Annotated in this window: 67 protein-coding genes (2 of these 67 running past the window's edge); 33 read left to right on the top strand and 34 right to left on the bottom strand. The window is 43.8% G+C overall.

What is annotated here, in order from left to right:
• On the bottom strand, positions 1-1,017 hold the 5' portion of the coding sequence (locus IPM47_12585) for a glycosyltransferase family 2 protein (protein QQS27717.1). The gene continues 171 nt to the left of window position 1, outside the view; the window shows 1,017 of its 1,188 coding nt (coding positions 1-1,017); its start codon is at positions 1,015-1,017; the stop codon falls past the left edge of the window.
• 382 nt (positions 1,018-1,399) lie between these two features.
• On the opposite strand from IPM47_12585, the gene IPM47_12580 reads away from it, so the two are divergent.
• From IPM47_12580 to IPM47_12555, 6 genes are all read left to right on the top strand, one after another.
• The gene (locus IPM47_12580) at positions 1,400-3,634 is read left to right on the top strand and encodes a hypothetical protein (GenBank protein QQS27716.1); all 2,235 of its coding nucleotides are present in this window, start codon (positions 1,400-1,402) and stop codon (positions 3,632-3,634) included.
• Between the two features lie 50 nt (positions 3,635-3,684).
• Positions 3,685-5,094: a flippase gene (locus IPM47_12575; protein QQS27715.1), complete on the top strand. Its 1,410-nt coding sequence runs from the start codon at positions 3,685-3,687 to the stop codon at positions 5,092-5,094.
• Complete coding sequence (locus IPM47_12570) at positions 5,091-6,362, top strand: glycosyltransferase (protein ID QQS27714.1); 1,272 nt, start codon at positions 5,091-5,093, stop codon at positions 6,360-6,362. Before IPM47_12575 ends, IPM47_12570 begins: the two co-directional genes overlap by 4 nt.
• Complete coding sequence (locus IPM47_12565; GenBank protein QQS27713.1) at positions 6,337-7,008, top strand: acyltransferase; 672 nt, start codon at positions 6,337-6,339, stop codon at positions 7,006-7,008. The genes IPM47_12570 and IPM47_12565 overlap by 26 nt, the downstream gene beginning before the upstream one ends.
• 218 nt (positions 7,009-7,226) lie before the next feature.
• Positions 7,227-8,738: an O-antigen ligase family protein gene (locus IPM47_12560; protein ID QQS27712.1), complete on the top strand. Its 1,512-nt coding sequence runs from the start codon at positions 7,227-7,229 to the stop codon at positions 8,736-8,738.
• A 122-nt stretch (positions 8,739-8,860) separates the two neighbouring features.
• Positions 8,861-9,748 carry a glycosyltransferase family 2 protein gene (locus IPM47_12555; GenBank protein QQS27711.1) on the top strand — a complete coding sequence of 296 codons (888 nt, stop codon included), beginning with the start codon at positions 8,861-8,863 and terminating at the stop codon, positions 9,746-9,748.
• A gap of 54 nt (positions 9,749-9,802) precedes the next feature.
• On the opposite strand, the gene IPM47_12550 is transcribed toward IPM47_12555, so the two are convergent.
• Positions 9,803-9,988, bottom strand: coding sequence for a hypothetical protein (locus IPM47_12550; GenBank protein QQS27710.1), 186 nt, complete (start codon positions 9,986-9,988; stop codon positions 9,803-9,805).
• A 30-nt stretch (positions 9,989-10,018) separates the two neighbouring features.
• Between IPM47_12550 and IPM47_12545 the strand changes: the two genes are divergently transcribed.
• The 3 genes from IPM47_12545 (at position 10,019) to feoB (ending at position 13,177) form a co-directional block, all read left to right on the top strand.
• Positions 10,019-10,699, top strand: a complete 681-nt coding sequence (locus IPM47_12545) for a TolC family protein (protein ID QQS27709.1) — start codon at positions 10,019-10,021, stop codon at positions 10,697-10,699.
• Positions 10,700-10,829: 130 nt separating this feature from the next.
• Entirely contained in the window at positions 10,830-11,069 is a 240-nt protein-coding gene (locus IPM47_12540; protein QQS27708.1) for a ferrous iron transport protein A, read from the top strand.
• Positions 11,070-11,071: 2 nt separating this feature from the next.
• A complete protein-coding gene (gene feoB, locus IPM47_12535; GenBank protein ID QQS27707.1) occupies positions 11,072-13,177 on the top strand; it encodes a ferrous iron transport protein B in 2,106 nt (701 codons plus the stop codon).
• On the opposite strand, the gene IPM47_12530 is transcribed toward feoB, so the two are convergent.
• Complete coding sequence (locus IPM47_12530) at positions 13,171-14,454, bottom strand: 3-deoxy-D-manno-octulosonic acid transferase (GenBank protein ID QQS27706.1); 1,284 nt, start codon at positions 14,452-14,454, stop codon at positions 13,171-13,173. The genes feoB and IPM47_12530 overlap by 7 nt on opposite strands.
• A 211-nt stretch (positions 14,455-14,665) precedes the next feature.
• On the opposite strand from IPM47_12530, the gene IPM47_12525 reads away from it, so the two are divergent.
• The 5 genes from IPM47_12525 to IPM47_12505 all read left to right on the top strand — a co-directional run bounded on the left by IPM47_12525 (position 14,666) and on the right by IPM47_12505 (position 20,290).
• The gene (locus IPM47_12525; protein QQS27705.1) at positions 14,666-17,134 is read left to right on the top strand and encodes an immune inhibitor A; all 2,469 of its coding nucleotides are present in this window, start codon (positions 14,666-14,668) and stop codon (positions 17,132-17,134) included.
• A gap of 59 nt (positions 17,135-17,193) precedes the next feature.
• Positions 17,194-17,973 carry an outer membrane lipoprotein-sorting protein gene (locus tag IPM47_12520; protein ID QQS27704.1) on the top strand — a complete coding sequence of 260 codons (780 nt, stop codon included), beginning with the start codon at positions 17,194-17,196 and terminating at the stop codon, positions 17,971-17,973.
• A gap of 113 nt (positions 17,974-18,086) precedes the next feature.
• Positions 18,087-19,187: a hypothetical protein gene (locus tag IPM47_12515; protein ID QQS27703.1), complete on the top strand. Its 1,101-nt coding sequence runs from the start codon at positions 18,087-18,089 to the stop codon at positions 19,185-19,187.
• Positions 19,188-19,251: 64 nt separating this feature from the next.
• A complete protein-coding gene (locus IPM47_12510) occupies positions 19,252-19,596 on the top strand; it encodes a hypothetical protein (GenBank protein QQS27702.1) in 345 nt (114 codons plus the stop codon).
• Positions 19,597-19,981: 385 nt separating this feature from the next.
• A complete protein-coding gene (locus tag IPM47_12505) occupies positions 19,982-20,290 on the top strand; it encodes an isoamylase early set domain-containing protein (GenBank protein QQS27701.1) in 309 nt (102 codons plus the stop codon).
• A 59-nt stretch (positions 20,291-20,349) separates the two neighbouring features.
• On the opposite strand, the gene IPM47_12500 is transcribed toward IPM47_12505, so the two are convergent.
• Complete coding sequence (locus tag IPM47_12500; protein ID QQS27700.1) at positions 20,350-20,529, bottom strand: hypothetical protein; 180 nt, start codon at positions 20,527-20,529, stop codon at positions 20,350-20,352.
• Between IPM47_12500 and IPM47_12495 the strand changes: the two genes are divergently transcribed.
• On the top strand, positions 20,528-21,619 hold the full coding sequence (locus tag IPM47_12495) for a glycosyltransferase family 4 protein (protein QQS27699.1): 1,092 nt from the start codon (positions 20,528-20,530) through the stop codon (positions 21,617-21,619). The genes IPM47_12500 and IPM47_12495 overlap by 2 nt on opposite strands.
• A gap of 9 nt (positions 21,620-21,628) precedes the next feature.
• On the opposite strand, the gene IPM47_12490 is transcribed toward IPM47_12495, so the two are convergent.
• Together IPM47_12490 and IPM47_12485 are read right to left on the bottom strand one after the other, a co-directional pair.
• Positions 21,629-22,261, bottom strand: coding sequence for a hypothetical protein (locus IPM47_12490; GenBank protein QQS27698.1), 633 nt, complete (start codon positions 22,259-22,261; stop codon positions 21,629-21,631).
• 102 nt (positions 22,262-22,363) lie between these two features.
• Complete coding sequence (locus IPM47_12485; GenBank protein QQS27697.1) at positions 22,364-24,085, bottom strand: T9SS type A sorting domain-containing protein; 1,722 nt, start codon at positions 24,083-24,085, stop codon at positions 22,364-22,366.
• A 446-nt stretch (positions 24,086-24,531) separates the two neighbouring features.
• On the opposite strand from IPM47_12485, the gene IPM47_12480 reads away from it, so the two are divergent.
• The 5 genes from IPM47_12480 to IPM47_12460 all read left to right on the top strand — a co-directional run bounded on the left by IPM47_12480 (position 24,532) and on the right by IPM47_12460 (position 30,312).
• Positions 24,532-26,517 carry a T9SS type A sorting domain-containing protein gene (locus tag IPM47_12480; protein QQS27696.1) on the top strand — a complete coding sequence of 662 codons (1,986 nt, stop codon included), beginning with the start codon at positions 24,532-24,534 and terminating at the stop codon, positions 26,515-26,517.
• Positions 26,518-26,526: 9 nt separating this feature from the next.
• On the top strand, positions 26,527-26,901 hold the full coding sequence (locus tag IPM47_12475; protein QQS27695.1) for a hypothetical protein: 375 nt from the start codon (positions 26,527-26,529) through the stop codon (positions 26,899-26,901).
• A gap of 30 nt (positions 26,902-26,931) precedes the next feature.
• Positions 26,932-27,510 (top strand): septum formation protein Maf, encoded by a 579-nt coding sequence (gene maf / locus IPM47_12470; GenBank protein QQS27694.1) that lies wholly within the window; start codon positions 26,932-26,934, stop codon positions 27,508-27,510.
• Positions 27,511-27,630: 120 nt separating this feature from the next.
• Positions 27,631-28,770: a carbohydrate esterase gene (locus IPM47_12465; protein QQS27693.1), complete on the top strand. Its 1,140-nt coding sequence runs from the start codon at positions 27,631-27,633 to the stop codon at positions 28,768-28,770.
• A 39-nt stretch (positions 28,771-28,809) separates the two neighbouring features.
• Positions 28,810-30,312: a leucyl aminopeptidase gene (locus IPM47_12460; protein ID QQS27692.1), complete on the top strand. Its 1,503-nt coding sequence runs from the start codon at positions 28,810-28,812 to the stop codon at positions 30,310-30,312.
• A gap of 51 nt (positions 30,313-30,363) precedes the next feature.
• Here IPM47_12460 and IPM47_12455 read toward each other — a convergent pair whose 3' ends face one another.
• The 3 genes from IPM47_12455 to IPM47_12445 all read right to left on the bottom strand — a co-directional run bounded on the left by IPM47_12455 (position 30,364) and on the right by IPM47_12445 (position 33,678).
• The gene (locus IPM47_12455; GenBank protein ID QQS27691.1) at positions 30,364-31,665 is read right to left on the bottom strand and encodes a serine hydroxymethyltransferase; all 1,302 of its coding nucleotides are present in this window, start codon (positions 31,663-31,665) and stop codon (positions 30,364-30,366) included.
• Positions 31,666-32,121: 456 nt separating this feature from the next.
• On the bottom strand, positions 32,122-32,874 hold the full coding sequence (locus IPM47_12450) for a MotA/TolQ/ExbB proton channel family protein (GenBank protein ID QQS27690.1): 753 nt from the start codon (positions 32,872-32,874) through the stop codon (positions 32,122-32,124).
• A 51-nt stretch (positions 32,875-32,925) separates the two neighbouring features.
• Positions 32,926-33,678, bottom strand: a complete 753-nt coding sequence (locus tag IPM47_12445) for an FHA domain-containing protein (GenBank protein QQS27689.1) — start codon at positions 33,676-33,678, stop codon at positions 32,926-32,928.
• Between the two features lie 734 nt (positions 33,679-34,412).
• Between IPM47_12445 and IPM47_12440 the strand changes: the two genes are divergently transcribed.
• Entirely contained in the window at positions 34,413-35,114 is a 702-nt protein-coding gene (locus IPM47_12440; GenBank protein ID QQS27688.1) for a hypothetical protein, read from the top strand.
• Positions 35,115-35,136: 22 nt separating this feature from the next.
• On the opposite strand, the gene IPM47_12435 is transcribed toward IPM47_12440, so the two are convergent.
• Positions 35,137-38,868: a GHKL domain-containing protein gene (locus IPM47_12435; GenBank protein ID QQS27687.1), complete on the bottom strand. Its 3,732-nt coding sequence runs from the start codon at positions 38,866-38,868 to the stop codon at positions 35,137-35,139.
• A 376-nt stretch (positions 38,869-39,244) separates the two neighbouring features.
• On the opposite strand from IPM47_12435, the gene IPM47_12430 reads away from it, so the two are divergent.
• Positions 39,245-40,156, top strand: coding sequence for a hypothetical protein (locus IPM47_12430; GenBank protein ID QQS27686.1), 912 nt, complete (start codon positions 39,245-39,247; stop codon positions 40,154-40,156).
• A 650-nt stretch (positions 40,157-40,806) separates the two neighbouring features.
• Here IPM47_12430 and IPM47_12425 read toward each other — a convergent pair.
• The 10 genes from IPM47_12425 to IPM47_12380 all read right to left on the bottom strand — a co-directional run bounded on the left by IPM47_12425 (position 40,807) and on the right by IPM47_12380 (position 52,764).
• Positions 40,807-41,466 carry a GNAT family N-acetyltransferase gene (locus IPM47_12425; GenBank protein QQS27685.1) on the bottom strand — a complete coding sequence of 220 codons (660 nt, stop codon included), beginning with the start codon at positions 41,464-41,466 and terminating at the stop codon, positions 40,807-40,809.
• Complete coding sequence (locus IPM47_12420; protein QQS27684.1) at positions 41,463-42,404, bottom strand: glycosyltransferase family 2 protein; 942 nt, start codon at positions 42,402-42,404, stop codon at positions 41,463-41,465. Before IPM47_12420 ends, IPM47_12425 begins: the two co-directional genes overlap by 4 nt.
• 157 nt (positions 42,405-42,561) lie before the next feature.
• On the bottom strand, positions 42,562-43,308 hold the full coding sequence (locus tag IPM47_12415) for an SDR family oxidoreductase (GenBank protein QQS27683.1): 747 nt from the start codon (positions 43,306-43,308) through the stop codon (positions 42,562-42,564).
• A gap of 15 nt (positions 43,309-43,323) precedes the next feature.
• Positions 43,324-44,358 (bottom strand): ketoacyl-ACP synthase III, encoded by a 1,035-nt coding sequence (locus IPM47_12410; protein ID QQS31464.1) that lies wholly within the window; start codon positions 44,356-44,358, stop codon positions 43,324-43,326.
• A gap of 48 nt (positions 44,359-44,406) precedes the next feature.
• Positions 44,407-44,652, bottom strand: a complete 246-nt coding sequence (locus IPM47_12405; protein QQS27682.1) for an acyl carrier protein — start codon at positions 44,650-44,652, stop codon at positions 44,407-44,409.
• A gap of 160 nt (positions 44,653-44,812) precedes the next feature.
• Complete coding sequence (locus tag IPM47_12400) at positions 44,813-46,804, bottom strand: glycosyltransferase (protein ID QQS27681.1); 1,992 nt, start codon at positions 46,802-46,804, stop codon at positions 44,813-44,815.
• Between the two features lie 41 nt (positions 46,805-46,845).
• On the bottom strand, positions 46,846-48,795 hold the full coding sequence (locus IPM47_12395) for a hypothetical protein (GenBank protein ID QQS27680.1): 1,950 nt from the start codon (positions 48,793-48,795) through the stop codon (positions 46,846-46,848).
• 12 nt (positions 48,796-48,807) lie between these two features.
• Positions 48,808-49,905 (bottom strand): UDP-glucose/GDP-mannose dehydrogenase family protein, encoded by a 1,098-nt coding sequence (locus IPM47_12390; GenBank protein ID QQS27679.1) that lies wholly within the window; start codon positions 49,903-49,905, stop codon positions 48,808-48,810.
• Between the two features lie 24 nt (positions 49,906-49,929).
• Positions 49,930-52,065, bottom strand: coding sequence for an RNA-binding transcriptional accessory protein (locus tag IPM47_12385; protein ID QQS27678.1), 2,136 nt, complete (start codon positions 52,063-52,065; stop codon positions 49,930-49,932).
• A gap of 378 nt (positions 52,066-52,443) precedes the next feature.
• Positions 52,444-52,764 (bottom strand): hypothetical protein, encoded by a 321-nt coding sequence (locus tag IPM47_12380; protein ID QQS27677.1) that lies wholly within the window; start codon positions 52,762-52,764, stop codon positions 52,444-52,446.
• Between the two features lie 643 nt (positions 52,765-53,407).
• Between IPM47_12380 and IPM47_12375 the strand changes: the two genes are divergently transcribed.
• Entirely contained in the window at positions 53,408-53,926 is a 519-nt protein-coding gene (locus tag IPM47_12375) for a hypothetical protein (protein ID QQS27676.1), read from the top strand.
• A 3,654-nt stretch (positions 53,927-57,580) separates the two neighbouring features.
• On the opposite strand, the gene IPM47_12370 is transcribed toward IPM47_12375, so the two are convergent.
• Entirely contained in the window at positions 57,581-58,060 is a 480-nt protein-coding gene (locus IPM47_12370; protein ID QQS27675.1) for a hypothetical protein, read from the bottom strand.
• Between the two features lie 387 nt (positions 58,061-58,447).
• Between IPM47_12370 and IPM47_12365 the strand changes: the two genes are divergently transcribed.
• The 5 genes from IPM47_12365 (at position 58,448) to mutS (ending at position 65,174) form a co-directional block, all read left to right on the top strand.
• Complete coding sequence (locus tag IPM47_12365) at positions 58,448-59,332, top strand: lipid A biosynthesis acyltransferase (protein ID QQS27674.1); 885 nt, start codon at positions 58,448-58,450, stop codon at positions 59,330-59,332.
• 201 nt (positions 59,333-59,533) lie between these two features.
• The gene (locus IPM47_12360; GenBank protein QQS31463.1) at positions 59,534-60,661 is read left to right on the top strand and encodes an NAD(P) transhydrogenase subunit alpha; all 1,128 of its coding nucleotides are present in this window, start codon (positions 59,534-59,536) and stop codon (positions 60,659-60,661) included.
• 73 nt (positions 60,662-60,734) lie between these two features.
• A complete protein-coding gene (locus IPM47_12355; protein QQS27673.1) occupies positions 60,735-61,049 on the top strand; it encodes an NAD(P) transhydrogenase subunit alpha in 315 nt (104 codons plus the stop codon).
• A 27-nt stretch (positions 61,050-61,076) separates the two neighbouring features.
• Positions 61,077-62,489: an NAD(P)(+) transhydrogenase (Re/Si-specific) subunit beta gene (locus tag IPM47_12350; protein ID QQS27672.1), complete on the top strand. Its 1,413-nt coding sequence runs from the start codon at positions 61,077-61,079 to the stop codon at positions 62,487-62,489.
• Positions 62,490-62,570: 81 nt separating this feature from the next.
• Positions 62,571-65,174, top strand: a complete 2,604-nt coding sequence (gene mutS, locus IPM47_12345) for a DNA mismatch repair protein MutS (protein QQS27671.1) — start codon at positions 62,571-62,573, stop codon at positions 65,172-65,174.
• A 29-nt stretch (positions 65,175-65,203) separates the two neighbouring features.
• Here the strand turns inward: mutS and IPM47_12340 are convergent, their stop codons facing one another.
• Positions 65,204-65,944 (bottom strand): ribonuclease H-like domain-containing protein, encoded by a 741-nt coding sequence (locus tag IPM47_12340; protein ID QQS31462.1) that lies wholly within the window; start codon positions 65,942-65,944, stop codon positions 65,204-65,206.
• A 96-nt stretch (positions 65,945-66,040) separates the two neighbouring features.
• On the opposite strand from IPM47_12340, the gene IPM47_12335 reads away from it, so the two are divergent.
• Positions 66,041-66,706 (top strand): heme exporter protein CcmB, encoded by a 666-nt coding sequence (locus tag IPM47_12335; GenBank protein QQS27670.1) that lies wholly within the window; start codon positions 66,041-66,043, stop codon positions 66,704-66,706.
• A gap of 29 nt (positions 66,707-66,735) precedes the next feature.
• Positions 66,736-67,416: a cytochrome c biogenesis protein CcsA gene (gene ccsA / locus IPM47_12330; protein ID QQS27669.1), complete on the top strand. Its 681-nt coding sequence runs from the start codon at positions 66,736-66,738 to the stop codon at positions 67,414-67,416.
• Here ccsA and IPM47_12325 read toward each other — a convergent pair whose 3' ends face one another.
• Positions 67,417-68,784, bottom strand: a complete 1,368-nt coding sequence (locus tag IPM47_12325; GenBank protein QQS27668.1) for an O-antigen ligase family protein — start codon at positions 68,782-68,784, stop codon at positions 67,417-67,419.
• 112 nt (positions 68,785-68,896) lie between these two features.
• The gene (locus IPM47_12320) at positions 68,897-69,868 is read right to left on the bottom strand and encodes an alpha/beta fold hydrolase (GenBank protein ID QQS27667.1); all 972 of its coding nucleotides are present in this window, start codon (positions 69,866-69,868) and stop codon (positions 68,897-68,899) included.
• A gap of 412 nt (positions 69,869-70,280) precedes the next feature.
• Between IPM47_12320 and IPM47_12315 the strand changes: the two genes are divergently transcribed.
• The 3 genes from IPM47_12315 to IPM47_12305 all read left to right on the top strand — a co-directional run bounded on the left by IPM47_12315 (position 70,281) and on the right by IPM47_12305 (position 73,950).
• Positions 70,281-70,820, top strand: coding sequence for a DUF1573 domain-containing protein (locus IPM47_12315; GenBank protein QQS31461.1), 540 nt, complete (start codon positions 70,281-70,283; stop codon positions 70,818-70,820).
• Between the two features lie 182 nt (positions 70,821-71,002).
• Positions 71,003-71,620, top strand: coding sequence for a threonylcarbamoyl-AMP synthase (locus tag IPM47_12310; protein QQS27666.1), 618 nt, complete (start codon positions 71,003-71,005; stop codon positions 71,618-71,620).
• Between the two features lie 35 nt (positions 71,621-71,655).
• Positions 71,656-73,950: a TonB-dependent receptor gene (locus tag IPM47_12305; protein ID QQS27665.1), complete on the top strand. Its 2,295-nt coding sequence runs from the start codon at positions 71,656-71,658 to the stop codon at positions 73,948-73,950.
• 84 nt (positions 73,951-74,034) lie between these two features.
• Here IPM47_12305 and IPM47_12300 read toward each other — a convergent pair whose 3' ends face one another.
• The 10 genes from IPM47_12300 to IPM47_12255 form a co-directional block, all read right to left on the bottom strand.
• Positions 74,035-74,841 carry a hypothetical protein gene (locus IPM47_12300; GenBank protein QQS27664.1) on the bottom strand — a complete coding sequence of 269 codons (807 nt, stop codon included), beginning with the start codon at positions 74,839-74,841 and terminating at the stop codon, positions 74,035-74,037.
• Between the two features lie 1,424 nt (positions 74,842-76,265).
• On the bottom strand, positions 76,266-85,163 hold the full coding sequence (locus IPM47_12295) for a gliding motility-associated C-terminal domain-containing protein (protein ID QQS27663.1): 8,898 nt from the start codon (positions 85,161-85,163) through the stop codon (positions 76,266-76,268).
• Positions 85,164-85,189: 26 nt separating this feature from the next.
• The gene (locus tag IPM47_12290; GenBank protein ID QQS27662.1) at positions 85,190-88,693 is read right to left on the bottom strand and encodes a SprB repeat-containing protein; all 3,504 of its coding nucleotides are present in this window, start codon (positions 88,691-88,693) and stop codon (positions 85,190-85,192) included.
• A complete protein-coding gene (locus tag IPM47_12285; GenBank protein ID QQS27661.1) occupies positions 88,666-104,013 on the bottom strand; it encodes a SprB repeat-containing protein in 15,348 nt (5,115 codons plus the stop codon). The genes IPM47_12290 and IPM47_12285 overlap by 28 nt, the downstream gene beginning before the upstream one ends.
• A complete protein-coding gene (locus IPM47_12280) occupies positions 103,931-111,760 on the bottom strand; it encodes a SprB repeat-containing protein (GenBank protein ID QQS27660.1) in 7,830 nt (2,609 codons plus the stop codon). Before IPM47_12280 ends, IPM47_12285 begins: the two co-directional genes overlap by 83 nt.
• Before the next feature lie 43 nt (positions 111,761-111,803).
• Entirely contained in the window at positions 111,804-112,217 is a 414-nt protein-coding gene (locus IPM47_12275) for a SprB repeat-containing protein (GenBank protein QQS27659.1), read from the bottom strand.
• A gap of 31 nt (positions 112,218-112,248) precedes the next feature.
• Positions 112,249-112,551, bottom strand: a complete 303-nt coding sequence (locus IPM47_12270; GenBank protein ID QQS27658.1) for a SprB repeat-containing protein — start codon at positions 112,549-112,551, stop codon at positions 112,249-112,251.
• On the bottom strand, positions 112,475-113,716 hold the full coding sequence (locus IPM47_12265; GenBank protein ID QQS27657.1) for a SprB repeat-containing protein: 1,242 nt from the start codon (positions 113,714-113,716) through the stop codon (positions 112,475-112,477). Before IPM47_12265 ends, IPM47_12270 begins: the two co-directional genes overlap by 77 nt.
• A gap of 127 nt (positions 113,717-113,843) precedes the next feature.
• Positions 113,844-114,899, bottom strand: coding sequence for a SprB repeat-containing protein (locus IPM47_12260; GenBank protein ID QQS27656.1), 1,056 nt, complete (start codon positions 114,897-114,899; stop codon positions 113,844-113,846).
• Positions 114,833-115,343, bottom strand: the final stretch of a protein-coding gene (locus tag IPM47_12255; protein ID QQS27655.1) for a SprB repeat-containing protein. The gene runs 9,755 nt beyond the window's last position; only the last 511 of its 10,266 coding nucleotides appear in the window; its start codon lies beyond the right edge, outside the window; it ends in the stop codon at positions 114,833-114,835. Before IPM47_12255 ends, IPM47_12260 begins: the two co-directional genes overlap by 67 nt.

The following is a 115,343-nucleotide window of genomic DNA, read 5'->3' as shown; positions in this document are numbered from 1 at the left end:
GAATACCATCTGCAACACAAGCACAACAGACCACCAACCATTATTTTGGATAGTTAAAAAAAGGTTAGACAGCAAAAGTAAGGGTAAAGCAAATGGCGCAAGTGTCCACCGTAAAACTCTATGTGAGATAAATTGAAAGCTGAGAATTCCGTATTTTAATGGATTAAACAAAGCCTTTAACCTGTAGATGGCTTGCAATCCACCGGCAGCAATTCTGACTTTGCGTTTTAACTCTTCAGAAACAGAAGCCGATGGAGCTTCAGTTGCAAAAGCTTCAGGTTCATAGACGACTCTATACCCTTTTTGGGCAATTCTTAGAGTTTTATAAAAATCTTCGATAATAGTATCAGTAGGAACCATTTCAAACAATTCCGTTCGAATTGCAAATAATTCTCCTGCAGCTCCGACAACAGAATAAAGTTCTGAATCCCATTTTTTGAGCATTGATTCATACTTCCAGTAAAAACCTTCGCCTGCAGAACTTGCATCATCGTTTTGTTTCACTCTAATTCTTTTTTCTCCTGCCACAGCACCAATTTTAGGATCTGCAAAATGCCGAACGATGTTTGAAACCGCTTCTCGATTTAACAAAGTATTTGCATCGGTATATATCACAACCGGCGTTTTAACAAAAGGCATCACCCGGTTAATGGCCGCAATTTTTCCTTTGCGTTCAGGAATATGGAACAACTGAATAGCAGCATACTGCACAACTAAACCTGTTGTGTTGTCAGTTGAACCATCAGATACAATAAAAACAGACATTAAATCAGAAGGGTAGTCCTGAGCTAAAGTATTTTGAATTTTGTCTTCAATAAAATCTGCCTCATTATATGCTGCAATTAAAACTGTTACAGGAGTTGTTACGGCTTGAAAATCTTGTGCATGGTTTGTAGTGAGGTTATTAACCGAGAAAATGCGTTTCAATTTAATTAAAATATATAGCAATATGCCGTATCCTATATAAGTATAGAACAAAATAAGCAGGCATAAAAAAAACAGGAACTGTTCAAACATAGGTTAAAAATATATAGGCAAGATTGAAACTAAAACCAAAATTTTACGTAACTTTTTTTCAAGACAAAAATAGCCTGATTCAAAGGGTTCAAGCATTTAAAATTTGCGCAAGATAACAATTTATCTTAGTTGAAATTAGTCATTGTTTTTTGACAAAGCTATGACAAAACAGCAAATTCGCAGGTAATTGCTCTATATTTGCAACAGAAACAAGCACCCTTATTAAACTCAAACAACAAAAGGAAAAGACAAAGAGGTAAAGGTAATCAGCAATATCAAATGAGGCAATTTATTTTTCTCATGCCGATTACCTCCTCTTTATTTTCCAATGTTTTTCTGCCGTAAGGCTAAACCCGTATTACTCAAACAACCGCTCAAAAAAATGGATTTGCTACTTTTATGGGGCAAACTATACAAAAACAAATGGCTAATTTTATTCATAGCAGTTTTTTCTGCTGCAACAGCCTTTTGGTTTGCCGAACAACAGCCTTTAAGCTATAAATCTGCTGCTATTATATCTACCGGGGTTATTAATAATCCAAATGAAGTCAGCAGTAGTGCCGCCTACATTCAACCATACCGTGTTGATAACACACTGAGTGCCATCATAGAAATGATGAAATCCAGAGTTAGTTTATCTATGCTTTCGAAAGAATTGTATTTGCATGATTTTGAACAAAATCAAAATTCATTCCGAATACTTCCGGTCGAATCAGGAAAATACACTGAAAATGAACGACGACAAATTGCCGATTGGATTCGCAGTAATGAAAACCAAAATCAGATAGATTTGCCCGGAAGAATGGGGGAAATTTATAATGAGCTTTTAAAGGCTTTAGGTTATGATCAGAGCTCAATACTGAAACATCTGAAAATAGAAAGAGTAGGCAGTACAGATTATATACGGGTTGAGTTTACCTCTAATCATCCTGCCTTATCGGCATTTACGGTAAATACCTTGTCTGAAAGATTTACCGAAAACTATAATGCTTCCACTAATGCTCAGACTAAAAATTCGTTGCAATACTATACCCAGTTAGCTGAAGATAAAAAAAGACAGTTGACCGGCAAGGTAGAAAGTCTTCGACAATATAAATTGAACAATAATGTGGTAGATTATACTGTTCAGGCCAAAACGACAATCGAACAAATCAGGGATTTGGAACTTCAGCGTGAAGAAATCAGCCAAAAAATACCTTCTTATGAACAAGCTATCAGAAACTACAACCGTTATTTGAATCAAAACGATCATACGCTTGGCCAGTTAAGGGAATATAACCGGGAAGTTGCAAAAACCAAAGAAAAAATTAATACCTTAACACAACAATATGTAAACGGTGGGTCAAAAGACAAAGAGCTTAAAAACCAAATTGATGCGCTCAATATTCAATTAGAGGTTCATATCAAAAATTCGGCTTTGGGACAGCAAAGCATACAAAACAGCACTTCAAAAAAGGAAATCGAAGCTCAAAAGATAGAAGCAGAAACAGAACTTGAAATTGCGAAAGCAAGCCTGGTGTCTGTAAATCAGGAAATACAACGCCTTAAAAGCAGTACAACAGGGTTGGTTTCCGGAGAAGCCGCAATTGCAAATCTTGAACAAGATATTAACTCCTATTCAACCGAATACTTAGAAATTCTGAACCGATTAAATTCGACAGAATTTGCAGTACAATCTTTGACCAATCCCTTAAACATTATTGAAAAAGGGATTTTACCAGAGAAAGCGGAAGCCTCTAAGACCGGAATGATTACTGCATTGGCCGGGGTTTCTGGTTTTATGTTAGCAACAGCTTTTATATTTTTTCTGGCATTTATTGACAATTCTTACACAGCTCCGAACCGGTTTACTCAATTTACGGGATTACCCGTATTAGAAACTGTAAATTATGTCAACGGATCTATGTTGCCGGGCTTAAGTTCGTGGTTTAACAAAAAAAATAAAGAATTTTTTAGCGAGGCGATCCGAAAACTTCGCTTTTCAGTGGAAGAATCCGGAGCTAAAAGAATATTGTTTACCAGCCTATATCCAAAAGAAGGGAAAACGTATCTGGCAATTGCATTAGCTCATGCTTTGATGAGAAACAGCAAGCAAGTATTGCTGATTGATACAAATTTTAAAAACAATACCATTAGTAAAATTCTAAACAACAACAGTCAATCAGATATAGCAAAAGGTTTTCCTTTGGCACTTGAAATGTCTGAATTAAAAAAACTTGTTGATTTATACCGGCTGAACAGAAGTTTTTCCACTCCGAAAGCTATGTTTTCTCAGGAAACCGGAGATCAAGGAGGAGTTGTAGTCATGGCTTCTTATCCTCAAAATAACTCCCCTTCTGAAGTTTTCAGCCAAACCGATTTTAACGCCTTTTTAGAAAAGGCTTCGTTGTTGTTTGATTTTATCATTATGGAAGGGGCTGCCATCAACAAATTTGCAGATACCAAAGAGATGGTACGATATACGGATAAGATGATTGCTGTTTTCAGTGCTTCATCTTCCTATAAATCGAATGATTCAAATGCGCTAAATTATTTTAAAAACCTGTCCACTAATGAAGGGGGGAATAAATTTTTAGGCGCAGTATTAAATAAGGTAAAACTTTCTAACCTGAACTGAGAATTTTGTTTCTCTATATTTTTTGAGTTTCAAATTACAATTCAATCGTTTTGAAATCAACTTCGTCATATTGGTTCCGGGCAGGGTTTTATACCATTTTCGAGCAGCTTTCTGTTGTTTTGTTCGGATTTGGCAGTGTATTGATTCTGCTCAGAGTTCTGTCAAAAGAAGATTTTGGAGTCTGGGCATTGTTCTTAACGATTGCCGCATTTATTGAAGTTGCCAGAAATGGTCTGATACAAAACGCATTTATTAAATTTATCACCTCACTTAACCCCGAGTCTCCGGATTTTAAAGACCAATATGCCCGTATCAATACTGCTTCTTTGTTTTTAAATATAATTATTACACTGATTAGTATTTCCCTTTTATGCGTTTTTGCTGGTGCATTGTCATTATTATGGCGTTCTCCTCAATTACAATACATGTTGTATTTCTATGCGATAAGTACTACTGCTTTGATACCTTTTTCGCAATTTACTTTTTTGCAACAAGCTAATTTAGAATTTAAAGGGGTTTTCTGGTCAAATTTTGTGAGGCAAGGGATGTTTTTTACCTTAGTTTTGGCAACATTTATTTTACACAAAACTACTTTATTTAACATTACTCTCTTCCATGCTATAGCAGCAATTGTGGGAGCATTTACAGCTTATATTTACTCCCGCAAATATATTGTACTGAGTAATAAGATAGATTTTAATTGGGTCAGGAAACTTTTTAATTACGGCAGGTTTGTTTTTGGAACCAATATGGGGGCAATGCTTCACAAAAGTATTGACAAGTTTATGCTCGGTTCTATATTGTCAACCGGAGCAGTTGCAATGTATGATTTAGCTACCCGAATCAACAACCTGATGGAAATACCGGTTTCGGCCACTGCCTCCGTGGTTTTTCCTCAAAGCTCGCGTAGCAACAACGGAAATTCCGGAAATGTAAGTGTGAAAGAACTGTATGAAAAATCAGTAGCTGCTGTTTTAACCTTATTGCTGCCTTGCATTGCATTTGTGTTTCTATTCCCGGAATGGATTATTTGGGTGATAGCCGGAAGTAAGTATGTTGATGCTGCGCCATTAATGAAAATTACCGCATTATACGGTTTGTTTCTTCCTTTTGCCCGTCAATTTGGGACAATATTCGATTCGATTGGCAAACCACGCCTAAATTTTTATTTTGTAGTTTTCGGAGCCGGATTAAATCTGGTTTTTAACTATTTCTTTATCCATCGTTTCGGCACTATGGGGGCTGCATACGGCACTTTGACTGTATTTGTAGTTACTTTTATTTTGAACCAACTCATTTTGTACAAAGAGCTCAAAATTAATATTCTTGACATCGCCAGATATATTGGACGGTTTTATATTCAAATTCCGGGCATTACCGGAAATCTGTTAAGCAAAGCTTTAACCCATATTCAAAGAAAAACGGCATCTACTCCTGAACCTAATACTACCAAGCCATGAAAAATGCCGCTTTTGATATTTTCATTTTGACTATGTGCCGATGGGACGATGTGTATTCTTCGACTATCTTTTCGTTGGCCAAAGAGTTGAGCAAAACGCATCGTGTCTTTTATATTGACCATCCTTTTACCTTGAAAGATTTTATCTCCAAATATAGAACGCCACGTATTCAAACCAGAAAACAGGCCTTGTTGAAGAGAACACATATTTACCGAAAAATCGAAGGGCTGCCAGAGAATTTCACAGTAGTAACTCCTGGGCTTACATTATCCATCAACGCATTGCCGGAGGGCAAACTCTACAATTTTCTTTCAACAATCAACGACCGGATTGTAAAGCAATGTATCCGGCAAACAATCCTTGATTATGGGGTGAAAGACTTTGTATTCATCAATTCTTTTGATCCTTATTACTGTCGCAGTTTGCCTACAACGATACAACCGGTTTTACATGTCTATCAATCTACCGATGATATCAGTCAGGAAAAATATATTGCCCGACATGGAATAAGATTAGAACAAGAAGCCTTACAAAAAGCCGGTCTGAATATAGCAACCAGCAGAGAGCTGACCAGAAAGTTAAGCGAACAAGGTCTTAAAATTCATTACTTGCCTAATGCTGCAAATTTTGATTTATTTCACCTTTCTGTTTCTAATAAATATGAAGTGCCGACAGAAATAAAGGAGGTATGGGATACTCAAACATACAGGCATATTGTCGGGTATATTGGAGACATCAGCAGTTTACGCATTGATTTTGGCTTGATTGAATATCTTGCCAAAGCTATGCCTGAGAAGTTGTTTGTTTTTATTGGTAAAAAACAATGTACTGATGAAGAGCTACAACCTTTACCCAATCTATTGTTTATTCCACCTAAACCCATTGAGCAACTGCCCGCTTATTTGCAGTATTTTGATTGCTGTATTATTCCATTCTTATGCAATACATTGACAAGAAGCATTTACCCTTTAAAATTGAACGAATATTTATCAGCCGGTAAGCCGGTTGTAAGTACCCCTTTTTCAGAAGATATCAGAATGTTTGGACAGATTGCTCATCTGACCAACTCTCCGGTTGAGTTTGCTTTAGCTATACAAGACGAAATCAGTGAAAATAATGAAACCAAAGCGATTGCAAGGATAGAAGTTGCAAAAATGAATAGCTGGACGGTCAGGGCAAAAGAACTTTTGCGCCTAATCGGAAAACACCTACCCTTTTCCCAACCCAATTCAACGAGTTACAATGAAGCATTTGAAACAATTCATTAAGTCTAATGCCAAACTGAAAGCATTTGTACATTGGGCAATTATGCCGGCAAATCAGGCACGCCCGCGATGGTGGGTATCTTTTTTGGTCAATCCTTTTTTGCATCCGAAAGGGAAAAACTCAAAAATTTGCAACTCTGCCCGGTTAGATGTATTCCCCTTCAACACCTTTACGCTTGGAAATGATTCGACCATCGAGGATTTCTCCACTATAAATAACGGAATGGGAGCAGTTAATATAGGTCATAGAACCCGTATAGGTTTATCGTGTGTCGTTATCGGGCCGGTAAACATCGGAAATGATGTCATGCTGGCTCAAAACATTGTTCTTTCCGGGTTAAATCACAGCTATCAGGATATTCATAAGCCTATTAGTCAGCAGCCTTGCACGACTGCCCAGATAGTCGTGGAAGACGAAGTTTGGATTGGTGCAAATGCTGTAATTACGGCAGGGGTTACAATCGGAAAACATGCAGTAGTTGCTGCGGGAAGCGTTGTTACCAAAAATGTTCCTCCCTATAGTGTGGTTGCAGGCAATCCGGCTAAAGTAATCAAACAATATCAGCTATCAAGTCAGCAGTGGGAAAATATATCTTTAGCAAACAGTGCTGATAATTACCAACGAACGATTAAACCCATATATCAATAATTTTAAAAACCAGACCGCTTTATGAACAAACAACATTCACTAACACCCTTACAACAATTAATAGAATTCGTACTGATTGCAATTTTTTTCATTGTTTGTTTCGGACTATTTTTCAAAATAGTCTTTTTTTAAAAATTGAGCGGTTTACAAGTGGTGAACGGACTTAGTGCCGTTCCCACTATTTTAAGAACTCTCTTTTAATTGAAATTAGATGTCGGATGAACAATCAGATTTTTAACATACTAAGCCAGACCGGCCAACCACATTCGCTTCCTTTGTTCAGCAAAGTGTTGTCCAACACTACTAAATGGTTGTTGGCGGTTGTTCTTTTAGTATTTTCTTTTGGCGTTGCTTATCTGACTGCAACCTCTGAAATTACTTATGGAGCAGTTTTGTTGGCTTTAATCGTAGGAATCCCGGCTTTGTTGATTTGTTTGTTTAGCCCATTGTTCGGAATCAATGTTTTGCTTGTTGTGTCATTTTGTGTGATGGGGGTAAAAAAATACTTGCCGGGCGAACCGCCTCTTGGTATCTTGCTGGATGTGTTTACCTTTTTTCTGTTTTTTGGAATTTTTATCCGACAATCTTTTGAGAGAAACATATCGGTACTGAAGCATCCTGTTACGGTTTTAATCTTGATATGGATAGCCTATAATTTGCTTGAGGTTTTAAATCCCAATTCGCAATCACAGATGGCATGGTTTTATACGGTTAGAGGGATGGCAGGTCTAACCTTGCTTTACTTTGTGGTGTTATATGCTTTTAACAACCTGAAAAGCATTGGCGTATTCGTTCATCTGCTCATATTCCTCACCCTGCTTGCTGCAATTTATGGGATTTATCAGGAGTTTAACGGATTTAATTCTATCGAATGGGCATGGATTAATGCAGATGAAACAAGATACGAATTGATTTATCAATGGGGCAGGTTCCGGAAATTTTCATTTCTCTCTGACCCAACAACTTTTGGTATTCTGACCGCATATATCGGTGTTTTTTGCTTTTGCTTGTCCACATCAAGTCAGATAGGGTTGTTGAAACGAATCTATCTGTTGTTGTCTTTTTCCATTATGGTTTTAGCAATGGTTTATTCCGGTACACGGGCAGCTTTTGTTTTAATTCCCATTGGATTGGCATTGTTTGCATTTATTACATTTAAGCCACGGATCATTATAATCTCAACTGTTTTGTTTTTTGCCGGTGCCATTGTTGTCGTAAAATCTCCGGGGAATGCTACTCTTTACAGGGTACGTTCAGCGTTTACTCCTGCAAAAGACGAATCTATGCAGTTACGCCTGCAAAATCAAAAGAATGTTCAGCCATTTATAAGGAGCAATCCGATGGGCGGAGGTTTGGGCAGTACCGGTGAATGGGGGAAAAGGTTTTCTCCAAATTCCGAGCTGTCAAAGTTTCCACCTGATAGCGGGCTTATTCGAATAGCTGTTGAACAAGGCTGGATAGGACTGCTGCTTTTTACCATTTTTACATTCAGTGTGCTGGTACTTGGAATCAGAACTTATATACGTAGCCGTGACCCGGCAGTAAAATCTTATTCTTTGGCTTTTTTGATGATAGTTGCACTGCTGACAGTTGCGAATTATCCGCAGGAAGCGATTGTTTTGCTTCCTAACAGCATCATCTATTATATTTCTGTTGCTGCTTTGGTAAGGCTTCGTCAGATTGACCTCGAACTTGTTGGCAATACCGAACTTCAAACCAAATCTTTTTAGATAATCCGATTAAAAAAAAGGAAACCTTTGACCCTTTTAATTGCTTTGAAACTATTTAAATACAAGACCTAAGTTAATGTGCCTACAATGAAAATTTTTACTCCCTTATTAAACTCAACTTTATGTTTCAAAGATTTATACTGCCCCGATGGGTCGTTTTGCACGACCGGCAGGGAATCAGCAGACAACAACTGATTGATACTAAAATCAGCCTCATTCCTTTGGAGTTAAAGTCAGTGATTGACGGGCTTAAGCAGTTTAAGCAGGAAAACCCCTTGGTTTCAATTATTATACCTGCCTATAACGAAGAAGCCGATTTGTTGAAAACGCTTTCTTCGCTTTCAAAGTTAAAACCAAAATATCCCACAGAACTGATCGTGGCCAATAACAACTCGACAGATGGCACACAGGACATTCTCGATTTTTGCGGGGTAAGCAGTGTTTTTGAAAAACGTCAGGGGATTAGCTATGCAAGGCAAGCCGGCTTGGAAGCTGCAAAAGGGAAATATATCCTCAGTGCAGATGCAGACAGCATTTATCCCGACAACTGGGGTAATCGCTTTGTTGACACACTCATTAAAAATAAGGACATTGCCTGTGTTTACGGACGCTATTCTTTTATTCCTCATAACCGTAGCCAACTGACCCGGATTGGGCTTGCTATCCACGAAATTCTGGCCGAAGCCGCATTTTCTTTACGCAGAAAAGAGAATGAGTGTGTAAATGTGATGGGATTTAATTTTGCATACCGGCGTGAAGACGGCTTAAAAGTAGGCGGATTTAAACATGACCTTAACCGAAAGGTTACCCAAAGAAGCGAAGACGGCTGGATGGCGCTTGAACTGAGCAGTCTTGGAAAAGTTAAACTGGTAAAAACAAACAAACGGGTTTGGACCAGTGACAGAAGATTGTTGACTGATGGCAGTCTGCTTTCTGCATTTACCAAACGAATTGTCAGATATGCCCGCAATTATTTTCAACCTCCTATTTTAGCTGAAAGCAGTAAATAAGGCGCTATAAAATGAGCTGTTATTATCCACAAATTATCTGTCGCAACGCCTTTTCTATTGTGAATATAGTTCAGTCAGATGAAACGTGGTAATGTTAGGCATTAAAATTGATACACTTTTAACCATCAACGGTTCAGGCTTGGTTTGCCTGATGATGGAGCTATATAAATTTTGTCCGAAAAACTGATCATACTCATGCAGTTGCATATTCAAAGCATAGTTTTCAAAATTATCTTTCAAATCCTGTTGGGGTTTGTTTTTACAAACCCGATGTTTGCTCAAAAAACAGACTTCGACAAAATTGTTCCTCCTTTGGAAGTCAGGGCAAAAGAATATGTAGAGGTGCTTATTCAATTGGCATGGATGAATAATCCTCAGTATGACGGGTTACAGTTAGAAGAAAAAATCTCGGAGGAAGAAATAAAGCTTGCCAAACTGCAATGGACGAAAGACCTCAATGCCTCTTTTAATCTCAATGAAGCCAATATCAAAAACTGGGGCAGTAATGACGGTACTGATAATATTTTTTTCCCCCGTTACAATCTTTCAGCTACACTCAATCTCGGCTCGTTTATTAACCGGAAGGCCAATGTTAACATTGCCCGTTATAAATCTGAAATTGCAGCTAAAGAAATCAATCAGGCAAAACTCCTCCTGCGTGGGGAAGTAACCCGCCGTTATGAAGAATATCTGCTGACGCTGGAGATAATAAAAATTCGCGCACAGGCAGTTGAAGAGTTGTATTCTTCCTATTTGCTCGCCAAAAGCAATATGGAGTTAGGTAAAGGAGAACTGAAAGAGTTAAACGAAGCCACTGAAGCCTATCTGAAAGCCCGTGAAAACAAACTTATGGCTGAAACCAATCTTAAAATTGCCAAAATCAATATTGAAGAACTAATCGGGCTAAAGCTGGAAGAAGTCTTTGAAGAAAAATACCAAAAGAAAAATTAAACCGGCTTTACAATTATTCCTTCCCTTTGTTGTCATTTTGATAGAAAATAGTTTACCGTTTTCTAAAAACAGAATTACCTTTGCGACTGTTATTTAGAATGAATATAAATAAACTTATTGCCTTCGTAAAATGACCGTTCAAACCGCAGATAAATTACCTTTAAATAAGCCGGCTCGAATCGCTTCGCTCTCACCAACTGCTTTGAGTGTTAAACTGATGCAAATGGGATGTTTACCGGGTAAAAACATCACCGTTCTCCGAAAAGCAATTGGCAATAATCCGGTTTACATCCGCATAGAGTCCTTAAATCTTGCATTGAGGTCGGAAGAAGCTGCCCAGATTTTTGTGGACACTGAAACCGGCCAATAAAGATGCACCTCCCGAAAAAACTTTTTTTAGCAGGCAATCCCAATTCCGGTAAAACCTCGGTTTTTAACACCCTGACCGGACTTTACCAAAAAGTCGGGAATTTTACCGGAGTTACGGTAGATAAAAAAACAGGAGTAACTACCTTGCCTAATGGCAACACCCTTGAGGTGATGGACTTGCCCGGCACTTACAGCCTTCATCCCACTTCGGCCGAAGAGAAAATAGTGTTACAGACTTTGTTGCACCCCGATGTTTTGGCCGATAAACCCAATATTCTATATATCGCAGATGCTGCCAATTTAGAACGGCATTTATTGCTGTTGACTCAGTTGATTTGTTTGCAGTTTCCGGTTATTCTGGGAATTACGATGACAGATTTGCAAGCCAAAGATTCGCAGCAAATCAACTATGAGTTGCTTAGTAAGTCCTTAAACATTCCGGTTTTTGTGGTCAATGGCCGTACCGGAGAGGGATTAAATGATATTAAGCAATATTTAGCAACTCAAAACCCTTCCGTTGCACCTGTTTTTATGAAAGAAGTTGCCGGAGTGCCTGACGGATTGTTGGTCGCAGTTAAAAAAATACTTGGGGTTGACAATAACTATGTGGCCGCTTTGCATCTGGAACATGTCGAAGTACTGCCGTTTTTAACCTCCGCACAGGTGGATGATTTGAAAGCTATTGGCAGAAAATACGGTTTTGAAAGTCTTCATGCTCAGATTGCCGACACAATGCAGCGGTTTGAAAAGATAATGCCCGTTATCCGCCAAACAGTTTTCGCTCCTGAAAAGGAACGCAGCAATCTGACTTCGGGGTTTGACCGTTGGCTGACCCATCCTGTTGGCGGATTGTTCTTTTTTGTTTTGGTGCTGTTTGGAATTTTTCAGGCTATTTTTAGTGTTGCGGCTTATCCTATGGAATGGATTGAGTGGGTATTTTCACAAACCTCCGTGCAACTGCAAAAATATTTACCCGATTCGATGCTGACATCCCTGCTGACAGACGGTATATTGTCCGGACTGAGTGGAATTGTAATTTTTGTGCCTCAAATCGCCATTTTGTTTTTGTTAATCGGGATTTTGGAGGAAACCGGCTATATGTCGAGGGCAGTTTACCTGTCCGATAGCCTGATGAGCCGGTTTGGAATGAACGGGCGCAGCCTTGTTTCGTTATTTTCGGGCATGGCTTGTGCGGTTCCTGCTGTGATGGCGGCAAGAACCATCTCTAATCCGAAAGAAAGACTGCTGACCATCCTGGTAACTCCATTGGTGAGTTGTTCTGCGCGGATTCCGGTATTTACCATCCTGATTGCCTTGTTGATACCGGTAGAAGCATCGGTGGGGATTTTGAATGCTCAGGGTTTGATGATGATGGCGCTTTACTTAACCGGAATTTTTGCTGCATTATTGGTGGCTTACGTTCTGAAAAGGTTTGTGAAAAGCAGTGAGCCGAGCTTTCTTGCCCTGGAACTGCCGCCTTACAAGATGCCGCACTGGAAAAATCTGTTTATCAATGCGGTGCAGAAGGTTAAAATTTTTGTGGTCGAGGCGGGTAAAATCATCCTGATTATTTCTTTGCTGTTGTGGGTGTCGGCAAATTTTGGTCCGGGCAACAAGATGGAAGATGCGGAAAACCAGGTGATCACGAAATACCAGCAAGCTGCCGGCGACAACAGCGATTTGGATGCGCAGATAGCAGAGGCCAGGCTTGAAAACTCCTATATCGGACATGTCGGCAAATGGATAGAGCCTGTCATTGAACCTATCGGGTTTGATTGGAAAATAGGCATTGCCCTGCTCACTTCCTTTGCTGCGCGTGAGGTTTTTGTCGGTACTATGGCAACTATTTACAGTGTTGGCGGAAATGATGAAACGACTCTGCGGCAAAAAATGAGTGCGGAAATCAACCCTAAAACTAACCTGCCGATGTTTAACACTGCCACTACCCTATCTTTGTTGGTGTTTTACATATTTGCCATGCAATGTATGAGCACCCTGGCAGTGGTGAAACGGGAAACCAACTCGTGGAAATGGGCTTTGGTGCAACTCGTTTATATGACCGTGCTTGCATATACTGCTTCGTGGGCGGTTTTCCGGATTTTTCAATAGTCCGTCTTGTTGAGCAGTCTTATCAATTCCTGATAAACCAAAGCCGTGCCTCCAATATTTTCTTTTATATAACGGTTGCATACTGCCGTTACATGCTGATAGGCTTTTGTGCCCGGATATCCCTTTAATATGTTATCGGCCAATGTTTCAGGATTATCGGCCGCAAATGCGCCCCCAAGCTGCACCAAAGTTACGGCTTCGTTGAACTTTGAAAAGCGGGGTCCAAAAAATACGGGCACTCCATAGACCACTGCTTCGAGGATATTGTGAATTCCCGCACCAAAACCTCCCCCTATATAAGCTAATTGCCCATAACGATAGACAGTGGCCAATATGCCCATATTGTCTAAAATTAGCACCCTGAACTGTTTTGGATTGTTCAGGAAAGCTTGGTTTTCCAAAGCCTGAGAATATCGGATTGGATTCAAATTCTGAAAACAAGCTTCTAACGATTCTATCCGGCTGTTGTCTGTTTCGTGGGGTGCAATAATCAGGGACAGGTTGTCTGGCAGCAGTTTCATGGCTTTTGCAAGAAGGGTTTCGTCTTTCGGCCAGGTGCTGCCGCACACCATGATTGTTTGCCCTGTTCCGGCAAAAAGTTCGGGGATGTACAGACTCTTTTTTTCCTGCGCAATTGACCAAACGCGGTCGAAACGGGAATCCGGCGCTACTTTGGTTTGATGGATGCCAAATTGGTTTAACAAAAGGCGGGAGCTTTCGTTTTGCACAAAAATCATTTTGAAAAAAGTCAAAGCCTGACGATATCCCATTCCATACCATCGAAAATAGAACTGTTGCGGCCGGAAGACTGCTGAAATCAACAAAGCGGGAATTTGCTGTTTTTTCAACTCATTCAGATAATTCCACCAAATTTCGTACTTGACAAAAACAGCGATGTCGGGTTGAATCAGATTTATAAATCTGCGTGCGTTTTCGGTCGTATCGGCCGGAAGGTAGAAAACCCGGTCTGCCAACGGAAAATTTTTCCTTACCTCATATCCGGAAGGGGAAAAAAAGGTCAGGATGATTTGAACGCCATCCATGTTTTGTTTCGCCATTTCTATCATGGGTCTCCCCTGTTCAAACTCGCCCAAAGAAGCACAATGTATCCAAATCCTTTTGCCTTTGGTTTTTTCGGGCAAATCTGCGGCAAGCGATTTCCATACTATGCGTTGACCATTTATCCATTTGGCGGCTTTTGGGCTGAAAAACTGCATCAGGAAAGCAGTCAGAACATACAGACGGATAACTGAGCAGTAAAGGAAATTAAAAAGCATGGTTTTAACTTAGCGTCAACATCTTACCCCTCTTTTGGTATCGGGCGTTTTCTGGCTTTTGCCGGTTGATGCCGCAAAGTTAGCGAGTGCCGGAAGTTTCCTTACCATATTTCCTTAAATTAAATGGTTTATCCCAATTAAAAACACCCGCAACGATTGCCGGTTTTAAAAACTGAATTAGTTTAGTAACTTTGTAAAATAATTGTACGCTATGAAATTCAGAGTTATCACGCTTGTTTTCATGTTATTGCTTCAGGCGGGAATGTTTTTGGCTTATGCCCAACAGGAAAAGCATCTCAAAGCAAAAATATATACCAACGACGACGGTATCCATGAACTTGCTGCTTTGGGATTACCGGTTGACCATGCCGAATATAAACGCAATACCTATATTATTGGTGATTTTTCGGAAACCGAACTGAGCATTGCCGAAGCTGCGGGGTATGTTTTTGAGGTGTTGTGCGATGACGTGTCTGATTTCTATGTGAAGCGGAATCAAATAGCAGCAAACACCGATGCTGAAAAAGAGGTGCAGGCAACGGTTAGTTGTGTGGCAAATATCGGAAGCTATCCTGAGCCGGCTAATTTTTCTCTGGGCAGTATGGGCGGTTTTTTTACCTATCAGGAAATGCTGGACGAGTTGGATAATATGCACGAATTGTTTGGCGGCCTTGTTTCTGAAAAACAGCCCATCGAAGGATATACGACAGAAGATGGCAATGTGGTCTATCGCATTGTTTTTTCAGACAATCCCGATATTGAAGAAGCCGGAGAACCTCAGATTTTATACACTGCCCTTCACCATGCACGCGAGCCGGCTTCGCTTTCCCAGCTCATCTATTTCATGTACTACCTTTTAGAAAACTATGATACAGACCCCAGCATTGCCTTTCTGCTCCAGAATACTGAAATCCACTTTATTCCATGCCTGAACCCGGACGGGTATTTGTGGAACGAATTTACCAATCCCAATGGCGGAGGTATGTGGCGCAAAAACAGACGGGACAACGACGACTCAACTTTCGGGGTAGATCTGAACCGGAATTACGGGTTTTTATGGGGATATGACAATTACGGTTCGTCGGGCAACACCAACAACAGTACCTACCGCGGACCTGCTCCGTTTTCTGAGCCTGAAACTTCGGCAATGAAGGCGTATTGCGAAGCACATAATTTTCAGATTTGCCTGAATTACCACGCCTCCGGCAATTTGCTGATTTACCCCTGGGGATATGTCGCATCCTACGAAACTCCCGATTCCTCGCTGTTCCGGGAGTTTGCCAGGCAAATGACGAAAGAAAACAATTATGTCTGGGGTACGGGCGATCAAACGGTAGGGTATCTTACCAATGGCGTTTCGGACGACTGGCTGTATGGAGAACAAACTACCAAAAACAAAATATTTTCTTTTACCCCAGAAGTCGGCCGCCGATTTGACGATGGTTTTTGGCCGACTACCCAACGGATCATCCCTATTTGTCAGAGCAATATGTGGCAAAATCTGACAGCCCTACGTCTGCTGCACAATTACGCCACCCTGACCGAAACCTCCTCCCCGTTTATCAATTCAGACATTGCTACCATCAGTTTCAGCCTTAAAAGAATAGGGTTGCAGGACGACGGAACCTTTACCGTATCGGTGCTGCCCCTGACTACCAATATCGCAGAAATCGGCGCATCGTTAACTTTCTCCGGTTTGGCACTTGAAGAAACCATCGAATCCCAAATAGAATTTACCATTTCAGATACCATTAAACAAGGGGACGCTATTTCGTTTAAACTCCTCCTTTACAACGGGCAGGGGCTGACTATTGAAGAAACCGTTACCAAATTTTACGGACAACCCGTTGTTGCTTATCAGAACGACTGCTCTGACATCAACTTATGGGAAACTGCCGAAGATACAATCTGGCAGATCACCACCGCCGATTTTGTTTCTGAAAACAGCAGCATCACCGATTCTCCAAACGGCAACTATCCCGCAGGAGCATATACCGGCATTACTCAAAAAGATACGATTGACCTGACCGATTGTGTATTTGCCAAACTTAATTTCTGGGCTAAATGGAATATCGAGACTTATTATGATTACGTTCAGATTCAGGCCATCAATGTCGAAAACGGCAATATTTCCCCCTTATGCGGTAAATATTCGCGCATCGGCTCTCCCTATCAGCAGGAAGGTGCGCCGATTTATGAAGGGATGCAAAACAGTTGGGTCCTGGAAGAAATTGACCTATCTGCTTTTATCGGACAGCATTTGCAGTTTCGTTTTTTTCTGGCTTCCGATGATAACCTGGAATTAGACGGATTTTATTTTGACGACCTCACTGTCGAAAAACTCAGCTACCTGCCCGAAGACACCACCACCACGTCCCTTCCACCCTTTAGTTTAACCGAAAACTCAGCAGGAAAACCGGTCTTACTGCCTTGCGCCCCCAATCCGGCTCAAAATCAAACCCTGATTCAATACATCCTCCCTGAACATGCTTTTGAAAACTATCGTTTCGTGGTGGTGAACAGTCTGGGACAACCCGTATTTTCCAAAAACCTTGCCCCCGTTGCGGGAAAAGGAAGTTTCTGGCTCGACACCCAAAACTTTACCAATGGAATGTACTTTTACAGCCTCGAACATCCGCAATACAAAACCAAAAAATTAAAACTGGCAGTCTTAAAATAAACCGGCATGAACCAAAAATTACCGGCAAACCCCGTAACAGATTTTCAAATTATCCGCCCATGAACAAAAAACCGCTGCTGCTTGCCTTTGCCTTTTTGCTGATCATTCCGGTGATGCTATACAAATCTCATTTGAGAGCCTCTTTACCGGGTGCGGAAGAGATTGTTAAAAAAGCGGTGCGCATGGCTTATGGCGAAAAAAGTATGCAGGCGCAGTTAAGCCTCCATGTTTTTAAAGAAGACAAACAGGAAGCTGAAATTGATTTGAAAATCTGGCAAAACTACCCCGACGAGTTTTTGTTGTTGGTAACCGCTCCGGCGCGCTATCGGGGAAATGCCCTGTTGAGAAAGAAAAAAGAAGTTTGGAGCTGGCAGCCCGATTCGGAAAAACTGACCAAACTTTCGCCCATGGAAATTGCAGAAGTCTGGATGGATACCAATATTTCGATTGCAAATCTGACCAACTATCTGTCTTTTGAAGGCGATGTGGCCGCTTCCTTTAAAAATTTAGTCCGATGGAACGGCACCGATTGCTATGTTATTGAAATTACCCAAAACAGCGAAGCCATGCAAACCCGCAACAATGCGATGTTATGGATTGATTCCAAAAACTACAGTATTCAGAAATCCGAATTTTATGACGAAGACGAATATCTGGTCGCCACCTGTCAAACTCTCCGAACCGAAACTTTGAAAGACCATACCTATCCCGTGGTTTCCGAATGGAAAACCGCCGGACAACCCGCAGATAAAACCACCGTGATGTACAAATCGGTTGTTTTTGATCAAACTCTGCCCGCTCGTTTCTTTTCTGTCGAAAACATGAAAACCATCCGTTAATTTTTATACAAACCAAACATTACCCGGCGGTCTGACACCTATAAACTGCCCTCGGGCTTTTCCTTTTTATCTAAATCCATTTACCCCCATCCCAAACGGACTAAACTTTTCCCATGACCCTCCGATTTTCTGCGCTTTCCCTTTTTTGCCTCGCCTTGCTGATCGTATTGATCTACCCTTCCTGTAACAAAGAAGAAAATGACCCCACAACTCCAAACACTGCGCTAAACAAAATTCCGCTGGCAAAACTCAGCGACTATCGCTTTTTTACCGGCAACATAGCAGAACTAAATCCGAATGAAGGAGTTTTGCCCTATGACCTGAACTCGCCTTTGTTTTCAGATTATGCCGAAAAAGCCCGTTTCGTTTGGTTGCCTGAAGGAACAAGCGCCACCTATCACGAATCCGAAGCGTTTGATTTCCCGGTAGGAGCCATCATTATCAAAACTTTTTACTACGATAACGATAAAACTGACCCTTCCAAAGGGCGGCGCATCATCGAAACCCGTTTGCTGGTAAGACATGCCGACAAATGGCAGCCTTATGATTATATCTGGAACGAAGAACAGACCGAAGCCGGTTACAGCGTGGTGGGCATGTCGGTACCGGTTGAATGGGTCAACGAAAACGGTCAGACACAACAAGCCGAATTTTTAATACCCAACAAAAACGAGTGTAAAGGTTGCCATAGCTATGACGGCAAATTTGTACCTATCGGGCCAAAAGCCCGACATCTGAACAAAGATTTCAATTATCCGGACGGCACAATGAATCAGTTGGAAAAATGGACGGCAAAGGGCTATCTGAACTCGGCACCTTCCAACTTAACCGCCATTCCAAAAGCACCCGTCTGGAACGATCCGCTTTCGGGCAGTTTAGACCTGCGCGCAAGGGCATATTTAGACATCAACTGCGGGCATTGCCACAACTACGACGGGCCGGCCAATACTTCGGGTTTGTCGCTTACCTGGTCAGAAACCAACGACTTTGCGCTGGGAATTTGTAAACCCCCGATTGCTGCCGGACAGGGGTCGGGAGGGTTTTTATATGGCATTGTGCCCGGAAAACCCGAAGAATCGATCCTGATTTACCGCATGAACTCCACCTTATTGGATGTCGCAATGCCCGAACTTGGCCGCTCCGTCATTCACTCCGAAGGGCTGCAACTCATTTCCGACTGGATAGCTTCCATGCCTCCCGTTAGCTGTCAGTAATCCGGTTTTATACCGCCAACACTCCATAAATCCGGGCTTTTTAACACTTTTCAGACAATGGAATATGATTTTCCATGTCTGCAACCTGATTCTTCGCGTGCGAAACATTACCTTTCGCGTGCGAAACATTACCTTTCGCGTGCGAAACATTACCTTTCGCGTGCGAAACATTACCTTTCGCGTGCGAAAAATGATTCTTCGCTTGCGAAACCTGATTCTTCGCGTGCGAAAAATGATTCTTCGCTTGCGAAACCTGATTCTTCGCGTGCGAAAAATGATTCTTCGCTTGCGAAAACTAATTCTTCGCTTGCGAAACCTGATTCTTCGCAAGCGAAACCTGATTCTTCGCAAGCGAAACTTCAAGATTTGCCTTGCGTTCGAGACCTATAAGGTCTGGCAGACCTTATAGGTCTGCCAAACAGACATCTGTCAGCAGGAGAAAAAAAAGTAAAAGTCTTAATTCATGGCAAAAGAGGAATGTCTGACATTTTGTATCCATCAGAACCAGATTTTACCATAGCGGAAACTGAGGTTTCGCGTGTGAAAGATGAGTTTCTATTTGCAGGAAAAATGCCTGCAAAGTTGAGATTTGGGGTAGCATTTAATCAAAAAAGGCTGAAAAAACCGGCACTTTTATTTCCAAAATGTTAAGAAACTGTTAATTTGTTGCCCTGACTTTTGTTTGATAGCGCAAACCTGCTTACCTTTGCGCCTCGAAAAAAAGAGGGTTATCCTCATTCCGGCAGTGGTAATTCGGCTGCCTTAAATTTGTCTCACTAAATTTAGTTATTGTCATGAGTATTGAAAAAAAGTATCTTAAAAGTAAAGAAGTTTGTAAAGTAACCTTTCGCGTTCCTAAAGCCTCTGTTGGTGTTGCCGAAAAAGTTAGCCTCGTAGGAGAATTTAACAACTGGGATAGCAGTATCGAAGTAATGCAGGCTTTGAAAGACGGTTCTTTTAAAACTACGATAGATTTGGATTCTGGTAAAGAATATCAGTTCCGCTATTTGGTGGACGGCAATCTTTGGATTAACGACGAGCTTGCCGACAAATTTGTTCCAAGCGGCGTAGGCGCTGATATGAACTCTGTGATTGTTCTGTAAGTCATTTGTTTTCATAGTTTTTTTAACCTCCTGATGTTTTTCAGGAGGTTTTTTTGTTTTCAGACAATTACATCCTGAACATGCAGGTTTAACCCCTGATTTTCCAATGCTGCAAAATTATGTTTCGCTTCTCCCGGCTTATTTTGCAGGCAGGTAAATGGGCAAAAAAAGGTGGTAACTTTACCAAGCGAACCAAAAACCGGAAATTTTAACCCCCATTGCCAAAGATTACCCCACATGAACATCCTTTTTCTGACTTATCAGGGAGATATTGCCGGCTCTACCAATTCTGTCTTTTACCTCGCAAAAGGGCTTGCCGATATGGGGCATACGGTGGTTGCCGGGCTGCGAAAACAAAGCCTCCTTTACGGGATGTTTGCAAACACCCGGGTAATCACGGAAGAGATGACCTTTGGCAGCAGGTTCGATTGGGTCAATATGCGGCAAATCAGGGAGGTGGTTTTGCGGTATCAAATTCAGGTGATAAACGCACAGTCGGGTAAAGACCGCTACACCTCCATTTTCGCAAAATGGATATTTCGACTCCCTGTCGTGCTGGTGCATACCAGACGGCAAGCACCAAAAAGCATTGGCGGCCGGCTACAAAACCGGTTTTACATCGCCGGAACCGATAAAATTGTGGTCATCAGCCCCCAACTGAAACAAACTTTTGTTCAAAAGGGATTCCCCGCCCATCACCTGAAAGTCATCATGAACGGGATTCCCGAAGAGCGGTTTTTGCAAACCCGACCCGAAAACACAGATGCCCTTCGGCTTAAATTCAGAATCCGGCCAAACGATGTGGTGATAGGCTGCGTTTCGCGCCGAAAAAAACAGGAGCAACTCATCGAAGCCTTACCCATGTTGAAAAACGAACAAATCAAAGTGATGTTTGTCGGCATTGAGCCGGGAAGCCTCGATGCGGTGGTCAAAAAGTTTTCGGTCAAAAATCCGGTATTGTATGCCGGAGTTGTACCAAACGAGGAGGTGATGGACTACTATCCTTTGTTTAACCTCTCCGTTCTGCCCTCCACGATGGATGGGTTTGGTCTGGTGCTGGTCGAGGCAATGGGCATGGGGATTCCGGTTGTCGCCACCCGCGCACAGGGAATTATTGATGTGTTAAACAACGAGCAAAACGGACTTTGGTTTGAAGACGGCGACATTCAAACCCTTGCGGCTCAAATAAACCGCATCTTGACCGATAACCAACTCCGGGAAAAGCTGATTGAAAACGGTAAAAACGCAGCAAAAAACGACTTTTCGCTCCGGCATACCGTGATGGAATACCTCCGGTTGTTTGAAGATTTGGTAAAAAACCGGCACTAAAAAACGGGCTTATTCCGCCGCAGCACCAATAAAAATGCCGCTGACCTGTTGGTTTTTAAGGGTGAACAGTACCCCTCCATACACCGAGCCTACCACGATATAAGCGGTATCGCTGCTTTCGCGGTCAATTTCTTTTTTGTAAGCCTCCATCACCAGATTCATGGGAGTTCCGATTCCAATTTGCCGTTTGGTTTTCAGGTTGCAGGGCTTGTAGGCGGTAATTCCACCCAAAACAAGTTCCGCCGCCGAGTTTCCGCTCATGTCTAATTCTAATCCGCCTTTTTTGTAAGTCCAGGTTTGGTGGGTCATCCCATCAGCTTCCCAAACTTCGGGTTTCGACAAGTTGGTGGGTTTTCCCAAAACAACCTCTACCTGTTTAGGTTCCATTCCGAGTTTCAGCTCGCCAAGTCCTTCGGTTTTTAAAAGCTCAAACCCAAGGGTTGAAAAGTCTTTTTCCACCGCTTCTTCTTCCTTGCCTCCGCCGTCAGGAGGCACAGAATCGCCGGGTTCTGTCATGTTGTTAGAGGCATTAGGATCAACAGAGGCCTGTTCAGAACTTGCAGTGTCGGGAGTTGGGGTGCAATGGCTAAAAAACGAGAAGGCAAAAATGGCAGCAAGGAGGAAAAGTGCAAAAGGTTTCATCGCAATTTGATTGAAAGAAGTTGAATAAAAAAGGGGAAAACAAAAACCCCTACCTGAGTCAGGAACAAAGGTAGGGATTTTAGAAATGCATCGAAACCAAGCCTATCGGACTGCTAACCTGCCTGTTAGCCTGTTGCCCAAATCATCGGTCAGTTGGTAAAGATACAAACCTTTGGCCAAATTGCTCAGGTCGAGCCGGTGGGTTTGGGGGGAGTTGGCCACAAGGTCAATCGGGGCTGTACGCCATACTTCTTTGCCCAGCAAATTAAGTACTGACAAAGTAGCAACCGTACTTTGGGGTGAAATAATCGTCAGTTGCATATCGCCGTCTGTGGGGTTGGGATAGGCCGTCAGTTTAAGATGTTCCACAGTTCCGTTTTGGGAGGGGCTGTCAATTCCGACATTGATTTCATCCGCAAAACAAACCGAGGGTTCAGGCATTTCAATGCCCGTAATATTGTCGAGGTAAAAAATACCGGTGATCATCATTTCATCATTCACCGTATTTCCCCAGGTAATAAAAGGAGTTACATCGTTGTTGGAATAGGTAGCTTCCTGAATCAGCCCCACTGAGTTTACAATGGGTAGGTAATTGCCAAAAACGCGGGTGGGCGGATGCTGATAATCATAACCTATCTCCTCACATTCCGGCACACCGTTGTATTTGTTGGCATCGTAAATATGTTCTCCTTTTGTGCCGTTGGAATTTCGGTGCCAGACGTTGAAACTCAACCCGTGACGGTGGGTATGCGAACTCATTTTCCAGATATAATAGGTAGAGGGCAGTCCGTTGACGTTGGTAATGTCGGCGGTAAAGGTTTCAACGCCGCTGTTATATGGAATAAACAAGGCAGGGTTGATAAGCAGGGTAGTTTTCATTTCCTGAGCCGCAGTTCCAAATGGTTGAGTATAGACATTGATATAAACATCGGTTGCCATCACAGCAACGGGAGAGTAATTGACAACATGCGTGTTGATATCTAAAAAGCTGTCGGTGTACCATTTGAAGGCAGTGCCCTGCGGGAGTTCAATGCTGCTCGACTGTCCAAAAGCAGCCACCATAGAGCGACCGCCACCCATATTGTTTTGCTGAAGTCCGTAGGGCATACTGTTGGCAGAAGAAGTATTGTTGTAGCGGAACAAAATCATGTGGTGGGAACTGCCAATATTTCCGTCTAAACGGTTAATTTCAATATTGTTTGGCAGAAGGGTGGCATATTTGTAGTGATATTCTTCGTCCGGTTGAATAGCACCGTCCCAGGGAGGTAAAAACAAGGGGCCTAAGTGAATTTGAAAACCTTCGGAGGGGTCGGGTTTTGCAGGAGGATTTGCAGGATCGGTTGCCCATATTCCATTACCTCCATAAAAATCTTCGAGCATGGTATGAGAAACCACCTGACCGGAGGTAGGGGAATCAAAAAATATCCATTGTCGAATCAATTCTTTGTCTAAATTGCTGATATTGAGGTTGGCATGAACATTTCCCGGATCTTCATCGGGCAACAGCGTTTCATTCAATGCCAAACCGTTGTTAATAAGTAAAAACATTTTGCTGCGGTATGGATGACCCGGGAAAACCCGTTTGTTTCCGGCCGATTGCGACACCGCATTGGTGGATTGCACGTTGTAAAGGGCAGCCCGAACCTCGGAAGTAGTTCCTTCTAAGCTCAATCCTCCTGCTGCCGATGCAGAAGTATGGCAACCCGAATTATTGCACTGAGTCTGAAAAACAGAAGTTCTTATCCGGTCAAATGTGGCTTGTTGTGCGAAGCAGGCCATGGTGATGGCAAAAGTCAGTATAATTGTGGCAATGTTTTTTTGCATAAAAGGGTGGGTTTTAATGGTCAAATGTAAATATTCATTTGCAATTAATCTACCAAACCTGCGGTTGGATAAGAAAAAAATTTGTATGAGACCATTTTAACCGTAAAAGCGAGGTTCTAATATCTTATGACAAGGTATTTTGCCAATCCCCTGAACAGTCCCGCTATCTTTTGCCCTGAACTACAAGAATTTCAAATAGCGAAAGGTGATTTTTCGCTTGCGGTTTTTTTCTTAAAAAATCCCTCAATTCAGTTTATATTGGCATAAATTAAACAGGCGGTATCATTTTAAATCAAGGGTTAAATCCCAATCCATCTAAGAACCCTTTAAAAGCTAACAACAAATCCGGCATGTCAAATCACATCATCCTGATTTTTTAACACCTACTGCACAGGACATCACCCAAAAAGCCCTTAACTTGCAGCGCAAACAACCATTTTCAGAACATGAACAGCTTTAACCGTTACACTGTAATTGGGCTATGTTTTTGTTTGATAACCGGAATTTTAACCGTTTCGGCACAACATCGCCATTTTTTCGGCCAGGATCTCGATGAAATTATTTGTAAAGAACAAACCCGCCAATCCCACGCCTGCCTGCAAAAACAAACCGCTGCTTCCGACCTGTCAAACGATGTGTTTGACCTACACTATGCGCGGTTGGAATGGGAAGTTGACCCGTCTGTTAACTATATTTCCGGCAATGTAACCTATTATTTCAACCCCATCACCTCAGATTTCGATACGGTTACCCTCGATTTATCCGTGCTGCTCACGGTGGATACCGTTTTTTACCACGGTGAAACCACCGCATTTCTGCAAACCGACCCCGACCTGCTCCATATTATTTTGCCCGAAACAGTATTACCCGGCAATATAGACTCTGTAACCATTATCTATAAAGGGGAGCCGACTCAAACAGGGTTTGGCTCTTTTATCCGCGAAGACCACGAAAGCGCTCCAATCTTATGGACACTTTCCGAACCTTATGGCGCAAGCGACTGGTGGCCCTGCAAAGACAATCTGACCGATAAAATCAGCGAACTCGACATCATCGTTACTACCCCCACAGGTTACAGAACCGCAAGCAACGGAATCCTGATTTCAGAAACAGAAACTGCCACCCATAACATCAGCCACTGGCATCACTCCTACCCGATTGCCACCTATTTAGTAGCCATTGCTGTTACAAACTATGTCAGCTATACAGACCTGATACCTTTAAACGGCACAAACCTGCAAATGCTCAACTATGTATATCCCGAAAGCCTCACAGAAGCCATGTCCCTGACTGCCGAACAAATCAAGGTGATGCAACTCTTCGATTCCCTGTTCATTGACTATCCTTTTATGGAAGAAAAATACGGACATGCACAATTCGACTGGGGCGGAGGCATGGAACATCAAACCATGAGTTTTGTCGGAAGTTTCGGCTTCGAGCTATTGGCGCACGAGATGGCACATCAATGGTTTGGCAATCATATTACCTGCGGAAGTTGGGAAGACATCTGGCTCAACGAAGGTTTTGCCACTTATTTGTCAGGTCTTTGCTATGAACATTTGTTAGACGGCGTATGGTGGCTGCCCTTTAAAACCATTCGCATCAACGCCATCACCAGCCAACCGGACGGCTCGGTATGGTGCAACGACACCACGAATGTCAGCCGTATTTTTAACGGCCGTCTCAGCTATGCCAAAGGGGCTATGATTCTGCATCAACTCCGTTGGATAATTGGTGATGAGGCCTTCTTTACCGCCCTGCGAAATTATCTGAACGACCCGGAACTTGCAGGAGGTTTTGCCCGCACTGCCGATTTGAAGGCGCATTTTGAAAACACATCCGGACAAAATCTCGATTGGTATTTTGACGATTGGTTTTATGGCGAAGGTTTTCCGTCTTTTGAAATCGTCTGGTCGGTTGATGAGAACCCTCTAACCATCGTCTTAGATATCTTTCAAACCCAATCACACCCTTCGGTAGCGACTTTTGAACTCCCTCTGCCGGTTAAAATTTTTTATGGCGGTCAGGATACCCTGCTTGTATTGCAATACAACAGCAATTCCGGACACCAAACCTTTATGGCACCACTGCCTTTTGCTCCCGATTCCATTCAATTCGACCCCGACAAATGGCTGATTACCAATAACAACGAGATAATGTATGTTTCAACACCCGAAATAAATGCCGGAAACAGCAGTTCTCCTCTATCCGTTTATCCCAATCCGGTCAGAAATACTTTAATTTTTGATTCGGGAATTTACAAGATGAAATTCATAGAAATTATTAACCTTGCAGGAAAAACTATGCAGAACTTTGCGGTTGAAAACCTTTCGGCCACTTCTCTAACCTTAGAAACCATACCTCCCGGATTATATGTCGCAAAGGTCTTGACCGATAAAGGGGTATTTATGCAAAAATTTGCCAAACATTAACCTGTTAATATGGACATCAACCTGTTACCTGAAACCCTTGCGTTGGTCGGTAAAGACCTGAACCTGACGGAAGATGAACTTCGGCAAACCCACGAAAATATGGAGCAGTTCCGGATATGGCTCGCCAATCAAATTTCCTATAAAATGGAAACCGACATGGAAGCCCTCCTTCAGGCTATGTATAGACTGGATATTTCCGAAACCAAAGCCATGCAAGCCCTGACCAACCAAACAGAACAACCCCCTGCGCTGGCATTGGCCGATTTGGTCATCGAACGGGAAATCCAAAAAATAAATACCCGGCGTTGGTACAAATCACAGCAATCCAATCAGGACAAACAAAGCGATGATACTGAAGACATTATCGCAGATTCCTGGGACTAATTTTTTTTTAAAAACCCTGTAACTATATATATGCCCCGCTTTTTCTTAGCCTCTCAGTCTCCGAGGCGAAAACAACTGCTAACCGAAGCAGGTCTGTCTTTTGACATCATAACTCCCGAAACAGACGAAACTTATCCCCCAAATCTGATTGCACCTGAAATCGCAATTCACATAGCCTGTCAAAAGGCTGAGGCCGTCCGGCATTTTTTAGAAAACGAAGATGATATAATCATCAGTGCCGATACCATTGTTTCTTTGAACAATGAATTGCTCGGTAAACCTTCTTCGGCCGGGGAAGCCAAACATTTCCTGTCCCTCCTGTCCGGAAAAGAACATCTCGTTATCACCGGAGTCTGTTTACTGAGCCAAAAAAAAATAAAGGTATTCCACTCGCAAACCATCGTTGAGTTTTATCCCCTGACTAAAGACCAAATCCATCATTATGTCGAAAAGTATCAACCCTACGATAAAGCAGGAGGCTACGCCATTCAGGAATGGATAGGTTTGGTGGGCATGAAAAAAATAAACGGCTGCTATTTCAATGTAGTTGGATTGCCTGTCAGTACATTACTGAAAGAATTAACACTTTTTAATCAGGTAGTAATGTAATATTTAACCCCTCAGTTCAACGAACTAACCTGACAAAGCCATTGTTAAGTTACGGCGTTTTTTAACCCTCCTGAAAAATATCTGTATAAACAGTTTTTAAAACCTCAACTCACCGGCCTTTTGCCCAATATTAAGAATCGTATGTTAATAGAGTGGAAAAAAGACACCAAAGAAAACAATAATCAGTCCCTGTCATTCGAGGTAATCACCGCGCACGATGATGACCGACCTGTTTATCTTGCCGGAAACTTCAACAATTGGACAACAGAAGACGAAAACTACCGGTTAGAAAAAATAGAAAAAGGCAAATATCGCTTTGTTTTTCCAAACGACATTTCCCTCCCCGAAACCTTGGAATATAAGTATGTAAAAGGAGGTTGGCACAATGTTGAAACGGATATTTATGGAAATATTCCACCCAACCGGATGACAGAAAAGAAATCGGGGTATGTCTCAGATAAAATTTTCCGGTTTTTGAAAGACGGACAAGCGCATCTGCAAAAGTTCCTGCCTAAACTCATTTTGCTCACTGATGGAAAAGACGTTACCGGAATGAGGCGAAAACGCAAAGTTTGGGCTTTATTGCCTTACAATTACGACCAAACCCAAAAACATTACCCGGTTTTATACCTCCACGATGCCCAAAACCTCTTTGACGATTATGCACCTTTCGGCAACTGGGCAATAGACCGAAAATTAGCTATCCTTGCCGAACAGGGAATGTCTGACCTGATTGTCATTGCCATCGAACATGCCGGTAAAAAAAGAATAGCCGATTTCTCGATTATGCCAGGCACTACCGGAACACAGGAAGGACGCAAATACGTCAAAATGATTGCCTCCAAACTTAAACCCTATGTTGACGCTAAGTTGCGAACCTTGACCGACCGCCAAAACACCGGCATTGGTGGTAGTTCTCTTGGTGGGCTTGTCAGTATCTATGCCGGGTTGACTTTTCCCCAAGTGTTCAGCAAACTCCTGATTTTCTCCCCTTCTCTTTGGATGAACCCACATATTCACTTTGAAGCAATGCACTTTGAAAAAACCTATCAAACCAAAATTTACATGTATGCCGGCGAAACCGAAAGCGTAAATATGGTTCCTAACGTCCTCAGGTTTAAGGAAACCCTCCAACATCAGGGCGTTGCTCACAACAATATTCATTTCAGAATTAACATTGACCCAAAAGGAAAACACAACGAGGCTTACTGGGGAGATGAGTTCCCCAAAGCAATAGAATGGTTGTTTTTTACAAACTGACAGGCTAACGATTACTTCACTTAAATAGCTAAAAGAATTATGAACAACAAAAAAGATGCCTTTCCCGAAAACTTGATTATTCCGTTATTAAAAAATGATTTACTCGGAAAATCCCTCGAAAAAATTGCCCGCCTTGCCGGAGTAGATGCCGCTTTGCTTCAAGCTGAGTTCAAAGCTGAGTTTAAAGAAGTGCTGAGTATATATGCCGTTAACCGGAACAAACCGGAGTTGAAAAAAATCTATCTCCTTGGTTTGGGAGGACTTAATCTTATGCCCGAAGTGCTGGATGCCTTCCGAAGTTTGGGCAAAAGAGCAAACGGCAAAATGTCAAAATCGGTTGGGCTTGAATTGTTGTTATCAAACGCTCCAAGAAGGGCAGAAATAGTTAAAAACCTGTCAGAAGCAGCTATCAATGGACTTTTACTCAGCCAATATAATATAGGTATTTATAAAACCGCTGAATCCGAAACACCGGCAGAAAAAGAGGACTATTCAGTCCGGGTTTTTACAGAAAGTAGATTTAATGACATTGTTGAAAAGGCATTAGACAAAGGCACAAAATTAGCCAAAGCACAATTGTCGGTATTTGATTTGGTCAATGGAGCAAGTAACAGCATTACTCCTAAAAATTTAGGAGAGTGGGCAGAAAATGCCGGAATCCAATATGGGTTTAAAGTAAATGTTTTTGAAAAAGAAGAAATCCAAGAACTCGGATTGTATGCTTTGCTCGGAGTAAATCGGGGCAGCGAATTTCCTCCCACTTTCTTAGTCATGGAATATCTTCCCAAAAATCAAAACTCAACTAACCAAACCCTACCTAAAATTGGGTTAATAGGTAAAGGTGTTACTTATGATACAGGCGGGCTGTCCATCAAAACAGTCAATATGCAATACATGAAAAGCGATATGGCAGGAGCTGCCGCCGTATTGGGTACTTTTCAGGCTGCTGCTACCCTTCAGCTCCCTGTCCATTTGATTGGGGTTATTCCGGCAACTGACAACTGTGTGGATGCGAAATCTATCAAACCGGGAGATGTCATCGGCTCTTATGCCGGCAAATCTATTGAGGTGGATAATACAGATGCAGAAGGCAGACTTATCTTAGCAGATGCCCTCTCTTATATCAACAGAAACCACCAACCGGATGTGATGATAGATTTAGCTACCCTGACAGGCAGTTGTGTTGCAACATTTGGTTACAGGGTTGCCGGGTTATTTTCCAACAACCAAGAATTGGCAAAACAATTGTTTGATGCTGGCCAACAAACCGGTGAATATCTTTGGCAACTGCCAATCTGGGATCTCTATAAAAAAGCCATAGTGTCCGATATTGCAGACATTAAAAACAACAATCAGCCTCCTGTTGCAGGGGCTATTGCCGCTGCTAAGTTTCTGGAATTTTTTATTGAGAACCACAATGCCTGGGCACATTTAGATATTGCAGGTACCGCCTTTGGCGACAATGAATACAGCGGCCAGAAAAGCGCAACTGCTTATGGAGTTCGCCTTTTAGTTGCTTATCTGGAAAAATTAGTAAAGTAATTTCAAGAAAATTGCAGTCCGATAATCTCCGGTTGATTTAAATCAATCCTTTTACCATGCAAACAAGGGGTATTGCTTCATCAGCAAATTTACCTCTTGTTTGACGGCTGCAATCTTTTGGGGATTGTCAGCATTCATAATAACCGTGTCTATCCATTCTGCAATTTGATACATCTGTGATTCTTTCATCCCCCGTGAGGTGATAGCTGAGGTTCCAACCCTGATTCCCGAAGTGATAAAGGGTGAGCGGTCGTCAAATGGAACCATGTTTTTATTGACGGTAATATCGGCCATTCCCAAAGCCTGATCCGCTTTTTTCCCACTAATATTTTTATTGCGAAGGTCTATCAAAATCAGATGATTGTCTGTTCCACCGGAAACGAGGTGGTAGCCTTTTTGGTTAAAAACTAAGGCCAATGCCTGCGCATTTTTTCTGACTTGTTCCATATATTTTCCATACTCCGGAGTCAGAGCTTCGCCATAAGCAACAGCCTTTGCAGCAATGATATGTTCTAAAGGACCGCCCTGAGTGCCCGGAAAAACAGCGCTGTCTAACAATGCACTCAACATTAGCTTTTCGCCTTTCGCATTGGTGATACCAAAAATGTTTTCCATATCCTGACCAATCATAATCATGCCTCCCCGCGGTCCCCTCAAAGTTTTATGAGTAGTGGTGGTTACAATATGGCAATGTGGAAGGGGGTTGTTCAACAAACCTTTTGCTATAAGACCGGCAGGATGTGCAATATCCGCCATTAACATGGCACCAACTTCGTCGGCAATTTCCCTGAACCTTTCATAATCCCAGTCCCTCGAGTATGCAGAGGCTCCGCAAATAATAAGTCTGGGCTTAGATTGTTTTGCGATTGCTTCTGCCCTATCCATATCTACCCTTCCGGTGTCTTCATTTACCCCATAAAATACAGGACGGTAAAGTTTACCGGAGTAATTGACAGGGGAACCGTGTGTAAGATGTCCGCCATGCGAAAGATCAAATCCGAGAATTGTATCCCCCGGTTTCAATATTGCCAACATAACCGCAGCATTAGCCTGTGCCCCTGAATGAGGCTGTACATTTGCCCAGGCAGCTCCGAAAAGTTGTTTGGCGCGGTCTATTGCTAATTGTTCAATCTCGTCAACTACTTCGCAACCACCATAATATCGTTTACCCGGATATCCTTCTGCATATTTATGGGTTAAAACACTACCCATAGCCTGTCGAACTTGTGGGCTGACAAAGTTTTCGGATGCAATAAGTTCTATACCTTTAAGTTGACGATGCTCTTCTTCCTGTATCAGGTTAAAAATAGTTTCGTCAAAATGCTTGTCAGAAACTGCTGATATGCCGTTCATAATCTGTTGATTTTTTAGTAGGCGGCAAAGATACACAAATTAAATGACTAACATGTTGAAAAGCCAGGTTGATACAATAAGCTTATCAATTGGTTTCAAAGATTATTCCCTACTATAAATACGCAAATTGTTAGGCAAATTATCAAAGTTGCAGTTGGTAAAAGGTCAACTTTCAAAATGCTTTTGAAAGGGAGGCTATAACTTTTAAAGAGTCAAACTTTATCTTTGAATTATGTAAAATTACAAACACGATTGCCAAAGGTCTTTTCCATTAGCAAAAAAACCAAACAATAGCAGCATACTTAAGCCTTATAAGTTAAGGAGTTAGATACATAAAATCTTTACCATCAGAACACAATTAGAAGTGAGGAATTGGGAATCTACTGACAGTATTGACTATGCAATTAGAGAAAACCTATATAATGCAGGACAACCGGTCAATTAATAATTGCAAGATCATTCTAAGTGTATGCGGTTGACAAAGTTTTCAATAATATATTCTTCCATGTTGATGTGAAGCATTTCTTCTTTTTCCTGCAGATCATGGAAAATCCACATCATGATGATGCTGAGCAACAACGCAACTAACGTAGTATCGAAAGCGAGGTACATGGAATTGGTGATATTGGCTAACCCTTCAGGAGTATCTGCCTGATGCGCAAAACCTAATGCTTGAGCTATACCAAGAATTGTTCCGATAAATCCTAATGATGGGATTGCCCATGCAATATATCGAACAATGGATTGTTTACTTTCAGCTCGCGAGTAATTCATTTTTACCTGAGAGGAAACCACACTTAACACATCGGAAACAGATTTGTCTGCTCTGAATTTAGTGGCTGCCTTTTTAATAATATCTACAATCAGGTACTTGTTTTCTTTTTCAAAATCAATCATCTTTATTTTCAACTCGTTCACATCATCCGGTGACAAAACCCATTGCTCTTGTTCCGGCAATAAATGTAGTGTCAGGCTTTTGCTTTCGTAATTGATTTTATTTAAAAGAGATACCAATTCAAAAATTCCCCAAAAAAAGGCGATATAAGTGATAAACTGAACAATACCACTTGGCATATCCCCACCAAAAATCTGAAAAATTCGCTGGAAAGTTGGTTGCCCCACCATGTTAAACCCGGCAACAAAAACAGCGGAAAGTAAAATTGCCGAGATAAGTCCTAATAAAAAGTTTTTTAATCGTTGCTGATTCATTGTATTTGTCAGATTGTTGTTTTTGAATGGATAATGGAATGGATGAAAAATTTATTTGCGAATAGCTACCGTATCGGTAAACTCTGAATTTTGTACACTATTTGCAGCCGAATAATGATCGTCTGTTGCATCTGTACTTTTGAAAACTAATTTGGTGGTACCGACTTGAATCGTATCACCGTCATTTAAAAAAACAGATTTGTTTTTAGGCATTCTTTCAGCTATACCATTGATATAAGTGCCATTAGTACTTGGGTGTCCTCCGCGCAAACTTCCGTCATCGGCTAACTGATAATGGAAGCGATGCAGAAAATCTTTAGTAATATAAATAATGGAATGAATCCGGCTGACATATTCATCGTCTTCAATTCTGATGTCCACATGATGCGGTCCATCAGGTCTTCCAATCACATTTTTCCCTTCAAACAATTGATAGGTTACCGGCAGTTTGCCTTCGGTATGTACAACAAGCCAACCTGCAATTATTTTTCCTGACTTTTCGGGATTTTTATTTTGCTTAATAATGACCTGTCCGGTTACACCTTTCTCGATTTTCTCGTCAGGTTTTAGCTTATCTAATATGGTTTTGATGTCCACCTGTTGTTCCTGAATGCGAAAAACATCATTGATAGATCTTTCAGGAGCAGGCTCAACTTGTTTAATATTTTCAATAATAACTTCATCAGGTTGAGGGTCCGGTTGTTCTACATATTGATTGAGTGGATAATTACAAAATTTACAACGATATTTTGGTGCTACGACGGGAGTTACTTTTTTACAATTATAACACTGAATTTTTGCCATTGATTTTTTAAAATTTACTACTTTTTAAAAGAGGGCTAAAGATAGAAAGTTGATTAGAAATTCTGATAGTTTTTAAGCAAAAGAGTGAATAAACCCAATATATTCCGACAAATCATTTCAAAAATTTTGAGTTTTAAAGGTACTACCTTTATCAATACCGGCATTTAAACGCAACATCTTAAAGAATATGTTGCAGGTTGGTAAAATCTGCCAAGCATTAGATTAAAAAATTTGTCTGTAACTATAATAAAACTCAGGTTAACCTTGATAAAGCTGGAAATGAAGTATTAAAGCACTTTCTTGTTCAATGAAATTCAAGCTTTGAAGAGATTTCTACCGATGGCAATCTTCAGGATTTACCAATTTAAAAATGAAGTAGGTTTACAAAGTATTATTCTTTTGTTACTTATTGAAACTTTTTAAGCACTTTTTAAATTACCTTATATATCCCACCATATAGATTTTGCTTATGCCTATGCAACTGAAATTTTACCCCATAATTTGTCTTCCTGCATTTTTGTTTCTTATTTTTACCCGTAGGATGTACTCATGCAGAAATTCGCGATTACTCACAACTTCAACAATCTTTTGAACAGATTGATTCCATTGGAATTGCAGAATATACACAACCAATTGAGCTTCGACAGGAAGTTTTAGGTAAAATAAAATCTTTTTTGGCCGCTTATCCCAAGAGCAGATTTGCAGATTCTCTAAAAGTTTTGCATGAAACCTACATGGAAGAACTGCAACATCTGACTGCTGAACAGCAAGAATTTGTCAAACTGAAAGAACAGGTTGATAAGGCCGAAACAGCTAGTCAGATTGAAGAATGCCACCGTGATTTATCGGCTTTCATAGTTTCATATCCCAATTGTCCGATGAAATCAGAGTTAGACGATATAAATTTGTATTTGAATTATTTGAAAAATATAGCACCAACAAACCCGGACTCAATTTTAAATCTCAAAGAACTGAATACGTTACTCGATCAATGCCATATTTTATTGAAACAACTCCATGGTATATCTTATAAGCCGAAAATTGAACATCGTATCAGGATGCTCGAAAGCAAACTTCACAAGATATGCGATCAAGAAATCAACTCACAAATTGCAAATATGGAACAAGAAATGGAAACTCATGCAACAAATTTGTTGCGATTAAAATGTACTTGCCTTAAGCTTCCTAAAACTGTTAAACGATTTGTTGGATTTAAAACACCGGATCCAATCGAAGTAAATTCAAACAGAAACGACGAACTTTCTGAAATATCCATTACCCATACCTATCAATATTTGGCTCCTTACGGTTTTCTTTGTAGCGAAACAGCCTTATTTGCGATTGAAACCAAAGGAGTGATCAATAAAAATTGTAAAGAAGGAATTAGTTATCAGATTTCGGCTAATATGCCAAATCCTCCAATTTTAAAGGAGTAGTTTTGTGAAGTCGCAATAAAAATTAGCTTTCGGTTTTATCAAAATCATTTTCAGAATCTGGCATTGTCATAAGAAGTTGAAAGTAGAAAGTGGTACCTTTATCGGGTTCCGAATGAAACCATATTTTCCCTCCGGCTTCCTCAATAATTTTTTTAACCATTGCTAATCCAAGTCCCATACCAGTAATTCGTGTGGTAAAGTTTGGTAAAAAGATTTTATCCCTCAATTCTTCGCTTATTCCTTTTCCATTGTCTTGAATTGATATAGTCAGATATTGATTTGATGCAGGCAAAAAGTTAATCGTTATGATGCCTTTCCTTTCATCCGGTATTGACTGAATTGCATTTTTAATTAAGTTATTGAAGACTCGCAGCATTTGGCTTCGATCAGCAAAAACAAAATAAGGAGCTCCGGTTAAATTTGAGTTTATCTCTACCTCGTTGTTATTCTTATAAAGTTCTATTGAATTCAGGGCCACTTCATTGAGATTAAATCTTTGGATATTGGCTTCGGGTAATTTTGCAAAATCAGAAAATTCGGTGGCAATTTGAGATAATGCGTCTATTTGCTCCACTAAGGTTTTGGAAGTCCTTAGCGAATGTTCAGCAATATTTGGTTTTTGATCATTGATTGCCCTTTGAAGTAACTGCAAACTGAGCTTCATGGGAGTCAGACAGTTTTTGATTTCATGTGCAATTTGTTGTGCCATCTCCTGCCATGCTATCTGTCTTTCCTGTGCTGCAAGAAGCCTGACATTTTTCACCAACTCCTGAATGGTTTGATTGTATTGTGAAACCAATTCTCCTACAGCATCATCATGCGGCCAATCCAACATTTCATTTTCTTCTCCTAACTTCACTCCTTTCAATTTATCGCTGATCATTTTTAAGGGATTGGTTATGTTAAGCGCAATAAAATAAGCCAAAATTATCCCTATCAAAAAAAACAAAAAATAAATATTGATGAGGGTTGTCATAAAACCGGTTAATTCGCGATTTAACGCTTTTTGTCTCGCATAATATGGTAAATTCAAAAAAGCAATATTTTCCAAGCCTTCCTCATTTTTAACCGGAATATATCCTGATTGATAGTTAAGTTTTCCAAACTTTTCAGTTTGAATAAATTGATTGCTTTTTTTTACAGCCAACCAATGCCACGCTATCGGGTGCATCAGTTTAGATACATAACCATTATTAAATATCTTTATCAAAGAAGAAGTAATCAATGTTCCGGATTTGTCGTACAGATTAATGTCAATGTCATATATTTTTGATACATCTTTTAAAATCTCAGACATTTCTGATTTATCAAACAGGATAGAATCTTTCATGACAGGGATTGGGCTAAGTGAGTCACTTTCTAAGATATTAAATTTATACTCTGTGTTTTTTTGGTTCTTAATTTTTTCAACTAAGTTTTCAATTGTAGCAAGTGCTTCGTTTAATTTGCGTGTCAGTTGTTCGCTATGTTTTTCATTAGACCGATTATAGAAATTAGATAGCGTAACAATACCTACAATTATGAATGCCAGTATGTTTGTGACTAAAATACTTAAATAAATGCGTTTTTGAAGTGAGGAAAAAAACAAATTTTGAAAATCAGTTCTGCCGTTGTTGATATTGAAAATAGCTTTAAAAATTATAGTTGCAAGCAGCAATACTATGGAAGCTATAAATAAATAGGAAGCCAACGACAAAAAGGAATAGAGCGTGTTAACCGGTTTTGAAACAATCACCATTTTTACCGGTATTTTTGTTATGCTTTCAGTTTCTGAAGAGAACAGGCTTTGATTGGGTGCCCAATATAATAAATGTGAAAAATTGTTTTCTGTAAATGTAGTATCTATACCGCCTTCATATCGCAATAACTTATTTGGTTGATGCATTCTATATATATAACTGCCGCGATAACTTTCCAACTGATTGTTTTGATAAATTGCATAGTTATATTCTTCTGTTCCTTTGGGTTCCGATAAAGTATCATTGGTAAATATCTCCGGATACACACTTTCTTGCCGCCCTGTTTTAGGTTCTAATTCAATAACCAAATATCCAATTGGAGCTGGAAGAGTCATTATTTCATTGGTATCAAAAATTGGCAATTTCAACAAATAGTTGTAGCCGTTTATCTCATTAGGCACCAGATACAAATAACTGTTATTGGTATTGATACTGTTGAATCCTATCTTTTTGTTAAAGGCTTCTAACAAAAACAAATTGTTTTGCCGGTCAATAGGTTTGCCTTCAATATTAAATGCTAACACATTCTGGACTTCATATTTTTGTGAAAATTCGTCTAAATACCTGCTAATTATATAAGTTTTGAACTCATCTTGCTTAGTTAGAGCTTGACCTTTATAATATTTTTGAATTTCAATATCTTCGGTCAAAGTGGTTGCTATATTATCTATATATGCTTCGAACACCATATCTTTCTGTATAGCCTTAACCCTTGCAAATGCTTTTCTTTTTTCAATTTCATGATTTAGAGTATGAATATAAATTAAGGCTGAGGCGAATAAAGTCAGGGCAGCCAGCCAAAATACTGCCTTATCGGTAGCTATTATCGGTGGAAATTCTATAACAATATATGGATATGCCACCATAAAAGCCACAAAGCCTATAAGAACTGGTATCAGTTCAATTTCAAAAGAGAAGAACAGAAGATAGAAGCCTGTAAAAAAAAGGAAAATGCCCAAAATCAGCAGTTGAAATTTGAGCGGAATTTTAAGGTTCAACAGAAAAATACCAATCAGTTGTAAAAAATAAAAAAAAGATACAAAATACAAGACAACACAAAGCATGGCCAGCAACGTAGGCTGCTCAAATTTGAATAAATAGGAAAAATCTAAGGAAATGTCAAAATTCATTATGATTAAATGAAACAAATATGCAGCCATTCTTACTGCAGCAAAAGTTCCAATTAATGCAACTGTAAATTTGAACAGGCGTAGATGCAGAGATTGGTCCTGGGTTTTTGCTTTAATTCGATAATGGTAAAAGAAACTTAAAAACCAGGCTAAAAACAATAAAGTTATGCATAAATCACCCAAAGTTCCTTTAAAAATTGTCTCCCCAACAACAGAGGTGTTGAATACCGGTAAATTTTCGAGTGTTGCAGGCAAATCCAACAAGAAAACCAAAATCCAAACAACGAATACAGATATACCAAAAAAAATATAGCTCAATAAAGGGTCATAACTATTTATCAAAATGATTGCGATTAATTGAATCGCCACTAACAATAATACAATTCCTAAAACTTGAAAGGCAACCGCCCACCAGTTTATAAATTTATTTATTAAAGACTTTTGAAAATTAATATACAAAGATCTGTTCAGACCATTTTTACCTATGACTTCCCAATCTTTGTTTTGATGTTCACTGAATACAATATTTTCAGGGATGTTCAGTGCAGGGTTGTAAGAATTTAAAAGGCTGGGATTTTTCCCGTTGTACGTATATTTTATGGGTAAAAGTGCAATGATAGAAACTCCCTGTAGTTCTGAATGATTTCCGGAATGTTTCCTTATAATCAGTTGGTAATACGCATTTGCAAGTTTTACAAAATTTACACCGTCTGTATATTGTTCGAACCAATATTTTTCCTCCGGAATGATTTCATTGTTGCTCCAAAAAATCAATTGCTCTTTTTTATAAAGCAAAATGCTATAAGGTTTGTCGAAAAGTGCTTTTATGTCGGTTTCAGTATAGTTTCCATCAACCAGGCTCTTTAACAGTGCTTTATCTTCCAAAAGCGTATAAAAATCTTTTTCCCAAAACTCTAAGCGTTCAGAAATTTGGTTTGAAACTAATTCTAAAGTTTTTTGCTTTGTTGTGTTTTTTAGGAAATATACGGATAAAGAAAAAAATAAATGCTGCTGACAACAGCATCACAATTGGTTTAAGTTTTGGGTTTGAAGTTAACGAAAAAAACAAATTTTTAATACTCATATCATTAATTCCGACAAAATCGGATGTTGCCATTTAATTAAACATCGAAAATAATATAAACCGTTTTATCTTGCTCCAAATATTTCTGGCTTTCGTCATAAAAGATAGTTTGTCTTTATATTTTTACAATATTGTGATAATTGATCAGTTTGGCTTGGTTTGAAACACTAAAATTACATGACTACAATAGCACACATCATTAATCCGGTAAAGGTCAAAAGAACCTCTGATTTGTTTTATGCGCAACCAATAACTTTTGAATCTCTTAGAACAGCTAAAGCGTATGTTCAAGGAAAAGTTAAAATTGAGTTGTTTACCGCTCAATTTGAAGAAGATGTTGAAATTATTCCGTCCTATTTTACACAAACACCGATGTTGACCCGATCGGCTCCTGATTTTGCCGAATTTTCAATTTACCGAAAACTGCCTTTAATCAGCGATATTTTACAACGGTTATATGAAGCCACCAATTCAGAATATCTGATTTATACAAATGCCGATATTGGAGTAGTACCTTTTTTTTACGAAACTATTCAGCACTATATCAATCAGGGGCATGATGCCTTTATTATCAACCGAAGACGTATTTCAAGCAGATATCGCATGCCCGAAGAACTACCTGCAATAATTGCAGAAGTTGGACTTCCTCATCCAGGCTTCGATTGTTTTGTTTTTCACCGCAATTTATATCCATATTTAAAACTCGGACATATCTGCGTTGGAGTGCCATTTATTGAAATAAGCTTGTCGCACAACTTGTTTTGTTTTGCACAAAATTTCATTCTTCTTCACGACAAACATCTTACTTTTCATATCGGACGTGAAGTCATCAAAGATTGGGCAGATAAGGAATATGTTAAGTTTAACAAAAAAGAGTTTGCTGAAATTAAAGCTTATTTAATGCCATTGTTCGATATTCGAAAGTTTCCATACGCCGATTTACCCTTCCTTCAACGCTACCTGAGTTGGATTTTCAATCCGGCTATGCAAATAAAAATTTGTACTCTATTAGAATGGAGAGCTTTCAAAAAACGAGTTCGATTTCATTTTAACGAATTTTTCTTTAAGTTTATCAATGATTGGCGTTAATAAATGCACTAATCAGCCCGGTTTTATCTTATACTAAACCAAATATATAGATTACCCAATCTTTTGCTGCCTGATTCATAGCATTTGCTTTTCCGTTTAATTTAAAGGCTTTTTAAAGGAAAATTCAACAATCATTATAGGCATAAGGCGAGAAAAGTGCCGAAAAAACCTGTTTCAAAAGGATTTTTTATTGCAATTTTAACATGTGAAATTGAAATGACAGAAGTTTTAATTGCCATTTCAAGAACTAAAATTGCAATATTGATAAGTTAAATCAACATATCTATCTTTCCAATTTCAATTGTTTTCCTAAAAATTATAATTCGAAAGTTTTTAATTGCAATTTCAGACATTTTAATTGACTTTTGCTTTTTTAAAATTGAAATTATATGGAGCAAAAAAGCAATTTTGTTGAATAAAAAAGCAATTTTAACCTTTAAAATTGAAGCATTTTTTCCTCATTTTACCCACTAAATTTACAAAAACAGAGCATGGTGTGCCAAATCTTTAAGAAGAGTCATGGCTTTCCGAGACTGTTATTTTGATTGACCGGTAGGCATAAATTACCGGAGGGTCTTTTTTTTAAAAAAAGTTTTCTGCGATAATAGGTCAAAACTAAAGGAATGAAAAAATCAACCAAAGGTTTCAGGTTAGCAATCGGTTTCCACAATTAACGAAAAAGGAATTTCTTGTTGAAGGGAGGTTTCGTTTAGCCGTTGAAGGAGATAAATGCCGTGTTGATTTTTTCCGATATTTAGAATAGCCTGATTACCAACCTTTTTTCCCCCAAGTTTTCTAAGGTTCTCTGTATTCAACAGATAGTTTTCTTTCGTCAATTCATAATGAAGAAATAAGTTTTCACCAATACCGGTTTTGGTTAAGGGTTGATACCCAAGCGCTTCATTGTATCGCCTTGCTTTGAAATTTTCCCGATGTACTTTAATGCAGGTCGTGTTTACAGGAAGGAAGTAAAAGACAAAATTCAGCATTGCCAGAACTGCAAAAACCGGCACATGACTTCCGACAGATTGCTCATGCCAAATAAAAATTCCACACTCTGCCGTTTTCGTTTGTATGTTAATTTTTGAGGTACTAATTAGTCCGACTTTTTGCTCATTATGTTCAATGATAAAGAAAAAGTTTTGAATGTTATTGATGTTTAAAAACCATTCAGCCTGCATTTCAGCAGTAATAAAATTCCGGTATTCCATATACCGGTTTATTGCCGGGTTATTTCGCCAATTACGAATCAGTTCAATATCTGTTTCTTGAATTAGGGACAACTTAATGCCATATTGAGTCCAATTCATGGCAAAAGGGTTCTGATAGCGTATTGAGGTTTTTGATTTTGTCCCATATAAATCCTTCTAAGATATTCGCCAATAATGCCCAAACAAAACAGAATAATGCCGGTCGTAAAAAAAATAGCAGTAATCAATGAGGTAAAACCTAACTGGAATCCCCAAACCATGTTTCCATAGATATAATAAAGCCCGACACAAAAGAATGAAAATGCAAATAACAAACCTCCATAAGTCATTAACCTTAGTGGAATTGCAGTATAATTTATTATAAGGTCGAGCGTAAAAAAAATCAGTTTGAACAACGGATAACCGGATGTTCCTTTCTTGCGTTTTTGGTGTTCAACAGGTGTGGCAGCTATCTTTGAAGTGTACCATTGCAGAAGCTCGTCAATATAAATAAAATTATGGGTATGCAGAATAATATTGGCGATCACCTTTCGGCTTATCAGCCTGAAGGATGAGCCCTCATTGTGGGTTCCTGCTCCTAATTTGAAGGTTTTTCGCACAATATAGCTTCCAATTCGCTTGATAATGGCATGTTTTTTAATTGGATAAGAACCATAAACAACATCCGCCTGAGTTTGATGCCGGCATTGAATCAGTTTTTTGATTTCCTCCGGAGGTGTTTGCAAATCGTCGTCAATGGTAATGATGATGTTCCCCTTTGCATATTTACATCCGCATAATGTTGCGTTATGTTGTCCGTAATTTTTAATCAACTGAATAGCGACTATATGCTTTGGAAAGTTTTTTTTCAATTGAATAATTTTTTGCCAACTGTCATCGGTTCCGCAATCTTCCACAAAAATGACTTCAAAACCTGCCTGCAATTCATCAAATACTTGTTTGATACGGGAAAATAATTCCTCCACTGTGATTGCGCCGTTAAATACAGGCACTACCACAGAGTATTCAATTTCAGGCTTTGGTGAAAGTTGGAGCATTTTTTTGTGAATAGAAATCCTGCTTATTAATTAAATGAACCCATCTTCCTAAAAGGGTGCAAAATACCCTTTTTACCCTTTTTCACCCTATCATTATATCTTTTGCCCGTATAAATTTTGAGTTCTACGAAAAAGATGCTGCACTAAAACTCAAAATTTATGAACCTACATTTAAACCGCCATCCATTTGTAATGTGGTGCCGGTCATCCATTCTGAAGCATCCGACAGTAAAAAGGCAATGGCGTTGGCTATATTTACCGGCTTTCCCGTTCCAAGCGGGTATTGATTTGTGTGTTGGTGCATCAATTTGCCGGATAGTTTTTCTTTTGTCTGTTCATACATGGGGGTTTGAACCATCGCGGGTGCTATACAATTTGACCTTATTTTCTGATGAGCTACTTCTAAGGATAAGGTTTTGCTGAATGATTCCAACGCTGCTTTTGAAGCAGCATAAGCTGCACTACCTTTATAGGGAAACTGAGCGGCAATTGAGGTAACAAACACGATGGATGCGCCGGGAAGTATTTTTTTTTGCCGCAATAAATTACTGACCAAAGCCTGAGCAGCCATAAAATTGAGTTGAAACAATTCTAATGTTGTTTCGGTTTGTAAAAACTTGATGGGTGTGGATTTCCATATTCCGGCACAATAAACCAATCCATTTAATGGGGGCAACTGTTCTGTGAGGGCTGATAACTGGTTTAAGTCTGTCAAATCTGCACAAAAGTGCCGGTGTTGGTTCTCGTCCAATTGGGAGAAACATTCTTTTAAGCGGGCTTCGTTTTTTCCGGTGATAATAAGTTTTGCACCTAATCCCGACAGTGTGAGCGCTGTTTGTTTTCCAATTCCCGATGAGGCTCCGGTAATCAAAATGGTTTTTTCGGACAAACTGAACGGGTTCATAATTACCATGTTTTGTTAAAGTTCAATTAGTGGCAGGCAAACCATGGGTGATGTGCGAATAATGGCAGAACCCCACGACAAACCCACTCCAAATCCGGAAAGTAATACATGCAGAGAACGCCCGCTGAGTTGTGATTGCATTTCTGTAACCATCGTTACTGGAATAGTTGCGCTGCTTGTGTTTCCATATTTAAAAAGCGAGGAAGGCACTTTTTCGTCCGGCAATTGTAGTTTTCTTTTGATGCTTTCATTCATCAGCTTGTTTGCCTGATGAAAAACAAAATAATCTATTTCCGAGACCTTGTGATTGGTAAAGTTAAACAGGGCTGAAACATTGGGAGCAACTTCGCGAAGTCCGAAATTAAACACTTCTGTTCCGTTCAATAACATCTGAGGCTTTTTCTCCGGATCTGCATGGTCTAAAACCGACTGATTTCTTGCTCCGCTTTCTTTTACAATTATTGCCTCAAATCCGGTTCCGTCACTTTGGAGGTTAAAAAAAAACGGGATAGAATTTTCATCCCAACTTAAGGCAGTAGCGGATCCGGCATCTGAAAACAAAGGGGCAGTGGTTTTGTCTGTTTCGGAGATGATTTTGCTCAATACGTCTCCGACTAAAAGCAACCCCTTTTTACCTTTCATATTTGACAGCAGGCCGGCAATAGCGGAAAGTCCGTAAACATAGGCGGAACATCCCAGATTGATGTCAAAAGCGAGGCATGAGGTCGGCAGTCCCAACCTTTCTTGTAAAATGACGGCAGTTGCGGGTGTCTGATAATCAGGAGTTTGTGAAACGAAAATCAATAATTCTATGTCTTTTTTGCTCCAGTTTAATGCTTCGATAAGATTGGTTGCTGCTACAAAACACAAATCGGAAGCGCAAATATCAGGGGGAGCAATTCGCCGGAAGGCAATTCCGGTTGTTTTTATCAGCAGGTTTTTTTCACGCTCGGACAATCCCGGGTAATTATTATTGGCAACCTCATTTTTGGGAACACAGGCAGCAAGTCCTGAGACGGTAACGTTAGAAATTGTAAGAAATGCCATAATTTTTAAGTCGAGGCGAAAAAAGAATGAATTGGTTTAGACAGTTTGTATTTATTTGCTGCTCAAGGTAATCCGATCGAGAATTGTGCGGTAAATATCTGATACCGTTACACAATTCTGCAGGTCTTCACCCGAAAACGGAACATCAAATTCCTCGTCTATCAGCGCTATTACCAAAAGGGCGTGCATCGAACTCCATTCTTCCAATTGTTTAAACTCGGTTTCGGGCAGGATTTGGGAGGCATCTGTCAGGTCAAATTGCTCGCTGAACTTTTGCAGAAAATGATTGAGATCCATAGGGTTGTTTTTTATTATTCAGGTGTCAGATTTTCTTTTTTATTTTTCCTGAAATGGTAAATATTGAATTGAAGCAGACTGATTGCCAATTAAAATCTTAGACTTTTTGTGCTGTTTTGTTTAAATAATTTTTGACGCTGACTTCCCGGAAAACCAAGATTTAATAATCACTCAAATAATAGCTGTCTGTATCGGGATGATGCCGAATGACCTTTGGCAAATTATTTAAACTGATGTAAAGGTAGCGCAAATAAGGAATATCGGCAAGGTAAAACGGCTTGAAGAGTTTCCCCAATAATTTCTGTTTGTTGAATGGCTTTGAAACTTTATCCGGATTGGCTGATGATACGTGGTTCTGCTTTGTTTCATTTTCATCCACTATATCCCCTGTTTTTGGAAAAGTGATGTACATAGGTCTAAGGACGGTAAATAAATCTTCCTTTTCAAAAAAGTTGCGACATAAAAACAGGTTAAACGATTCGGTTTCAGGGGCTTGTTTGTATTTTTCCTCCACTGATTTCCATAAAAAGGTTTTCCACACCATAAAACCGGTATTCAGACTGGCGTTAATTTCAGAAATACGGGCATTGTCAAATCGTTCACGGGTCCATCTGTATTTGGGCAGGGAAGTCCGATTGTCCAGAATATCTTCATGAGGATGCCGCGTTGTTAAAATCCAGTTTACATCTCCTAACCGGGAAAATATTTTCGCCAGCATACTTAATGAATAAGGTTGAAATACCCCAACGGGCTGCAGGGCAATTCCGGTAACTAATCCCTTAGAACGGTTAAGAGCTTCTATCATCGAATCTTTAGGTTTTGTTTCCGGTTCGGGCATTGGTATGAACTCATAATGTTCTATATTAAGCAACAAGGGGAGGATGTTTAAATCGAACCAGTTTTGGGTGATGTCCGGGCGGTATGCCGCAAAAATTAACTGGAGATTTGGGTAGTTCTGGACGGTTAAGGAGGTGATTGTGTTGATGAGATTTTCTGTTTGGGTTGAAAGAATAGGAATAATTATGCTGATGGAGGGGAATTGCTGCATTTCTCCAAAAATCTGAGGGGCAATGGAAGAAATGCGGTAGTAGTTTTTAAATGCCGGAAGTCCGGATGACTGAACATCATTCGTTCGTGCGAGCTTTATGGTTTTACCTTCCTGCCTGAAAATCACATTCAACACGTTTGGGAACATGGTTTGTCCGTAGGTGAAGATTGCGGCAGACGCTTGTTTTGAGGTCAGCACGTAAGGGGTTTGGATTTGCTCTTTTTGTTTTGTTCCGTACAAGTCAACGGTATAATTATACCCCTTTAAATGAGGTGCATACTGATTTAGACAATCAGGCTCAATTTCAAAGTGTGCGTCATACATTGCTTTTGAAACAAGGGGGGACACAAACCGGTAAGTCTTTTTTTCCATTTGCAAGGGCACCTGGAACAGCCCTTTAGTCAGGGCATTTGTGCCGGTTTCACCGGGGTTTGTGGTCAAAGACAATCGCGGAAACACGAAGTGCAGACCCGCTTCGATCATGTACGATATAAAATGTTTCTTCCACGAATGTTCAGACCAAGCACTTAAATACTTTGGATATAAGGATTTATTCAGTTCGTGTCCGGGGTTGTTTGATAGCCATTCTTCAAAACCCGCCCATTGTTTTTTTGTCCAAACCTGCCCCCATGAGGATGCTGTCCGGATAAAATAGACATCACTTCCATCGTCTATGGGAGCAAAGGGGTAGTATCCGTTTTCGGTAATCTGATAATTGTAGAGCGAAATTCCAGCTATCGTATCTTCTTTGACGTAGTGCGACAGAGATTGGATGGCGTATTCGTAAAAAAAGGGGGAAACAAGTAGGTCATCTTCTAAAAGGATGATGCTTTCATATTCTGCGGTCAGGCTTCCGCAGCAGAGAATATGATTTTTTAACCCTAACCGGTGCTGATGGGTGATGATGTTTTTAGTTCCATGTTTCCAATTGAAATTTTGGGCAATGGTAAGGACTTCCTGAACCGGTGACGGGTCAATGCTGATGATTAAAGTAACGGGACGATTGGGGTAGTTTGCCTGCGCGACCAAATCCAACAACCGTTGCAGACATTGGGGGCGATTATAGGCCGGTATTACAATGGCAGGTGTAAAAATATCTGGCATTTTATACCCTTTTTGATTAGATATTGTCCGGTAAATGTGGGCTAATGTAAATCTTTTTCAGACAATATCGCAAGTTTGATTTGTTGGATGATGCTGTCTTTAGTTTCCGGCGCTATGGGCGATTGCCTTAAATAGACCACGACAGAATCTGCCTCCTTTAGTTCCAAAACATTGTCTTTCCAGATTGTCCACAGGCGTTGGATGTTTTGATTCATGGCCGAGGTATCTCCGGCCTGATAGTTTTCGTAAATTCTGTCTTCCAAGGGGGTAAAACTTTCCATGCGATGGCCGGCTTGTTCTCCTAATTTGTATAAATCAAAACTTTGGCTGTTGCGGTCGTGGGCTTCGAAATAGACATACCAATGATGGTCTTCGACTATCCGCGAATAGGTGGGGTAGGATGAGAATGGCCAGGAATGGATGCCGGTTAATCCGCAGAAGAAATTGATTATGAAAAACAAGCTGCCTGTTAAGAAGGTAAACCGGAACCCTTTTTGTTTCCAGTTTTGGGTAAAACTAAGGGTTTTTGTTTCCGTGCAAATGAGATTTGAAGGTGTGCGGCCTTTTACCCAACCTTTTACCCGTTGGCCTATTCCCGAAAAATTGATGTATGAAGAATAGGTATGCTGCAAATCCTGAAAGCCGATGTTCATAAAATACAAGGCGGATTGGTGAAAGCTCAAGCCTCCCCAAAAACTGAATAATCTGGTCAAAGGGGTCAGGATTAAGAACGGGTAAAACAGTTCGAACAGAATCAGGAAAATACCGCCGGTATGCGCCAGCAACGGATACCGGTCTATTCTGAAGCCGGGCATCGCATTGTAGTTCTGAAGCCATTCAATCTGTATCTGGTTGATCATGTTGTTTCCCAAAGCCCAATCTAACCCGCAATCGCGCAGCTTGACGATGCCCGCAAAGAAATAGATGATGCCGAAGTGCAACCAAACGAACTTTAAGGGAAGCGAATACAGGGGGCTGATTGTTTGCTCCAACGTTTGTTTTCTGAGATATTTCCTGATGAGGGCATCGAGCGAGAACACATCGGCACAACGACTGAAAGCGAGGATGGCGGGAAACCATACCCAGATTTGCTGGTGAGCTAATTTTCCAAAAAACATAGGGACACCCAACAGGTAAACAGAAAGGGGAATGTTGAGCAGCAAAGCCGGGCGGGTAAATAGTCCGACTGTGATGAACCATGCCAATACCATGCCCGCAATTCCAGTAATATGGTATAGTTCGGGATTGATGGGGACGTTTTGAATAAACCAACCCATCATTGGGAGGCTTACCCGCGATTCTTGCGGCATCGTTGCCCAAAACGGGGTGGTAAATGTTCGATAATGGTAAAACCCGAACAGGTACAATCCTATCAATGCCCTGAAAATGGCAAGGTTAAAGGCTGAAGTGGGGGTTAAGAAAAATTGTTTTGTAAAGGGGAGTATCTGATTTCGTCCGGTATAAATCAGACAATAGGCCAAATAGATCAATGACAGGATTAAAAGATAGCTGATCCAGAACTGCACTGCGTTAAATACAACCTTGTCTGAGATGGCAAACCGCGCGATATAGTATAAGGTCGTTCCGGCAAGGGTTAAGACCATCGTACTGAGGGCGGCTTTGAAAAGGGCTTTGGGGTAAGTGTCCGAGCTGAGTATTCCCGTAAGGGCAACTACCTTTCCGGGTAGGTTTATCGTTCTGATTTTTCGCCAGAAAAAAAACAAAACTACCGTGCCGGACAAAAACAAAACCAGCGCTGTCAATCTGTAATATAGCAGATGGTTTTCGGGGAAAATTGATTTTAAATAGAGGTAGTACGGGAAAAAAATGCGGTTGATGATGTTGAGAAAGTTGTCCCTGAAACGGAACGGGAAATTCATAAAGAACAGGGAGAAGGTAAACAGGATAAATGCGCCTTGAATCAGCCTGCCCGATTCCAATCTTTGCGCGAGTTTTTGACCGATTACCTGTATGTTTTGAATTTGGAACATGGGCGCAGTGATTTATTCATAGATAAACAAATCGCCGTACAGGGCTTTTACCTGTCTGATTACCTCCGGATGATCTTGCACGATGACTTTTCTGCCTTGTTTTGCCAACTCAACCGCTAAAGCTAATTGTTGGGATTCTTCGAGAATGACCGAGCCTTTTTTGTAGCTGACATGGTCAAAAATGATTTCGTCTCCGACCTCGTGATTTTCGAGCATACGCCCAAGCTGAAACTGAAGATGGCGTTTATTGACCTCGTCTGTTGCGCGGCTGATTAAAAGGGGGTAGTTCTGATTTTCTGCAAAAATGTTCAACGCGCGGTTGTCTCTTGGAAAACACGGGCCTCCGTAACCATATCCATAATTGAAATATTTATGCCCAATCCTGCTGTCTGCGCCGATGGCGGCGAGGATTTTACCGGGTTCTGCACCGGCCTGAATGGCTAAATCGCCGATGGCATTGGCAAATGAAATCTTGGTGGTCAAAAAACAATTGGTTGCTAATTTGCAAATTTCCGCACTCAACCGGCTCATTCTGCAAAACACCGGTTTGTTGCGGCAAATTTTTTCATAGACCTTCACAATTTTATCACCTGTCTCCGGGTTGGCTTCGCCAATCAAGACCTGATCCGGGAATTGCTGGTCTCTAATGATGCTGCCTTGTGCGATAAATTCGGGATTGTAGCTCAACGTATAGTTAAACGGTGCGAGTTCTGCGGCAAGCAAGTCGCAATATCCCGGCATGGTGGTACACATAATGACCAGATGCCGTTGTTTTTCGGAAATTCCTTTGCGTTTAAGTTCTTCGGCGACGCGCTCAATCTGTTCGTGATTATAGCTGCCATCTTCGGCGGTTGGGGTGGCAACCACGATAAAGATGAGTTCGGCCGTGCTGTTTAACGCCTCGTCAATGTGAACGGTCGCCTGAAAATTCTGGCTTTGCGAAAGGTATTCGCTGACGTGCGGTTCGGTTGCGACCAATAGCTTTTGGTTTATCTGTTCGACATACTGTTCTGAGATATCCACACCGATGACCCGATAACCCGCCTGTTCGAGGTTAAGGGCAAAACATAGTCCGAGTTTTCCAATTCCGAGAAGGGCGATAGTTTCCATGCGGGATTTAATGGGGTAAAAAAATCAAAGGGCTTGTTTGATGCTAAGCTGAATGCGTTTGCGGGTAAGGTCAATATGCAGCACTTTTACCTTGACAATTTGCTGCACTCTGAGTTCGGTTTTGGGGTCTTTGATGAATTTGTTGGCAATCTCGCTGACATGCACCATGCCGTCCTGATGCACTCCGATGTCAACAAAGGCTCCGAAATTTGTAACATTGGTGATTATCCCGTTCAAAATCATGCCCACTGACAGGTCTTCGATGCTGTTGATGCCTTCGGAAAAACTAACCTGCTCAAATTCGCTCCGGGGATCCCGTCCGGGTTTTGCCAGTTCTTCCATGATGTCGTTCAGGGTGGGCAATCCTACCTGTTCGGTGATGTATATTTTTAAATTTACCTTTTCCCGCAACTCCCGTTTTTTGACCAAATCCAATACCGTACATTGATTGTCCTTTGCCATTTTCTCGACAATGGAAAAACTTTCGGGGTGAACAGCTCCGGCATCCAAAGGATTGACGGCATCGGGTATGCGGATGAATCCCGCTGCCTGTTCGAAGGCTTTCGGACCGATTCCGGGCACTTTTTTCAGGGTTATTTTTTGGGTGAACGCTCCGTTTTGGTTTCGATAGTCAATGATGTTTTGCGCAAGTTTGTTGCCCAACCCTGACACATAGGTCAGCAACTGTTTGCTTGCCGTGTTGATATTTACCCCAACACTATTGACACAACTGATGACCACATCGTCGAGCGATTGTTTCAACAGGTTCTGGTCAACATCGTGCTGATACTGCCCCACCCCGATTGATTTAGGGTCAATCCTGACCAACTCTGCCAACGGGTCCATCAGCCTCCGGGCAATCGAAACTGCCCCCCTGACGGTGATGTCTTTATCCGGAAACTCCTCTCTTGCCACCTCTGATGCCGAATATACAGAAGCCCCGCTTTCGTTGACCATCACTATCTGAATGTCAGGCAGTTGAAGGCTTTGAACAAACGCCTCTGTCTCCCGGCCTCCCGTTCCGTTGCCGATGGCGATGGCTTCAATTTTGTATTTTTCGCAAAGGTCTGTGAGGATACTGACTGTTTCATAGCGTTTTGCAGGGCTTTTTTCAAAAGGAAAAATAGTGGTATCCTGCAACAGCTTCCCTTCTTTGTTGAGGCAGACCACTTTGCAGCCGGTTCTAAAACCCGGGTCAATGCCCAGGATGTTTTTTGCCCCCAAAGGCGGTGCCATCAGCAGATGCCGGAGGTTGTCGGTAAAGACATGAATGGCTTCAACATCGGCTTTGGCTTTGGCTTCGTTCCGAACCTCGGCTTCCAATGAATATTTCATCAGCCTTTTCCACGCATCATGGACTGCCATCCTGACCTGATCGCCGCAAAGATTGCTGCTCACCACAAACGTCTTTTCCAGAATGGCAACGGCACGTTCTGCGTCCGGCTCAATATGCACCCTGAGTAAATCTTCGGCTTCGCCGCGCATCATCGCCAGAAAACGATGGGAGGGAATGTTGCGCAGCGGCTCTGACCAATCGAAATAGTCTTTAAACTTTGCGGCTTCGGTTTCTTTGTCTTTGATGACTTTTGACACCATCAGCCCCGTATTGACAAACAATCGCCTGATGAGCGCACGCGCACCTGCATGTTCGCTGATGACCTCGGCAATGATGTCGCGCGCACCGGCAAGGGCTTCGAGCGGGGTAAAAATTTCCTTGCTTTCGTCCACATAACCGGCTGCTAATTTCACCGGGTCTAAGTTTTTTTGCTCCATAATTGCCTGCGCAAGCGGCTCCAACCCTTTTTCGCGCGCAACAACTGCACGGGTGCGGCGCTTGGGTTTAAACGGCAGGTAAAGGTCTTCCAACGCTGCCATATTGTCGGCTTTGGTGATGGCTTCGCTAAGTTCGGGAGTCAGTTTACCCTGTGCTTCGATGGTTTGTAAAACATATTCGCGGCGTTGTTCTAATTCCCGCAGCTTTTGCAGCCCGTCCCGGATGGCGGCAATCTGAACTTCGTCCAAACTACCGGTCAGCTCCTTTCGATAGCGGGCAATGAAAGGAATGGTAGCCCCTTCGTCTAAAAGAAGAATGACGGCAGCAACCTGTTTAAGGCTCAGGTTCAGTTGTTTTGCAAGTTGTTGAACAATTTTTTCAGTCATCACAAAATCATGGTTTGTACCGTGCAAATATAAGAGAACATGTTTAGCGGTTTTTTTTATTTTTTAACCTGCCATATTTGCACTAAAAGTGAAAAACTAAAAGTGAAAAACTAAAAGTGAAAAACTAAAAGTGAACAACTAAAAGTGAACAACTAAAAGTGAAAAACTAAAAGTGAAAAACTAAAAGTGAAAAACTAAAAGTGATATAAACCTTATTACCTTATTCTTTAGACGATTTAAGGATGTTCAATAAGGTAATCAGGTTCAACAAACCCCTACGAAATTAACCTTGTCAAAATTTAAAAAAGTCCGGTTTGTTTCGGGGAGGAGAGTAAGGGTGAGTTATCAACATACTTTTGCGTAACATCAGTAAAAGGGTTAAACTTGATTTTGAGATGATTGCCTATATTGGCCATGCAACGATTGACAGCGTAGAGGAAGGAGGCTATCTTTTTCGGGATAACTAAATCTGAAATTATTTCTATTTGCCCATCGGGATGTTTTCTCGTTACATATCCGCAAAGGGGCAAAATAATACAAACTGTTGATACTGCAATACTTAATGCAAACGGCTTTGTATTCTTTGCCCTTTTTACCTTCGCTTACGGCGATGCGGTTTTCCAACCATTGTATTTCGGTTTCGGTAAAAATGGTTAGGCTATAGTCCGAATTTCTAAGTATTTCATGAATGTTGCTCATTTGATATTACTTTCTATAAAGGGTGATGCTATTTCAAGAAAAAAGCAAATGTACGGCTATCACCCGTAAAACAATCAGAAAAAGGAAATCTTCGCATAAAGCGACGACCTCAGAAAAATAATCTCCCCTCCAATTCTTCATTTTTAGCCTTATTTTCTTCAAAAATTAACCGGATAGGTTAATGCTTTAACCGGATGGGTTAATGCTTTAACCTGATTGATTAATGCTTTAACCTGATGCCTTAAAGCTTTAACCTGATGCCTTAAAGTTTTAACCTGATGCCTTAAAGTTTTAACCTGATGCCTTAAAGCTTTAACCTGATGCCTTAAAGCTTTAACCCTATACCTTAAAGTTTTAACCTGATGTCTTAAAGCTTTAACCTGATGTCTTAAAGCTTTAACCTTATGCCTTAAAGCTTTAATCTGATGCCTTAAAGCTTTAACCAGATACCTTAAAGCTTTAACCCGATACCTTAAAACTTTAACCAGATGCCTTAAAGCTTTAACCGGATGGCTTAAACTTTTGAGCTTTTTGGTTGTTATTTCAGTGTTTTGAGTTCAAAAACACAGTTTGGGCGATAAAGCAGCAAAAAATAGCGCATGAAATACGTAATTTTAATTCGTTCACATCTAAATCATCGGATATGCCTTATGCCAATTTGAGAATAGCGTTTCCCGAAGCCGACTACCTGCTTGCCAAAAACGATTTTGATCATCTCAAAAGCCGGCTTCCGTTTGTTATCAACCTCACGCCGGCCGAAAAATCGGGATATTTGCGACTTGGCGGAAAAGCGATGATGTTTGTCAGAAAGTCGTTGCAGTTTTATACCGACAATCCTGCCTTGCAAACGGGATATGTTTCGCTGACGGAGTGGAAAAACGATTGGGAAACGATGGAACGCTTAGAGATGCTGTTGTTGCAGGTCAATGTTTTGCAAGAGGCTTTGCAAGACACCGTAACTGCCCTAAAAATGGAAAACATGAGTTCGGCGTTGTCGTTTTACAATATTTTGAAAAATGCTGCCCAACAAAACGTGCCCGGAACCGATAATATCCTTTCACAACTGAAAGAGATGATGCCGGGAGCACATCGAAAAAAAACCAAACCGGCCGAAGCTAAAGCCGAAAATCCCCAATTGAATGCAGATGAAACGGGTTCGTAACTATTTACCTGGCTTGGTTCGGAAGGCGTAAGCGATTAAAAGCTTAATATCTTAGTAACCAACTAATTACACACTCAAAAAAAACCTTATTATCTTATTGCCCGAAGTGCATACATCCCTTTTTTATGCTTTCATTTCTATAAGGTAATAAGGTTTGTGAGTTTACTTTTTATATATTTTACTAAGGTAATAAGGTTATACCACTTCACTATCTAATAGAACCCGCCCCTAACCCGACACCCCCTGCCCCCCTCAAGTGCTAATCTTGTAGAGGTTTTTCTCCCGAAGATTTTTGCACAGAGAAAAATAATATACTCTGTGGTTCTCTGTGCTGCCTCTGCGAACCTCTGTGATTAATAATTGCCGGGAATAAAGCAATAAAGCACCGATACTCCGAAGCATCCTCAATTCCGGCAAAAGCCGGCACACCAACCAAACCCCTGCAAGATTAACTCAAGTGGGATAGGAGGGGAATTTAAAGACGTTCGTCAGTAATTGATGGTGCAAAATCAAATCAGAGCTGGTATTATTATATGAAAAAGGTAATAAGGTTGGGAAATTACTTAATGACAGGTTGTTACTGAGGTAATAAGGTTATACCACTTCACTATCTAATAGAACCCGCCCCTAACCCGACACCCCCCTGCCCCCCCTCAAGTGCTAATCTTGTAGAGGTTTTTCTCCCGAAGATTTTTGCACAGAGAAAAATAATATACTCTGTGGTTCTCTGTGCTGCCTCTGCGAACCTCTGTGATAAATAATTGCCGGGAATAAAGCAATAAAGCACCGGTACTCCGAAGCATCCTCAATTCCGGCAAAGCCGGCACACCAACCAAACCCCTGCAAGATTAACTCAAGTGGGATAGGAGGGGAATTTAAAGACGTTCGTCAGTAATTGATGGTGCAAAATCAAATTAGAGTTGGTATTATTATATGAAAAAGGTAATAAGGTTGGGAAATTACTTGATGAAAGGTTGTTACTGAGGTAATAAGGTTATACCACTTCACTATCTAATAGAACCCGCCCCTAACCCGACACCCCCCTGCTCCCCTCAAGTGCTAATCTTGTAGAGGTTTTTCTCCCGAAGATTTTTGCACAGAGAAAAATAATATACTCTGTGGTTCTCTGTGCTGCCTCTGCGAACCTCTGTGATAAATAATTGCCGGGAATAAAGCAATAAAGCACCGGTACTCCGAAGCATCCTCAATTCCGGCAAAAGCCGGCACACCAACCAAACCCCTGCAAGATTAACTCAAGTGGGATAGGAGGGGAATTTAAAGACGTTCGTCAGTAATTGATGGTGCAAAATCAAATCAGAGTTGGTATTATTATATGAAAAAGGTAATAAGGTTGGGAAATTACTTAATGACAGGTTGTTACTGAGGTAATAAGGTTATACCACTTCACTATCTAATAGAACCCGCCCCTAACCCGACACCCCCCTGCCCCCCCTCAAGTGCTAATCTTGTAGAGGTTTTTCTCCCGAAGATTTTTGCACAGAGAAAAATAATATACTCTGTGGTTCTCTGTGCTGCCTCTGCGAACCTCTGTGATAAATAATTGCCGGGAATAAAGCAATAAAGCACCGGTACTCCGAAGCATCCTCAATTCCGGCAAAAGCCGGCACACCAACCAAACCCCTGCAAGATTAACTCAAGTGGGATAGGAGGGGAATTTAAAGACGTTCGTCAGTAATTGATGGTGCAAAATCAAATCAGAGCTGGTATTATTATATGAAAAAGGTAATAAGGTTGGGAAATTACTTGATGAAAGGTTGTTACTGAGGTAATAAGGTTATACCACTTCACTATCTAAAAGAACCCACCCCTAACCCGACACCCCCCTGCCCCCCCTCAAGTGCTAATCTTGTAGAGGTTTTTCTCCCGAAGATTTTTGCACAGAGAAAAATAATATACTCTGTGGTTCTCTGTGCTGCCTCTGCGAACCTCTGTGATTAATTATTGCCGGGAATAAAGCAATAAAGCACCGGTACTCCGAAGCATCCTCAATTCCGGCAAAAGCCGGCACACCAACCAAACCCCTGCAAGATTAACTCAAGTGGGATAGGAGGGGAATTTAAAGACGTTCGTCAGTAATTGATGGTGCAAAATCAAATTAGAGTTGGTATTATTATATGAAAAAGGTAATAAGGTTGGGAAATTACTTAATGACAGGTTGTTACTGAGGTAATAAGGTTATACCACTTCACTATCTAATAGAACCCGCCCCTAACCCGACACCCCCCTGCCCCCCCTCAAGTGCTAATCTTGTAGAGGTTTTTCTCCCGAAGATTTTTGCACAGAGAAAAATAATATACTCTGTGGTTCTCTGTGCTGCCTCTGCGAACCTCTGTGATTAATAATTGCCGGGAATAAAGCAATAAAGCACCGGTACTCCGAAGCATCCTCAATTCCGGCAAAAGCCGGCACACCAACCAAACCCCTGCAAGATTAACTCAAGTGGGATAGGAGGGGAATTTAAAGACGTTCGTCAGTAATTGATGGTGCAAAATCAAATCAGAGTTGGTATTATTATATGAAAAAGGTAATAAGGTTGGGAAATTACTTAATGACAGGTTGTTACTGAGGTAATAAGGTTATACCACTTCACTATCTAATAGAACCCGCCCCTAACCCGACACCCCCTGCCCCCCTCAAGTGCTAATCTTGTAGAGGTTTTTCTCCCGAAGATTTTTGCACAGAGAAAAATAATATACTCTGTGGTTCTCTGTGCTGCCTCTGCGAACCTCTGTGATAAATAATTGCCGGGAATAAAGCAATAAAGCACCGGTACTCCGAAGCATCCTCAATTCCGGCAAAAGCCGGCACACCAACCAAACCCCTGCAAGATTAACTCAAGTGGGATAGGAGGGGAATTTAAAGACGTTCGTCAGTAATTGATGGTGCAAAATCAAATCAGAGCTGGTATTATTATATGAAAAAGGTAATAAGGTTGGGAAATTACTTGATGAAAGGTTGTTACTGAGGTAATAAGGTTATACCACTTCACTATCTAAAAGAACCCACCCTAACCCGACACCCCCTGCCCCCCCCCTCAAGTGCTAATCTTGTAGAGGTTTTTCTCCCGAAGATTTTTGCACAGAGAAAAATAATATACTCTGTGGTTCTCTGTGCTGCCTCTGCGAACCTCTGTGATTAATTATTGCCGAATAAAGCAATAAAGCACCGGTACTCCGAAGCATCCTCAATTCCGGCAAAAGCCGGCACACCAACCAAACCCCTGCAAGATTAACTCAAGTGGGATAGGAGGGGAATTTAAAGACGTTCGTCAGTAATTGATGGTGCAAAATCAAATTAGAGTTGGTATTATTATATGAAAAAGGTAATAAGGTTGGGAAATTACTTAATGACAGGTTGTTACTGAGGAAATAAGGTTAATCAACCCCTGCAGGATTAGCCTTTAGAGGGTTCGGGGGGTAGGTCATTTTTGTTAGTGAAGCGGTATAAGGTTTCGCGGTCAAATTGATGACCCAACTTTATCACGATTTTGTAAAGGCAGATGATGACGATAGTTCACAGATAGATAACGAACTATTGTTTGACGAAAGGGCAAAAAAAAACCGCCTTATTGGGAAAGGCGGGGTTATTTTTTATGAAAAAAACCGCTATGTTGATGAGCATAACATAGTTTTACTAAGGTTCTTCGACATCATCCTCGGGTCGGGGAGGAAGGTCAAAATAAGTGTTCAGGTCTTCGTAAATAGTGGTGCTTCCGGGAACGTTATGGCGTGCGGCTTCTTTAACGTTATTGTAAAAAATAAGGCAGAACTGCAAAACTTCAGAGCCAACGGCTTTGTTGGTGTCGTCCAGACTTTCGGCAATTCCAAGAAGCTTTTGTGCCCAGTCGAGGGAGAGCAAATAATAGTCATAATCTTTAACTGCGCCGGCATAATTGGCATAAGCAGGGATTAAATGAGGGTTGCTTAAGGCATACATCATCGAACGTTGGGCAAAAGATGCTCTTTGGCTACGCATTTTATACAATTGCTGCCGTTCTTCAGGGGTCAGATTGACAACTTTATCTGTCAAAATAGTTTTGATGGTGGTAATAGCAGCTTCCAGATTGGTTTTTTCGAGTTCTGTAAATTCTACATCAATATTTGAGTATGGCATAGGCGGTAAGCATTTGGGGTGATTGAATAATGTTTAGTTGTACTGTTATCGAGGACAAGTTACAAAAAGAAGTCATTGTTGTTCCTGATTGAGTAATTTTTTTTTTGTTGGGGTAAAAAGCAGTCCATATTTACAACCAGAACCGAAAGCACCAAAGCCTGCCAAATAGAATGACTCCCAATCAATTTGAAACCTATTTTATTAACAGAAACAAGCAGCCCAAGACCAGGCCTTAGTATTTACACAACTAAGAAAAATGAACAAATAACAAATCAATTGCCTCTAACATTTGCTTTATAATTTACTAAAAAGGTCAACCTATTTTAGGAAGGCATAGTTTTCACTTTTAGTTTTTCACTTTTAGCTTTTAACTTACCAAAATCCCCAGTGGCTTATATAGGATACCTGTTGTTCAGGTTTGCAGTTTTTATTATTTCCCGCATCCCCTTCCCACTGCTCTATGGGGTGTCGGACATCTTGCGGTTTTTGATGTTTCATGTGTTCGGCTATCGCAAAAAAATAGTTTTAGCCAATCTGAGGCGGTGTTTTCCGGCAAAAACCGAAATTGAAATTCAGAATATCGCATGGAAATTTTACCGCAATTTTTGCGACATCACCCTCGAAAGCATCAAAACCTTCCATCTTTCTGCCAAAGAAATCAAAAAAAGGGCAAATTTTCTCAGCACCGGCCTTGCCAATGATTTGTATGAGCGAAACCAAAGTTTCATTGCCATTTGCGCCCATTATGCAAACTGGGAATGGTGTGCCGCAGTGGGGTTGTATGCCCGGCAAAAAGCCATCACCATTTTCCGTCCGCTCGCAAACCCATATATCAACGCCTATGGGCTGAAATCACGCGAAACATTCGGGATGAAATTTGTCCCAAACCATCAGACTTCGCTCACCTTTGAACAACACCGGCACCAAACCATTGCCGTTACTTTTTTAGCAGACCAAAACCCGGGCAGCATCAAAAAGGCATATTGGGTAAAGTATTTTGATCAGGACACAGCCTGTCCTTATGGCCCCGAAAAGCATGCGCACAACAACAATTTGCCGGTTTATTACGTCCGCGTCGAGCGAATCAAACGGGGATACTATAATATTGAGTTAATACCTTTGGCCGAAAACCCGAAAGACTATGCCGAAGGTGAAATCACTCAAAAGTATATGAGCCTTTTGGAACAAATTGTCAAAAATAAGCCGGAAGACTGGCTTTGGACCCACCGACGGTGGAAACACAAAAAGCCCGAACCGGACGGGATGGGGTAAAAAAAGTCAACTTTTGACCAAATTTAGCACGAAGTGCCTTTGCCCTAATCGTTTTTTTATATTTTTGCAGCCCAAAACCATCTTATCAACTCCATTTTAAAACAACTCCTCAGATAATTACGCCGCCGGGTCTTTCAGATGCGTAGTTATCAGCCTGCTGTTTTTTTCTTTTTCAATGTTAAAAATTAATCCGCAACCATGATGACCATTGGTATTTTAAAAGAAACCGGAGACGAAAACCGCGTATCCTTGCTGCCCGAAGCAGTCAAACAACTGAAAAATATGCAGGTAGCCCATGTTTTCGTAGAAACAGATGCCGGTGCCGGTGCCTTTGCCTCCAATGAGGATTACCTTGCCGCCGGCGCTGAAATAAAAAACAAGCCCGACATTTTACACCTCGCAGATGTGCTGATAAGAATACAACCCTTCACCGCCGAAGAATTGGCAATCATCAAACCGGATGCCGTCCTCCTCAGCGTGTTTCAGGCCTTAGGAAACCCCGAAATAACCGGACCATTGGTGCAGTCCGGCCTTACCACCTTCAGCATGGACCTCGTACCCCGCACAACACGGGCGCAAAGCATGGATATTTTATCCTCTATGGCTACCGTGGCAGGCTACAAAGCGGTTTTGTTGGCCGCATCCCTTTTGCCCAAGTTTTTCCCCATGTTCATGACCGCTGCCGGCACCATTACCCCCGCCAAAGTACTCATTCTGGGTGCCGGAGTGGCAGGGTTACAGGCCATTTCAACCGCCCGGAGGTTGGGCGCAGTCGTAGAAGCCTTCGATGTCCGTTCGGCAGTTAAAGAAGAAGTACTGAGTTTGGGCGCAAAATTTGTCGAGGTAAAAGGCGCAACCGAAGATACCGGCGCAGGTGGTTATGCCGTCGAGCAAAGCGAAGATTACAAACTTAAACAACAAAACCTCATTCAGGAACACGCCATAAAAAGCGATGTGGTCATTGCCACCGCCCAGATACCCGGCAGGAAAGCACCCCTGCTCATCACCGAAGAAACCATCAGTAAAATGAAACCGGGCTCAGTCATCATAGACCTCGCCGCATCAACCGGCGGTAACTGCGCCCTGACCCAAAACAACGAGACCAAGGTTTGTTACGGCGTTACCATAGTCGGACAATCCAACATTCCCGCAAGTATGCCCGCAGATGCCAGCAAAATGTTTGGTAAAAACGTGCTCAATTTCCTTAAACTCCTCATCACCAAAGAAGGAAACCTCTACCTCAATTTCTCGGACGATATCGTACAGGGCACCTGCCTCACCCATCAGGGTCAGATTTTGCACGAAAGGGTCAGACAATCCGTCAGCTAACACCTCAACCTACGGTTAATAACTTCAAACCTTCTGTAAAAACCGGCTTTATCTTCAAAAAACTTCACGAAACATGAACGAAATACTGCATTTTTTTGGCAATAACATCGAAGCCATCTATGTCCTGGCATTATCCATCCTTTTGGGAATAGAAGTCATCAGCAATGTTCCAACCGTGCTTCATACGCCCCTGATGTCCGGCGCAAATGCCATACACGGTGTCGTAATTATCGGCGCAATCATCGTCATGGGGCACGCCCAGCCCGACAATTACCTGGCGCTCGTGCTCGGCTTTATTGCGGTGGTCATGGGTACGCTCAACGTCGTGGGCGGATTTGTCGTAACCGACCGTATGTTGGAAATGTTTAAAAAGAAAGATAAAAAATAGACCCTAACCCCCAAATTTTTACCAACAATGGAGTTCCAAAACAACCTTTTACATCTCATATATTTCCTCGCTTCCCTGTCTTTCATCTTTGGATTAAAAATGCTGAGCCATCCCAAAACAGCACGAAACGGAAATTTGATAGCCGCTGCGGGAATGACCTTAGCCATTATCGGCACGATTTTCTTGTACCATCACGATGGAAAACCCATCGGTAACCTGATTTGGATAGTTTTAGGCATTATCATCGGAACCATCATCGGGGTCGTCATGGCCAAAAAAGTACAAATGACCTCAATGCCCCAGATGGTCTCTTTCTTCAACGGTATGGGTGGTGCCTGTGCCGCATTGATTTCTATCAACGAGTTTGATAAATACACCACCGTCATCAACGCAGAAACCCTGATGAACGGCGAAGTGCTGATGATTTTACTCGGCATCATGATAGGCTCCATCTCTTTTGCAGGAAGTATGATTGCCTTTGGCAAATTAGAAGGTAAAATAAAAGACTACGTATTGCCCAAACAACAACTGTTTAATACCATCCTCCTGCTCCTGATTTTAGGCTTATGTGGATATGTCATGATGCAAACCGAAGGCAGCCTCTCTGTTTTGTTTTTAATCACCCTGCTTTCCTTATTATATGGAATATTGTTTGTTTTGCCGATAGGCGGAGCAGATATGCCGGTAGTTATCTCCCTGCTCAATTCATTTACCGGCTTGGCAGCAGCATTCGGCGGCTTCCTTTACAGCAATCAGGCCATGCTGACAGGCGGCATCCTCGTAGGCTCGGCAGGTACCATCCTCACAATTCTGATGTGCAATGCTATGAACCGCTCATTGCTCAATGTGCTGGTAGGCGCGTTTGGCGGGCAAAGCAAAGCAATCGGCGGTGAACAAGGGGATGCCGGTGTAATCAAAGAAATTTCGCTCAACGATTGCGCCGTGCTCTGCAATTATGCGCAAAGGGTCATCATCGTACCGGGCTATGGTTTAGCTGTCGCACAGGCACAACATATTACCCACGAATTTGAATCTATTCTGGAAGAACAGGGAGTGGAAGTAAAATATGCCATTCACCCCGTCGCAGGCCGGATGCCCGGGCACATGAACGTCCTCTTGGCCGAATCAGATGTGGATTACGACAAACTCATCGAAATGGAAGAAGCCAACCCGTTGTTTAAAAATACGGACGTAGTGTTGGTAATAGGTGCAAATGATGTGGTAAATCCCGCAGCAAAAGATGACCCGACAAGCCCCATCTATGGAATGCCTATCCTCGACGTGGACGAAGCAAAAACAGTGGTTATCTTAAAAAGAGGAATGAGCGCCGGATATGCAGGAATTGAAAACAGACTGTTTTTTAACGACAATACACGAATGTTGTTCGGAGATGCAAAAAGCAGCATCGAAAAATTGGTTCGGGAATTAAAAAGCATCTGACAAAATCCGGAATACTCCTTTTAAATAGCTTTCCAAAATCTACCGGATAACTATCTTTTCTTTTCAAGTTTTAACCGCACAATGGCAAAGATTACGGAAACCCCGCTGATGCAACAGTTTAACCGCATTAAGGCGAAATATCCCGATGCCATTTTGCTGTTCAGAGTTGGCGATTTCTACGAAACCTTCGGTCAGGATGCCATCGAAACCTCCAAAACCCTCGGCATCACCCTCACCAAACGCCACAATGGCGCAGCCTCCGAAATAGAACTTGCCGGCTTTCCCCATCATGCCTTAGATTCCTATCTTCATAAATTAGTGCGCGCCGGTTTCCGCGTAGCAGTTTGCGACCAGTTAGAAAACCCTTCATTAGCGAAAACAGTTGTCAAACGTGGTGTTACCGAACTGGTAACTCCGGGGCTTACCATCAGCGATAAAATATTAGACCATAACTCCAATAACTATTTAGCTTCCGTTTTTTTTACAAAATCTGAATTAGGAATTGCCTTTACCGATATCTCCACCGGCGAATTTCTCCTCTCACAAGGCAACTCCGATTACATTGACAAACTCCTCCAAAGTTTCCGCCCGGCCGAAACTATTATCCCTAAAAGCCGCCTCAAAGAGTTTGTCGAACTGTTTGGCGATAAACTCTACCTCTACCCCATTGACGATTGGGCGTTCGGCACCGACTATGCGCGGGAAACTTTATTGCGCCATTTCCAGACACAATCACTAAAAGGATTTGGAGTCGAAGAAGCCGAAGAAGGCATCATCGCCGCCGGCGCAATCATTCATTATTTAGCCGACACAGAGCATCCAAACCTTCAGCACATCACGGCAATCTCCCGGATTTGGCAAGACAAATACATGTGGTTGGACAGGTTTACCATCCGCAACCTCGAATTGTTGACTACTCCTTTCGAGTCTGGCAAACCTTTAATCGCAGTTTTGGACAAAACTACCACCCCTATGGGCAGCCGTCTTCTGAAAAAATGGATTGTCCTCCCGCTTCGCGACAAAATAGCAATCAACGAACGGTTGAGTATCGTAGAATTTTTCATAGCGCAAACCGAATTTGCAGATACTATTCGACATAACCTGAAGCAAATCGGCGATCTGGAACGTCTGATTGCCCTTGTACCTATGGGAAGAGTTACCCCCCGTCAGGTCGGGCAAATCAAGAAAGCCCTGCAATCCATAGTTCCCATCAAAGAAATGGGTGCCTCCTGCACGAATGAGTTTCTCAACAAATTGGCAGAACAACTCAATCCCTGCAAACTCATCGTCGAAAAATTGGCAAATTGGTTGGTCGAAGACCCATCAAATGCCACCAATAAAGGCGGAATAATCAACAACGGCATCTCCGAAGAATTGGACGAACTTCGCCATATCCAAAACTCAGGCAAAGATTATCTGCTGGAAATGGAACAAAGGGAAATCGAAAAAACAGGCATCAGCAGTTTAAAAATTGGTTTCAATAATGTATTCGGTTACTTTTTTGAAGTTCGCAACAAATACAAAGAACAGGTTCCGACAGCTTGGATTAGAAAACAAACCCTCACAACCGCCGAAAGGTATATTACCGAAGAACTAAAACGATACGAAGAAAAAATATTAGGAGCAGAAGAAAAAATCATCCAGTTAGAAAGTGATTTGTTTACCGCACTAATCACAGAGTTATCAGATTATATCCGTCCAATTCAGCTCAATGCCAATCTTTTAGCGCGAATGGATTGCCTGTTATCTTTTGCTGCTGTCGCACAAAAACAACATTATTGTAAACCGGTGGTAAATGATTCGTTCACCATCAATATCTTCAGAGGCAGGCATCCGGTCATTGAACAACAATTGCAACTTGGTGAAACCTATATCCCCAACGATATTTACCTGGATAACGATAAACAACAAATCCTGATCATTACCGGACCGAATATGTCGGGGAAATCTGCCCTGCTAAGGCAAACTGCGCTGATAACTCTGATGGCACAAATGGGCAGTTTTGTCCCTGCTGCAAGCGCAGAAATCGGATTGGTGGATAAAATATTTACCAGGGTTGGTGCTTCCGATAATATTTCTTCCGGGGAATCTACTTTTATGGTCGAAATGAATGAAACGGCCAGCATTATGAATAACTTATCGGCACGAAGCCTGATTTTGCTCGATGAGATAGGAAGAGGAACCAGCACTTACGATGGAATTTCAATCGCCTGGGCATTAGCAGAATTTTTACACAATCATCCCAAGGCACAGCCCAAAACCCTGTTTGCCACCCATTATCACGAACTGACCGAACTCGCACAAAAAAATCCAAGGATTAAAAACTTTTCAATTGCGGTGAAAGAAGCCGGAAACAAAGTCATTTTTCTTCGAAAATTAATTGAAGGTCCGGCTGAAAAAAGCTTTGGTATTCATGTAGCACAAATGGCTGGAATGCCTAAAGCCATCATAAACAGGGCAAACGAAATCTTGGCTCAATTAGAACAACAACATGAGCTTCAACAAACAAAAGGCACCCTGAATCAAATAGCCCGTCAGGAACCACTTCAACTTACCCTGTTTGAAATTACTGACCCTAAGTTGAAAAAAATAAAAGAAATGCTCAGCATTTTAGACATCAATACCCTCACTCCCATTGAGGCGATGATGAAACTGCACGAACTTCGCAAGGCAGTTGAAGATTAATAACCGCTAACTTAAAAAATCACGTTCTTTTAACCGTAAACTATATGTTCGGGTTTGATCAATGGTTTCTTATGAAATCTTAACCAAACCTGAGCCAGGGCCACTACATCGTTAAGGCAATAGTTTTTGATTTTTTCAAGACCGGTTTCTTCATTCCAGTAAATATCAGCGACCATGCTCCCGTCCATTTCTGTTTTTGGAGAAGGAATATCCAAAATATGGGTCAATAAGTTTAAGGATGTAAAATTTTTATAGTCCCCGAATTTCCATAATTGCATGGTGTCTATCAAGCGTTGTTCCCAGGGCTTAAAAGTATGTACATTTAGAATATCGGGCAATGAAAGGCTGTTTACAATTGCTCTCCTGCACAAAAAAGGGACATCAAATTCGCGGATATTATGCCCGCAAAGGTAAAAATGTTCAGCACTGAATGATTTAGATAATAAATCGAAAAATGGCTTTAGAATTTCGGCTTCATTATGTCCATAAAATGATTTAAGCCTTAATGTTAACGTTTCATTTTCCTTATTCTCAAACCGGAAAATGCCGATTGAAATACAGATAACTTTTCCAAATTCAGCATATACCCCCGATTTTTTAAAGTAATATTCATCGTCAGACATTTCTTCTTCCTGCAATTGCTTAAAACGGTTGGTCCGGTATTGCCATAACAATTTGGTTTCTTCATCCAAATCATTCCAACTGCCTGCCAAAGGGACAGTCTCGATATCTAAAAACAAAATGGTGAGAGGGTTTATATTTGTCAGCATAAATAAATAGGGAATAATGGATGTAAAATAAGCCAATAGATTTAAAGTATTTTTCTTTTTGAGGAAAAATAAACTTTTGGGCAATAAATTTGCGGGATGAAATTATTGTTCCGTCAAATCCGGTTTTTAATACATAAAGACATTATCCTCGAATGGCGGCAACGATATGCAATTAGTGGCATTTTATTGTATGTGCTATCTGCTGTCATGGTAGTCTATTTATCTTTTATGAAAATAGAGCCGGTTGCCTGGGTGGCTGTATTTTGGATTATTATGTTGTTTGCCTCTGTCAATGCCATTACGAAAAGTTTTGTTCAGGAAGGCTCCGGAAGGTTTCATTATTATTATACCTTAGTCAGTCCGCAGGCTGTCATTCTCTCAAAGCTATTATATAATATAGGATTGCTGGTGTTAATTGCTATTTTAGCACTTGGTGCATATATGTTGTTATTGGGCAATCCTGTACAGAATATTTATTTGTTTACTACTTCCGTCTGTTTAGGTGCAGTAGGATTTGCGGTATGTTTTACCCTGATTTCTGCCATTGCAGCAAAAACAGGAAACCGCAACGCAACCCTGATGCCTGTTTTGAGCTTTCCAATCGTCATTCCAATGCTTGGACTGCTTATCATTTTGTCTAAAAATTCAGTCGAGGGCATTGAAACACCCAATACTTTTCGTGATATTCGCAATCTTATCGCCATTGATGCGGTATTAGCGGTATTGACTTGGGTTTTGTATCCTTATTTATGGCGAGACTAAATATTTTTCTAACAGATACCTGAAACGATATGAATACTTTACTTAACAAAAACTGGTGGAAAGCATTCGCTGTTTTGCTGCTCACATTTACGATTGTCGGTGGACTTTTATTGCCGGCCCCTAAGCTGCCAATTTTGAATGAAACCATCCGAAATCTATATTTTCATGTGCCAATGTGGTTTGGCATGATTTTGCTTTTATTGATGTCATTGATTTATAGCATAAAATATTTGCGCACCTTTCAATTGAAATATGACATAGTTGCATCATCGGGCGTTCAAATAGCACTTTGGTTTGGGGTGTTAGGATTGCTAACCGGAATGATTTGGGCAAAATATACCTGGGGAGAATATTGGAGCAATGACCCCAAACAACTGGCATCGGCAGTCGGCTTGTTGATGTATATGGCTTATTTTGTACTTAGAGGTGCCATTGAAGATGAAGACAAGCGGGCTTTGGTCTCATCAGTTTATAGCATCGTAGCTTTTTTTGTATTCATCGTTCTGATTGGTATCCTTCCCCGATTAGCTAATTCGCTTCATCCCGGCGCAGATGGAAATCCTGCTTTCGGACAATATGATTTGGATCATTGGATGCGGATGGTCTTTTACCCCGCCATTATCGGATGGACATTGTTGGGTGTTTGGATGGTTTCTATATTAGTTCGCATCAAGTTGCTCACTATTAAGAAATCTGGTTTAGAGTTATGATTACCCGGAAAGTGTTATCTGTTTCTTTGTACTCCCTTTATCTGAAATAGGTTGCGCAGAAAGAATACATAAAATCAATACAAAAGCCATATTACCGGCCTGCATGTTGATGGCAGAATCAAAAAGAAATATAACAACATAAAATACGATCAAAGAAACACCAAACACCTTAAGCGGGGTATTGCCAATTTTAAAAATACGCTTCAAAAATGCGATTAGAATAGCAATAAAAACCAATAAACCGGCAATTCCCAACATAGCCCAAATTTGCAAAAACTGATTATGAGCATTAACCGGAACATTCCAGCCTTTTGCATGATAGACTTCTTGCAATTCGTATCTGTAATCGCCGGTTCCGGTGCCAAAAATTGGTTGTTGAACAATAATATCCCAACTGCCCAACCAAGAATAGATCCGTCTTAGTGTTGTAAAATGTTCATAATCATATTCCTGATATACCCCCTTTTGCAACATGGAAAGCTCCCAAAACATTTGATTGTAGCGATCCCAAACAGCTGGAACGTTGCGAAATATAATATAAGGGGTGAGTGCAATTAACAAAAAGAGCAAAGTAGATAAAGTTACTTTACTGACTAATTGAAATCGGGATGGAAGTTTTTGAATAAATTGAAAAACAAAATAACCTGCCCAAATTGCAAGTCCTGCAAAAAGTCCTATCTGTCCTCCTCTGCCGCCAATGACCAAAGAGGCGAATAATAACAAAGCAATCAAAAAGCAACTAAATATCCGGGATTGTAGCTGTGAAGCTATGAACCAACAACAAGTCAATACAGATAAGGATATGAAATTTCCGATAGACAATCTGTCTATAAAAGGCGTGTAAAAACCGAACTTTTCAAATTGAATACCCTGTTTGAGTTTGTTTAATCCAAAACGATGGAGATTAGGTCCTATTTGCTCAAAAATTTCGTCAGGTAGTAAATAGAGAGATATGATAACAAGTCCGGCAAATGCTGTACCCCAAACAAACCATTTCAAATACAAAGTTCCATACCATTTCACCAAATCGTAGGCCATATACAGGATGAAAGGAATTAACAAAAAAGCGTTTTGTTTGTAAGCAACTTCTATACCGGTAGAAAAATGAGTTGAATAAAACAGTCCTATAACAAAACAAGCAAAAAATGTCCAAAATAGCCTCATCAGTTTATTGGGGAACTGCTTCGATTGATGAGTTATGCCGGAAAACATCAAAAAAAACAACGAAAAACAAAGTAAAATGACCAAGGTAACAGAAGAAGTCCCTTTTGACAATGGCAATGAAGCCATTAATACCATAAAACCAATATGAGTGAGCAGAACCATCACCGGCTCAATCACAGAACGGTAAAATTGTAAAACCGACATTTATTACTATGAAAATGCTGTTCAGAAAATGAGCATCAATACTCTTTTAACCAAAGACCAATCTATTTTGAAATAGGTTGTACTGAATTGGCTTAAAAAGTAACTGTTGAAATCAAAGAGATAACTGTTCTTTTATGAACGATACGGTGCGCATTTCTGACCAAAGTAATCCTTCCTGCTCAAATGAAGTAAATGCAACATGCCCTCCGGCACTTGGCATTTCCAAGAAAATATTCGGATATTGATGTGCAATTTCTACTGGATAACATTCCGGTCCGAGAAAAGAATCGTTTTTGGCATTGACAATCAGCGTTGGAGTGGAAATAGCAGGTAGAAATTGTTTTGCGCTACATTTGACATAATAATCGCAGGCATCAACAAATCCATGAATGGGTGCTGTAAAATAGTTGTCAAAGTCAACTAAACGTTTGACCTTTTTAAACAAATCTATGTTCATGTTTTCTGGAAATAACTGTGCTTTATGTTTCATCTTAGGTATCAAAGAGTTTAAAAAACTTTTTTCATAAACCCGGTTGAAGCCTTGCATAATAGATTGGCAGCTTGATGCAAGATTAACAGGGGCAGAAAAGGCCACTAAACCTTTTATGGTCTCTGACAAATTTTGCCCATTTTCTCCGGCATATTTCAGAATTAGATTTGCACCAAGGCTAAACCCAACTAAAACAATATGCTGATAGCGCTCTGTTTTTAAGGCATGACGAACTACCCAATCTAAATCATCAGTTGCGCCACTATGATAACCTCGAAGTTTTAAGTTTGGTACCCCACTGCAACCCCTGAAGTTCCAGGCTAAGGCATCAAAACCCGCTAAATTGGCGGCTTTTACCATTCCTCTGATATATGGTCGGTCAGTACTCCCTTCTAAACCATGACAAACGATAACTAATACCTTACTACCTGTTAGCGACCAATCTAAATCTAAAAAATCTTCATCAGGTGTGTTGATTCGTTCCCTGTCGTAAACAATTCCTTCAACTTTACGAAATAAATATGGGAAAATAGTTTCTATATGACGGTTAAACAGCCATTTAGGTGCTGAATAAGTACAATGCAATACCGGCATCTGATTTTGATGGTTTTCTTTGTAGAAATAGAAGCTAATATATCCTCAAAGTTACAATTTTTCGATTTGTTCCGAATCTGTTCAAACAAATTACTTTTAATCCCAAAAATTCAAACAGTTCTAAATCGCTTTAAACCGGCGGTTTTTACTTTTTTACAAGTGAATTTGTTAAATTTTGCAAAAAAACTAAACGATTAGTTGCAAAACTAAAACCTTAGTTGTAGATTTGCGTCGGATTTAATTAAAAATACGGAAAATAACTAAACATTTAGTTGCAATTCTAAAAAGATAATGTTTACCTTTGCACCGCTTTTTTAAAAAAGTCCGTTAATTTCTTTAATTGACAAACTAAAACAAATTTAAAACAATGAAAAAAGGATTTTTAAGCAGTTTGCTAACCCTTGTTTTTGTAATGGCAACAATTGTTGCATGTAATCAGGCTGATGGCGAAAAAACAGATGCGACCGATGCAGCCAAAACTGCCACGACTGATGCAACTGTAACTCCTACAGACCCTAACGCTACTCCTGCTGCAGATGAAGTTGACCCCAATTTGCCTAAAACTACGATGGAGTTTACTCAAATGGAGCATGATTTTGGTACTATCAATGAAGGCGAAAAAGTTTCACATATTTTCAAATTCAAAAACACCGGCAAAGAGCCTTTGATTATTGCAAGTGCAAAAGGATCATGTGGTTGTACCGTTCCTGAATATCCGAAAGAGCCAATTGCTCCCGGAGCTGAAGGTGAAATTCATGTTTCTTTTGACAGTAAAGGCAAACCCAACAAACAAACCAAAACCGTTACCATTAACGCAAATACTGATCCCAACCCAACCCGCTTGACCATCAAAGCTGATGTTAAAGCTGCTCCGGGAAGTGAGTCAGGTTCTAAAACCGTTACTCCTGAAGGCGGTCAAATTAAAATCAATCCACAAGGACAGGGTAAATAGTCTTTTCTTTGAAAGATTATTTATTTAACCGAAAAAGCGGTAAGTGTCATGCTTACCGCTTTTTGTTTTTTTAACACATATTAACGCCTTCTGTCCTTGTTCTTTTAAGCAAGTGTCCCTGCTATACCTTAACTTGTGCCGTTTTTTATGTTTGCACATTGTTTTTTTATATTCAATTGTCAATGCTAATAGTCATTCACCCTGAAACACCATCGGATAGAAAAATCAATGAAGTAGTAAATTGTCTTAAAAATGGTGGTTTGATTATTTATCCTACTGATACAGTTTATGGCATTGGTTGTGATATTTTTAATCATCGGGCAGTTGAGCGATTGTGCCAACTAAAAAGAATAAAGCCGGAGAAATCTTTCTTTTCTTTTGTTTGCTATGACTTGAGCAATCTTGCTGAATTTACGCTTCCATTTGACAAATCTGTCTATAAACTGATGAATAAGAATCTACCCGGGCCATTTACCTTTATTCTTAATGCTTCCAACTCCGTTCCAAAAGTGCTCCGGTCTAAACGAAAAACTATTGGTATTAGAGTGCCTGATAACGCTATAGCCCGTGCAATTGTACAACAATTGGGAAACCCTATCATGTCATCTTCTTTAATTATTGATCAGCCAGATTTTGATGAATATCCGGTTGATCCAACTGAAATCTATGAGCAATTTGGCGACAAGGTGGATTTGGTAATTGATGGCGGAACTGGGCATAATGCACCTTCTACTATTGTAGATTGCACCGGCAGCGAAATAGAAATTGTTCGTCAGGGAATGGGAGAATTGCGTTTTTAAATATTGAAGCACATCATCACTAACATATTTTTGAAATGAAACAGGTTTTTACTGCTTTTTTGACACTTACGTTTGTACTATTAAATTCGGCATTGTTTGCTCAAACTTCTTCCTCCAATACCGGAGATGTGAGGGGATTTGTTTATGACAAGGATACTGGCGAGCCGGTTATTTTTACCAATGTCTATATGGAAGGCACTTCCTACGGTGCTTCCACAGATGTAAACGGACTTTACTCCATCAATAAAGTTCCTGCCGGAAATTATATGTTAATGTGTACCTCAGTTGGATATGATACCACAAGAATTGCGATTGAAATAAAATCCGGTCAAATTATCAATCAGAAAATATTTCTAACCCAAGCTGAAATTGTGCTGAAAACAGTTGAAATCGGTGTTAAAAAAGAAGAAGCCAAAACAGAGGTTCGAACTTCGACTATTAAAATTACCGCCAAACAGATGAACAAGATACCAACAATTGGAGGAGAACCGGATTTGGCACAATATCTTCAAATTCTTCCGGGTGTGGTTTTTACCGGAGACCAAGGGGGACAGTTGTATATTCGCGGGGGGTCAGAAATACAGACAAAAGTTTTATTGGATGGCATGACGATTTACAATCCTTTTCACTCCGTTGGGTTGTTTTCAGTTTTTGAAACCGATATCATTAAGAACGTGGAGGTGAATACCGGTGGATTCGACGCAAGCTATGGAGGTCGGATTTCAGCGGTCATTGATGTTACTACGCGTGATGGGAACAAAAAACGGCATACCGGCAAAATATCGTCAAATACTTTTTTGTCGAAAGCCATGTTGGAAGGTCCTATTACAAAACTCAGACCGGACGGCACAGGCATGAGCGGTTCTTACATGATAGCTGCCAAAACCTCTTACCTTGACCGCACTGCGCCGTTGCTTTATGATTATGTTAACGAGCAAGGACTTCCTTATTCTTTTACAGATATATATGGTAAGGTTTCGTTTACCTCCGACAACGGAAGCAAGTTTAACGTGCAAAGTTATCGTTTTGGAGATAATGCGTCTTTTCAGGAAAAGTCTGATTTTAACTGGACTGCTTATGGTTTAGGTACCAATTTTGTGATTGTACCCGGTCAATCGAAAGTGATTTTGGATGGTTTTTTCTCTTATTCAACGTATGATATGCAATTGGAGGAAGCCGATAAAAAACCACGAACAAGTTCTATCGGGGGTTTTAATACGGGAGTTAATTTCTCGTATTTTTTACCTAAAGGTGATGTTAAATATGGCATCGAGATGGCTGGGTTTGCTACAACTTTTGATTTTTACAATCCGCTTGGCATCAAAATTACCCAAGACCAATATACCACGGAAATCAGTGCTTTTATGCGCTACAAAGCGATTATAGGTAAATGGCTGATAGAACCGAGCGTCAGGACTCAATATTATGCGTCGCTTCCGGCTTTTTCTTTTGAACCAAGGCTTGGGTTTAAAGTTAATTTGACCGATTATTTGCGCTTTAAAGGGTCAGGTGGCCTTTATTCTCAGAACTTTATCAGTGCAAAATCTGATCAGGATGTTGTGAACTTGTTTACCGGTTTTTTGTCTGCACCGGATGGTGCGCTTAAAAACCTTGACGGGGATTTTGTTAAAAACAATCTTCAACGTGCCTTTCACAGTGTTGCCGGTTTTGAGGTCAATCTTGGAAAGTTTACCGAATTTAACGTGGAAGGTTATTACAAAGATTTTAACCAACTTATCAATATTAACCGCAACAAAATGTTTGCCCTTGATCCCGACTTTATCATTGAAACCGGTAAAAGTTATGGGGTAGATTTTATGGTGAAGTACGAATACAAACGACTGTATCTCTGGACGGTTTATTCTTTAGCTTATGTTACCCGGGATGATGGAAATCAGGTTTATCCTCCCCATTTTGATCGCAGACATAATACCAATCTTTTAGCCAGCTACAAATTGGGGAGAGACCAAAGTTGGGAAGTCAGCGCAAGATGGAACCTTGGGTCAGGTTTTCCTTTTACCCAAACTCAAGGGTTTTATGAAAGCATTAACTTTACCGGAGGTGTGGATGTGGATTACCTTCAGCAAAATGGCAATTTAGGTATCATTTATGCCAGTGAGTTGAATGGTGGCCGCTTGCCGGCTTATCATAGGTTAGACCTCTCGATGCGTAAAATGTGGGAGCTTGGAAAATATACCAATATGGAAGTAAGTGCAAGTTTGACCAATGTTTATAACCGCGCCAATATTTTTTATTTCGACCGTATCAGATACGACAGAGTTGACCAATTGCCGATACTGCCAAGTTTAGGGCTGTCTTTTTCTTTTTAATTAAAACATGAAACCCCGATATTGCAAATTGTCGAAGCAATATCGGGGATTTGTATTTCAGAGGGATTAAAACTGACTTACCGCCTATTCACATTCCACATCTTCAAGGGTACTATCCCAGCAATGCCATTCTTCATCGCCAAAATGAGCTAAATTTTTCACCCTGCCTTCTTTAGTCGTGGTATTCCAGGCTATATTGAACAAATTATCGCCATTGCTCAGATAAATATTGTAAAAGGCATTTAACGCTTCAGTTCCAAGCCCATATTCAATGTATGAACCGTTATCAACACCGGGGGCGATGTTTTCGTAGCTAATGGTTTCTACGCCTGTAAGGGCATCTTTTTGAAAATGAATGTCAATAAATGGCACCGGAGAAGTCGGGTCTTTTGACAATTGCCAGGTTGCCATACTATTGTCAGTCTTTGTATTGCCCGAATACCAAAGAAAATCGGTAAAAGAACCTGCCTTACTCACGTACATTTCCCAATGTACCTCGTCAATTCCTGCCAAAGTCGCTTCCAAACGTGCTGTATGCCATCCGCCGGCATTAAAGTTATACGACCATGTCCATTTTTCCAAAGCCGCATTATAATCGGCATCGTGCTTGAAAGACTCATAAAACGCTGCCACCGGAATTACTAAATTGACCACCAAAACAGTATTCCACCAACCGACATTGACCGCAGCAACCGGAAAATTCAGTTTTGTGGAAGATGCATCGGTCGTTTTACCTTCGTCTGAAGGAAATTTAGTAAAATCAATGACCATCATTTTTTCATCGGGCAGGTTGGGTGCCGGTTCGTCGTTTTTTAAACACCCTGAAAACAAAAGTGCAAAAACAAAAATACCTGCTATAACAGCAGGTAATCGAAAGGAATTGGTTTTCATAATAAAAAATTTATAGTTAGAAAACAAAACTGCGGTTGGACTCGCAGTAAAGGGTATTGTTTAAAAGTAAACGAGCGTTATAGTAAGTTTTCTACAATTTTTTGCGAGGTTGTAATCTATTAGCTATTGTTATGTTTGTAAGACATTATTCTAATGCAAATTTACCTAAGATTATTGCTTGATGTTAATAATCGGGCTGCTTTTACCCACTTAAATTTTTGCCCTATTCATGTACAAACATAAAGTAAACATCAAACTGTTGTAAATTTTTATTCTGGCAGACCTCCTCCCCTATTTTTTCTTAAAGTATTGTTTTAACGCTTCCCCTCATTTGGGCTTCTTCTGTTCTTAATCACAATATTGTGAATTTATCAAACAGTATAGTAACTATTACAGATCTATCTATTGACCTGATTTTGTCGCTGTAACTGTTACAGACCTATGTTTCGCAAGCGAAAGGTAATGTTTCGCAAGCGAAAGGTAATGTTTCGCATGCGAAGAATCATTTTTCGCAAGCGAAGAATTAGGTTTCGCAAGCGAAGAATTAGGTTTCGCAAGCGAAGAATCATTTTTCGCATGCGAAGAATCATTTTTCGCAAGCGAAAGGTAAAGTTTCGCAAGCGAAAGGTAAAGTTTCGCAAGCGAAGAATCAATTTCGCAAGCGAAGAATCATTTTTCGCAAGCGAAAGGTAATGTTTCGCAAGCGAAAGGTAATGTTTCGCAAGCGAAAGGTAATGTTTCGCAAGCGAAAGGTAATGTTTCGCAAGCGAAAGGTAATGTTTCGCAAGCGAAAGGTAATGTTTCGCAAGCGAAGAATCAGGTTTCGCAAGCGAATGGTAATGTTTCACAAGCGAATGGTAATGTTTCACGAGCGAATGGCAATGTTTCACAAGCGAATGGTAATGTTTCACAAGCGAATGGTAATGTTTCACAAGCGAATGGTAATGTTTCACAAGCGAAGAATCAGGTTGCGCTTGTGTAAAATTATTTTAAATCATCAGAAAAGGGAGACTGTTAGAGAGTGTTTAATTTTGTCGCTGTAACTGTTACAGACCTATAAAATGAATCTGACTAAGTCGCTAACTGAATCATAGAAGCTGTTTGAAATGGGAAATTTTTAGCTGCTCGATTGTTATAGATCAATCAATAACCAATGAGATACAAACAATCACCGAATTAATTGGTGGATTTGGGTGATTTTAATAATTTTACCTTTGCACCAGTAACGGTACACTTTCAAGGGGAGGAGCTGAAAAGTTCTGCCCCTTTTCCTTTTTAGGTGTTAATGTTTCAATTACAAAAATCTGAATGTCTGCGACATTAGATACTTATAAGAACACTATTCTATCATCAAGAACAGGTTTAAAGAAAAAACGGGCAACCCATAAAGGATAACCCGTTTTCTTATTGTTGAAAAAATGCAATTACCGTATCAGGGTAACATTTCCATCGAACAGTTGTTGTTGTCCGTCATAATATGTAACGATACAATAATAAACATAAACTCCCAGTTCGCAATCGGTGCCGTTGTGGGTTCCATCCCATCCAATCAATAAATCGGAGGTGGTGTTGCTATACATTTCGTTGCCCCATCGGTCATAAACATGGTATTCGACTTGCGAAACATTGTAACCGACAATTCGGAAGATGTCGTTTTCACCGTCGTTATTGGGCGAGAAGGCATTTGGAATAACAACCAAACGATCTATCATTTCAATCATAACCATTGCTGTTGCCGAACAGCCGTATTCATCCACTACGGTTACGACAAAGGTGGTGTTTTCAGAAACAGTAGCCCAAGGATTTGGACAATCGGTACAACTTAATCCGGCGGCAGGCGACCATTGCCATGTAAATTCAGTGCCGAGGGTCGAAGTGGCAATTGCAGTGATATTGATGGGTTCACCTGGCAATGTGGTGAGAACATAAGGCACAGAAACGCCAACCTGATCCAAAAGCAAGGTAAATGCCAGCCTGCCCGGACTGATACAAGTGGGATCGCTGATGCTTACTGCTTCGGCATAATAGGTGCCGGGAGTTTGTGCAGTAAAGGTTGTTCCTGTTGCCAGTAAATTGCCGCCTGTTGGGGCATCATACCAATTATAGGTAACGCCCGGAACAGAAACAGGTACAAAAGGCGTTGTATTGACTTCGCCTTTGCAAGATACAATCGTAGCAGACAAAGTTGCCGGTGTTAATGGCGGCACACAGGCACAAAGTTTGATGGTTAATTGAATCCAGCTTGTATCGTTGGCGCAGGGCAAATCACCCTGGACAATGTAAATGAAATCATAATCGCCGGTAAGATGTCCGACCGGATCAAAAACGCCGGTTAACGGGTCTAAAGAGCCTGTAATTATTGGAGAAACAGCCTCAAATATGCCACCTGTTTCTGCTCCGTCCAGCAAATCAAAGAGTTCAACTACCGCCAAATCTGTATTGCAAACAGAAATTTCGCCGTCATTCCCGGCTGATACAGCCGGCGTATCGCCTATAATTGCAGTCAGTGTCGAAGTACAATCATTGGCATCGGTAACCGTAACTTCGTAATTGCCGGCCGGAATATTGGTTAAGTCTTCATTGCTTGACCCATTATTCCAACTAAATATATAGGGAGCAAGTCCGCCAGATACCGTTAAGTCAATCGCTCCGTTTGCCTCAAAACAAGTGGCATCGGTTATGGCAACACTCAAATCTGGGGCAAGGCTATCGCCAACTGTTGCCGTGATGGTTGAAGTACAGGCGTTGGCATCGGTAACCGTTACCTCGTAATCACCGGCAGGAATATTGGTTAAGTCTTCACCGGTCATGCCGTTGCTCCAGCTAAAAGTATAAGGTGCAAGCCCGTCTGACATGGTTAAATCAATAGCACCGTTTGCTCCGGCACAGGTGGCATCTGTAACTTCAACACTCAAAACGGGGGCAAGACTATCGCCAATTGTTTCCGTTATGGTTGAAGTACAGCTATTGGCATCAGTAACAGTTACCTCGTAATCGCCGGCTGGGATATTGGTTAAGTCTTCACCTGTCATGCCATTGCTCCAACTATAAGTATAAGGTGCAAGCCCACCCGATACGGTTAAATCAATTACACCGTTTGTTCCGGCACAGGTGGCATCGGTTACAACTACACTTAAATCGGGGGCAAGGCTATCGCTGACGGTTGCCGTCATGGTTGAAGTACAGCCGTTGGCATCTGTAACCGTTACGGTGTAATCTCCGGCAGGAATATTGGTTAAGTCTTCACCGGTCATGCCATTGCTCCAGCTATATATGTAAGGTGCAAGACCTCCCGATACGGTTAAATCAATCGCTCCATTGGCATTGGCACAGGTAGCATCAGTTACGAAGACGCTCAAACCGGGCGCAAGGCTATCGCTGACGGTTGCCGTTAATGTAGCTGTACATCCATTGGCATCTGTAACAGTTACGGCATAATCACCGGCAAGAAGGTTGGTTAAATCTTCATCAATACTGCCGTTGCTCCAGCTATAAGTATAAGGTGCAAGCCCGCCCGATACAGTTAAATCAATCGCTCCGTTGGCATTGGCACAAGTAGCATCGGTTACGGTAACACTTAAACCGGGAGCAAGACTGTCGCCAACAGTTGCCGTAATGGTCGAGGTACATCCGTTTGCATCCGTAACTGTTACGTCATAAGCACCGGCAAAAAGGTTGGTTAAATCTTCATCAGTAATGCCGTTGTTCCAACTAAATGTATATGGAGCAAGTCCGCCCGATACGGTTAAATCAACCGCACCGTTTGCATCGTCACAAGTTGCATGGGAAACAGCAATGTTTAAACCGGGTGCAAGGCTATCTCCTACTGTTGCCGTTATGGTTGAAGTACAGCCGTTGGCATCTGTAACGGTTACGTCATAATCGCCGGAATGCAGATCGGTTAAATCTTCATCAGTCATACCATTGCTCCAGCTATATGTATAAGGTGCAAGTCCGCCCGATATGGTTAAATCAATCGCTCCGTTGGCATTGGCACAGGTGGCATCGGTAATCACTAAGCTCAAACCGGGTGCAAGGCTATCGCCGACTGTTGCCGTCATGGTTGAAGTACAGCCATTGGCATCCGTAACGGTTACGGCATAATCACCGGCAATTAGGTTGGCTAAATCTTCATCTGTAATGCCATTGCTCCAGCTATATGTATAAGGTGCAAGTCCGCCCGATACGGTTAAATCAATCGCTCCGTTGGCATTGGCACAAGTAGCATCGGTAATCGCTACGCTCAAACCGGGTGCAAGACTATCGCCGACTGTTGCAGTTATGGTAGAAGTACAGCCGTTGGCATCCGTAACGGTTACGGCATAATCACCGGCAAGAAGGTTGGTTAAATCTTCACCGGTCATGCCGTTGCTCCAGTTATAGGTATAAGGAGCAAATCCACCGGATACGGATAAGTCTATCGCTCCGTTTGCATTGGCACAGGTGGCATTGGTAATCGCTACGCTCAAACCGGGTGCAAGGCTATCGCTAACGGTTGCTGCTATAGTTGAAATACAGCCGTTGCTATCGGTTACGGTTACCTCATAATCGCCTGTCGGAAGGTTGGTTACATCTTCACCGGTCATGCCGTTGCTCCAGTTATAAGTATAAGGAGCAAGACCGCCAGATACAATCAAATCTATCGCACCATCCGTATTGCCGCAAGTAACATCCGTAACAATCACACTCAAATCCGCCACGACACTATCTCCAACAGTCGCAGAAATTATAGCAGTACAACCATTGGCATCGGTTACTGTTACCTCATAATCTCCTGACAAGAGATTGGTTATATCTTCATCGGTCATTCCGTTATTCCAACTAAAAGAATAAGGACTAACGCCTCCGTTTACTGTAAGGTCAATTGCACCATTGGGATTTCCGCAGGTCGCATCGGTAACGACCACACTTAAAGCAGGAGAAGAACTATCGTTTACAGATATAGACGTAGATACTGTACATCCATTGGCATCAGTAACAGTTACGTTATAATCTCCAACAGGAAGATTGAAAATGTCTTCATCCGTATTTCCATTGCTCCAAACAAAAGTATAAGGAGAAAGACCGCCGGATACGGTCAAATCTATTGAACCGTCATTATTACCGCAGGTAACATCTGTAACTGTATAGCTCAGAGCAGGTGCAGCATTGTCGTTTACAGTTGCAGAAATAAAATCGGTACAACCATTGGCATCAGTAACAGTAACCTCATAATCTCCTGACAAGAGATTGGATAAATCTTCATCGGTACTGCCGTTGCTCCACAAGAAAGTAAATGGAGCAAGCCCTCCTGATATAGATAAGTCAATAGTTCCCAAAGCATTTCCACAAGTATCATCAGTAACAATTACACTTAAAACAGGTGTATCGCTATCTCCTACCGTTGCAGATAACATCGCAGTACATCCATTGGCATCTGTAACCGTTACTTCATAAAAGCCGGACAGGAGATTGGTCAAATCTTCATCAGTACTGCCATTGCTCCAACTAAAAGTATAAGGCACTAATCCACCTGATACAAACAAGTCAATTGCACCGTTAGCATATCCACAGGTGGCATCAACTATTGTTACACTTAAATCAGGGGCAAGACTATCGCCAACTGAGACATTCATTGTTGAAGAACAACTATTTGTATCTGTAACAGTAACCGTATAATTACCTGCCGGTATATTGGTTAAGTCTTCATCGGTCGAGCCGTTATTCCAGCTAAAAGTATAAGGGGCTACGCCATTGGCAATGGTTATATCTATTGCGCCATTGGAATTGCCACAGGTAGCATCAGTAACAGCCAAACTCAAATCAGGATTGGATGAAGGGTTAATGGCCACGGAAATGGTGTCTGTACAATTATTAAAGTCTGTTACCGTTGCACTATAAATTCCCGGAGCTAATCCGCTTGCAGTTCCGGTAAACAACCCCGTGTCATGAGACCATGTATAAATCATACTGCCAACACCTCCGGAAGTTGAAAGCGAAATGCTGCCATTATCCAACTCACAGGAGGTATGAACAACAGTTTGCACCTGAATAGAAGGTACAGATGTATTGTTTATAACCACAGTCTGTACAGCTACACAATTATTTTCATCACTAACAGCAATCAGATAAGAACCGGGAGCAAGCCCAGTCGCAATATTTCCGGTTAAAGCACTATCATGCGACCAACTATAACTATATACGCCGACACCACCGGATGCAGATACGGTAATGCTTCCGTTCGGCAAACCACAGGTAGCATGGGTGATATTGGTAACCAAAAGTGAGGGTTCAGGAGCATTGCCCACTGAAATCACACCAACTGCTTCACAACCTGTGATATCGGTTACTGTAACGGAGTAGTTACCTGCTAATACATCGTTTAAGTCTTGAGTAATTGCTCCGTTGCTCCACAAATAGGTAAATGGCATTTGTCCGCCAGATACTGTAAGTACAACAGAACCATTTGCCTGACTACAGGTAGAAACAGTTGCAACAAGATTTAAAGTATGTGGTGGTAAATCATTGATGGTTTGCGATAAAACAGCAGTACAACCTATAACGTCTGTTACTGTAACGGTATAAGTACCTGCAATTACATTGTTTAAGTCCTCATCCGAGCTTCCATCACTCCACAAGAAAGTATAAGGTGCGCCTGTTCCTGTAACAGTAAGATTTATTGCTCCGTTCGCCTGCCCGCAGGAAGCATCCATAACAACAGCCGATAAGGTTGGACTTGCCTGATTATTGACAATTACGGCTAAAGTTGCAATGCAATCATTGGCATCTGTAACCGTTACCGTATAAGTACCTGAGAATAGCCCTGTTAGGTCTTCGCTAATTTCGAGATTGCTCCACAGGTAAGTATAAGGAGCGGTGCCGCCGTTCACAGAGATGTCAATACTGCCGTTAGGCTGTTCACAAGAAGTGTTTACCACTAAATCAGTTGATACAATTGGTCCTCCTATATTGCTTACTGCTGAAGTAAGTATATCTGTACATCCATTTGCATCAGTAACTGTAACCGAATAAGTGCCTGCCGGAATATTGGTTAAATCCTGAGTAACAGCTCCATTATCCCAAATATAAGAATAGGGCAATGTGCCTCCTGTAACACTTACATCCACATTTCCATCAGAGTTTCCGCAAGTAGCATCAGAGGTTACAGCATTCAACACCGGACTTCCTGCATTTGATATAAAAATACTTAATCCTGAAGTACAATTATTGGCATCAGAAACGGTAACACTGTAGGTTCCTAAAGCCAATCCTGATATATCCTGAGTAAAACTACCGTTACTCCAAACATAATTATATGAACCTGTACCTCCGGAAACCGTTAAATCTATGTTTCCATTGAAACTGCCTGCACAGAAAGCATTATTGTGCGTTTCTGACAATGTAACAGCCGTTGGCTCTGAAATTGTAATATCCAATGAAACCGTACAGTTGTTACTATCAGTAACCGTAACACTATAATCTCCTTCAGAAGCAATGTTTAAATCTTCTGAAGTAATTCCATTACTCCATTCATACGTATAGTTGCCAGAACCACCCGATACGGTAATGTCAATGCTTCCGTTAAAGCCGGCAAAACATGATACATCAGTATGAGTTTCAGAAATTAACAAATCCGATGGAACTGTAACTGTTGCATTAAAAAATGCTTCGCAACCACTGTTGTCTGTTACCGTAACAGAATAACTTCCCGGAGCTAGTAAGTTTATATCTTCTGTAATTGCAGCGTTGCTCCATATAAAAGTATATCCACCAGTGCCGCCAGAAACTGTCAGGTCTATACTTCCATTATCATTACCACAGGTAGCTTCTGCAACAATAGCCGAAACAACCGGACCTCCAAGATTGGCAACTGCAGCAGATGCACTTGCAGTACATCCCAAATCATCAGTTATGGTTACGGTATATGAACCTGCATTAAGTGCGGTAATATCTGCATCAATTGCACCATTGCTCCAAAGATAGGAATAGGTTCCTGTTCCACCGGACACAGAAGAAACAACAGCCCCATTCGCGTCGCCACAATTAGCATCAGTTGGGGTAAGGGTTAAAGTAAGCGGTACTGAATCTTCAACCACAGCAGAAGCACTTGCCGTACATCCCGCACCATCGGTTATTGTTACTGAATAAGTTCCTGAGCCAAGTCCGGTAATATCTGTATTAATTGCGCCATTGCTCCAAAGGTATGTGTAGGTTCCTGTTCCACCGGACACTGAAGAAGTTACTGCACCATTTGCATCGCCACAATTAGCATCAGTCTGGGTTAGGGTCAAAGTAAGCGGCACGGAATCGCCAACCGCAGCAATAGCACTAACTGTACATCCCGCACCATCAGTTATGGTTACTGAATAAGTTCCTGAGCTAAGTCCGCTAATATCAGCATCAATTGCGCCATTGCTCCAGAGGTAAGTGTAGGTTCCTGTTCCACCGGACACCGAAGAAGTAACAGCACCATTCGCATCGCCACAACTTGCATCGGAAGCGCTAAGGTTCAAAGTAAGCCCTCCTGTATCTCCTACCGAAACTGTAGCACTGGTTGTACATCCTAAACCATCGGTTACTGTTACAGTATAACCTCCTGAACCGAGTCCGGTAATGTCTGCATCAACAGCGCCATTGCTCCATTGGTAAGTGTAGGTTCCTGTTCCACCGGACACCGAAGAAGTAACAGCACCATTCGCATCGCCACAATTTGCATCAGTCGGGGTTAAGGTTAAAGAAAGTGCTCCAGTATCACCAACAGTAGCAGAAGCACTTGCTGTACACCCCAATCCATCAGTTACAGTTACTGTATAAGTTCCTGAACCGAGTCCGGTTAAGTCTGTATCAATTGCACCATTACTCCAAAGGTAAGTGAAAGTTCCTGTTCCACCGGACACCGAAGAAGAAACAGCTCCATTTGCATCTCCACAATTAGCATCAGTCGGGGTTAGGGTTAAAGAAATTGCTCCAGTATCTCCTACGGTAGCAGAAGCACTTGACGTACATCCAGCGCTATCGGTTACGGTTACGGTATAACTTCCTGAACCGAGTCCGGTTAAGTCTGTATCAATTGCGCCATTGCTCCAAAGGTAAGTATAGGTTCCTGTTCCGCCGGAAACCGAAGAAATAACAGCACCATTTGCATTTCCACAACTCGCATCGGTTGAGGTTAGGGTTAAAGTAAGCCCACCAATAACGTCAATCGTAACAGAATCGCTTGCCGTACATCCAGCACCATCGCTTACAGTTACTGTATAAGTTCCTAAACTAAGTCCGGTTATGTCTGTATCAACTGCACCTGTGCTCCAAAGGTAAGTGTAAGTTCCTGTTCCACCGGAAACCGAAGAAGTAACCGCACCATTCGAAACCCCACAACTTGCATCAGTAGGGATTAAGCTGAGAATTAAAGCCGAAGATTCGATAATTTCTATACTTAATCCGTTAGTACAGCCGTTGGCATCCGTAACGGTTACGTCATAATTTCCTGCTTCCAAGCCGTTGATATCTTCGCTTATGGCACCTGTGTTCCAACTATAAGTAAAGGGCACAGTTCCGCCCGATACACTCAAATCTATCGCTCCCGTTAACCCTCCAAAACACAATACATCGGTATGGGTTTCTGTCAAGGTCATTCCTGCAGGCTCTGTCAGGGTAATGCTTAATCCCATGCTACAGCCGATGGCATCCGTAACGATTACGTCAAAATCTCCCGCTCCCAAGCCGTTGAGATCCTCGCTTACAGCACCGGTGTTCCAACTATAAGTATAGGGTACAGTTCCACCCGATACACTCAGGTCTATCGCTCCCGTTAACCCTCCAAAACACAATACATCGGTATGCGTTTCTGTCAAAGTCATTCCAGCAGGTTCTGTCAGGGTAATGCTTAATCCCATGGTACAGCCGTTGGCATCCGTTACGGTGACATCATAATCTCCTGCTCCCAAGCCGTTGATATCCTCGCTTACAGCACCTGTGTTCCAACTATAAGTATAGGGTACAGTTCCACCCAATACACTCAGGTCTATCGCTCCGGTTAACCCTCCAAAGCACAACACATCGGTATGCGTTTCTGTCAAGGTCATTCCTACAGGCTCTGTCAGGGTAATGCTTAATCCCATGGTACAACCGTTGGCATCCGTAACGGTTACGTCATAATCTCCTGCTCCCAAGCCGTTGATATCCTCGCTTGCAGCACCGGTATTCCAACTATAAGTATAGGGCGCAGTTCCGCTCGATACACTCAGGTCTATCGCTCCCGTTAACCCTCCAAAACACAATGCATCGGTATGGGTTTCTGTCAACGTCATTCCTGCAGGCTCTGTCAGGGTTATGCTTAATCCCATGGTACAGCCGTTGGCATCCGTAACGGTTACGTCAAAATCCCCGCTCCCAAGCCGTTGATATCCTCGCTTACAGCACCGGTGTTCCAGATATAGTTATAGGGTAATAATCCGCCCGATACACTCAGGTCTATCGCTCCGGTTAACCCTCCAAAACACAATACATCGGTATGGGTTTCTGTCAAGGTCATTCCAGCAGGTTCTGTCAGGGTAATGCTTAATCCCACGGTACAGCCGTTGGCATCCGTAACGGTTACGTCATAATCTCCTGCTCCCAAGCCGTTGATATCCTCGCTTGCAGCACCGGTATTCCAACTATAAGTATAGGGCGCAGTTCCGCTCGATACACTCAGGTCTATCGCTCCCGTTAACCCTCCAAAACACAATGCATCGGTATGGGTTTCTGTCAACGTCATTCCTGCAGGCTCTGTCAGGGTTATGCTTAATCCCATGGTACAGCCGTTGGCATCCGTAACGGTTACGTCAAAATCCCCCGCTCCCAAGCCGTTGATATCCTCGCTTACAGCACCGGTGTTCCAGATATAGTTATAGGGTAATAATCCGCCCGATACACTCAGGTCTATCGCTCCGGTTAACCCTCCAAAACACAATACATCGGTATGGGTTTCTGTCAAGGTCATTCCAGCAGGTTCTGTCAGGGTAATGCTTAATCCCACGGTACAGCCGTTGGCATCCGTAACGGTTACGTCATAATCTCCTGCTCCCAAGCCGTTGATATCCTCGCTTACAGCACCGGTGTTCCAGATATAGTTATAGGGTAATAATCCGCCCGATACACTCAGGTCTATCGCTCCCGTTAACCCTCCAAAACACAACACATCGGTATGCGTTTCTGTCAAGGTCATTCCTACAGGCTCTGTCAGGGTAATGCTTAATCCCATAGTACAGCCGTTGGCATCCGTTACGGTTACGTCATAATCTCCTGCTCCCAAGCCGTTGATATCCTCGCTTACAGCACCGGTGTTCCAATTATAAGTATAGGGCAGAGTTCCACCAGATACGCTCAAATCTATCGCTCCCGTTAACTCTCCAAAACACAATACATCGGTATGGGTTTCTGTCAAGGTCATTCCTGCAGGCTCTGTCAGGGTTATGCTTAATCCCATGGTACAGCCGTTGGCATCCGTAACGGTGACATCATAATCTCCTGCTCCCAAGCCGTTGATATCCTCGCTTACAGCACCTGTGTTCCAACTATAAGTATAGGGCATAGTTCCACCCAATACACTCAGGTCTATCGCTCCGGTTAACCCTCCAAAGCACAACACATCGGTATGGGTTTCTGTCAAGGTCATTCCTGCAGGCTCTGTCAGGGTTATGCTTAATCCCATGCTACAGCCGTTGGCATCCGTAACAGTTACGTCATAATCTCCTGCTCCCAAGCCGTTGAGATCCTCGCTTACAGCACCGGTGTTCCAGATATAGGTATAGGGTAATAATCCGCCCGATACACTCAGGTCTATCGCTCCCGTTAACCCTCCAAAACACAACACATCGGTATGCGTTTCAGTCAACGTCATTCCAGCAGGTTCTGTCAGGGTAATGCTTAATCCCATAGTACAGCCATTGGCATCCGTAACGGTTACGTCATAATCTCCTGCTCCCAAGCCGTTGATATCCTCACTAACAGCACCGGTGTTCCAGATATAGGTATAGGGTAATAATCCGCCCAATACACTCAGGTCTATCGCTCCCGTTAACCCTCCAAAACACAACACATCGGTATGCGTTTCTGTCAAGGTCATTCCTACAGGCTCTGTCAGGGTAATGCTTAATCCCACGGTACAGCCGTTGGCATCCGTAACGGTTACGTCATAATCTCCTGCTCCCAAGCCGTTGATATCCTCGCTTACAGCACCGGTGTTCCAGATATAGTTATAGGGTAATAATCCGCCCGATACACTCAGGTCTATCGCTCCCGTTAACCCTCCAAAACACAACACCTCGGTATGCGTTTCTGTCAAGGTCATTCCTACAGGCTCTGTCAGGGTAATGCTTAATCCCATGCTACAGCCGTTGGCATCCGTAACGGTGACATCATAATCTCCTGCTCCCAAGCCGTTGATATCCTCGCTTACAGCACCTGTGTTCCAACTATAAGTATAGGGCATAGTTCCACCCAATACACTCAGGTCTATCGCTCCGGTTAACCCTTCAAAGCACAACACATCGGTATGCGTTTCTGTCAAGGTCATTCCTACAGGCTCTGTCAGGGTAATGCTTAATCCCATAGTACAGCCGTTGGCATCCGTAACGGTTACGTCATAATCTCCTGCTCCCAAGCCGTTGATATCCTCGCTTACAGCACCGGTGTTCCAGATATAGTTATAGGGTAATAATCCGCCCGATACACTCAGGTCTATCGCTCCCGTTAACCCTCCAAAACACAACACATCGGTATGCGTTTCTGTCAAGGTCATTCCTACAGGCTCTGTCAGGGTAATGCTTAATCCCACGGTACAGCCGTTGGCATCCGTAACGGTTACGTCATAATCTCCTGCTCCCAAGCCGTTGATATCCTCGCTTACAGCACCGGTGTTCCAGATATAGTTATAGGGTAATAATCCGCCCGATACACTCAGGTCTATCGCTCCCGTTAACCCTCCAAAACACAACACCTCGGTATGCGTTTCTGTCAAGGTCATTCCTACAGGCTCTGTCAGGGTAATGCTTAATCCCATAGTACAGCCGTTGGCATCCGTAACGGTTACGTCATAATCTCCTGCTCCCAAGCCGTTGATATCCTCGCTTACAGCACCTGTGTTCCAACTATAAGTATAGGGCATAGTTCCACCCAATACACTCAGGTCTATCGCTCCGGTTAACCCTCCAAAACACAACACATCGATATGCGTTTCAGTCAAAGTCAATCCAGCAGGCTCTGTCAGGGTAATGCTTAATCCCATGGTACAACCATTGGCATCCGTAACGGTTACGACATAATCTCCTGCTCCCAAGCCGTTGATATCCTCGCTTACAGCACCGGTATTCCAACTATAAGTATAGGGCACAGTTCCTCCCGATACGCTAAGGTCAATCGCTCCGGTTAACCCTCCAAAACACAACACATCGGTATGCGTTTCAGTCAAAGTCAATCCAGCAGGCTCTGTCAGGGTAATGCTTAATCCCATGGTACATCCATTGGCATCCGTAACGGTTACGTCATAATCTCCTGCTCCCAAGTCGTTGATATCCTCACTAACAGCACCGGTGTTCCAGATATAGGTATAGGGTAATAATCCACCCGATACACTCAGGTCTATCGCTCCCGTTAACCCTCCAAAACACAATACATCGGTATGCGTTTCTGTCAAGGTCATTCCAGCAGGTTCTGTCAGGGTAATGCTTAATCCCATGGTACAGCCGTTGGCATCCGTAACGGTGACATCATAATCTCCTGCTCCCAAGCCGTTGATATCCTCGCTTACAGCACCTGTGTTCCAACTATAAGTATAGGGCATAGTTCCACCCAATACACTCAGGTCTATCGCTCGGTTAACCCTCCAAAGCACAACACATCGGTATGGGTTTCTGTCAAGGTCATTCCTGCAGGCTCTGTCAGGGTTATGCTTAATCCCATGCTACAGCCGTTGGCATCCGTAACAGTTACGTCATAATCTCCTGCTCCCAAGCCGTTGAGATCCTCGCTTACAGCACCGGTGTTCCAGATATAGGTATAGGGTAATAATCCGCCCGATACACTCAGGTCTATCGCTCCGGTTAACCCTCCAAAGCACAACACATCGGTATGCGTTTCAGTCAACATCATTCCAGCAGGTTCTGTCAGGGTTATGCTTAATCCCATGGTACAGCCGTTGGCATCCGTAACGGTTACGTTATAATCTCCTGCTCCCAAGCCGTTGATATCCTCGCTTACAGCACCGGTATTCCAACTATAAGTATAGGGCATAGTTCCACCCGTTACACTCAGGTCTATCGCGCCCGTTGCTGCTCCAAAACATCCCACTTCCGTATGGGTCTCGCTTAAGGTTAAGGCGGATGGCTCGGTGATGGTGATGCTTAAACTTGCTGTACAACTGTTGCCGTCGGTTACGGTAACCTCGTAAGTGCCTGCTAACAACCCGGTCAGGTCTTCACTTGTTGAACCGTTGCTCCAGCTATAGCTATAGGGCAGGGTTCCGCCCGTTACACTCAGGTCTATCGCTCCCGTGGCTCCTCCAAAACATCCCACTTCCGTTTGGGTCTCGCTTAAGATTAAGGCGGATGGCTCGGTGATGTTAATACTTAAGGTCGCCGTACAACTGTTGCCGTCGGTTACGGTAACCTCGTAAGTCCCTGAACCCAATCCGGTCAGGTCTTCTCCCGTCGAACCATTGCTCCAACTATAGGTATAGGGCAGAGTTCCTCCCGTTACACTCAGGTCTATCGCTCCTGTTGCATCTCCAAAACATCCCACTTCCATATGCGTCTCACTTAAGATTAACGCGGATGGCTCAACGATGGTGATACTTAAGGTCGCCGTACAACTTTTGCCATCTGTTACGGTAACCTCGTAAGTCCCTGCTAACAACCCAGTTAGGTCTTCTCCTGTCGAACCATTGCTCCAGCTATAGCTATAAGGCAGGGTTCCACCCATTACACTCAGGTCTATCGCTCCCGTTGCTCCTCCAAAACATCCCACTTCCGTATGGGTCTCGCTTAAGGTTAAGGCGGATGGCTCAACGATGGTGATGCTTAAACTTGCTGTACAACTGTTGCCGTCGGTTACGGTAACCTCGTAAGTGCCTGCTAACAACCCGGTCAGGTCTTCACTTGTTGAACCGTTGCTCCAGCTATAGCTATAGGGCAGGGTTCCGCCCGTTACACTCAGGTCTATCGCTCCCGTGGCTCCTCCAAAACATCCCACTTCCGTATGGGTCTCGCTTAAGATTAAGGCGGATGGCTCGGTGATGTTAATACTTAAGGTCGCCGTACAACTGTTGCCGTCGGTTACGGTAACCTCGTAAGTCCCTGCTAACAACCCGGTCAGGTCTTCTCCCGTCGAACCGTTGCTCCAGCTATAGCTATAAGGCAGGGTTCCACCCGTTACACTCAAGTCTATCGCTCCCGTGGCTCCTCCAAAACATCCCACTTCCGTTTGGGTCTCGCTTAAGATTAACGCGGATGGCTCGGTAATGGTGATGCTTAAACTTGCTGTACAACTGTTGCCGTCGGTTACGGTAACCTCGTAAGTGCCTGCTACCAATCCGGTCAGGTCTTCTCCCGTCGAACCATTGCTCCAGCTATAGCTATAGGGCAGGGTTCCGCCCGTTACACTCAGGTCTATCGCTCCCGTTGCTCCTCCAAAACATCCCACTTCTGTATGGGTCTCACTTAAGGTTAACGCGGATGGCTCAACGATGGTGATGCTTAACGTCGCCGTACAATTGTTCCCGTCTGTTACTGTCACCGTGTAAGTTCCTGTCGTCAAACTTCCCAAATCTTCAACTGTCGAACCATTGCTCCAGCTATAGCTATAAGGCAGGGTTCCACCCGTTACACCCAAGTCTATTGCTCCCGTGGCTGCTCCAAAACATCCCACTTCCGTATGGGTCTCGCTTAAGGTTAAGGCGGATGGCTCAACGATGGTGATGCTTATAATCGCTATACAACTGTTGCCGTCGGTTACCGTAACATCGTAAGTGCCTGAAACCAACCCGGTCAGGTCTTCTCCCGTCGAACCATTACTCCAACTATAAGTGTAGGGCAGGGTTCCACCCGTTGTACTCAGGTCTATCGCGCCCGTTGCTCCTCCAAAACATCCCACTTCCGTATGGGTCTCGCTTAAGGTTAAGGCGGATGGCTCAGTGATGACGATGCTTAAGGTCGCCGTACAACTGTTGCCGTCGGTTACAGTGATCTCGTAAGTCCCTGCTAACAACCCGGTTAGGTCTTCCCCTGTCGAACCATTGCTCCAGCTATAGCTATAAGGCAGGGTTCCGCCCGTTACACTCAGGTCTATCGCTCCCGTGGCTCCTCCAAAACATCCCACTTCTGTATGGGTCTCGCTTAAGATTAACGCGGATGGCTCGGTGATGGTAATGCTTAAGGTAGCCATACAACTGTTGCCGTCGGTTACGGTCACCTCGTAAGTCCCCGCTAACAACCCGGTCAGGTCTTCTCCCGTCGAACCATTGCTCCAGCTATAAGTATAGGGCAGGGTTCCGCCCGTTACACTCAGGTCTATCGCGCCCGTTGCTGCTCCAAAACATCCCACTTCCGTATGGGTCTCGCTTAAGATTAACGCGGATGGCTCGGTGATGGTAATGCTTAAGGTCGCCATACAACTGTTGCCGTCGGTTACCGTAACATCGTAAGTGCCTGAAACCAACCCGGTCAGGTCTTCTCCTGTCGAACCATTGCTCCAGTTATAGCTATAGGGCAGAGTTCCTCCCGTTACACTCAGGTCTATCGCTCCCGTGGCTGCTCCAAAACATCCCACTTCCGTTTGGGTCTCGCTTAAGATTAACGCGGATGGCTCGGTGATGGTGATGCTTAAACTTGCTGTACAACTGTTGCCGTCGGTTACGGTGATCTCGTAAGTGCCTGCTACCAATCCGGTCAGGTCTTCTCCCGTCGACCCGTTGCTCCAACTATAGCTATAGGGCAGGGTTCCGCCCGTTACACTCAGGTCTATCGCTCCCGTGGCTCCTCCAAAACATCCCACTTCCGTATGCGTCTCGCTTAAGATTAACGCGGATGGCTCGGTGATGGTAATGCTTAAGGTCGCCGTACAACTGTTGCCGTCGGTTACGGTCACCTCGTAAGTCCCTGCTAACAACCCGGTCAGGTCTTCTCCCGTCGAACCGTTACTCCAGTTATAGCTATAAGGCAGGGTTCCGCCCGATATACCCAAGTCTATTGCTCCCGTAGCTGCTCCAAAACATCCCACTTCTGTATGCGTCTCACTTAAGGTTAACGCGGATGGCTCAACGATAGTGATGCTTAACGTCGCCGTACAATTGTTCCCGTCTGTTACTGTCACCTGGTAACTGCCTGTACCCAACCCGGTCAGGTCTTCTCCTGTCGAACCATTGCTCCAGCTATAGCTATAGGGCAGGGTTCCACCCGTTGCACTCAGGTCTATCGCGCCCGTCGCTGCTCCAAAACATCCCACTTCCGTATGGGTCTCGCTTAAGATTAACGCGGATGGCTCGGTGATGTTAATACTTAAGGTCGCCGTACAACTGTTCCCGTCTGTTACGGTAACCTCGTAAGTCCCTGCTAACAACCCGGTCAGGTCTTCTCCCGTCGAACCATTGCTCCAACTATAGCTATAGGGCAGGGTTCCACCCGATACACTCAGGTCTATCGCTCCCGTGGCTCCTCCAAAACATCCCACTTCCGTATGGGTCTCGCTTAAGATTAAGGCGGATGGCTCGGTGATGTTAATACTTAAGGTCGCCGTACAACTGTTGCCGTCGGTTACGGTAACCTCGTAAGTCCCTGAACCCAATCCGGTCAGGTCTTCTCCCGTCGAACCATTGCTCCAGCTATAGCTATAAGGCAGGGTTCCTCCAATTACACTCAGGTCTATCGCTCCTGTTGCTGCTCCAAAACATCCCACTTCCGTATGCGTCTCGCTTAAGGTTAAGGCGGATGGCTCGGTGATGGTGATACTTAAAATCGCCGTACAACTGTTGCCATCTGTTACGGTAACCTCGTAAGTCCCTGCTAACAACCCGGTCAGGTCTTGTCCCGCCGAACCATTGCTCCAACTATAAGTATAGGGCAGGGTTCCGCCCGTTACATTCAGGTCTATCGCTCCCGTCGTTCCTCCAAAACATCCCACTTCCGTATGGGTCTCGCTTAAGGTTAACGCGGATGGCTCAACGATGGTGATGCTTAAGGTCGCCGTACAACTGTTGCCGTCGGTTACGGTGATCTCGTAAGTCCCTGCAACCAATCCGGTCAGGTCTTCACTTGTCGAACCGTTACTCCAGCTATAGCTATAGGGCAGGGGTCCGCCCGTTACACTCAAATCTATCGCTCCCGTCGCTGCTCCAAAACATCCCACTTCCGTATGGGTCTCGCTTAAGATTAACGCGGATGGCTCGGTGATGGTAATGCTTAAGGTCGCCGTACAACTGTTGCCGTCGGTTACCGTAACATCGTAAGTGCCTGAAACCAACCCGGTCAGGTCTTCTCCTGTCGAACCATTGCTCCAGCTATAGCTATAAGGCAGGGTTCCGCCCGTTACACTCAGGTCTATCGCTCCCGTGGCTACTCCAAAACATCCCACTTCTGTATGGGTCTCACTTAAGATTAACGCGGATGGCTCGGTGATGGTAATGCTTAAGGTCGCCGTACAACTGTTGCCGTCGGTTACGGTAACCTCGTAAGTCCCTGCTAACAAACCAGTCAGGTCTTCTCCTGTCGAACCATTGCTCCAGCTATAGCTATAAGGCAGGGTTCCACCCGTTACACTCAGGTCTATCGCTCCTGTTGCTGCTCCAAAACATCCCACTTCCGTATGGGTCTCGCTTAAGATTAACGCGGATGGCTCGGTGATGGTAATGCTTAAGGTCGCCGTACAACTGTTGCCGTCGGTTACGGTCACCTCGTAAGTCCCTGCTACCAATCCAATCAGGTCTTCACTTGTCGAACCGTTACTCCAGCTATAGCTATAGGGCAGGGTTCCGCCCGTTACACTCAGGTCTATCGCTCCCGTGGCTCCTCCAAAACATCCCACTTCCGTATGGGTCTCGCTTAAGATTAACGCGGATGGCTCGGTGATTGTGATACTTAAAATCGCCGTACAACTGTTGCCATCTGTTACGGTAACCTCGTAAGTCCCTGCTAACAACCCGGTCAGGTCTTGTCCCGCCGAACCATTGCTCCAGCTATAGCTATAAGGCAGGGTTCCGCCCGTTACATTCAGGTCTATCGCTCCCGTCGTTCCTCCAAAACATCCCACTTCCGTATGGGTCTCGCTTAAGGTTAACGCGGATGGCTCAGTGATGGTAATGCTTGAGGTCGCCGTACAACTGTTGCCGTCTGTTACTGTCACTGTGTAGGTTCCTATCGTCAAATTTCCCAAATCTTCACCCGTCGAACCATTGCTCCAGCTATAGCTATAGGGCAGGGTTCCTCCCGTTACACTCAGGACTATCGCTCCCGTGGCTGCTCCAAAACATCCCACTTCCGTATGGGTCTCGCTTAAGATTAACGCGGATGGCTCGGTGATGGTAATGCTTAAGGTCGCCATACAACTGTTGCCGTCTGTTACGGTCACTGTGTAAGTTCCTATCGTCAAACTTCCCAAATCTTCTCCCGTCGACCCGTTGCTCCAGCTATAGCTATAGGGCAGGGTTCCGCCCGTTACACTCAGGTCTATCGCTCCCGTGGCTGCTCCAAAACATCCCACTTCCGTATGCGTCTCACTTAAGGTTAACGCGGATGGCTCAACGATGGTGATGTTTAAGGTCGCCGTACAACTGTTACTGTCGGTTACGGTGATCTCGTAAGTACCTGCAACCAATCCGGTCAGGTCTTCTCCTGTCGAACCGTTGCTCCAACTATAGCTATAAGGCAGGGTTCCACCCGTTACACTCAGGTCTATCGCTCCCGTCGCTGCTCCAAAACATCCCACTTCCGTATGGGTCTCGCTTAAGGTTAAGGCGGATGGCTCAACGATGGTGATACTTATGGTCGCCGTACAACTGTTGATGTCGGTTACGGTAATCTCGTAAGTCCCTGCTACCAATCCGGTCAGGTCTTCTCCCGTCGAACCGTTGCTCCAGCTATAAGTGTAGGGCAGGGTTCCTCCCGTTACACTCAAATCTATCGCTCCCGTGGCTCCTCCAAAACATCCCACTTCCGTATGCGTCTCACTTAAGGTTAAGGCGGATGGCTCAACGATGACGATGCTTAAGGTCTCCGTACAACTGTTGCCGTCGGTTACGGTGATATTGTAAGTCCCTGCTACCAATCCGGTCAGGTCTTCTCCTGTCGAACCGTTGCTCCAACTATAGCTATAAGGCAGGGTTCCACCCGTTACACTCAGGTCTATCGCTCCCGTCGCTGCTCCAAAACACCCCACTTCCGTATGGGCCTCGCTTAAGGTTAACGCGGATGGCTCAACGATGGTGATACTTAAGGTCGCTATACAATTGTTCCCGTCGGTTACTGTCACCGTGTAAGTTCCTGTCGTCAAACTTCCCAAATCTTCAACTGTCGAACCATTGCTCCAGTTATAGTTATAGGGCAGAGTTCCTCCGGTTACACTCAGGACTATCGCTCCCGTGGCTGCTCCAAAACATCCCACTTCCGTATGGGTCTCGCTTAAGATTAACGCGGATGGCTCGGTGATTGTGATACTTAAAATCGCCGTACAACTGTTGCCGTCTGTTACCGTAACATCGTAAGTCCCTGCTAACAACCCGGTCAGGTCTTGTCCCGCCGAACCATTGCTCCAGCTATAAGTATAGGGCAGGGTTCCGCCCGTTACATTCAGGTCTATCGCTCCCGTCGTTCCTCCAAAACATCCCACTTCAGTATGGGTCTCGCTTAAGATTAACGCGGATGGCTCGGTGATGGTAATGCTTAAGGTCGCCATACAACTGTTGCCGTCTGTTACGGTCACTGTGTAAGTTCCTATCGTCAAACTTCCCAAATCTTCTCCCGTCGACCCGTTGCTCCAGCTATAGCTATAGGGCAGGGTTCCGCCCGTTACACTCAGGTCTATCGCTCCCGTGGCTGCTCCAAAACATCCCACTTCCGTATGCGTCTCACTTAAGGTTAACGCGGATGGCTCAACGATGGTGATGTTTAAGGTCGCCGTACAACTGTTACTGTCGGTTACGGTAACCTCGTAAGTCCCTGCTAACAACCCGGTCAGGTCTTCTCCCGTCGAACCGTTACTCCAGTTATAGCTATAAGGCAGGGTTCCGCCCGTTACACCCAAGTCTATTGCTCCCGTAGCTGCTCCAAAACATCCCACTTCTGTATGCGTCTCACTTAAGGTTAACGCGGATGGCTCAACGATGGTGATGCTTAACGTCGCCGTACAATTGTTCCCGTCTGTTACTGTCACCGTGTAAGTTCCTGTCGTCAAACTTCCCAAATCTTCAACTGTCGAACCATTGCTCCAGCTATAGCTATAAGGCAGGGTTCCACCCGTTACACCCAGGTCTATTGCGCCCGTCGCTGCTCCAAAACATCCCACTTCCGTATGGGTCTCGCTTAAGGTTAAGGCGGATGGCTCAACGATGGTGATGCTTAAGGTCGCCATACAACTGTTGCCGTCGGTTACCGTAACATCGTAAGTGCCTGAAACCAACCCGGTCAGGTCTTCTCCCGTCGAACCATTACTCCAGCTATAAGTGTAGGGCAGGGTTCCACCCGTTGCACTCAGGTCTATCGCTCCCGTGGCTCCTCCAAAACATCCCACTTCTGTATGGGTCTCGCTTAAGATTAAGGCGGATGGCTCAACGATGGTGATACTTATGGTCGCCGTACAACTGTTGATGTCGGTTACGGTCACCTCGTAACTGCCTGCTACCAATCCGGTCAGGTCTTCTCCCGTCGAACCGTTGCTCCAGCTATAGCTATAAGGCAGGGTTCCACCCGTTACACTCAGGTCTATCGCTCCCGTTGCTGCTCCAAAACATCCCACTTCTGTATGGGTCTCGCTTAAGATTAACGCGGATGGCTCAACAATGGTGATGCTTAAGGTCGCCGTACAACTGTTGCCGTCGGTTACGGTGATCTCGTAAGTCCCTGCTAACAACCCGGTCAGGTCTTCTCCCGTCGAACCGTTACTCCAGTTATAGCTATAAGGCAGGGTTCCGCCCGTTACACCCAGGTCTATCGCTCCCGTGGCTCCTCCAAAACATCCCACTTCCGTATGGGTCTCGCTTAAGATTAACGCGGATTGCTCGGTAATGGTGATGCTTAAACTTGCTGTACAACTGTTGATGTCGGTTACGGTAATCTCGTAAGTCCCTGCTACCAATCCGGTCAGGTCTTCTCCCGTCGAACCGTTGCTCCAGCTATAAGTGTAGGGCAGGGTTCCACCCGTTACACTCAAATCTATCGCTCCCGTTGCTCCTCCAAAACATCCCACTTCCGTTTGGGTCTCGCTTAAGATTAAGGCGGATGGCTCGGTAATGGTGATGCTTAAACTTGCTGTACAACTGTTCCCGTCGGTTACTGTAATCTCGTAAGTGCCTGCTAACAACCCAGTCAGGTCTTCTCCCATCGACCCGTTGCTCCAACTATAGCTATAGGGCAGGGTTCCGCCCGTTACACTCAGGTCTATCGCGCCCGTGGCTGCTCCAAAACATCCCACTTCCGTATGCGTCTCACTTAAGGTTAACGCGGATGGCTCGGTGATGGTGATGCTTAAGGTCGCTATACAACTGTTATCGTCGGTTACCGTAACCTCGTAAGTCCCTGCTAACAATCCGGTCAGGTCTTCACCCGTCGAACCATTGCTCCAGCTATAGCTATAGGGCAGGGTTCCGCCCGTTACACTCAGGTCTATCGCTCCCATGGCTGCTCCAAAACATCCCACTTCCGTATGCGTCTCGCTTAAGGTTAACGCGGATGGCTCAACGATGGTGATGCTTATAATCGCTATACAACTGTTATCGTCGGTTACCGTAACCTCGTAAGTCCCTGCTAACAATCCGGTCAGGTCTTGTCCCGCCGAACCATTGCTCCAGCTATAGCTATAGGGCAGGGTTCCGCCCGTTACACTCAGGTCTATCGCTCCCATGGCTGCTCCAAAACATCCCACTTCCGTATGCGTCTCGCTTAAGGTTAACGCGGATGGCTCAACGATGGTGATGCTTATAATCGCTATACAACTGTTGCCGTCTGTTACGGTGACCTCGTAAATCCCTGAACCCAACCCGGTCAGGTCTTCTCCTGTCGAACCGTTGCTCCAGTTATAGCTATAGGGCAGGGTTCCGCCCGTTACACTCAGGTCTATCGCTCCCATGGCTGCTCCAAAACATCCCACTTCCGTATGGGTCTCGCTTAAGATTAACGCGGATGGCTCGGTGATGGTGATACTTAAGGTCGCTGTACAACTGTTGCCGTCTGTTACCGTAACATCGTAAGTCCCTGCTAACAACCCGGTCAGGTCTTCTCCAGTCGAACCATTGCTCCAGCTATAGCTATAAGGCAGGGTTCCACCCGATACACTCAGGTCTATCGCTCCCGTTGCATCTCCAAAACATCCCACTTCCGTATGGGTCTCACTTAAGGTTAATGCGGATGGCTCGGTGATGGTGATGCTTAAACTTGCTGTACAACTGTTGCCGTCTGTTACGGTAACCTCGTAACTGCCTGCTACCAATCCGGTCAGGTCTTCTCCCGTCGAACCGTTGCTCCAGCTATAGCTATAGGGCACAGTTCCTCCCGTTACACTCAGGTCTATCGCTCCCGTGGCTCCTCCAAAACATCCCACTTCCGTATGCGTCTCGCTTAAGGTTAACGCGGATGGCTCAACGATGGTGATACTTAAGGTCACTGTACAACTGTTCCCGTCGATTACGGTAATTTCGTAAGTCCCTGCTAACAACCCCGTCAGGTCTTCTCCCGTCGAACCATTGCTCCAGCTATAGCTATAAGGCAGGGTTCCGCCCGTTACACTCAGATCTATCGCTCCCGTTGCTGCTCCAAAACATCCCACTTCCGTATGGGTCTCATTTAAGATTAACGCGGATGGCTCAACGATGGTGATACTTAAAATCGCCGTACAACTGTTGCCGTCTGTTACCGTAACATCGTAAGTCCCTGAACCCAATCCGGTCAGGTCTTCACTTGTCGAACCGTTGCTCCAGCTATAGCTATAGGGCAGGGTTCCGCCAGTTACACTCAGGTCTATCGCGCCCGTTGCTCCTCCAAAACATCCCACTTCAGTATGGGTCTCACTTAAGATTAACGCGGATGGCTCAACGATGGTGATACTTAAAATCGCCGTACAACTGTTGCCGTCTGTTACTGTTATATCGTAAGTCCCTGAACCCAATCCGGTCAGGTCTTCTCCCGTCGAACCGTTGCTCCAGCTATAGCTATAGGGCAGGGTTCCGCCCGTTACACTCAGGTCTATCGCTCCTGTTACTCCTCCAAAACATCCCACTTCCGTATGCGTCTCACTTAAGGTTAAGGCGGATGGCTCAACGATGACGATGCTTAAGGTCGCTATACAATTGTTCCCGTCGGTTACCGTAACCTCGTAAGTGCCTGCTAACAACCCAGTCAGGTCTTCACCAGTCGAACTGTTACTCCAGCTATAGCTATAGGGCAGGGTTCCGCCCGTCACACCCATGTCTATCGCTCCCGTCGCTCCTCCAAAACACCCTACTTCCGTATGCGTCTCGCTTAAGGTTAAGGCGGATGGCTCAGTGATGGTGATGCTTAAGGTCACCGTACAACTGTTGCCGTCTGTTACGGTGATATCGTAAGTCCCTGTTAACAACCCGGTCAGGTCTTCACTTGTTGAACCGTTGCTCCAGCTAAAGCTATAAGGCAGGGTTCCGCCCGTTACACTCAGGTCTATCGCTCCCGTTGCTCCTCCAAAACATCCCACTTCCGTATGGGTCTCGCTTAAGATTAACGCGGATGGTTCAGTGATTGTGATACTTAAAATCGCCGTACAACTGTTGCCGTCTGTTACCGTAACATCGTAAGTGCCTGCTAACAACCCAGTCAGGTCTTCACCAGTCGAACCGTTACTCCAGCTATAGCTATAGGGCAGGGTTCCGCCCGTCACACCCAGGTCTATCGCTCCCGTCGCTCCTCCAAAACACCCTACTTCCGTATGGGTCTCGCTTAAGGTTAAGGCGGATGGCTCAGTGATGGTGATGCTTAAGGTCACCGTACAACTGTTGCCGTCTGTTACGGTGATATCGTAAGTCCCTGAACCCAATCCGGTCAGGTCTTCTCCTGTCGAACCGTTGCTCCAGTTATAGCTATAGGGCAGGGTTCCGCCCGTTACACTCAGGTCTATCGCGCCCGTGGCTGCTCCAAAACATCCCACTTCCGTATGCGTCTCGCTTAAGGTTAACGCGGATGGCTCGGTGATGGTAATGCTTAAGGTCGCCGTACAACTGTTCCCGTCTGCTACGGTGATATTGTAAGTCCCTGCTACCAATCCGGTCAGGTCTTCACTTGTTGAACCGTTGCTCCAACTATAGCTATAAGGCAGGGTTCCGCCCGCAACACTCAGGTCTATTGCTCCCGTGGCTCCTCCAAAACATCCCACTTCCGTATGCGTCTCGCTTAAGATTAACGCGGATGGCTCGGTGATGGTAATGCTTAAGGTCGCCGTACAACTGTTCCCGTCTGTTACGGTGATATTGTAAGTCCCTGCTACCAATCCGGTCAGGTCTTCACTTGTTGAACCGTTGCTCCAACTATAGCTATAAGGCAGGGTTCCGCCCGCAACACTCAGGTCTATTGCTCCCGTGGCTCCTCCAAAACATCCCACTTCCGTATGCGTCTCGCTTAAGGTTAACGCGGATGGCTCGGTGATGGTGATGCTTAAGGTCGCCGTACAACTGTTGCCGTCTGTTACGGTGATATCGTAAGTCCCTGAACCCAATCCGGTCAGGTCTTCTCCTGTCGAACCGTTGCTCCAGTTATAGCTATAGGGCAGGGTTCCGCCCGTTACACTCAGGTCTATCGCGCCCGTGGCTCCGCCAAAACATCCCACTTCCGTATGGGTCTCGCTTAAGATTAACGCGGATGGCTCGGTGATGGTGATGCTTAACGTCGCCGTACAACTGTTGCCGTCGGTTACTGTCACATCGTAAGTGCCTGCTAACAACCCGGTCAGGTCTTCTCCCGTTGAACCGTTGCTCCAGCTATAGCTATAAGGCAGGGTTCCGCCCGTTACACTCAGGTCTATCGCTCCCGTGGCTCCTCCAAAACATCCCACTTCCGTATGCGTCTCGCTTAAGGTTAAGGCGGGTGGCTCAACGATGGTGATGCTTAACGTCGCCGTACAACTGTTGCCGTCTGTTACGGTCACCGTGTAAGTTCCTATCATCAAACTTCCCAAATCTTCAACTGTCGAACCGTTGCTCCAGCTATAGCTATAGGGCAGGGTTCCGCCAGTTACACTCAGGTCTATCGCTCCCGTGGCTCCTCCAAAACATCCCACTTCCGTATGGGTCTCGCTTAAGGTTAACGCGGACGGCTCGGTGATGGTGATGCTTAAGGTCGCCGTACAACTGTTGCCGTCGGTTACGGTAACCTCGTAACTGCCTGTACCCAAACCGGTCAGGTCTTCTCCCGTCGAACCGTTGCTCCAGTTATAGCTATAGGGCAGAGTTCCTCCCGTTACACTCAGGTCTATCGCGCCCGTCGCTCCTCCAAAACATCCCACTTCCGTATGGGTCTCGCTTAAGAATAACGCGGACGGCTCGGTGATGGTGATGCTTAAGGTCGCCGTACAACTGTTGCCGTCGGTTACCGTAACCTCGTAAGTCCCTGCTAACAACCCGGTCAGGTCTTCACTTGTCGAACCGTTGCTCCAGCTATAGCTATAGGGCACAGTTCCACCCGATACACTCAGGTCTATCGCGCCTGTGGCCCCTCCAAAACATCCCACTTCCGTATGCGTCTCACTTAAGATTAACGCGGATGGCTCGGTGATGGTGATGCTTAAGGTCTCCGTACAACTGTTCCCGTCGGTTACCGTAACCTCGTAAGTCCCTGCTAACAACCCAGCCAGGTCTTCTCCCGTCGAACCATTGCTCCAGCTATAGCTATAGGGCACAGTTCCACCCGATACACTCAGGTCTATCGCTCCCATGGCTCCTCCAAAACATCCCACTTCCGTATGCGTCTCGCTCAAGATTAAGGCGGATGGCTCAGTGATAGTGATACTTAAAATCGCCGTACAACTGTTGCCGTCGGTTACCGTAACCTCGTAAGTGCCTGCTAACAAATCGGTCAGGTCTTCACCAGTCGAACCATTGCTCCAGCTATAGCTATAGGGCAGGGTTCCACCCGTTACACTCAGGTCTATCGCTCCCGTTGCTGCTCCAAAACATCCCACTTCTGTATGGGTCTCGCTTAAGGTTAAGGCGGATGGCTCAACGATGGTGATGCTTAAGGTCGCCGTACAACTGTTGCCGTCTGTTACTGTCACCGTATAAGTTCCTATCGTCAAACTTCCCAAATCTTCAACTGTCGAACCATTGCTCCAGCTATAGCTATAGGGCAGGGTTCCATCCGTTACACTCAGGTCTATCGCTCCCGTTGCTGCTCCAAAACATCCCACTTCCGTATGCGTCTCACTTAAGATTAAGGCGGATGGCTCAACGATGGTGATACTTAAGGTCGCCGTACAACTGTTGCCGTCTGTTACTGTCACCGTGTAAGTTCCTATCGTCAAACTTCCCAAATCTTCAACTGTCGAACCATTGCTCCAGCTATAGCTATAGGGCAGGGTTCCGCCCGTTACACTCAGGTCTATCGCGCCCGTTGCTGCTCCAAAACATCCCACTTCCGTATGCGTCTCGCTTAAGATTAACGCGGATGGCTCAACGATGGTGATGCTTAAGGTCGCCGTACAACTGTTGCCGTCTGTTACGGTCACATCGTATGTGCCTGAACCCAACCCGGTCAGGTCTTCTCCCGTCGAACCATTGCTCCAGTTATAAGTATAGGGCAGGGTTCCGCCCGTTACACTCAAGTCTATCACTCCCGTTGCATCTCCAAAACATCCCACTTCCGTATGGGTCTCGCTTAAGATTAACGCGGATGGCTCGGTGATGGTGATGCTTAAGGTCGCCATACAACTGTTCCCGTCTGTTACGGTCACCGTGTAAGTTCCTGTCGTCAAACTTCCCAAATCTTCAACTGTCGAACCGTTGCTCCAGCTATAGCTATAAGGCAAGGTTCCTCCCAATACACTCAGATCTATCGCGCCCGTGGCTCCTCCAAAACATCCCACTTCCATATGGGTCTCACTTAAGGTTAAAGCGGATGGCTCAGTGATGGTAATGCTTAAGGTCGCCGTACAACTGTTCCCGTCTGTTACGGTAATCTCGTAAGTCCCTGCTAACAACCCTGTCAGGTCTTCACTTGTTGAACCGTTGCTCCAACTATAGCTAAAAGGCACAGTTCCTCCCGTTACACTCAGGTCTATCGCGCCCGTTGCTCCTCCAAAACATCCCACTTCCGTATGCGTCTCGCTTAAGGTTAAGGCGGATGGCTCAGTGATGGTGATGCTTAAGGTCATCGTACAACTGTTCCCGTCTGTTACAGTAACCTCGTAAGTCCCTGCTAACAACCCGGTTAGGTCTTCTCCCGTCGAACCGTTGCTCCAACTATAGCTATAGGGCAGAGTTCCACCCGTTACACTCAGGTCTATCGCTCCCGTGGCTCCTCCAAAACATCCCACTTCCGTATGCGTCTCACTTAAGGTTAACACGGATGGCTCAGTGATGGTGATGCTTAAGGTCGCCGTACAACTGTTGCCGTCGGTTACTGTGATATCGTAAGTCCCTGCTAACAATCCGGTCAGGTCTTCACCCGTCGAACCATTGCTCCAGCTATAGCTATAGGGCAGGGTTCCGCCAGTTACACTCAGGTCTATCGCGCCCGTCGCTCCTCCAAAACATCCCACTTCCGTATGCGTCTCGCTTAAGGTTAAGGCGGATGGCTCAGTGATGGTGATGCTTAAGGTCATCGTACAACTGTTCCCGTCTGTTACAGTAACCTCGTAAGTCCCTGCTAACAACCCGGTTAGGTCTTCTCCCGTCGAACCGTTGCTCCAACTATAGCTATAGGGCAGAGTTCCACCCGTTACACTCAGGTCTATCGCTCGTGGCTCCTCCAAAACATCCCACTTCCGTATGCGTCTCACTTAAGGTTAACACGGATGGCTCAGTGATGGTGATGCTTAAGGTCGCCGTACAACTGTTGCCGTCGGTTACTGTGATATCGTAAGTCCCTGCTAACAATCCGGTCAGGTCTTCACCCGTCGAACCATTGCTCCAGCTATAGCTATAGGGCAGGGTTCCGCCAGTTACACTCAGGTCTATCGCGCCCGTCGCTCCTCCAAAACATTCTACTTCAGTATAAGTCTCAATTAAGATTAACGCGGATGGCTCAACGATGGTAATGCTTAAGGTCACTATACAACTGTTGCCGTCTGTTAAGGTGACCTCGTAAATCCCTGAACCCAATCCGGTCAGGTCTTCTCCTGTCGAACCGTTGCTCCAGTTATAGCTATAGGGCAGGGTTCCGCCCGTTACACTCAGGTCTATCGCTCCCGTGGCTCCACCAAAACATCCCACTTCCGTATGGGTCTCGCTTAAGATTAACGCGGATGGCTCGGTGATGGTGATACTTAAGGTCGCTGTACAACTGTTACCGTCTGTTACCGTAATCTCGTAAGTCCCTGCTAACAACCCTGTCAGGTCTTCACTTGTTGAACCGTTGCTCCAACTATAGCTAAAAGGCACAGTTCCTCCCGTTACACTCAGGTCTATCGCTCCCGTTGCTCCTCCAAAACATCCCACTTCCGTATGCGTCTCGCTTAAGGTTAAGGCGGATGGCTCAACGATGGTGATGCTTAAGGTCGTCGTACAACTGTTGTCGTCTGTTACTGTCACCGAGTAAGTTCCTATCGTCAAACTTCCCAAATCTTCACTTGTCGAACCATTGCTCCAGCTATAGCTATAAAGCAGGGTTCCGCCCGTTACACTCAGGTCTATCGCTCCCGTTGCTGCTCCAAAACATCCCACTTCCGTATGCGTCTCGCTTAAGATTAACGCGGATGGCTCAGTGATGGTAATGCTTAAGGTCACCGTACAACTATTGCCATCGGTTACTGTCACTGTGTAAGTTCCTGTCGTCAAACTTCCCAAATCTTCACCCGTCGAACCATTGCTCCAGTTATAGCTATAGGGCAGGGTTCCGCCCGCAACACTCAGGTCTATCGCTCCCGTTGCTGCTCCAAAACATCCCACTTCCGTATGCGTCTCACTTAAGATTAAGGCGGATGGCTCAACGATGGTGATACTTAAGGTCGCCGTACAACTGTTGCCGTCTGTTACTGTCACCGTGTAAGTTCCTATCGTCAAACTTCCCAAATCTTCAACTGTCGAACCATTGCTCCAGCTATAGCTATAGGGCAGGGTTCCATCCGTTACACTCAGGTCTATCGCTCCCGTTGCTGCTCCAAAACATCCCACTTCCGTATGCGTCTCACTTAAGATTAAGGCGGATGGCTCAACGATGGTGATACTTAAGGTCGCCGTACAACTGTTGCCGTCTGTTACTGTCACCGTGTAAGTTCCTATCGTCAAACTTCCCAAATCTTCAACTGTCGAACCATTGCTCCAGCTATAGCTATAGGGCAGGGTTCCATCCGTTACACTCAGGTCTATCGCTCCCGTTGCTCCTCCAAAACATCCCACTTCCGTATGCGTCTCGCTTAAGGTTAACGCGGATGGCTCAGTGATGGTAATGCTTAAGGTCGCCGTACAACTGTTGCCGTCTGTTACGGTGATATTGTAAGTCCCTGCTACCATTCCGGTCAGGTCTTCTCCCGTCGAACCATTGCTCCAGCTATAGCTATATGGCAGGGTTCCTCCCGTTACACTCTGGTCTATTGCTCCCGTGGCTCCTCCAAAACATCCCACTTCCGTATGCGTCTCACTTAAGATTAACGCGGATGGCTCGGTGATAGTGATGCTTAAGTTCGCCGTACAACTGTTGCCGTCGGTTACAGTCACTGTGAAAGTTCCTATCGTCAAACTTCCCAAATCTTCTCCTGTCGAACCATTGCTCCAGCTATAGCTATAGGGCAGGGTTCCACCCGCAACACTCAGGTCTATCGCTCCCGTGGCTCCTCCAAAACATCCCACTTCCGTATGGGTCTCACTTAAGATTAAGGCGGATGGCTCAATGATGGTGATGCTAAAGGTCGCCGTACAGCTGTTGCCGTCGGTTACAGTAACCTGGTAACTGCCTGTACCCAACCCGGTCAGGTCTTCTCCTGTCGAACCATTGCTCCAGCTATAGCTATAGGGCAGGGTTCCACCCGATACGCTCAGGTCTATCGCGCCCGTTGCATCTCCAAAACATCCCACTTCCGTATGGGTCTCGCTTAAGATTAACGCGGATGGCTCGGTGATGGTGATGCTTAAGGTCGCCATACAACTGTTCCCGTCTGTTACGGTCACCGTGTAAGTTCCTGTCGTCAAACTTCCCAAATCTTCAACTGTCGAACCGTTGCTCCAGCTATAGCTATAAGGCAAGGTTCCTCCCAATACACTCAGGTCTATCGCTCCCGTGGCTCCGCCAAAACATCCCACTTCCGTATGGGTCTCGCTTAAGATTAACGCGGATGGCTCGGTGATGGTGATGCTTAAGGTCGCCGTACAACTGTTGCCGTCTGTTACGGTAATCTCGTAAGTCCCTGCTAACAATCCGGTCAGGTCTTCTCCAGTCGAACCATTGCTCCAGCTATAGCTATAAGGCAGGGTTCCACCCAATACACTCAGGTCTATCGCTCCCGTTGCATCTCCAAAACATCCCACTTCCGTATGGGTCTCACTTAAGGTTAATGCGGATGGCTCGGTGATGGTGATGCTTAAACTTGCTGTACAACTGTTGCCGTCTGTTACGGTAATCTCGTAAGTCCCTGCTACCAATCCGGTCAGGTCTTCTCCCGTCGAACCATTGCTCCAGCTATAGCTATAGGGCAGGGTTCCGCCCGTTACACTCAAGTCTATCGCTCCCGTCGCTGCTCCAAAACATCCCACTTCCGTATGGGTCTCGCTTAAGATTAACGCGGATGGCTCAGTGATGGTAATGCTTAAGGTCGCCGTACAACTGTTGCCGTCGGTTACAGTCACCGTGTAAGTTCCTGTCGTCAAACTTCCCAAATCTTCAACTGTCGAACCGTTGCTCCAGCTATAGCTATAAGACAGGGTTCCGCCCGTTACACTCAGGTCTATCGCTCCCGTAGCTGCTCCAAAACATCCCACTTCCGTATGGGTCTCGCTTAAGGTTAAGGCGGATGGCTCGGTGATGGTAATGCTTAAGGTAGCCATACAACTGTTGCCGTCGGTTACCGTAACATCATAAGTCCCTGCTAACAACCCAGTCAGGTCTTCTCCAGTCGAACCGTTGCTCCAGCTATAAGTGTAGGGCAGGGTTCCACCCGTTACACTCAAATCTATCGCTCCCGTGGCTCCTCCAAAACATCCCACTTCCGTATGGGTCTCGCTTAAGATTAAGGCGGATGGCTCAACGATGGTGATGCTTAAGGTCGCCATACAACTGTTCCCGTCGGTTACTGTAATCTCGTAAGTGCCTGCTAACAACCCAGTCAGGTCTTCTCCCATCGACCCGTTGCTCCAACTATAGCTATAGGGCAGGGTTCCGCCCGTCAAACTCAGGTCTATCGCTCCCGTGGCTGCTCCAAAACATCCCACTTCCGTATGGGTCTCGCTTAAGATTAACGTGGATGGCTCAACGATGGTGATGCTTAAGGTCGCCGTACAACTGTTGCCATCGGTTACTGTCACCTCGTAAGTGCCTGCTACCAATCCGGTCAGGTCTTCTCCCGTCGACCCGTTGCTCCAGTTATGAGTATAGGGCAGGGTTCCGCCCGCAACACTCAGGTCTATCGCTCCCGTAGCTGCTCCAAAACACCCTACTTCCGTATGGGTCTCGCTTAAGATTAACGCGGATGGCTCAACGATGGGAATGCTTAAGGTCGCCGTACAACTGTTGCCATCTGTTACGGTAACCTCGTAAGTGCCTGCTAACAACCCGGTCAGGTCTTCACTTGTTGAACCGTTGCTCCAGTTATAGCTATAGGGCAGAGTTCCTCCCGTTACACTCAGGTCTATCGCTCCCGTTGCTGCTCCAAAACATCCCACTTGCGTAAGGGTCTCACTTAAGGTTAACGCGGATGGCTCAACGATGGTAATGCTTAAGGTCGCCGTACAACTGTTGCCGTCGGTTACGGTCACCGTGTAAGTTCCTATCGTCAAACTTCCCAAATCTTCAACTGTCGAACCATTGCTCCAGCTATAGCTATAAGGCAGGATTCCGCCCGTTACACTCAGGTCTATCGCTCCCGTGGCTCCTCCAAAACATCCCACTTCAGTATGGGTCTCGCTTAAGATTAACGCGGATGGCTCGGTGATGGTGATGCTTAAGGTCGCCGTACAACTGTTGCCATCGGTTACTGTCACTGTGTAAGTTCCTGTCGTCAAACTTCCCAAATCTTCAACTGTCGAACCGTTGCTCCAGCTATAGCTATAAGGCAGGGTTCCTCCCGTTACACTCAGGTCTATCGCTCCCGTAGCTGCTCCAAAACATCCCACTTCCGTATGCGTCTCGCTTAAGATTAACGCGGATGGCTCAGTGATGGTGATGCTTAAACTTGCTGTACAACTGTTGCCGTCGGTTACTGTCACATCGTAAGTGCCTGCTAACAACCCAGTCAGGTCTTCTCCCGTCGAACCGTTGCTCCAGCTATAACTATAGGGCAGGGTTCCGCCCGTTACACCCAAGTCTATTGCTCCCGTAGCTGCTCCAAAACATCCCACTTCTGTATGCGTCTCACTTAAGGTTAACGCGGATGGCTCAACGATGGTGATGCTTAAGGTCGTCGTACAACTGTTGCCGTCTGTTACGGTAACCTCGTAACTGCCTGCTACCAATCCGGTCAGGTCTTCTCCCGTCGAACCATTGCTCCAGCTATAGCTATAGGGCAGGGTTCCGCCCGTTACACTCAGGTCTATCGCGCCCGTCGCTCCTCCAAAACATCCCACTTCCGTATGGGTCTCACTTAAGGTTAACGCGGACGGCTCGGTGATAGTAATGCTTAAGGTCGCCGTACAACTGTTGCCGTCTGTTACGGTGATATCGTAAGTCCCTGAACCCAATCCGGTCAGGTCTTCTCCCGTCGAACCATTACTCCAACTATAAGTGTAGGGCAGGGTTCCACCCGTTGCACTCAGGTCTATCGCTCCCGTGGCTCCTCCAAAACATCCCACTTCTGTATGGGTCTCGCTTAAGATTAAGGCGGATGGCTCGGTGATGTTAATACTTAAGGTCGCCGTACAACTGTTGCCGTCGGTTACGGTAACCTCGTAAGTGCCTGCTACCAATCCGGTCAGGTCTTCTCCCGTCGACCCGTTGCTCCAACTATAGCTATAGGGCAGGGTTCCACCCGTTACACTCAGGTCTATCGCGCCCGTTGCTCCTCCAAAACATCCCACTTCAGTATGGGTCTCACTTAAGGTTAACGCGGATGGCTCAGTGATGGTGATGCTTAAACTTGCTGTACAACTGTTGCCGTCGGTTACTGTCACATCGTAAGTGCCTGCTAACAACCCAGTCAGGTCTTCACCCGTCGAACCGTTGCTCCAGTTATAGCTATAAGGCAGGGTTCCGCCCGTTACACCCAAGTCTATTGCTCCCGTAGCTGCTCCAAAACATCCCACATCTGTATGCGTCTCACTTAAGGTTAACGCGGATGGCTCAACGATGGTGATGCTTAACGTCGCCGTACAATTGTTCCCGTCTGTTACTGTCACCGTGTAAGTTCCTGTCGTCAAACTTCCCAAATCTTCAACTGTCGAACCATTGCTCCAGCTATAGCTATAAGGCAGGGTTCCACCCGTTACACCCAAGTCTATTGCTCCCGTAGCTGCACCAAAACATCCCACTTCTGTATGCGTCTCACTTAAGGTTAACGCGGATGGCTCAACGATGGTGATGCTTAACGTCGCCGTACAATTGTTCCCGTCTGTTACTGTCACCGTGTAAGTTCCTGTCGTCAAACTTCCCAAATCTTCAACTGTCGAACCATTGCTCCAGCTATAGCTATAAGGCAGGATTCCGCCCGTTACACTCAGGTCTATTGCTCCCGTGGCTGCTCCAAAACATCCCACTTCCGTATGGGTCTCGCTTAAGATTAACGCGGATGGCTCGGTGATGGTGATGCTTAAGGTCGCCGTACAACTGTTGCCATCGGTTACTGTCACTGTGTAAGTTCCTGTCGTCAAACTTCCCAAATCTTCAACTGTCGAACCGTTGCTCCAGCTATAGCTATAAGGCAGGGTTCCTCCCGTTACACTCAGGTCTATCGCTCCCGTAGCTGCTCCAAAACATCCCACTTCCGTATGCGTCTCGCTTAAGATTAACGCGGATGGCTCAGTGATGGTGATACTTAAACTTGCTGTACAACTGTTGCCGTCGGTTACTGTCACATCGTAAGTGCCTGCTAACAACCCAGTCAGGTCTTCTCCCGTCGAACCGTTGCTCCAACTATAGCTGTAGGGCAGAGTTCCTCCCGTTACACTCAGGTCTATCGCTCCCGTTGCTGCTCCAAAACATCCCACTTCCGTATGCGTCTCACTTAAGGTTAAGGCGGATGGCTCAACGATGACGATGCTTAAGGTCTCCGTACAACTGTTCCCGTCTGTTACGGTGATATTGTAAGTCCCTGCTAACAACCCGGTCAGGTCTTCTCCCGTCGAACCATTGCTCCAGCTATAAGTGTAGGGCAGGGTTCCGCCCGTTACACTCAGGTCTATCGCTCCCGTGGCTCCTCCAAAACATCCCACTTCCGTATGGGTCTCGCTTAAGGTTAAGGCGGATGGCTCGGTGATGGTGATGCTTAAGGTCGCCGTACAACTGTTACTGTCGGTTACCGTAACCTCGTAAGTCCCTGAAACCAACCCGGTCAGGTCTTCTCCCGACGAACCGTTGCTCCAGCTATAGCTATAAGGCAGGGTTCCACCCGTTACACTCAGGTCTATCGCTCCCGTTGCTGCTCCAAAACATCCCACTTCTGTATGGGTCTCGCTTAAGATTAACGCGGATGGCTCAACAATGGTGATGCTTAAGGTCGCCGTACAACTGTTGCCGTCGGTTACTGTCACTGTGTAAGTTCCTATTGTCAAACTTCCCAAATCTTCACCAGTCGAACCGTTGCTCCAGCTATAGCTATAAGGCAGGGTTCCACCCGATACGCTCAGGTCTATCGCACCCGTTGCATCTCCAAAACATCCCACTTCCGTATGGGTCTCGCTTAAGATTAACGCGGATGGCTCGGTGATGGTAATACTTAAGGTCGCCGTACAACTGTTCCCGTCGGTTACTGTCACCGTGTAAGTTCCTGTCGTCAAACTTCCCAAATCTTCAACTGTCGAACCATTGCTCCAGTTATAGTTATAGGGCAGGGTTCCTCCCGTTACACTCAGGTCTATCGCGCCCGTTGCTCCTCCAAAACATCCTACTTCCGTATGGTTCTCGCTTAAGATTAACGCGGATGGCTCGGTGATGGTAATGCTTAAGGTCGCTGTACAACTATTGCCGTCTGTTACTGTCACATCATAAGTCCCTGCTACCAATCCGGTCAGGTCTTCATCCGTCGAACCATTGCTCCAGCTATAGCTATATGGCAGGGTTCCGCCCGATACGCTCAGGTCTATCACTCCCGTTGCATCTCCAAAACATCCTACTTCCGTATGCGTCTCGCTTAAGATTAACGCGGATGGCTCGGTGATGGTGATGCTTAAGGTCGCTATACAACTGTTATCGTCGGTTACCGTAACCTCGTAAGTCCCTGCTAACAATCCGGTCAGGTCTTCACCCGTCGAACCATTGCTCCAGCTATAGCTATAGGGCAGGGGTTCCGCCCGTTACACTCAGGTCTATCGCTCCCATGTCTGCTCCAAAACATCCCACTTCCGTATGCGTCTCGCTTAAGGTTAACGCGGATGGCTCAACGATGGTGATGCTTATAATCGCTATACAACTGTTATCGTCGGTTACCGTAACCTCGTAAGTCCCTGCTAACAATCCGGTCAGGTCTTCACCCGTCGAACCATTGCTCCAGCTATAGCTATAGGGCAGGGTTCCGCCCGTTACACTCAGGTCTATCGCTCCCATGTCTGCTCCAAAACATCCCACTTCCGTATGCGTCTCGCTTAAGGTTAACGCGGATGGCTCAACGATGGTGATGCTTATAATCGCTATACAACTGTTGCCGTCTGTTACGGTTACATTGTAGGTTCCTGTGCTTAAACCCATCAGGTCTTCTGTCGTTACCCCTCCGCCCCAATTATACGTGTAGGGTGAGGTGCCGCCGGTAACTGTCAGGTTGATTGCTCCGTTTGTGCCTCCAAAACAGGAAACATCGGTCTGGTGTAGATAATGACATCGCAGGCGCAGGCTGATTTACCGTCGCACTTGTCGTCGCCGTACAACTGTTTGCATCAGTTACGGTTACATTGTAGGTTCCTGTGCTTAAACCCATCAGGTCTTCTGTCGTTACCCCTCCGCCCCAATTATACGTGTAGGGTGAGGTGCCGCCGGTAACTGTCAGGTTGATTGCTCCGTTTGTGCCTCCAAAACAGGGAAACATCGGTCCTAATTGTAGATAATGACATCGCAGGCGCAGGCTGATTTACCGTCGCACTTGTCGTCGCCGTACAACTGTTTGCATCAGTTACGGTTACATTGTAGGTTCCTGTATTTAAGCCCGTCAGGTCTTCTGTCGTTACCCCTCCGCCCCAATTATACGTGTAGGGTGAGGTGCCGCCGGTAACTGTCAGGTTGATTGCTCCGTTTGTGCCTCCAAAACAGGAAACATCGGTCACAATTGTAGATAATGACATCGCAGCTGCAGGCTGATTTACCGTCGCACTTGTCGTCGCTGTACAACTGTTTGCATCAGTTACGGTTACATTGTAGGTTCCTGTACTTAAGCCCGTCAGGTCTTCTGTCGTTACCCCTCCGCCCCAGTTATACGTGTAGGGTGAGGTGCCGCCGGTAACTGTCAGGTTGATTGCTCCGTTTGTGCCTCCAAAACAGGAAACATCGGTCACAATTGTAGATAATGACATCGCAGATGCAGGCTGATTTACCGTCGCACTTGTCGTCGCCGTACAACTGTTCGCATCAGTTACAGTTACATTGTAGGTTCCTATACTTAAACCCGTCAGGTCTTCTGTCGTTACCCCTCCGCCCCAGTTATACGTGTAGGGTGAGGTGCCGCCGGTAACTGTCAGGTTGATTGATCCGTTTGTGCCTCCAAAACAGGAAACATTAGTTACACTAGTAGATAATGACATCGCAACTGCAGGCTGATTTACCGTCGCACTCGTCGTCGCCGTACAACCGTTCGCATCAGTTACGGTTACATTGTAGGTTCCTGTGCTTAAGCCTGTCAGGTCTTCCGTCGTTACCCCTCCGCCCCAGTTATACGTGTAGGGTGAGGTGCCGCCGGTAACTGTCAGGTTGATCGCTCCGTTCGTGCCTCCAAAACAGGAAACATCGGTCACAATTGTAGATAATGACATCGCAGATGCAGGCTGATTTACCGTCGCACTCGTCGTTGCTGTACAACTGTTCGAATCAGTTACGGTTACATTGTAGGTTCCTGTGCTTAAACCCGTCAGGTCTTCTGTCGTTACCCCTCCGCCCCAATTATACGTGTAGGGTGAGGTGCCGCCGGTAACTGTCAGGTTGATTGCTCCGTTTGTGCCTCCAAAACAGGAAACATCGGTCACAATTGTAGATAATGACATCGCAGCTGCAGGCTGATTTACCGTCGCACTAATCGTCGCCGTACAACTGTTCGCATCAGTTACAGTTACATTGTAGGTTCCTATACTTAAACCCGTCAGGTCTTCTGTCGTTACCCCTCCACCCCAGTTATAGGTGTAGGGTGAGGTGCCGCCGGTAACTGTCAGGTTGATTGCTCCGTTTGTGCCTCCAAAACAGGAAACATCGGTCTGGTGTAGATAATGACATCGCAGCTGCAGGCTGATTTACCGTCGCACTTGTCGTCGCCGTACAACTGTTTGCATCAGTTACGGTTACATTGTAGGTTCCTGTATTTAAGCCCGTCAGGTCTTCTGTCGTTACCCCTCCGCCCCAATTATACGTGTAGGGTGAGGTGCCGCCGGTAACTGTCAGGTTGATTGCTCCGTTTGTGCCTCCAAAACAGGAAACATTAGTTACACTAGTAGATAATGACATCGCAGCTGCAGGCTGATTTACCGTCGCACTCGTCGTCGTCGTACAACTGTTTGCATCAGTTACGGTTACATTGTAGGTTCCTGTGCTTAAGCCCGTCAGATCTTCCGTCGTTACCCCTCCGCCCCAGTTATACGTGTAGGGTGAGGTGCCGCCGGTAACTGTCAGGTTGATCGCTCCGTTCGTGCCTCCAAAACAGGAAACATCGGTCACAATTGTAGATAATGACATCGCAGATGCAGGCTGATTTACCGTCGCACTCGTCGTTGCTGTACAACTGTTCGAATCAGTTACGGTTACATTGTAGGTTCCTGTGCTTAAACCCGTCAGGTCTTCTGTCGTTACCCCTCCGCCCCAATTATACGTGTAGGGTGAGGTGCCGCCGGTAACTGTCAGGTTGATTGCTCCGTTTGTGCCTCCAAAACAGGAAACATTAGTTACACTAGTAGATAATGACATCGCAACTGCAGGCTGATTTACCGTCGCACTCGTCGTCGCCGTACAACTGTTCGCATCAGTTACAGTTACATTGTAGGTTCCTATACTTAAACCCGTCAGGTCTTCTGTCGTTACCCCTCCGCCCCAGTTATACGTGTAGGGTGAGGTGCCGCCGGTAACTGTCAGGTTGATTGATCCGTTTGTGCCTCCAAAACAGGAAACATTAGTTACACTGTAGATAATGACATCGCAACTGCAGGCTGATTTACCGTCGCACTCGTCGTCGCCGTACAACCGTTCGCATCAGTTACGGTTACATTGTAGGTTCCTGTGCTTAAGCCTGTCAGGTCTTCCGTCGTTACCCCTCCGCCCCAGTTATACGTGTAGGGTGTGGTGCCTCCGGTAACAGTAAGGTTTATCGCTCCGTTTGTGCCTCCAAAACAGGAAACATTAGTTACACTAGTAGATAATGACATCGCAGCTGCAGGCTGATTTACCGTCGCACTCGTCGTCGTCGTACAACTGTTTGCATCAGTTACGGTTACATTGTAGGTTCCTGTGCTTAAGCCCGTCAGATCTTCTGTCGTTACCCCTCCACCCCAGTTATACGTGTAGGGTGAGGTGCCGCCGGTAACTGTCAGGTTGATTGCTCCGTTTGTGCCTCCAAAACAGGAAACATCGGTCACAATTGTAGATAATGACATCGCAGCTGCAGGCTGATTTACCGTCGCACTCGTC

Source organism: Sphingobacteriales bacterium (assembly GCA_016700115.1).
Taxonomy (GTDB): Bacteria; Bacteroidota; Bacteroidia; order Chitinophagales; family UBA2359; genus UBA2359.
This window is presented reverse-complemented; position numbering and strand designations above follow the sequence as displayed.

Bases quoted from the DNA above. Each gene is read 5' to 3' on its own strand.
- IPM47_12355 (QQS27673.1), top strand. From the start codon at position 60,735: ATGAACGAAATACTGCATTTTTTTGGCAATAACATCGAAGCCATCTAT.
- IPM47_12460 (QQS27692.1), top strand. From the start codon at position 28,810: ATGAACAACAAAAAAGATGCCTTTCCCGAAAACTTGATTATTCCGTTA.
- IPM47_12360 (QQS31463.1), top strand. From the start codon at position 59,534: ATGACCATTGGTATTTTAAAAGAAACCGGAGACGAAAACCGCGTATCC.
- IPM47_12490 (QQS27698.1), bottom strand. From the start codon at position 22,261: ATGAAACCTTTTGCACTTTTCCTCCTTGCTGCCATTTTTGCCTTCTCG.
- IPM47_12495 (QQS27699.1), top strand. From the start codon at position 20,528: ATGAACATCCTTTTTCTGACTTATCAGGGAGATATTGCCGGCTCTACC.
- IPM47_12400 (QQS27681.1), bottom strand. From the start codon at position 46,804: ATGCCAGATATTTTTACACCTGCCATTGTAATACCGGCCTATAATCGC.
- IPM47_12570 (QQS27714.1), top strand. From the start codon at position 5,091: ATGAAAAATGCCGCTTTTGATATTTTCATTTTGACTATGTGCCGATGG.
- IPM47_12325 (QQS27668.1), bottom strand. From the start codon at position 68,784: ATGTCGGTTTTACAATTTTACCGTTCTGTGATTGAGCCGGTGATGGTT.
- ccsA (QQS27669.1), top strand. From the start codon at position 66,736: ATGAATACTTTACTTAACAAAAACTGGTGGAAAGCATTCGCTGTTTTG.
- IPM47_12375 (QQS27676.1), top strand. From the start codon at position 53,408: ATGCCTTATGCCAATTTGAGAATAGCGTTTCCCGAAGCCGACTACCTG.
- IPM47_12480 (QQS27696.1), top strand. From the start codon at position 24,532: ATGAACAGCTTTAACCGTTACACTGTAATTGGGCTATGTTTTTGTTTG.
- IPM47_12515 (QQS27703.1), top strand. From the start codon at position 18,087: ATGACCCTCCGATTTTCTGCGCTTTCCCTTTTTTGCCTCGCCTTGCTG.
- IPM47_12555 (QQS27711.1), top strand. From the start codon at position 8,861: ATGTTTCAAAGATTTATACTGCCCCGATGGGTCGTTTTGCACGACCGG.
- IPM47_12320 (QQS27667.1), bottom strand. From the start codon at position 69,868: ATGCCGGTATTGCATTGTACTTATTCAGCACCTAAATGGCTGTTTAAC.
- IPM47_12530 (QQS27706.1), bottom strand. From the start codon at position 14,454: ATGCTTTTTAATTTCCTTTACTGCTCAGTTATCCGTCTGTATGTTCTG.
- IPM47_12315 (QQS31461.1), top strand. From the start codon at position 70,281: ATGGCAACAATTGTTGCATGTAATCAGGCTGATGGCGAAAAAACAGAT.
- IPM47_12560 (QQS27712.1), top strand. From the start codon at position 7,227: ATGAACAATCAGATTTTTAACATACTAAGCCAGACCGGCCAACCACAT.
- IPM47_12265 (QQS27657.1), bottom strand. From the start codon at position 113,716: ATGTCATTATCTACAATTGTGACCGATGTTTCCTGTTTTGGAGGCACA.
- IPM47_12300 (QQS27664.1), bottom strand. From the start codon at position 74,841: ATGAAAACCAATTCCTTTCGATTACCTGCTGTTATAGCAGGTATTTTT.
- IPM47_12340 (QQS31462.1), bottom strand. From the start codon at position 65,944: ATGCTGACAAATATAAACCCTCTCACCATTTTGTTTTTAGATATCGAG.
- IPM47_12545 (QQS27709.1), top strand. From the start codon at position 10,019: ATGTTTGCTCAAAAAACAGACTTCGACAAAATTGTTCCTCCTTTGGAA.
- IPM47_12310 (QQS27666.1), top strand. From the start codon at position 71,003: ATGCTAATAGTCATTCACCCTGAAACACCATCGGATAGAAAAATCAAT.
- IPM47_12425 (QQS27685.1), bottom strand. From the start codon at position 41,466: ATGAATTGGACTCAATATGGCATTAAGTTGTCCCTAATTCAAGAAACA.
- IPM47_12525 (QQS27705.1), top strand. From the start codon at position 14,666: ATGAAATTCAGAGTTATCACGCTTGTTTTCATGTTATTGCTTCAGGCG.
- IPM47_12415 (QQS27683.1), bottom strand. From the start codon at position 43,308: ATGAACCCGTTCAGTTTGTCCGAAAAAACCATTTTGATTACCGGAGCC.
- IPM47_12475 (QQS27695.1), top strand. From the start codon at position 26,527: ATGGACATCAACCTGTTACCTGAAACCCTTGCGTTGGTCGGTAAAGAC.
- IPM47_12385 (QQS27678.1), bottom strand. From the start codon at position 52,065: ATGACTGAAAAAATTGTTCAACAACTTGCAAAACAACTGAACCTGAGC.
- IPM47_12440 (QQS27688.1), top strand. From the start codon at position 34,413: ATGGAAGAACTGCAACATCTGACTGCTGAACAGCAAGAATTTGTCAAA.
- IPM47_12380 (QQS27677.1), bottom strand. From the start codon at position 52,764: ATGAGCAACATTCATGAAATACTTAGAAATTCGGACTATAGCCTAACC.
- IPM47_12405 (QQS27682.1), bottom strand. From the start codon at position 44,652: ATGGATCTCAATCATTTTCTGCAAAAGTTCAGCGAGCAATTTGACCTG.
- IPM47_12305 (QQS27665.1), top strand. From the start codon at position 71,656: ATGAAACAGGTTTTTACTGCTTTTTTGACACTTACGTTTGTACTATTA.
- IPM47_12390 (QQS27679.1), bottom strand. From the start codon at position 49,905: ATGGAAACTATCGCCCTTCTCGGAATTGGAAAACTCGGACTATGTTTT.
- IPM47_12500 (QQS27700.1), bottom strand. From the start codon at position 20,529: ATGTGGGGTAATCTTTGGCAATGGGGGTTAAAATTTCCGGTTTTTGGT.
- IPM47_12455 (QQS27691.1), bottom strand. From the start codon at position 31,665: ATGAACGGCATATCAGCAGTTTCTGACAAGCATTTTGACGAAACTATT.
- IPM47_12295 (QQS27663.1), bottom strand. From the start codon at position 85,163: ATGGGATTAAGCATAACCCTGACAGAGCCTGCAGGAATGACGTTGACA.
- IPM47_12430 (QQS27686.1), top strand. From the start codon at position 39,245: ATGACTACAATAGCACACATCATTAATCCGGTAAAGGTCAAAAGAACC.
- IPM47_12395 (QQS27680.1), bottom strand. From the start codon at position 48,795: ATGTTCCAAATTCAAAACATACAGGTAATCGGTCAAAAACTCGCGCAA.
- IPM47_12450 (QQS27690.1), bottom strand. From the start codon at position 32,874: ATGAATCAGCAACGATTAAAAAACTTTTTATTAGGACTTATCTCGGCA.
- mutS (QQS27671.1), top strand. From the start codon at position 62,571: ATGGCAAAGATTACGGAAACCCCGCTGATGCAACAGTTTAACCGCATT.
- IPM47_12485 (QQS27697.1), bottom strand. From the start codon at position 24,085: ATGCAAAAAAACATTGCCACAATTATACTGACTTTTGCCATCACCATG.
- IPM47_12580 (QQS27716.1), top strand. From the start codon at position 1,400: ATGGATTTGCTACTTTTATGGGGCAAACTATACAAAAACAAATGGCTA.
- IPM47_12510 (QQS27702.1), top strand. From the start codon at position 19,252: ATGATTTTCCATGTCTGCAACCTGATTCTTCGCGTGCGAAACATTACC.
- IPM47_12270 (QQS27658.1), bottom strand. From the start codon at position 112,551: ATGTTTCCCTGTTTTGGAGGCACAAACGGAGCAATCAACCTGACAGTT.
- maf (QQS27694.1), top strand. From the start codon at position 26,932: ATGCCCCGCTTTTTCTTAGCCTCTCAGTCTCCGAGGCGAAAACAACTG.
- feoB (QQS27707.1), top strand. From the start codon at position 11,072: ATGCACCTCCCGAAAAAACTTTTTTTAGCAGGCAATCCCAATTCCGGT.
- IPM47_12445 (QQS27689.1), bottom strand. From the start codon at position 33,678: ATGGCAAAAATTCAGTGTTATAATTGTAAAAAAGTAACTCCCGTCGTA.
- IPM47_12520 (QQS27704.1), top strand. From the start codon at position 17,194: ATGAACAAAAAACCGCTGCTGCTTGCCTTTGCCTTTTTGCTGATCATT.
- IPM47_12350 (QQS27672.1), top strand. From the start codon at position 61,077: ATGGAGTTCCAAAACAACCTTTTACATCTCATATATTTCCTCGCTTCC.
- IPM47_12420 (QQS27684.1), bottom strand. From the start codon at position 42,404: ATGCTCCAACTTTCACCAAAGCCTGAAATTGAATACTCTGTGGTAGTG.
- IPM47_12335 (QQS27670.1), top strand. From the start codon at position 66,041: ATGAAATTATTGTTCCGTCAAATCCGGTTTTTAATACATAAAGACATT.
- IPM47_12370 (QQS27675.1), bottom strand. From the start codon at position 58,060: ATGCCATACTCAAATATTGATGTAGAATTTACAGAACTCGAAAAAACC.
- IPM47_12540 (QQS27708.1), top strand. From the start codon at position 10,830: ATGACCGTTCAAACCGCAGATAAATTACCTTTAAATAAGCCGGCTCGA.
- IPM47_12275 (QQS27659.1), bottom strand. From the start codon at position 112,217: ATGGGTTTAAGCACAGGAACCTACAATGTAACCGTAACAGACGGCAAC.
- IPM47_12505 (QQS27701.1), top strand. From the start codon at position 19,982: ATGAGTATTGAAAAAAAGTATCTTAAAAGTAAAGAAGTTTGTAAAGTA.
- IPM47_12565 (QQS27713.1), top strand. From the start codon at position 6,337: ATGAAGCATTTGAAACAATTCATTAAGTCTAATGCCAAACTGAAAGCA.